Annotated in this window: 82 protein-coding genes, 1 pseudogene and 1 riboswitch; of the genes and pseudogenes, 56 read left to right on the forward strand and 27 right to left on the reverse strand. The window is 65.5% G+C overall.

What is annotated here, in order from left to right; all coding sequences use genetic code 11:
• On the reverse strand, positions 1-1260 hold a 1260-nt coding region (locus AC0IPL_RS18165), incomplete at its 3' end, for an ISNCY family transposase (protein WP_474276448.1).
• Positions 1261-1726: 466 nt separating this feature from the next.
• Here AC0IPL_RS18165 and AC0IPL_RS18170 point away from each other — a divergent pair.
• The 3 genes from AC0IPL_RS18170 (at position 1727) to AC0IPL_RS18180 (ending at position 4824) form a co-directional block, all read left to right on the forward strand.
• Positions 1727-2731 (forward strand): Bug family tripartite tricarboxylate transporter substrate binding protein, encoded by a 1005-nt coding sequence (locus tag AC0IPL_RS18170; protein ID WP_474276281.1) that lies wholly within the window; start codon positions 1727-1729, stop codon positions 2729-2731.
• Positions 2732-2797: 66 nt separating this feature from the next.
• Positions 2798-3280, forward strand: coding sequence for a tripartite tricarboxylate transporter TctB family protein (locus AC0IPL_RS18175; protein WP_474276283.1), 483 nt, complete (start codon positions 2798-2800; stop codon positions 3278-3280).
• The gene (locus AC0IPL_RS18180) at positions 3280-4824 is read left to right on the forward strand and encodes a tripartite tricarboxylate transporter permease (RefSeq protein ID WP_474276286.1); all 1545 of its coding nucleotides are present in this window, start codon (positions 3280-3282) and stop codon (positions 4822-4824) included. The genes AC0IPL_RS18175 and AC0IPL_RS18180 overlap by 1 nt, the downstream gene beginning before the upstream one ends.
• 93 nt (positions 4825-4917) lie before the next feature.
• Here AC0IPL_RS18180 and kduD read toward each other — a convergent pair whose 3' ends face one another.
• Together kduD and AC0IPL_RS18190 are read right to left on the reverse strand one after the other, a co-directional pair.
• Positions 4918-5658 carry a 2-dehydro-3-deoxy-D-gluconate 5-dehydrogenase KduD gene (gene kduD / locus AC0IPL_RS18185; RefSeq protein WP_474276288.1) on the reverse strand — a complete coding sequence of 247 codons (741 nt, stop codon included), beginning with the start codon at positions 5656-5658 and terminating at the stop codon, positions 4918-4920.
• Between the two features lie 136 nt (positions 5659-5794).
• On the reverse strand, positions 5795-6538 hold the full coding sequence (locus AC0IPL_RS18190) for an SDR family NAD(P)-dependent oxidoreductase (protein WP_474276290.1): 744 nt from the start codon (positions 6536-6538) through the stop codon (positions 5795-5797).
• Positions 6539-6850: 312 nt separating this feature from the next.
• Between AC0IPL_RS18190 and AC0IPL_RS18195 the strand changes: the two genes are divergently transcribed.
• The 4 genes from AC0IPL_RS18195 to AC0IPL_RS18210 all read left to right on the forward strand — a co-directional run bounded on the left by AC0IPL_RS18195 (position 6851) and on the right by AC0IPL_RS18210 (position 10711).
• On the forward strand, positions 6851-7543 hold the full coding sequence (locus tag AC0IPL_RS18195; RefSeq protein WP_474276292.1) for a GntR family transcriptional regulator: 693 nt from the start codon (positions 6851-6853) through the stop codon (positions 7541-7543).
• 291 nt (positions 7544-7834) lie between these two features.
• Positions 7835-8830, forward strand: a complete 996-nt coding sequence (locus tag AC0IPL_RS18200) for a TRAP transporter substrate-binding protein (protein ID WP_474276294.1) — start codon at positions 7835-7837, stop codon at positions 8828-8830.
• A gap of 82 nt (positions 8831-8912) precedes the next feature.
• Positions 8913-9407, forward strand: coding sequence for a TRAP transporter small permease (locus tag AC0IPL_RS18205; protein WP_474276296.1), 495 nt, complete (start codon positions 8913-8915; stop codon positions 9405-9407).
• Positions 9404-10711 (forward strand): TRAP transporter large permease, encoded by a 1308-nt coding sequence (locus tag AC0IPL_RS18210; protein WP_474276298.1) that lies wholly within the window; start codon positions 9404-9406, stop codon positions 10709-10711. The genes AC0IPL_RS18205 and AC0IPL_RS18210 overlap by 4 nt, the downstream gene beginning before the upstream one ends.
• Before the next feature lie 31 nt (positions 10712-10742).
• On the opposite strand, the gene AC0IPL_RS18215 is transcribed toward AC0IPL_RS18210, so the two are convergent.
• Positions 10743-11567, reverse strand: coding sequence for an IclR family transcriptional regulator (locus tag AC0IPL_RS18215; protein WP_474276300.1), 825 nt, complete (start codon positions 11565-11567; stop codon positions 10743-10745).
• A gap of 155 nt (positions 11568-11722) precedes the next feature.
• On the opposite strand from AC0IPL_RS18215, the gene AC0IPL_RS18220 reads away from it, so the two are divergent.
• From AC0IPL_RS18220 to AC0IPL_RS18250, 7 genes are all read left to right on the forward strand, one after another.
• Positions 11723-13195 (forward strand): ABC transporter substrate-binding protein, encoded by a 1473-nt coding sequence (locus AC0IPL_RS18220; protein ID WP_474276450.1) that lies wholly within the window; start codon positions 11723-11725, stop codon positions 13193-13195.
• 100 nt (positions 13196-13295) lie between these two features.
• Positions 13296-14213 (forward strand): ABC transporter permease, encoded by a 918-nt coding sequence (locus AC0IPL_RS18225; protein ID WP_474276302.1) that lies wholly within the window; start codon positions 13296-13298, stop codon positions 14211-14213.
• 1 nt (position 14214) lies between these two features.
• Positions 14215-15111 carry an ABC transporter permease gene (locus tag AC0IPL_RS18230; RefSeq protein WP_474276304.1) on the forward strand — a complete coding sequence of 299 codons (897 nt, stop codon included), beginning with the start codon at positions 14215-14217 and terminating at the stop codon, positions 15109-15111.
• An 11-nt stretch (positions 15112-15122) separates the two neighbouring features.
• Positions 15123-16130, forward strand: coding sequence for an ABC transporter ATP-binding protein (locus AC0IPL_RS18235; RefSeq protein WP_474276306.1), 1008 nt, complete (start codon positions 15123-15125; stop codon positions 16128-16130).
• Positions 16127-17101 carry an ABC transporter ATP-binding protein gene (locus AC0IPL_RS18240; protein WP_474276308.1) on the forward strand — a complete coding sequence of 325 codons (975 nt, stop codon included), beginning with the start codon at positions 16127-16129 and terminating at the stop codon, positions 17099-17101. The genes AC0IPL_RS18235 and AC0IPL_RS18240 overlap by 4 nt, the downstream gene beginning before the upstream one ends.
• Positions 17102-17113: 12 nt before the next feature.
• Complete coding sequence (locus tag AC0IPL_RS18245) at positions 17114-18697, forward strand: gamma-glutamyltransferase (RefSeq protein WP_474276310.1); 1584 nt, start codon at positions 17114-17116, stop codon at positions 18695-18697.
• Complete coding sequence (locus AC0IPL_RS18250; protein WP_474276312.1) at positions 18694-20106, forward strand: M20 family metallopeptidase; 1413 nt, start codon at positions 18694-18696, stop codon at positions 20104-20106. The genes AC0IPL_RS18245 and AC0IPL_RS18250 overlap by 4 nt, the downstream gene beginning before the upstream one ends.
• Positions 20107-20173: 67 nt before the next feature.
• Here AC0IPL_RS18250 and nrdF read toward each other — a convergent pair whose 3' ends face one another.
• From nrdF to AC0IPL_RS18275, 5 genes are all read right to left on the reverse strand, one after another.
• Entirely contained in the window at positions 20174-21151 is a 978-nt protein-coding gene (gene nrdF / locus AC0IPL_RS18255) for a class 1b ribonucleoside-diphosphate reductase subunit beta (RefSeq protein WP_474276314.1), read from the reverse strand.
• Positions 21152-21180: 29 nt separating this feature from the next.
• The gene (nrdE, locus tag AC0IPL_RS18260) at positions 21181-23313 is read right to left on the reverse strand and encodes a class 1b ribonucleoside-diphosphate reductase subunit alpha (RefSeq protein WP_474276317.1); all 2133 of its coding nucleotides are present in this window, start codon (positions 23311-23313) and stop codon (positions 21181-21183) included.
• Positions 23295-23711, reverse strand: coding sequence for a class Ib ribonucleoside-diphosphate reductase assembly flavoprotein NrdI (gene nrdI / locus AC0IPL_RS18265; protein WP_474276319.1), 417 nt, complete (start codon positions 23709-23711; stop codon positions 23295-23297). Before nrdI ends, nrdE begins: the two co-directional genes overlap by 19 nt.
• Positions 23712-23715: 4 nt before the next feature.
• A complete protein-coding gene (gene nrdH, locus AC0IPL_RS18270; protein ID WP_474276321.1) occupies positions 23716-23937 on the reverse strand; it encodes a glutaredoxin-like protein NrdH in 222 nt (73 codons plus the stop codon).
• A 102-nt stretch (positions 23938-24039) separates the two neighbouring features.
• Positions 24040-24231: riboswitch (cobalamin riboswitch) on the reverse strand.
• 73 nt (positions 24232-24304) lie between these two features.
• Positions 24305-24589, reverse strand: a complete 285-nt coding sequence (locus tag AC0IPL_RS18275; RefSeq protein ID WP_474276323.1) for a DUF2218 domain-containing protein — start codon at positions 24587-24589, stop codon at positions 24305-24307.
• 137 nt (positions 24590-24726) lie between these two features.
• On the opposite strand from AC0IPL_RS18275, the gene AC0IPL_RS18280 reads away from it, so the two are divergent.
• Positions 24727-25206 (forward strand): MarR family winged helix-turn-helix transcriptional regulator, encoded by a 480-nt coding sequence (locus tag AC0IPL_RS18280; protein WP_474276326.1) that lies wholly within the window; start codon positions 24727-24729, stop codon positions 25204-25206.
• A 31-nt stretch (positions 25207-25237) separates the two neighbouring features.
• Here AC0IPL_RS18280 and AC0IPL_RS18285 read toward each other — a convergent pair whose 3' ends face one another.
• From AC0IPL_RS18285 to AC0IPL_RS18305, 5 genes are all read right to left on the reverse strand, one after another.
• Entirely contained in the window at positions 25238-27217 is a 1980-nt protein-coding gene (locus AC0IPL_RS18285; protein ID WP_474276328.1) for a TonB-dependent receptor plug domain-containing protein, read from the reverse strand.
• A 172-nt stretch (positions 27218-27389) separates the two neighbouring features.
• Positions 27390-28142 (reverse strand): iron ABC transporter ATP-binding protein, encoded by a 753-nt coding sequence (locus tag AC0IPL_RS18290; RefSeq protein WP_474276330.1) that lies wholly within the window; start codon positions 28140-28142, stop codon positions 27390-27392.
• Positions 28139-29080: an iron chelate uptake ABC transporter family permease subunit gene (locus tag AC0IPL_RS18295; RefSeq protein ID WP_474276332.1), complete on the reverse strand. Its 942-nt coding sequence runs from the start codon at positions 29078-29080 to the stop codon at positions 28139-28141. Before AC0IPL_RS18295 ends, AC0IPL_RS18290 begins: the two co-directional genes overlap by 4 nt.
• On the reverse strand, positions 29073-30029 hold the full coding sequence (locus AC0IPL_RS18300; RefSeq protein ID WP_474276335.1) for an iron chelate uptake ABC transporter family permease subunit: 957 nt from the start codon (positions 30027-30029) through the stop codon (positions 29073-29075). Before AC0IPL_RS18300 ends, AC0IPL_RS18295 begins: the two co-directional genes overlap by 8 nt.
• Positions 30030-30033: 4 nt before the next feature.
• A complete protein-coding gene (locus AC0IPL_RS18305; protein WP_474276337.1) occupies positions 30034-30930 on the reverse strand; it encodes a siderophore ABC transporter substrate-binding protein in 897 nt (298 codons plus the stop codon).
• 225 nt (positions 30931-31155) lie between these two features.
• Between AC0IPL_RS18305 and AC0IPL_RS18310 the strand changes: the two genes are divergently transcribed.
• Positions 31156-32172: a nucleotidyltransferase family protein gene (locus tag AC0IPL_RS18310; RefSeq protein WP_474276339.1), complete on the forward strand. Its 1017-nt coding sequence runs from the start codon at positions 31156-31158 to the stop codon at positions 32170-32172.
• A 197-nt stretch (positions 32173-32369) separates the two neighbouring features.
• Entirely contained in the window at positions 32370-33308 is a 939-nt protein-coding gene (locus AC0IPL_RS18315) for a sugar kinase (RefSeq protein WP_474276341.1), read from the forward strand.
• A gap of 14 nt (positions 33309-33322) precedes the next feature.
• Here AC0IPL_RS18315 and AC0IPL_RS18320 read toward each other — a convergent pair whose 3' ends face one another.
• From AC0IPL_RS18320 to AC0IPL_RS18330, 3 genes are all read right to left on the reverse strand, one after another.
• A complete protein-coding gene (locus tag AC0IPL_RS18320; protein ID WP_474276343.1) occupies positions 33323-34342 on the reverse strand; it encodes a LacI family DNA-binding transcriptional regulator in 1020 nt (339 codons plus the stop codon).
• Positions 34343-34389: 47 nt separating this feature from the next.
• Positions 34390-35394, reverse strand: a complete 1005-nt coding sequence (locus tag AC0IPL_RS18325; RefSeq protein WP_474276345.1) for a Gfo/Idh/MocA family protein — start codon at positions 35392-35394, stop codon at positions 34390-34392.
• Between the two features lie 78 nt (positions 35395-35472).
• Positions 35473-35694, reverse strand: coding sequence for a hypothetical protein (locus AC0IPL_RS18330; protein ID WP_474276347.1), 222 nt, complete (start codon positions 35692-35694; stop codon positions 35473-35475).
• 187 nt (positions 35695-35881) lie between these two features.
• Between AC0IPL_RS18330 and AC0IPL_RS18335 the strand changes: the two genes are divergently transcribed.
• Positions 35882-36808 carry a carbohydrate kinase family protein gene (locus AC0IPL_RS18335; RefSeq protein WP_474276349.1) on the forward strand — a complete coding sequence of 309 codons (927 nt, stop codon included), beginning with the start codon at positions 35882-35884 and terminating at the stop codon, positions 36806-36808.
• A gap of 24 nt (positions 36809-36832) precedes the next feature.
• Here AC0IPL_RS18335 and AC0IPL_RS18340 read toward each other — a convergent pair whose 3' ends face one another.
• Complete coding sequence (locus AC0IPL_RS18340; protein ID WP_474276350.1) at positions 36833-37750, reverse strand: LysR family transcriptional regulator; 918 nt, start codon at positions 37748-37750, stop codon at positions 36833-36835.
• Between the two features lie 131 nt (positions 37751-37881).
• Between AC0IPL_RS18340 and AC0IPL_RS18345 the strand changes: the two genes are divergently transcribed.
• The 12 genes from AC0IPL_RS18345 (at position 37882) to AC0IPL_RS18400 (ending at position 56910) form a co-directional block, all read left to right on the forward strand.
• Complete coding sequence (locus tag AC0IPL_RS18345) at positions 37882-38550, forward strand: FMN-dependent NADH-azoreductase (RefSeq protein WP_474276352.1); 669 nt, start codon at positions 37882-37884, stop codon at positions 38548-38550.
• Positions 38551-38648: 98 nt separating this feature from the next.
• Complete coding sequence (locus AC0IPL_RS18350) at positions 38649-40265, forward strand: formylglycine-generating enzyme family protein (protein ID WP_474276354.1); 1617 nt, start codon at positions 38649-38651, stop codon at positions 40263-40265.
• 164 nt (positions 40266-40429) lie between these two features.
• Positions 40430-41860, forward strand: a complete 1431-nt coding sequence (locus AC0IPL_RS18355) for a peptidoglycan-binding domain-containing protein (protein WP_474276356.1) — start codon at positions 40430-40432, stop codon at positions 41858-41860.
• Between the two features lie 274 nt (positions 41861-42134).
• Entirely contained in the window at positions 42135-42818 is a 684-nt protein-coding gene (locus tag AC0IPL_RS18360; RefSeq protein WP_474276358.1) for a hypothetical protein, read from the forward strand.
• A complete protein-coding gene (locus AC0IPL_RS18365; protein ID WP_474276360.1) occupies positions 42818-44752 on the forward strand; it encodes a S1C family serine protease in 1935 nt (644 codons plus the stop codon). The genes AC0IPL_RS18360 and AC0IPL_RS18365 overlap by 1 nt, the downstream gene beginning before the upstream one ends.
• A gap of 9 nt (positions 44753-44761) precedes the next feature.
• A complete protein-coding gene (locus AC0IPL_RS18370) occupies positions 44762-46060 on the forward strand; it encodes a hypothetical protein (protein WP_474276362.1) in 1299 nt (432 codons plus the stop codon).
• Entirely contained in the window at positions 46060-49218 is a 3159-nt protein-coding gene (locus tag AC0IPL_RS18375; RefSeq protein WP_474276364.1) for a virulence factor SrfB, read from the forward strand. Before AC0IPL_RS18370 ends, AC0IPL_RS18375 begins: the two co-directional genes overlap by 1 nt.
• A gap of 17 nt (positions 49219-49235) precedes the next feature.
• Positions 49236-51935: a virulence factor SrfC family protein gene (locus AC0IPL_RS18380; protein ID WP_474276366.1), complete on the forward strand. Its 2700-nt coding sequence runs from the start codon at positions 49236-49238 to the stop codon at positions 51933-51935.
• A gap of 4 nt (positions 51936-51939) precedes the next feature.
• Positions 51940-52998: a hypothetical protein gene (locus AC0IPL_RS18385; protein ID WP_474276368.1), complete on the forward strand. Its 1059-nt coding sequence runs from the start codon at positions 51940-51942 to the stop codon at positions 52996-52998.
• 16 nt (positions 52999-53014) lie between these two features.
• Positions 53015-54964: a vWA domain-containing protein gene (locus AC0IPL_RS18390; protein WP_474276370.1), complete on the forward strand. Its 1950-nt coding sequence runs from the start codon at positions 53015-53017 to the stop codon at positions 54962-54964.
• 3 nt (positions 54965-54967) lie between these two features.
• Positions 54968-55717 carry an ATP-binding cassette domain-containing protein gene (locus AC0IPL_RS18395; RefSeq protein ID WP_474276372.1) on the forward strand — a complete coding sequence of 250 codons (750 nt, stop codon included), beginning with the start codon at positions 54968-54970 and terminating at the stop codon, positions 55715-55717.
• Positions 55708-56910: an ABC transporter permease family protein gene (locus AC0IPL_RS18400; RefSeq protein ID WP_474276375.1), complete on the forward strand. Its 1203-nt coding sequence runs from the start codon at positions 55708-55710 to the stop codon at positions 56908-56910. The genes AC0IPL_RS18395 and AC0IPL_RS18400 overlap by 10 nt, the downstream gene beginning before the upstream one ends.
• Positions 56911-56937: 27 nt before the next feature.
• Here AC0IPL_RS18400 and AC0IPL_RS18405 read toward each other — a convergent pair whose 3' ends face one another.
• The gene (locus AC0IPL_RS18405) at positions 56938-57873 is read right to left on the reverse strand and encodes a hypothetical protein (RefSeq protein ID WP_474276377.1); all 936 of its coding nucleotides are present in this window, start codon (positions 57871-57873) and stop codon (positions 56938-56940) included.
• A 160-nt stretch (positions 57874-58033) separates the two neighbouring features.
• On the opposite strand from AC0IPL_RS18405, the gene AC0IPL_RS18410 reads away from it, so the two are divergent.
• On the forward strand, positions 58034-58693 hold the full coding sequence (locus AC0IPL_RS18410; RefSeq protein ID WP_474276378.1) for a hypothetical protein: 660 nt from the start codon (positions 58034-58036) through the stop codon (positions 58691-58693).
• Positions 58694-58739: 46 nt separating this feature from the next.
• Here AC0IPL_RS18410 and AC0IPL_RS18415 read toward each other — a convergent pair whose 3' ends face one another.
• Positions 58740-59453, reverse strand: coding sequence for a FadR/GntR family transcriptional regulator (locus AC0IPL_RS18415; RefSeq protein ID WP_474276380.1), 714 nt, complete (start codon positions 59451-59453; stop codon positions 58740-58742).
• A gap of 174 nt (positions 59454-59627) precedes the next feature.
• Between AC0IPL_RS18415 and AC0IPL_RS18420 the strand changes: the two genes are divergently transcribed.
• The 13 genes from AC0IPL_RS18420 to AC0IPL_RS18480 all read left to right on the forward strand — a co-directional run bounded on the left by AC0IPL_RS18420 (position 59628) and on the right by AC0IPL_RS18480 (position 72511).
• Positions 59628-60410, forward strand: coding sequence for an ABC transporter substrate-binding protein (locus AC0IPL_RS18420; RefSeq protein WP_474276382.1), 783 nt, complete (start codon positions 59628-59630; stop codon positions 60408-60410).
• 57 nt (positions 60411-60467) lie between these two features.
• The gene (locus AC0IPL_RS18425) at positions 60468-61139 is read left to right on the forward strand and encodes an amino acid ABC transporter permease (protein WP_474276384.1); all 672 of its coding nucleotides are present in this window, start codon (positions 60468-60470) and stop codon (positions 61137-61139) included.
• Entirely contained in the window at positions 61139-61876 is a 738-nt protein-coding gene (locus AC0IPL_RS18430; RefSeq protein ID WP_474276386.1) for an amino acid ABC transporter ATP-binding protein, read from the forward strand. The genes AC0IPL_RS18425 and AC0IPL_RS18430 overlap by 1 nt, the downstream gene beginning before the upstream one ends.
• Before the next feature lie 20 nt (positions 61877-61896).
• Complete coding sequence (locus AC0IPL_RS18435; protein ID WP_474276389.1) at positions 61897-63168, forward strand: cysteine desulfurase-like protein; 1272 nt, start codon at positions 61897-61899, stop codon at positions 63166-63168.
• On the forward strand, positions 63165-64583 hold the full coding sequence (hydA, locus tag AC0IPL_RS18440) for a dihydropyrimidinase (RefSeq protein WP_474276391.1): 1419 nt from the start codon (positions 63165-63167) through the stop codon (positions 64581-64583). Before AC0IPL_RS18435 ends, hydA begins: the two co-directional genes overlap by 4 nt.
• A gap of 304 nt (positions 64584-64887) precedes the next feature.
• Positions 64888-65643, forward strand: a complete 756-nt coding sequence (locus AC0IPL_RS18445; RefSeq protein ID WP_474276393.1) for a FadR/GntR family transcriptional regulator — start codon at positions 64888-64890, stop codon at positions 65641-65643.
• Entirely contained in the window at positions 65636-66802 is a 1167-nt protein-coding gene (locus AC0IPL_RS18450) for a PLP-dependent transferase (RefSeq protein ID WP_474276395.1), read from the forward strand. The genes AC0IPL_RS18445 and AC0IPL_RS18450 overlap by 8 nt, the downstream gene beginning before the upstream one ends.
• A 57-nt stretch (positions 66803-66859) precedes the next feature.
• Positions 66860-68119 carry an ABC transporter substrate-binding protein gene (locus tag AC0IPL_RS18455; protein ID WP_474276397.1) on the forward strand — a complete coding sequence of 420 codons (1260 nt, stop codon included), beginning with the start codon at positions 66860-66862 and terminating at the stop codon, positions 68117-68119.
• Between the two features lie 23 nt (positions 68120-68142).
• Entirely contained in the window at positions 68143-69051 is a 909-nt protein-coding gene (locus tag AC0IPL_RS18460; RefSeq protein ID WP_474276399.1) for a carbohydrate ABC transporter permease, read from the forward strand.
• An 11-nt stretch (positions 69052-69062) separates the two neighbouring features.
• A complete protein-coding gene (locus AC0IPL_RS18465) occupies positions 69063-69914 on the forward strand; it encodes a carbohydrate ABC transporter permease (RefSeq protein ID WP_474276401.1) in 852 nt (283 codons plus the stop codon).
• A 9-nt stretch (positions 69915-69923) separates the two neighbouring features.
• Positions 69924-71003: an ABC transporter ATP-binding protein gene (locus tag AC0IPL_RS18470; protein ID WP_474276404.1), complete on the forward strand. Its 1080-nt coding sequence runs from the start codon at positions 69924-69926 to the stop codon at positions 71001-71003.
• On the forward strand, positions 70993-71205 hold the full coding sequence (locus AC0IPL_RS18475; RefSeq protein WP_474276406.1) for a hypothetical protein: 213 nt from the start codon (positions 70993-70995) through the stop codon (positions 71203-71205). The genes AC0IPL_RS18470 and AC0IPL_RS18475 overlap by 11 nt, the downstream gene beginning before the upstream one ends.
• Before the next feature lie 43 nt (positions 71206-71248).
• Positions 71249-72511 carry an AGE family epimerase/isomerase gene (locus tag AC0IPL_RS18480; protein ID WP_474276407.1) on the forward strand — a complete coding sequence of 421 codons (1263 nt, stop codon included), beginning with the start codon at positions 71249-71251 and terminating at the stop codon, positions 72509-72511.
• Positions 72512-72629: 118 nt separating this feature from the next.
• On the opposite strand, the gene repC is transcribed toward AC0IPL_RS18480, so the two are convergent.
• The 3 genes from repC to repA form a co-directional block, all read right to left on the reverse strand.
• Complete coding sequence (repC, locus tag AC0IPL_RS18485; RefSeq protein WP_474276409.1) at positions 72630-73883, reverse strand: plasmid replication protein RepC; 1254 nt, start codon at positions 73881-73883, stop codon at positions 72630-72632.
• Positions 73884-74042: 159 nt separating this feature from the next.
• On the reverse strand, positions 74043-75080 hold the full coding sequence (gene repB, locus AC0IPL_RS18490; RefSeq protein WP_474276412.1) for a plasmid partitioning protein RepB: 1038 nt from the start codon (positions 75078-75080) through the stop codon (positions 74043-74045).
• The gene (gene repA, locus AC0IPL_RS18495) at positions 75077-76285 is read right to left on the reverse strand and encodes a plasmid partitioning protein RepA (RefSeq protein WP_474276415.1); all 1209 of its coding nucleotides are present in this window, start codon (positions 76283-76285) and stop codon (positions 75077-75079) included. Before repA ends, repB begins: the two co-directional genes overlap by 4 nt.
• Before the next feature lie 434 nt (positions 76286-76719).
• Here repA and AC0IPL_RS18500 point away from each other — a divergent pair, with 434 nt between their 5' ends.
• From AC0IPL_RS18500 to AC0IPL_RS18545, 10 genes are all read left to right on the forward strand, one after another.
• Positions 76720-77304, forward strand: coding sequence for a helix-turn-helix domain-containing protein (locus AC0IPL_RS18500; protein ID WP_474276417.1), 585 nt, complete (start codon positions 76720-76722; stop codon positions 77302-77304).
• Between the two features lie 153 nt (positions 77305-77457).
• Positions 77458-79044: an ABC transporter substrate-binding protein gene (locus AC0IPL_RS18505; RefSeq protein ID WP_474276420.1), complete on the forward strand. Its 1587-nt coding sequence runs from the start codon at positions 77458-77460 to the stop codon at positions 79042-79044.
• A gap of 56 nt (positions 79045-79100) precedes the next feature.
• Positions 79101-80042, forward strand: a complete 942-nt coding sequence (locus AC0IPL_RS18510) for an ABC transporter permease (protein WP_474276422.1) — start codon at positions 79101-79103, stop codon at positions 80040-80042.
• Positions 80039-80905: an ABC transporter permease gene (locus AC0IPL_RS18515; RefSeq protein ID WP_474276424.1), complete on the forward strand. Its 867-nt coding sequence runs from the start codon at positions 80039-80041 to the stop codon at positions 80903-80905. The genes AC0IPL_RS18510 and AC0IPL_RS18515 overlap by 4 nt, the downstream gene beginning before the upstream one ends.
• A gap of 7 nt (positions 80906-80912) precedes the next feature.
• Positions 80913-81908, forward strand: a complete 996-nt coding sequence (locus AC0IPL_RS18520) for an ABC transporter ATP-binding protein (protein WP_474276426.1) — start codon at positions 80913-80915, stop codon at positions 81906-81908.
• Entirely contained in the window at positions 81905-82903 is a 999-nt protein-coding gene (locus AC0IPL_RS18525; protein WP_474276428.1) for an ABC transporter ATP-binding protein, read from the forward strand. Before AC0IPL_RS18520 ends, AC0IPL_RS18525 begins: the two co-directional genes overlap by 4 nt.
• Positions 82896-84695, forward strand: a complete 1800-nt coding sequence (locus AC0IPL_RS18530) for an aminopeptidase P family protein (RefSeq protein ID WP_474276430.1) — start codon at positions 82896-82898, stop codon at positions 84693-84695. The genes AC0IPL_RS18525 and AC0IPL_RS18530 overlap by 8 nt, the downstream gene beginning before the upstream one ends.
• A gap of 287 nt (positions 84696-84982) precedes the next feature.
• Positions 84983-86056, forward strand: coding sequence for a TRAP transporter substrate-binding protein DctP (gene dctP, locus AC0IPL_RS18535; protein WP_474276432.1), 1074 nt, complete (start codon positions 84983-84985; stop codon positions 86054-86056).
• Between the two features lie 17 nt (positions 86057-86073).
• Positions 86074-86595 carry a TRAP transporter small permease subunit gene (locus AC0IPL_RS18540; protein WP_474276434.1) on the forward strand — a complete coding sequence of 174 codons (522 nt, stop codon included), beginning with the start codon at positions 86074-86076 and terminating at the stop codon, positions 86593-86595.
• A 1-nt stretch (position 86596) separates the two neighbouring features.
• The gene (locus AC0IPL_RS18545; protein ID WP_474276436.1) at positions 86597-87907 is read left to right on the forward strand and encodes a TRAP transporter large permease; all 1311 of its coding nucleotides are present in this window, start codon (positions 86597-86599) and stop codon (positions 87905-87907) included.
• 83 nt (positions 87908-87990) lie between these two features.
• Here AC0IPL_RS18545 and AC0IPL_RS18550 read toward each other — a convergent pair whose 3' ends face one another.
• A complete protein-coding gene (locus AC0IPL_RS18550) occupies positions 87991-88698 on the reverse strand; it encodes a GntR family transcriptional regulator (protein ID WP_474276438.1) in 708 nt (235 codons plus the stop codon).
• Between the two features lie 63 nt (positions 88699-88761).
• A complete protein-coding gene (locus AC0IPL_RS18555) occupies positions 88762-89220 on the reverse strand; it encodes an Lrp/AsnC family transcriptional regulator (RefSeq protein WP_474276440.1) in 459 nt (152 codons plus the stop codon).
• Positions 89221-89344: 124 nt separating this feature from the next.
• On the opposite strand from AC0IPL_RS18555, the gene AC0IPL_RS18560 reads away from it, so the two are divergent.
• Together AC0IPL_RS18560 and AC0IPL_RS18565 are read left to right on the forward strand one after the other, a co-directional pair.
• Positions 89345-90544, forward strand: coding sequence for a methionine gamma-lyase (locus AC0IPL_RS18560; RefSeq protein WP_474276442.1), 1200 nt, complete (start codon positions 89345-89347; stop codon positions 90542-90544).
• Positions 90545-90622: 78 nt separating this feature from the next.
• Positions 90623-93019, forward strand: coding sequence for a 1-deoxy-D-xylulose-5-phosphate synthase N-terminal domain-containing protein (locus AC0IPL_RS18565; RefSeq protein ID WP_474276444.1), 2397 nt, complete (start codon positions 90623-90625; stop codon positions 93017-93019).
• Here the strand turns inward: AC0IPL_RS18565 and AC0IPL_RS18570 are convergent.
• Both AC0IPL_RS18570 and AC0IPL_RS18575 read right to left on the reverse strand, forming a co-directional pair.
• Positions 93016-94080 carry an NAD(P)H-dependent flavin oxidoreductase gene (locus tag AC0IPL_RS18570; RefSeq protein WP_474276446.1) on the reverse strand — a complete coding sequence of 355 codons (1065 nt, stop codon included), beginning with the start codon at positions 94078-94080 and terminating at the stop codon, positions 93016-93018. The two genes, AC0IPL_RS18565 and AC0IPL_RS18570, sit on opposite strands and share 4 nt — an antisense overlap.
• 443 nt (positions 94081-94523) lie before the next feature.
• Positions 94524-94853, reverse strand: a pseudogene (locus tag AC0IPL_RS18575) (ISNCY family transposase); the annotation flags it as partial.

Genomic DNA, 94853 nt, shown 5'->3' on the forward strand with positions numbered 1-94853 from the left:
CTCGGAGTTGGTCCGCACCTTGGGTTTTGGTGGCGCCTTCTCCTGCATCTCTTTGACATAGGCAAGGACCGCGCTGAGCCGCTTGTTCTCGGTGACGGCCGCATGGGTGACACGCTGGTCCATATCAAAGATCCTGCAGGGCAGGGCCTGGCCCTTCCAGCGCACCTCGAAGCCCCCATCTGCAAAGGCATAGGTATCAACGTATTTGCCGATAAGGGCGCGTGACAGCGCGGTCTCTTCCAGCATGATCCGCTTGCGGTCATAGGAAAATGTCAGCTGCTTGCCGACATAGCGGTTCTCGCGCCAGCACAGAACTTCCGCCAGCCGGTCCAGCTCCACATTCAACGCCCGGTGCAGGTTGTCCGGTTTGGCCGGGGCCTTCGCAAACTTGGCTTTAAAGCGGTTCTTGAAGCCTTCAAGACAGGCGTTTCCGCCATCCATGTCGGAAATCCCTGCCAGCCTCAGCTCTTTGACAAGCCGGTCCTGAAGCGTCCGGTTAGCTCGCTCAACACGGCCTTTGGCCTGAGAATTGTTGGCGCACAGGATCTCGATGTTCAGTTCATTCAGCGCGCGCCCGAACTGGGTCATGCCTGCGCCGTTCCTGGCATCGGTTTTAGCCACCCGGAACACAGTGAGCTTGTCGCTGTAGAACGCGACCGGGCGACCATGCTTCAACAGATAACTTTCCAAGGCCTCGAAGTAACTGAACGTGCTCTCAGACGTCACAAAACGCAGCTCCATCAGCGTGCTGGTGGCGTCGTCGTTGAAGACGAGCAGGGTGCAGGGATCACCCCGATCCTCGAACCAGCGGTGGTCTGACCCGTCAATCTGGATCAGCTCGCCGAAGCATTCCCGACGCAAACGCGGCTGGTGAAATGTCCGGCGTTGTTTGCGCGAGAGCCAAATGCCGTCTTCCTGCATCCACTTGCGAACCGTCTCGCGCGACACTTTGAGTCCGTGATGTTCGGCCAGCATCTCAGCGGCCAATGTCGGGCCAAAGTCTGTGTAGCTGTCTTTGATCACCGTCAGCGCATAATCGCGCTTGGCACTATGGATGCGGTTGTTCGGAGGCTTGCCGCGCGCCTTGTGCCGGATCGCTGCGGCGCCTTCGGTCCGGTACCGCTTCAGCAGCCGGAACACCTGGCGGCGCGTCAGCCCCAGCATGTTCGCTCCATTCGCAACCGTCAGCCGGCCATCGTCGACCTGCGCCAGAACCTCCACGCGATTCAGCTCGCGCTCGCTCATAATCACCCATTCCATCTCCGCTCGCCCTCGCTGCTTTATGCAAGGAGAGTGACACTTCTGCTTTGCCAATGGGTGACATTACTGCTTTGCGCGTACACTCCTAGTGCGTGGAATCAGGGTTATGGTAAATATCATATGCGGTCTCGCAGGTCGGCGTACTGCGAGGGGCAGGCGGCGGCCGGGCGACACCCGGCGCGATTCCGGCAGCATCCCCACCTCGTGGCGATTTTCCAGCGTCGGCAAACGTGTTTGGGCCGGGTTTTGGCCAAACTAGGATACTAGTCTTGACACATCGGGCGTCCATGTGACTAATTTGGACAAATGCAGCGGGTGGAGCCAGTGTGGCTGGCACCGGCGCAGAGAGTTGCGCCGCCAGGGAGGACTGGCGCGCAGCGGAAATTTACTGCCGGATCGGGAGGATTCGTCTGATCGATCGGGCCACACAGCCCGCACCGGGCATTTGTTCATTTGGGAGGACACCATGACAAATTCGTTCGACAGGTCGCGCCGCGGCTTTCTGAAAGGGGCCGCATCGGTTTCGGCACTGGCGCTTATGGCGGGCCCGGCCTTGGCAGCGGGCTATCCGACGCGCCCGGTTACCATGCTGGTGCCCTGGGGCGCGGGCGGCGGCACGGATGCCACCGGGCGGATGATCTCGGCGCTGTTGGAGCGGCGGCTTGGCCAGCCGTTCAACGTGGTGAACCGCACCGGGGGCGCCGGGGTCATCGGCCATTCGGCCATCGCCACCGCCGCCGCCGACGGCTACACGCTGGGCGTGGTCACGGTTGAAATCGCGATGATGCACCATCTGGGTCTGACCAAGCTGACGCATGAAGATTACACACCGCTGGGGCTAATGAATGCCGACAGCCCCGCGATCACCGTATCCGCGAACAGTGACTATCAGGACATTGCAAGCCTGACCGAGGCGGTGGTGAACTCGGAGCCCGGCACCTTCAAAGCCTCCGGCACCTCGCAAGGCGGCATCTGGCATCTTGCGCTGGTCGGTTGGTTGCAGTCGCTCGGGCTTGAGGGCAACCACGTGACCTGGGTGCCCTCTGAAGGGTCGGCCCCGGCGATGCAGGATCTGATTGCGGGCGGCATTGATATCGTGACCGTCTCGCTGGGCGAGACCAAGGCAATGGTCGATGCGGGCCGGGCGGTCAACCTGGCCCTGATGGGGTCCGAGCGCGCGAACAGCCACCCGGACGTGCCGACGCTGATCGAAACCGGAGCGGCGGATTTTGCCCTGGCGACCTGGCGCGGGATCTGCGGCCCCAAGGACATGCCTGAGGAGGCCGCCGAGGCCGTCGCCGCCGCCTTGGCCGACATTGCCGTTGATCCTGAATTTGTCGCGTTCATGAACGGGCGCGGTTTCAACATCACCTATCTTGACGCCGCCGCCCATGCACAGATGATGGCAGAAGCGGACAAGCAGATGGGAGACACCATGGCTGCCGCAGGTCTGATCCAACAGCCTGCCTGATTTCGCCCAATGGCGCGCGACCGGGCCTGCGGGTGCGGTCGCCTCTTTGACTGATGGGGGGACATCATGAAAGTCACCGACGCCCTTCTGGGCGGCTTTTTCGTCTTGTTTGGCAGTGCGATGCTGTGGCTGTCATCGCAGTTTCCGACATTTGCAAACCAACCTTATGGCGCGGCGCTGCTGCCCTCCCTGCTGGGCGCTGGTTTCATCGCGGCTGGCTGCCTGCTGGCCCTGCGCGACCTGCGCCTGCGGCGGTTGTCCACGGGCCCGGGCGCGCCGATCGTTGACCTTGTGCCTGATCTGAAGATGGGGGGCGCGGCTGCGCTTGTGGCGGTGCTGGGCAATGTGCTGGCGCAGATCTGGCTGGCGCCGACGCTGGGCTTTCTGCCGGTTTCGGTGGTCGGATTGACCGGGGTGTTGGTGATCCTGCGGCTGCCCGTGCTGCGGGCGCTGTGCATCGCGGTGGCGACCAGCCTCGGCTGCTGGTGGCTGTTTGTTGTCCTGTTGCGCGTGCCGCTGCCGCGCGGCGTGCTGGAGGGGATCCTGTGATGCCGGGTTTTGATGTTCTGTCACAGGCGCTGATGATGGTGCTGTCGCCGGAGGTGTTGCTGACGGCCGTGCTGGCCGGGGCGTTTGGCATGTTCGTGGGCGCGATGCCCGGTCTGACAGCGACCATGGCAACGGCGCTGCTGGTGCCCTTGACCTTCTTTATGGACCCGATCCCGGCGCTGGCGGCAATTGTTTCGGCCAGCAGCATGGCGATCTTTGCTGGCGATATTCCCGGTGCGCTGCTGCGCATTCCGGGCACGCCCGCCTCGGCGGCCTATGTGGAAGACAGCCATCGTCTGACGATGGCTGGCCGCATGGCAGAGGCGCTGGGGACCAACCTGCTGGTGTCCTGCATCGGGGGACTGATCGGCATCGCGGTGCTGGTTGTCGCCGCACCGATGCTGGCGGAGTTTGCCCTGCGGTTCACCTCTTACGAATATTTCTGGCTGGCCGCCCTGGGCCTGTCCTGTGCGATTTTTGTGGCATCCGGTGATCCGTTGAAGGCGGCCATCGGCCTGCTGCTGGGGCTGAGCCTTGCCACGGTCGGGCTGGATCCGACCACCGGCGTGCCGCGGTTTACCTTTGGCGTGACGGACCTGCTGGCGGGGGTCGAGTTCATCCCGGCGATGATCGGGCTGTTTGCCCTGGCCGAGGTGATGCGCGGCGTAATCCGCCTGCATGGCGACAGCCCCAAGGCCCGTGTGCCCGTGAACCCGGGCCCTTTGTTCAAGGGCGTGGGCGCCATCATCCGCCGCTATCCTGTGAACGTGGCGCGGGGCTCCTTGATGGGGGTTCTGATCGGGGCGCTGCCGGGGGCGGGTGCGGACATTGCGGCGTGGATGGCCTATGCGGTGTCCAAGCGGTTCTCAAAGACGCCGGAGAAATACGGCACCGGCAATGTCGAGGGGCTGGTCGACGCCTCGGCGGGCAACAATGCCGCCATCGGTGGCTCGTGGATCCCGGCGCTGGTCTTTGGCATTCCCGGCGACAGCGTCACCGCCATCGTGATCGGCGTGTTGTACATGAAGGGCATGAACCCCGGCCCGACCGTGTTTCTGCAAAATCCGCAGCTGATCTACGCGGTGTTCATCATCTTCGTGCTGACCACCCTGCTGATGGTGCCGCTGGGCTGGGGTGCGGTGAAGCTGGCGAAACAGGCGCTGCGCCTGCCCGCGCAGGTGTTGCTGCCCATCGTCATGAGCCTGTGCATCGTTGGCGCGTTTGCGATGACCAATTCCGTCTTCGGCATCGTCATCATGCTGGGCATGGGGATTGTCGGCTGGATCCTGGAAGAAAACGGCGTGCCGGTGGCGCCGATCATCCTGGGGTTGGTGCTGGGGCCGATGTTCGAGCGCATGTTCATGACGTCAATGATCAAGTCGGACGGCAATCTTCTGGCCTTTTTCGAGCGGCCCATCGCCGCCACGCTGGGGGTCTGCGTGTTGCTGATCTGGATTGTCTCCATCGTGAAGGCGGTTCGCGGTCGCCGCGGCAGCCCGGCCGGGCCCGCCGTTGACCCGCAGCCCGCGCGCCATGAGCCGTGAGCCGTGGGCCATGGGCCATGACAAAGAAACCCCCGGCGGCCCAAGCCAGGGCTGCCGGGTGCGTTTTTTTGGTGGGCGGAGCCGGGGCGGTCTTTACCGCGCCATCCAGCCGCCGTCGACGTTCAGGATGGTCCCGTTGACGTAGCGCGCGGCGTCAGAGCACAAATAAGCCGCTGTCCCGCCGATGTCCTCGGGGCGGCCCCAGCGTCCGGCTGGGATCCGGTCGAGGATGGCTTGGGCGCGGGTCGCGTCGTCGCGCAGGGACTTGGTGTTGTTGGTCTCGATGTAGCCCGGCGCGATTGCGTTCACGGTGATGCCATGGCTGGCCCATTCGTTGCACAGCACCTTGGTCAGCCCCGCAACGCCATGTTTGGCGGCCGTATATGACGGAACCCGGATGCCACCCTGAAACGACAGCAGCGATGCGATATTGACGATGCTGCCGCCCTGGCCGCGGGCCATCAGCTCCGCTGCGAAGGCGCGGCAGGTGAAGAACAGCGCCTTGAGGTTCACGTCCATCACGTCATCCCAGTCGGGCTCCGTGAAGGCCACGCTGTCGGCGCGGCGGATGATCCCGGCGTTGTTGACGAGGATCGTGTAATTCGCCCCGGCAAAGATCCCGTCCGCCGCCATCGGGTCGGACAGATCGAGCCGCAACTCCTCCGCCGCGCCGCCTGCGGTTTCAATCCGGGCGACCGTTTCGCCACAGCTGCGGCGTCCGGCGCAGGTCACCTGCGCGCCTTGAGCCGCAAGGGCGCTGGCAATTGCCTGCCCGATTCCGGTGTTGGCCCCCGTCACCAGCGCCCGTTGGCCGGACAGCGAAAATGGATCCATCTATTGGGTTTCCTCTGTGTGACATGTGTTTGCATGCCGTTGCATGGCTGCTAGGGCGCCTTGCGCCTGCGGCTGGCAGGCAGGCAGGTGGCCCCCGGCGCCAGAAGGAGAGCCTGGCGGGCCGGGGACTGGCGGGTCAGCTGAACAGCATCCCGCCGTTGATGTCGAGATTCGCACCGGTGACAAACGCGGCTTCGTTGGTGGCGAGGAAGGCCACCATGTTCGCCACGTCCATCGAAGATCCCTGCCGCTTGAGCGGGGTTGCGGTCTCGACGTTTTTGCGCACCTCCGGTTTGGTGAAAATGTTGTGGAAGTCGGTGTCGATCATGCCCGGGCACAGGCCGTTCACGCGGATGTCCGGGCCAAGTTCCTTGGCCAGACCGCGTGTCAGCGTCATCAACGCACCTTTCGAGGTCGCGTAGGCCACCGCGCCGGGGCCGCCGCCGTCCCGGCCCGCCTGGCTGGCCATGTTGATGATCGCGCCGCTGGTCATGTGCTTCAGGACCGCCTGGGTCATCATCACGGTGCTGGTCAGGTTCAGATCCATCACCGCCTGCCAATGTGCCAGCGGCATGTCCCGGAACGGTTTGCGGGCAATCAGACCGCCGGCGTTGTTGACCAGAACATCCACCGTGCCGAAGGCCTCGACGGTTGCCGCGACAAAGGAATCGACCCCCTCGACGGTGCTGAGGTCGGCCTGAACTGCAAGCGCCTTGCCGCCCGCCGTCTCGATCTCGGCCACCGTTTCCTGGGCGCCCGCCGCGCTGGCATGGTAGCTGATGGCGACATTTGCGCCTTCCTGGGCAAGACGCAGCGCGCAGGCGCGGCCGATGTCACGACCGCCGCCAGTCACGATGGCGGTTTTGTTTTTCAGGTTCATGTGGGTGTCCTTTCTTGGATCTTGAAACAGCCAGGGAGCACCGGGGCGAGCATTGTCCACGTTGGGACCGCCCCGGATCTGGCCATGGAAAACTGCGGGCATGGCGCTTGACGTTGCCGCCTGCACCTTGCGCTTTGGGTCACTTAGCAATAGCTTTTACCAGACTAGGATACTAGTCAGATTTTGTAAACACGATCGGAGACTGTGCCGCAGTATCCTGTCGGCATCCCCTGCGACCGCCATGGCGCGCGGTGCCAGATGGCTGGATTTCACCAGCCCCAGTGGATATGAGAAGGGGATCGGGAGACAGAGATGGCAGACTTGAGAAATACTTGGGACCGGCGCACCAGCGTCGATATCATCACCGGCGAGCTGTACGATGAGATCGTATCGTTGCGCCTGCTGCCGGGAACCAAGATTTCCGAAGCCGAGATCGCCGCGCGGTTTGGGGTCTCTCGCCAGCCGGTGCGCGACGCCTTTACCCGCCTGGCCAACATGGACCTGCTGCTGATCCGCCCGCAAAAGGCGACGGAGGTTAAACGCTTTTCCTGCCGCATGATCGAGAAAGCCCGGTTTGTGCGGGCGGCCGTCGAAGCCGAAGTGCTGCGCCGCGCGGCGGACCGGTGCGACGCGGCCGGGGCCGAGGCATTGCACGCGGAGATACGCGCGCAGAAAGAGCTGCTGACGACCATGGACTATGGTGCGTTTGGCGCGCTGGATTACGCCTTTCACAAGACCCTGTGTGAGATTGCCGGGACGGAGTACGCCTTTGAGGTGATCCAGCTGGAGAAATCCAAGGTGGATCGGCTGTGCATGCTGGGCCTGTCAAAGGAGCACCGGATGCCGGAGCTGATCGAGGATCATGACGCGATCGCCCGGCACGTGATTGCGCATCAGCCCGAGGAGGCCGTGGCCGTGGGCATGCGCCACCTGCGGCGGCTGGATGCCACGATCGAAGCCATCCGCGAAAACAACGCCGCATATTTCGATCCGGACGACGCCTGAGCACCCTCAGACGCCACCGATCATCCCTGAGACCCGCCGCAAGTCGCCCCGCCGCGCAGGCGGGCGCAAGCCGCCCGCGCCGCGTGGGCGCAATTTGCATTTGACTCAACGCCGACTAGCATACTAGTCTTTTACATACAGAACGCAGCGCCCTGCTGGTGCGGCCCTCAGCCGTCGCAGCAGACCATGGGGCACCCCGCAGAAGCCAAACACATGATTTGGTCGGGCGTCGGCTCAGGAGGGAGACGACGTCCAGTACACCAACATCTGCGTTCCAATGGGAGGACACCAATGAACCGCAATAAGACCAAACTGGCAAAGGCCCTTGGGCTGGCCGCCACCGTCGGCGCCCTTGTCGCGACAACCGCATCCGCGGAGATCGTCCTGCGTGGGGCCAGCATGTTCGACGAGGATCATGCCTATACCAAGACGCTGCGCGCGTTCGAAAAACAGGTGAGCGAGTCGTTTGACGGTGAGATTGCCTTTGAGATGCATCTTAACGGGGAGTTGGGGGACGAAAGCGATTTCGTGACCTTCCTGCAACAGGGAGTCGCCATTGATTACGCGGTGATGGCCCCGGCCAATATGGCCGTTTTTGCCCCGTCCATCCCGTTGATGGACATGCCGTTCCTGTTCCGTGACCTGGAGCATTGGAACGCGGTTCTGTCCTCGGACGTGCTGCAACCGCTGGAGGATGAGCTGTACGCGAAAGCCGACATCAAGGTTGTCGGCTATGCCGGCGGCGGCACGCGCAACCTCGTCTCTGACGGTGCGATTTCCAATTTCGATGAGCTGGCAGGCCACAAGATGCGGGTGATGGGTGCGCCGATTCAGGCCAAGATCTTTTCTGCGCTGGGGGCAGCACCCTCCGCCATCGCCTACAACGAGGTGTATAACGCCATCCAGACCGGCGTGATCGCCGGGTTCGAGAACGAAGCTGCCTCGGTGCAGAATCTGAAGTTCTATGAGGTCGCCCCCAACGTGACCCTGACCAAGCACACGATCACCGTGCGCCCCATCGTGATGAGCGGCAAGACCTTCCGCAAACTGCCCGAGGCGTTGCAGCAGGTGGTGCTGGAAGCGGGTGCGCGCGCCGGTGCCTTTGGCCGCGAGCTGGAAAGCCGCGAGGACGGCGAGAAGCTCCAGCAGATGCTGGACGCGGGGCAGATCACGGTCACCGAGTTCGCGGGTCGCGATACGATGCTGGAGCGTGTGGTCCCGGTTCAGGATGCCTATGCCGCGGAGCTTGGCGCGAGTGACCTGTTGACGGCAATCCGCGAGAAGTAAGCCTGTCGGTGGTGGCAATGACACGCGTTGGCACCATCGCTCTCCTCTTCGACCGCCGTAACGGGCAAAAAAGGCAATACACATGATCGGCAGAATACTCGCAGGGTATTGCCGGGCTCTGCGCGGGATCATCGCGATCCTCACGATGGCCCTGGCGATCCCGGTCGCGGCGCAGGTTCTTGCGCGTTACACCGGCCTCATCCCCGTCTATCTCTGGACCGAGGAGCTGGCGACGTTCATCTTTGTGTGGATCGTGATGATCGGCTCAATGATCGCGGTCTGGGACGGCACGCATTTCGCGGTGCTGGTCATTCCTGACGCAAGGACGCCCCTGTTGGCGCTGCTTCAGACTGGCCTTGTCCACGGGTTGCTGATTTTCTTTGGCGCGATCTTTGCCTGGTACGGCATCGAATACACCGCCTTTGGCGCGCTTCAGCATTCCGTGATGATGAACGCCAACATGGCGATCACCCATGCCTCTGTGCCCATTGCGGGCGTTACCTGGGTGGCCTTTGCAACCTATCGACTGGCCGAGGCGATTGCCGCCTTTCGCGCGACAAGGACCCCTGCCCCATGATTGTTTCAACCGGACTGGCCTGCGGGCTGCTTGTCGGCGGCTTTCTGTTGCTTGTGGCGCTGCGGGTGCCCGTTGCCTTTGCGCTGGGGCTGGCAACCGTACCCGTGGTGTTCATGGACTTGCGGCTGACTCCCTTTATCCTGATCGACCGGATGTTCCAATCCTACAACTCCTTCATCTTGCTGGCGGTTCCGTTCTTCTTGCTGGCCGCGAACCTGATGAACTCCGGCAAGATCACCGACCGGCTGATCGACCTGGCCCGGGTTTTGACCGGATGGCTGCCGGGCGGGCTGGGGCATGTCAATGTGATGGTGTCGATGCTGTTTGCGGGGATTTCGGGATCGTCCACGGCCGATGCCGCCGGCTGTGGCAAGATCCTGATCCCGGCGATGAAGCGCGAGGGCTTCGATCTGCGCTTTGCGGTGGCGATCACCGCCTGTTCGTCAGTGATGGGCGTCATCATTCCGCCCAGCATCCTGATGGTTGTCTGGGGTGGGGTCATGCAGATCTCTGTCGGCGCGCTGTTTCTGGCCGGGGCCATTCCGGGTCTGATGATCGGCGCGGCGCTGCTGTGCACGGTCTATGCCTACGCAAAGATCTACGGCTATCCGATCAGCGACAGGCCCACGCCGGCCAGCTTCTGGCGGGCGCTGCGGGGCGCGTCGCTGGCGCTGCTGACGCCGGTGTTCGTGGTCGGCGGGATCATCGGCGGCATCGTGACCCCAACTGAAAGCGCCATTATCGCGGCCTTCTATTCGATGGGTCTCAGCCTGTTTGTCTATCGCACCGTGACGGTCCGCCAATTGGGAGAGATCTTCTACGACACCGGGCGATTTGCCTCGATTTCGCTGTTCGCCATCGGCACGGCCACCGCCTTTGGCTGGCTGCTGGCGTTCTACAAGGTGCCCAGCCTGGTCGTCGGCTGGCTGACGGTGATGGAGGCGGGGCCGTTCGAAACCGGCTTGTTGATTGCGCTGCTGTTCCTGCTGTTTGGCCTGTTCATCGATGCAATTCCCACCATCATCATCCTCGGCACGGTGTTGATGCCGGTGGCGGCAACGGCCGGGATCCATCCGGTGGCCTTTGCGATCATCGGGATCATTTCGCTCGCCTTTGGCCTTGTCACACCGCCCTATGGGCTGTGCCTGCTGATCTCCGCCGCCATCGGCGGGACCAATGTGGTCAAGGTGCTGCGCGATGTTGTCATCATCCTGATCCCGATGCTGATCATCCTGTTGCTGATCATTCTGCTGCCGGACATCGCGCTGTGGCTGCCGCGGCTCCTGATGCCCGGCGCGCTGTGAGCTTGAGGCGGGACGCCAGAACCGCGCGGCGTCAGACCCGCCCGGCCGGGGCGATGGAATTGGCGGTGTCCAAGAGATAGGGCACCAGCTCCGCCTCGACGCGCTCCGGCGTCCAGTGGAAGGCCGAAACCGAGCATTGCACCGCGCCATGCGCCAGCCCGTCGGCACCAAGGATCGGCGCCGAAATCCCGATTTCGTTGAGGATCATCTGATCCTGCGTCATGCTGAAGCCCCGCTCCGCGGTGCGGGCCACCTGAGCGGCCAGTTCCGTGCGGTCCATGGTGGTGCGGGCCGTCATCTGCCGCAACGGCCAGGTTTCCACCGCGGCGCGCCAGTCGGCTTCGGCCCAGGTCGACAGGATCGCCTGCCCCGGCGAGGCCGACAGCGCCGGCAGGTGGCGGCCGATCAGCGTCGCCTCGTAGTTGGTGCGCTGGCAGGGCAGCCGGGCGACATAGACGATGCTGGTGTCCGACAGCTCTGCCATGTTCACCGTCTCGCCCAGCCGCTGCGACAGTTCGATCAGCTTGGGCATCGCCATGGCCACCAGCGAATCAGACCAGTAATAGGCATAGGCCAAGCCCAGCCAGGCGTGGGTGGGGCGAAAGCGTTTGGTGTCCGGATCCCGGTGCAAGAAGCCTTCAACCATAAGTGTATTGGCCAACCGCTGCACCGCGCTTTTGTCCATACCGCTGAGTTTGACCATGTCCGTCAGCGACAAATGCGTGTTGGTGCGGCTGAAAACACGAAGCAATTTCAGACCTTTGGCCAGTGAGGACACGTACAGCGTGTCCTGCTTGCGACGCGGGGCGGTGGGGCTGCTGCCCGGCTCGCCGGTGATTTTCCTGCTTGACGCCATGGAAACCCATGCCCTTTTATGGTCCCTATAACGATACCATGTATCATATAATAATATACTTTGCAATCCTGTCTCCGCGCCCGGCCCGGCCGGAGGAGATTTGAAGCCAACACGGAGAGACCATGAAACGCATCCTGATCCCCGCCGCCCTTGCGATGACCGCCGCCGCCGGCGCGCAGGCCGGCAAATCCGACGACGTGCTGAATGTCGCCTTCACCAAGGAGCTGGAAAACGTCGACAGCTACTTCAACTCCTCGCGCGAGGGTGTGGTGCTGCAACGCGCCGTGTGGGACGGGCTGATCTACCGCGACCCGGACACCAATGAATACAAGGGCAACCTTGCCACCTCCTGGCAGTGGATCGACGACGTGACGCTGGAGCTGAAGCTGCGCGAGGGCGTCACCTTTCACAACGGTGAACCTTTTGATGCCGACGACGTGGTCTATACCGTCAACTTCGTCGCCAACGAGGCCAACGGCGTGAAGACCCAGCGCAACGTGAACTGGATGAAATCCGCCGAGAAGATCGACCCGTACACCGTCCGCATCCACCTGAAGGCGCCCTTCCCTGCCGCAATCGAATTCCTGTCCGGCCCGGTGTCGATGTACCCCAACGAATATTACGCGGAGGCCGGCCCCTCCGGCATGGGCCTGAAGCCCGTCGGCACCGGCCCCTACAAGGTGACCTCGGTGGAGCCGGGGCGGCATTTCGTGCTGGAGAAATACGACGGCTACCACGACAGCCCCAAGGGCCAGCCCTCCATCGGCACCGTCGACATCCGCACCATCCCGGACGTCAACACCCAGATGGCAGAGCTGTTCAGCGGCTCGCTCGACCTGATCTGGCAGGTGCCCGCCGATTTGGCGGAAAAGCTGGACCAGATGGGCAAGTTCACCGTCGCCAATGAAAGCACCATGCGGATCGGTTATCTGACGCTGGACGCCGCCGGTCGCACCGGCGAGGACAGCCCTTTCACCGACGTGCGCGTGCGCCGCGCGGTGGCCCATGCCATCGACCGCGAGGCGCTGGTGAGCGCGCTGCTGAAAGGCAAGAGCCAGGTGATTTCCACCGCCTGTTTCCCCAGCCAGTTCGGCTGCGACCAGGACGTGGCCAGCTATGACTACGACGTCGAGAAGGCCAAGGCGCTGCTGGCTGAGGCGGGCTATCCGGATGGGTTCAAGACTGAGTTCTACGCCTACCGCGACCGCGAATATGCCGAGGCGATCTCCAGCTTCCTGAATGCGGTCGGCATCGAGACCGACTTCAAGATGCTGCAATATTCCGCCCTGCGCGAATTGCGCATGAAGAGCGGCTCGCCAGTGTCTTTCCAGACCTGGGGCTCCTACTCGATCAACGACACCTCCGCGATCACCAGCCAGTTCTTCAAGCTCGGCTCGCTGGATGATGCCCGCGACGAGGAAGTGGCGGGCTGGCTGGATGCCGCCGACAGCGCGACCGATCCCGCGGTGCGCCAGGAAAACTACTCCAAGGCGCTGAAGAAAATCGCGGATGAGGCCTATTGGGTGCCGATGTTCTCCTACAACACCAACTACGTGTTCACCCCCGAGGTCACCTATACCCCGACCCCGGACGAGGTCCTGCGCTTCACCGACATGGACTGGAAGTAAGCTGAACCGAAGCTGAACAGCGCGGCGGCGGGGCACGCTCCGCTGCCGCATGTGCCGCCGTGGCGGCCGTCCCTGCAATACCCAGCAAAAGAGGTATCCCTTGCTGCGTTTCATCCTGAAGCGGGCCGGGCTGGCGATCCTTGTCGCCTTCACCGTCTCGCTGATTTCCTTCAGCCTGCTGTTCCTGTCCGGCGACCCCGCCGCGGCCATCGCCGGGGAGCATGCCAGCGACCAGGACATCGAGGCCATCCGGCGGATCTACGGTTTTGACCGGCCGATGCTGGCGCAATACTGGGCCTGGCTGTCCAGCGCCCTCATCGGCGATTTCGGCGAAAGCTACTATTTCAAACTGCCGGTAGCCGGGCTGATCGCTGAACGCCTGTCGATCACCATGACCCTGGGCGTCTGCGGCATTTCCTTTGCGCTGCTGACCGCGGTGCCGCTGGGGGTTGCTGCGGCGATCCGGCCCAATTCGCTGCTGGACCGCGTTGCGCTGTTCCTGTCGGTGGCCGGTCAGGCGATGCCGAGCTTCTGGTTCGGCCTGATCCTGATCGTGGTCTTCTCGATCCAGCTGGGCTGGCTGCCGCCCTCTGGCACCGCGACGCCGCTGCATTTCGTGATGCCGACCATCGTGCTGGGCTATTACGCGATGCCCGCGATCATGCGGCTGACCCGTGCGGGCATGTTGGAGGTGCTGTCGTCGGATTACATCCGCACCGCCCGCGCCAAGGGCGCGCCGGAGGGGCTGGTGATGTTCAAACACGCGCTGCGCAACGCCATCATCCCGGTGGTGTCGCTGGCGGCGGTGCAGATGGGCTTCATGCTGGGTGGCTCGATCGTGGTTGAATCGATCTTTGCGCTGCACGGCGCGGGCTATCTGGCCTGGGAATCCATCAGCCGCAACGACCTGCCCACGGTGCAGGCGCTGATCCTTGTTTTCTCGATGTTCTACATCGTCTTCACCTTCCTTGCCGACGTTCTGAACGCCTGGCTGGACCCGCGCATGAGGGCCGGATGACATGACCCAGACCGCAGATCCACTTCTTCAGGAGATCACCGGACCGACACCGGGCCAGCAGCTGCGCAAGCGCATCTTTGGCCATCAAGGGCTGCTGATCGGCAGCATCGTGCTGGGCCTTCTGGTGATTGTCGCCGTCTTTGCGCCGCTGATCGCGCCGCATGACCCCTATGCCCAAAGCCTGCTGGCCCGGATGGAGCCGCCGGTGTTCCTCGGCGGCAGCTGGGAGCACCCCTTGGGCACCGACCACCTGGGCCGCGATTACCTGTCGCGGCTGATCTACGGCGCCCGCGTGTCGCTGCTGATCGGCCTCGTTGCGGCGCTGATTTCCGGCCTGATCGGCACCGCCATGGGCGTCGCCGCGGGCTATTTCGGTGGCCGTGTCGATGCGGTGGTGACCTTCCTCATCAACGTGCGTCTGGCGATGCCCGTTGTGCTGGTCGCGCTGGCGGTGGTTGCCATCTTCGGCGGCTCGCTGACAGTGGTGATCACCGTGCTGGGCCTGCTGCTGTGGGACCGTTTCGCCGTGGTGATGCGCTCTTCCACGCTGCAAGTGCGCGGGCGCGAGTATGTCGCCGCGGCCCGCGCCATCGGCTGTTCCAACACCCGCATCGTGATGTCGGAAATCATGCCGAACATCGTCAACAACCTGATCGTCGTGATCACGCTGGAGATGGCGCACGCCGTGCTGCTGGAGGCGGCGTTGTCGTTCCTGGGCCTTGGCGTGCAACCGCCGACGCCCTCCTGGGGGCTGATGGTGTCCGAGGGCAAGCAGATGATGCTGTTCGAGCCCTGGCTGGTGCTGATCCCCGGCTTCGTGCTGTTTGCGCTGGTGCTGTCGATCAACCTGCTGGGGGACGGTCTGCGCGACGTCACCGCCCCTGAAAACCGTAACTGAGGGGGCCAGGCATGACAGACACACCCATTCTCTCCGTCCGCAACCTGACGCTGGACATCCCCGTCGGGGGCGGCACCCTACATGCGGTGCGCGGCATCGACTTTGACCTCAATCGCGGTGAAACCCTGTGCATCGTCGGCGAAAGCGGTTCCGGAAAATCGCTGACCTCGCTGGCGCTGATGGGGCTGCTGGGCAAGAAGATCTCACGCCGGGCCGACCGGATGGATTTTGACGGCATCGACCTGATGAAGACCAGCCAGCGCGGCATGCGCAAATTGCGCGGCTTGCGGATGTCGATGATCTTTCAGGAGCCGATGACCTCGCTCAACCCGGCCTATACAATCGGCGACCAGCTGGCCGAGGCGCTGCTGCTGCACAAGAAGGTGGGCAAGGCACAGGCCCGCGCCCGCGCGGTGGAGCTGCTGGAGAAGGTCGGCATCACCGCCGCCGAAAGCCGCCTGTCGCAATATCCGCACCAACTGTCGGGCGGCCTGCGCCAGCGGGTGATGATCGCCATGGCGCTGATGTGTGAGCCGGAGCTGATCATCGCAGACGAGCCGACAACGGCGCTGGATGTGACCATTCAGGCGCAGATCCTGCGGCTGCTGGTTGATCTGCAAAAGGAACTGGGCATGGCGATGATCCTGATCACCCATGACCTGGGCGTGGTGGCCCGCGTCGCCGACAAGGTGGCGGTGATGTATGCGGGCGAGCTGGTGGAAACCGGCCCCGCCGCGGATGTCTTTGGGGCGCCCGCGCATCCCTACACCCGCGGCCTGCTGCGCTGCATCCCGGTGCCGGGCAAGACCGAACGCGGCGCCGAGCTGGGCACCATTCCCGGCATCGTGCCCTCGCTGGTGGGCGAGGTCTCGGGCTGCCCCTTCCGCACCCGCTGCGACCATGCCGTTGACGCCTGCCGCCAACCCATCCCCCTGCGCGAGCAGCAGGCCGAACGCCACAGCTTTCGCTGTGTGCATCCCGATGGCCGCGCCGCCAGCCCCCAAGAGGTGCCCGCATGAGTGATACTCCCGTTCTGGAACTGCGCAACGTGACCAAGACCTATCAGGTCAAACAGGGCATGTTCGCCAACCCCAAGCCGCTGAAGGCGGTCAATGATGTCTCGCTCAGGATCGGCCGCGGCGAGGTGCTGGGCCTGGTCGGTGAATCCGGCTGCGGCAAATCCACCCTCGCCAAGATCCTTCTGGGGTTGGAACAACCCACCGAGGGCCAGGTGCTGGTCGACGGCAAGGAGATCGGCGCGCAGAACCGATCGGAACTGGCGCGCCGCATCCAGCCGATCTTTCAGGATCCCTATTCCTCGCTCAACCCGCGCAAAAGCATCTATGACATCATCTCGCTGCCCCTGCGGGTGCATAATGTCGGCGACAGCGCCAGCCAAGAAAAGGCGGTGCGCGAGATCCTCGACATTGTCGGCCTGCCCGCACGGGTGATGAACACCTACCCCAGCCAGATGTCCGGCGGCCAGCGCCAACGGGTGGCGATCGCACGGGCGCTCATAATGAAGCCCGAAATCGTCATCTGTGATGAGCCGACCTCGGCGCTGGATGTAAGCGTGCAGTCGCAGATCCTCAACCTGCTGGGCGAGCTGCGGCGCGAATTTGGCCTCACCTACCTGTTCATCAGCCACAACCTCGCAGTGGTGGAGCATCTGGCGAACCGGGTGGCGGTGATGTACCTCGGCCGCATCGTCGAGGAGGCCAGCGTCGAAGGTCTGTTTGATCGCCGCCGCCATCCCTACTCGGACGCGCTGCTGCAATCGGTGCTGACGCCGGATCCCGGCATGGGCGTGCCCGACACGCAGCTCGGGGCGGCCTACCCGAACCCGATTGATCCGCCCAAGGGCTGCCATTTTCACCCGCGCTGCGCCAAGGCGATGCCCCAGTGCAGTCAGGCCGCGCCGCTGACCGTGCCGACCGAGGATGGGCGGGTCGAGTGCCACCTCTACGGCGCCCAGGCTCCGGCGGCATAGGAGGGAACAGCGATGATACCAAGCCTTTCCGAAACCCAGGTCACGCGCAAAACCGTGATCGAGACCAAATACGGCGTGGTTGCCGCCCAGCACAGCCGCGCCGCGCGCATCGGCGCCGAAGTGCTGGCGGCGGGCGGCGATGCGGTGGATGCCGCGGTGGCCGTCTCCTTTGCCATCGGCGTTGTCGAGCCGTGGATGAGCGGCCCGGCGGGCGGCGGTGCCGCGATGCTGTGGCGCGCCGACGAGGGCCGCGCCTATGCGCTGAACTACGGAATGCGTTCGCCGCAAGGGCTGGATGTTTCGCATTATCCCCTGTCCGGCGAGGGCAAGGCGGGCGATCTGTTTCCCTGGGAAAAGGTCGTGGAGGACCGCAACGTGCAGGGCGCAACCGCCATCGCCGTGCCCGGCACGGTCGATGGTGTCGGCAAGGCCCATGCCCGGTTTGGCCGGATGCCATGGCACGACCTGCTGCAGCCCGCCGTCGCGCTGGCGCAGGAAGGTCTGCATGTGGATTGGTACGCAGCGCTGATCATCGCCTCCGCCACCCGCGCGCTGGCACAGGACGCCGACGCCGCGGCGCTGTTCCTGGAGGACGGCCAATGGCCCACCATTGCGGGCTGGACCAGCCTGTCCGACAAGCGCATCGACATGTCCCGCATGGGGGCAACCCTCGCCCATCTGGCCGAGGCAGGCCCGCGCGATTTCTACGAGGGCGACATCGCCGCCGCCATGGCCGCCGATGTGCAATCCAAGGGCGGTTTCCTGTCGCTCGAAGACCTCAAATCCTACCACGCCGAGCTGCTGGATCCCCTGTCCTTCGGCTACCGCGCGGCCCGCTTCGACGTGATGCCGGGGCTGACCGCCGGGCCGACCTTCCGCGATGCGCTGGCGCATCTCGAAGCCGCCTTCACCCCCGGCGACCACCCCGGCGCCGAGGCCTTTGCCGCCTATGCCGCGGCGCTGAAATCAGCCTATGCCAAGCGGCTGGCGGGCATGGGCGACGATGGCGAGGATGCCAATGAGCCGGGCTGCACCACCCATTTCTCGGTGGTCGACCGGCACGGCAACATGGTGTCGCAGACTCAGACGCTGCTATCGATCTTCGGCTCCCGCGTGGTGTCGCCGCAGACCGGTCTGCTGATGAACAACGGTATCATGTGGTTCGACCCGGAACCGGGCAAGCCAAACTCCTTGGCGCCGGGCAAGCGCTGCCTGATGAACGTCTGCCCGGTGCTGGGCGAGGCGGGTGGCAAACGCTTTGCCTTAGGGGCCTCGGGCGGGCGCAAGATCGTCTCGGCGATGACGCAGCTGTCGTCCTTTGTGGCCGATTTCGGCATGGATGCGGAGGCCGCCTTCCACCATCCGCGCATCGATGTCTCCGGTGGCGAAATGGTCGTGGCCGACGACAGCCTGTCCGCCGATGTGCTGGCCGCCTTGCGTGCCAGCCACCCGGTCACCACGACCCGCCGCACCGTGTTTCCCTATGCCTTCGCCTGCCCCGCGGGCGTGCTGCGGCAGGACGGGCGCAACAGCGGCTGCACCGAGATCATGTCGCCCTGGGGCGATGCCATTCTTGAACCGACGGAGGTCACATGAGCCACGAACCCGGACGCGAGGGCGCCATCGCACGCGCCAGCCGCTATTTCAAACAGGGCGGTTTTCAGTCCGATCTGGCCGCCTGGGTCGCCTACCCGACCGAAAGCCAGAACCCCGACGCCGCGCCGGAACTGCGGCGCTACTTGCAGGAGGTGATCCAGCCGCGGCTTGCGGCCTCGGGTTTCACCTGCGAGATCTTTGACAACCCCGACCCGTCGGGCGGGCCATTGCTGCTCGGCGAGCGGATCGAGGATCCGGCGCTGACCACCATCCTGACCTATGGCCATGGCGACGTGATCCGCGCCCAGACCGAGCAGTGGCGCGAAGGTCTTGCGCCGTTTGAACTGGTCGAGGAAGGTGAGCGGCTCTATGGCCGCGGCACCGCCGACAACAAGGGTCAGCACCTCATCAACATCGCCGCGCTGGAGGCGGTTCTGGCCGAACGCGGACGCCTTGGCTTCAACGTGAAAATCGTGGTGGAGATGTCCGAGGAGACCGGCTCTGCCGGGTTGGCGGAATTCTTCGAGGCACAGAAGAGCCGCCTCAAGGCCGACGTTCTGATTGCCTCGGACGGGCCGCGGTTGCAGCCGGACACCCCGACCATGTTCATGGGCTCGCGCGGCGGTGTCAGCTTCGATCTGGAGCTGGACCTGCGCGAGGGCGCGCATCATTCCGGCAACTGGGGCGGGTTGCTCGCCGATCCGGCGATCATCCTGTCGCATGCGCTGGCCACCATCTGCGACCGCCGCGGCCAGATCCAGATTGCGGAATGGCGCCCCGACAGCCTGACCGACAGCGTGCGCGCAGCCCTTGACGGGTTGCCGCTGGAGGGCGGCGACGGCCCCGAGATCGACACCGACTGGGGCGAAGAGAGCCTTTCCCCGGCGGAACGGGTGTTCGGCTGGAATGCCTTTGCGGTGCTTGCGATGACCAGCGGCGTGCCCGAAGCGCCGGTGAATGCCATCGCGCCCACGGCCCGCGCCACCTGCCAGCTGCGCTACGTGGTGGGCACCGACCCCGAGGACATCCTGCCCGCCCTACGCCGCCACCTGGACCGCCACGGCTTTGAGGCTGTGAAACTGCGCCCGCATGACCGTGGCTTCTTCCGCGCCACCCGGCTGGACCCAACCGACCCTTGGGTGACCTTCACCGCCGCGTCGCTGACCGAAACCGCGGGCAAGCCGCCGCATATCCTGCCGAACCTTGCGGGCTCTCTGCCCAATGACAGCTTCTCGGATATTCTGGGCCTGCCCACGGTCTGGATCCCGCATTCCTACCGCGGCTGTTCCCAGCACGCCCCGAATGAGCATGTGCTGAAGCCGGTCTGCCACGACGCGCTGCGCTGCATGGCGGGCTTGTTCTGGGATCTGGCCGCCGCAGCCCCCGACGGCAGCAGTCGCGACGCCTGAGCGGGCCTGATCCGTCCACAACAACATAGCGACGCCGCGGCCCATCAAACGGCCGCGGCGTCGCGCTTCAGAAGTCCCAGTCTTCGTCCTCGGTCGCGACGGCCTTGCCGATCACATAGGACGAGCCAGAGCCGGAGAAAAAGTCGTGGTTTTCATCGGCGTTGGGCGACAGCGCCGACATGATCGCCGGGTTCACCGCGCAGACCTCATCTGGAAACAGCCCCTCATAGCCCAGGTTTTGCAGCGCCTTGTTGGCGTTGTAATGCAGGAAGTGCTTCACATCTTCGGTCAGCCCCAACCCGTCATAGAGGCTCTCGGTATAGCGCCCCTCGATGTCGTAAAGGTCAAAAAGCAGCGAGAAGGCAAAGTCCTTCAGCTCTTGCTGCTGTCCGGCATCCAGCCGTTCCAACGCGCGCTGGTACTTGTAGCCGATGTAATAGCCATGCACCGCCTCGTCGCGGATGATCAGGCGGATCAGGTCGGCGGTGTTGGTCAGCCGGGCGCGGCTCGACCAGTGCATCGGCAGGTAGAAACCGGAATAGAACAGAAAGCTCTCCAGAAACACGCTGGCGATCTTTTTCTTCAGCGGGTGGCTGGCGGCGTCATATTCATCCAGGATCAGCCGCGATTTGGCCTGCAGGTGCTCGTTTTCCTCCGACCAGCGGAACGCCTCGTCCACCTCTGCGGTTTGGCAGAGGGTTGAGAACACCGAGGAATAGCTGCGCGCATGCACCGCCTCCATAAAGGCGATGTTGGTCAGCACCGCCTCCTCATGCGGGGTTTGGGCATCCGGCATCAAGGCTGGTGCGCCGACGGTGTTCTGGATCGTGTCCAGCAGGGTTAGCCCGGTGAACACCCGGATCGTCAGCTGCTGTTCCTCCGGTTTCAGCTGCGACCAGCTCTGGATGTCATTGGACAGCGGCACCTTTTCCGGCAGCCAGAAGTTCACCGTCAGCCGGTTCCAGATCTCCAGATCCTTATCGTCCTGCAACCGGTTCCAATTGATCGCGCGCGGCACGGCACGGGCGGTGGGAAGGTCTCTCATCTCGTCAAATCCTCTGTCAGTCCGAACCGTCACAGCGAGCAGGACACGCAGCCCTGCACCTCGGTGCCTTCCAGCGCCATCTGCCGCAGCCGAATATAGTAGATGGTCTTGATGCCTTTCTTCCACGCATAGATCTGGGCGCGGTTGATGTCGCGGGTGGTGGCACTGTCCTTGAAGAACAGCGTCAGCGACAGCCCCTGATCCACATGGCGGGTGGCGGCGGCATAGGTGTCGATGATCTTTTCCGGACCAATCTCATAGGCGTCCTGGTAGAACTCCAGATTGTCGTTGGTCATGTAGGGCGCCGGGTAATAGACACGGCCGATCTTGCCCTCCTTGCGGATCTCGATCTTCGACGTGATCGGATGGATCGAGGATGTGGAGTTGTTGATATAGCTGATCGAGCCAGTCGGCGGCACCGCCTGAAGGTTGCGATTGTACAGCCCGTGCCGCATCACATCCGCCTTCAGCGCCTGCCAGTCCGCGCGGTCGGGAGTTTTGACACCGGCCTCGGCAAACAGCTGTGTCACACGGTCGGTTTCCGGCAACCAGTCGGCGCTGACGTAGTCGTCAAAGAAGGTGCCATCGGCATATTTTGACTGTTCGAACCCTTTGAACACCTCGCCCTTCTCCAGCGCGATTTTGTTCGAGGCCCGCAGCGCGTGGTACAGCACCGTACAGAAGTAGATATTCGTGAAATCAACACCTTCGGCGCTGCCATAGTGGATGTGTTCGCGCGCAAGGAACCCGTGCAGGTTCATCTGCCCCAGCCCGATCGCATGGCTTTCGTCATTGCCGCGCCGCACGGATGGGACGCTGTCGATCGCGCTCATCTCCGACACCGCGCTCAGCGCGCGCACGGCGGTTTCCACGGTGCCCGCCAGATCGCCGCCGTCCATCGCCTTGGCAATGTTCATCGAGCCAAGGTTGCAGGAAATATCGGTGCCCAGATGCTTGTAGCTGAGGTCGTCGTTGAACTCCGACGCCTCGTTCACCTGCAGGATTTCCGAGCAAAGGTTCGACATGGTGATGCGCCCGGCCACTGGGTTGGCGGCGTTCACCGTGTCCTCGAACATGATATAGGGATAGCCGCTTTCAAACTGGATTTCGGCGATGGTCTGAAAAAACTGGCGGGCGTTGATCTTGTGCTTGCGAATGCGCGGGTCGGCAACCATCTCGTGGTATTTCTCGCTGACGGAGATGTCCGAGAACGGCACGCCATAGACCTTTTGCACGTCATGCGGCGAGAACAGGTACATGTCCTCGTTCTTCTTGGCCAATTCAAAGGTGATGTCGGGGACCACCACGCCCAGCGACAGGGTCTTGATGCGGATTTTCTCGTCCGCGTTTTCGCGTTTGGTGTCCAGGAACCGCAGAATGTCCGGGTGGTGCGCGTTAAGATACACCGCCCCCGCCCCCTGCCGCGCGCCCAGCTGGTTGGCGTAGGAAAAGCTGTCTTCGAGCAGCTTCATCACCGGAATCACGCCCGAGGACTGGTTCTCGATGCCTTTGATCGGCGCGCCATGTTCGCGCACATTGGTCAGCATCAGGGCCACACCGCCGCCCCGCTTGCTGAGTTGCAGGGCCGAGTTGATTCCGCGGCCGATGCTTTCCATGTTGTCTTCCAGCCGCAGCAGGAAACAGGAGATCAGCTCACCCCGGCTTTTCTTGCCGGCATTCAGAAAGGTGGGCGTGGCGGGCTGGAACCGGCCGCAGATGATTTCCGTCATCAGCTGCATCGCGGTGGCCTCATCGCCGCGCGCCAGCGCCAGCGCCACCATCACCACACGGTCCTCGTAGCGTTCCAGATAGCGGCCGCCATCACGGGTTTTCAGCGTATAGGAGGTGTAATATTTGAACGCGCCCAGAAAGGTCGGAAAGCGGAACTTATGCGCATAGGCCGCATCCCAGATCCGCTGCAAGAAGGCGCGGTCGTATTGCTCCAGCACCTCCGCCTCGTAGTAGCCTTCCTTGACCAGATACCCCAGTTTTTCGTCCAGAGAGTGAAAGAACACGGTGTTCTGGTTCACGTGGCTCAGGAAATACTGCCGCGCCGCCTGCCGGTCGGCGTCGAACTGGATGTGTCCTTCCGCGTCATACAGGTTCAGCATGGCGTTCAGCGCGTGGTAGTCGCGCTCAGGTGTTACGCTGGAATCGAGCATTCCATCCCCCAGAATGTCTGTAGCCCGGCGCGCACGCGGGCAATGTCGGTTTCGGTGCCAGCCAGTTCAAATCGGTACAGCACCGGCACGTTGCATTTGCGGGCTATCACATCGCTCGCCAGGGCAAAGGTCTCGCCAAAGTTGCGATTGCCCGCCCCGATCACGCCGCGCAGCAGCGCCCGCAAAGGGGGCTGATTCAGCAGGCGGATCACCTGTTTCGGCACCGCGCCGCGCCCCTGCCCATCCGCATAGGTGGGGCAGATCAGCACAAAAGGCGCGTCGAGGTGGGGCAAGGGCTGGCTGTGGCGCAGCGGCACCCGCTGGGCAGGCAGGCCCAAACGGCTGGCAAAGCGGTGGGTGTTGCCCGACCCGCTGGAAAAATAGACCAGGCCCGCCAAGCTGTTACGCCAGCCGGGTGATCATGTCGGGGCGAAACCCCGCCCAGTGGCTGTCACCGGCCACCACCACCGGTGCCTGACGATAGCCCATGTCCTGCACCTTTTGCAGCGCGTCGCTGTCCTGGCTGAGGTCAATCACCTGATACGTCAGCCCGCGGGCATCCAGCGCGCGGGTGGTGGCGGTGCACTGCACGCAGGCCGGTTTGGAATACACGGTAATGGTCATTGGTCTGGTCCCTATCTGCTGCTGCGGACAAGGGGACAGGGTCACGGTTCCAGCACCGCAACCACGGGCAGGACCACGCACCCAGGCCCGCCGCCTGTGGTTCACGTCTCATCAGCTCTGGCAGGTCTCCTGGCTTGCGGCTCGAACGTCTGGCCCGCCTTCCCGACGCAGCCGCGCCAGTGGCATATGGGGTTTGACTCGCCGCTTACAGTTGCGGGGGCAGCACCGGGATTGCACCGGTTTCCCTCTTAGCCTCTGATGTGAATCACAGGCACCAAAGCCACTCCATATAGGGTCATGAAGGGGGCGCCCGTCAATATGTTGTTTACTCTATCCACAGGAAATGGCGCGCTACCCACAGGTGCCCTCAACCGGCCTGCCAGACCAGCGGCGCAGGCGTCTCGCGAAAGGCAAAGCGCAGCAGGTGGCTTTCCACCACCGCGCAGGTCTGGGCCAGTTCGGCCTCTGTCGCGGCGGTGACGTGCATGCGCAGCCGGTCACCCTCCAGCCGCAACAGCGCCACACCGCACACGAATTGCAACTCCGCCCCCTCCGGGGTCTTGGCCACCGGGATCTTGTGGCCAAAATGGCTGACCATACGAGACAGGTAGCTCGCCGCCTGAGGAGACTGGAAAACCGTCTGTGTTTGCATTGCTGTTCCTTTCAAGCGATAATGGCCAAGGTACTGGCAGGTATTGATTTTCAACAGTTTCAGCACGTTCCGCCTGCCGCCTGCCGCCGGTCCGTGCTTGGGCCTCTGGCACCGCTGCGACTTGGAAGGACGCGACCATGACATCCCGGCCCGGCAAATCGCAGGACGCGGCGTTTTTCGCGGACGCCCAGGAGGAGGTGTCCTACAACCGCGCCTGGTTCAACATCATGCGCGCCCACCGCAAGTTTCACCCGCGGATCGCGCGGGCGCTGAAGACCCATGGCATCAGTGATCCGATCTGGTACGAGATCCTGCTCGAACTGGACCGCGCCGGCCCCCAGGGCCAGCCGATGGCGGCGCTGGAGGACAGGCTTTTCGTCCCGCAATACGCCCTCTCCCGACATGTTGGCCGTATGGAAAAGGCCGGGCTGTTGCGGCGCGACGTCGTCGCCGAGGGACGGCGCCGACAGATCCTGTTTCTCACCGACCGCGGGGCGGGGCTGCATGCGAAGATCTGGCCTGCCTACCGGGATGCGATGCAGGCCGAGATCGGCCCGCACCTGACCACGGAGGAGGCCTATGCCCTGTCGCGGCTGCTGATCAAGCTGCTGCCCTGATACCCGCGGCGGCGGGCGTCAGGAACTGGCATCAGAAGCGGGCGACCGCTTCGATGACAAAGGTGCGGCCCGGCTCCTTGAGCGTCGAGAAGCCATTGAAGTCACCGCCATAGGTCGCCCGGTCCGAATAGCTCTCGTCAAACAGGTTGTTGATGCTGCCACGGATGGTCACACCGTTCAGCGACGCGGGGCTGTATTCGGCAAAGACATTCACAACCTCATAGCTCGGCAGTTCCTGCGTCGCATAGGCACCTTGGGCGTCATGGCTCAGCGCCGCCTGAACGCTGCCACCAACCAGCAGGTTGTACTGCGACAGCTCTTGCTGCACTTCAAGCGCAATCACCTGACCCAGCGGCGCCCCGATGTCGCGCAGGTCATAGCTGCTGGAGGGCTGACCGTTGATCTCGGCGTCGCTGTTGGACAGGGTCATGCGGGCAAAACCACTGTCCCAGCCATAGGTGGCACCAAAGTTGAAGCCGGAGGTTGCGAAGTCTTCGCTGCCGACAATGGTGCGGTTCTGTTTGCGCACGCCGTCGATTTCGGTCTCGAACCATTCACCGCTCAGGCGCCAATTGCCGGCCTCCCAGTCAGCACCGACAACGATGTTCTGTGCGCGGGACGCCTGTAGGCCGGTATAATCCCACGTCCCCCAGAACGTGTAGCTGTCTGCCAGATCGATACCGCCAAAGACGGAGGAATAGCCACCGCGCAGCGACAGGCTATCGGTCACATCGTAGACAACGGACAGGTTGCCGCTGGCCCCGCTGTGCGACGATTGATGGACGTTTCCGGTTGCATCAAAATCATGGCCGGTGAAATCCTGCCAGTCATAGCGCGCACCGGCGGAAAGGCTCAGCCGGGTCGTGGGCTCCAGTCGCGCCTGCGCAAAGACCCCGATGTTGTCGCTTTCCTCCGAGGTCAGGCCATTGGTCACCCAGCTGCCGTCAATCTCGGTTTTGCGGTTCTGGAAATCGACACCGGCAGTGATGCTGTTCACGTCCGACAGGTGGAATTCGTTTTGCAGCACCACAGAATAGGTGCGCGAGGTGGAATAGGTCGACCCGTTCCAAATGTCATTCGGGCGATCCACATCCGTAGAGGAGTAACCCAGTGTGGCCGAGGGATCCCACAGGCCGGTATTGTTAACGTTCTCATACCGCAGCGAAAAGTTCTGACGCTTGGTCAGATAGGCAAATACACCATCGGTGCCCGGGCCGAAGTTCGGCTTGAAATTGCGCAGCTCGCTGTCTTCAATCTGCTGTGCGGAGAGTTCAATCCGATTGCCTTGGTCCGATTCATAGCCGAACTTCAGCAGGCCCGCGGTCATGTCGGCGCCGGAGCCGGTCACCTCTTCGCCGTCGCCGTCTTCGTAGTTGTCGCCAGTGGCGCGCTTGGCATAGGCGACGACGTCGAACCCGTTGCTTTCACCGGCCAGCGTCAGCGAGCCTTGCACCGTGCCGCCGTTTTCCGCATAGCTGCCCCGCGCCACGCCACCAACGCTTTGACCCTCGGGCAGAATGTCTTCGGCGTCCACGGTCTCCATGACCACCCGGCCCGCCAGCGCGCGCGGGCCTGCATCCGCCGGTGCGACGCCGGGATCAACCCGCACAGATTTCATCAGGCCCGGGTCAAAGGCATTGGCGCTGACATGATGAAACACCCGGTTGTTTTGCGACACGCCGTCCACTTGGATCGCCATGTTCAGCATGTCGACCCCGTTAACGTAGATCTTCTGCGCGATCGGAATTGCGCCACCGACAGACACGGAGGCGATGCCTGCAAACAGATCCTTGACGTTGCCCATCCGGGCCCGCTCCAGCTCGGCATCGGCGACATAGACCGACGACGCGCGGTCAGCGGCGTTGCCTTTTTCATCCAGTTGGCGCACCTCGATCGGATCGAGCGAGATGACCTGGTTTTGCACATTCTGCGCTGCAGCTGGCAAAGCGGTAAAGACAGTAAGAGCGGTGCCGCACAGAAGGCGGGCCCGCGGCGCGATACAGACGGCCATGGTATTTCCCCAAGTTTCAGGTTGGTGCTGGGCTTGCCCTGAAACGGGGCTGGCGTGGCGGTTTCCCGGGTCTTTTAGGCACTCCACTTGACACATGCAAGTGCATGTTAGCGACGGCGCGTTGCGCACCGCACTGCCGCAGCTTGTCGAAATCAGGCTGGATCAGGCCGGATCACACCAGCACAACCGGTCGGTCGCCCAGGGTGTGGACCTCGGCGCAGGTGCCGAAGACCTGTTCCAGCATTGCCGTGGTCACGGTGTCTCTCGGGGCGCCGTCAGCCACCACCTCACCTGCCTTCAGCACCACGATACGGTCGGCATAGGCGGTGGCATAATTGATGTCATGCAACACGATCACGATGGTGCGGCCCTGGTTGTCCGCCAGCTGCCGCAGCCGCGCCATCAGGCTGCGGGCCGCGGCCAGGTCCAGATTGTTCAGCGGCTCATCCAGCAGCAGGAAATCGGTGTCCTGCACATAGGACATGGCGACAAAGGCCCGCTGGCGCTGACCGCCCGACAGGGTCTCCAGCTGGCGCTGTGCCAGGGGCGCGAGGTCGAACTGCGCCAACGCCGCCTCGACCCGGCTGCGGTCCTGCGCCGTGGGCCGCCCGCGGTGGTGCGGATAGCGGCCAAAGCCGACAAGATCCCGCACCGTCAACCGGCTGGAGGCATTGACCTGCTGCGGCAGGATCGCCAGTTTCCGCGCCAGCGCCCGGTCGTCGCAGTCGCCCAGCCGCATGTCATCGACGCGGATCTGTCCCTGTTGCAGCGGCTGTAGCCGCGCCATCAGCGACAGCAGGGTCGACTTGCCCGCGCCATTGGGCCCCGCCAGCGCAATCACCCCGCCGCGGTCCAGCCGCAGGGACACATCGGTCAGGATCTGCGTCTGGCCGACCCTGTGGCTGACGGATTGAATATCGATCATTGTTTCAGCCCTTTCAGCAGCAAGGTCAGGAACACCAGCCCGCCCATGAATTCGACAACCACGCTCAGCGGCGTGCTGAGATGCATCACCCGCTCCATCGCCCATTGGCCGCCGGTCAGGACCACCCCCGCCATCATCGCGCTGGCGGGCAGCAGCACGGCATGGCGGTGCGTCGGCAGCAGCAGGTAGGTCAGCGCCGTCACCAGCAGCCCAAAGAAGGCCACCGGCCCCACCAGCGCCGTCGACACCGCCACCAGCAAGGAGATCACCAGCAGCGCCTGCCACTGGCTGCGTTGCGGGGACTCTCCCAGGGACACCGCCGCCACCGGCCCCAGCGCCAGCACGTCCAGCCGGAACCGCATCCGCCAGGCGGCGGCCAGCGCGCCAAGGCACAGCACAGCGGCAATCGCCAACAGGTCGGTGTCGGCGCGCGAAAACCGCGCATAAGACGCCGCCTGCACCACGGCGTATTCATTGGGGTCGATCATCCGCTGCAAGAAACTGGTGATCGAGCGCAGCATCACCGCCAGAACCACCCCGGTCAGCACCATCCGCATCAGGTCTCCGCGCCCGGCCCGCAGCACCGCGCCAAACAGCACCAGCGCCGCAGCGCACATCAGCACCGCGCTGCCCGCCATCACCAGCTGCCGGTCCAGCAGCAGGAACTGCTGCGCGCCCAGGCCGAAAACCAGACCGCTGAGCAGCAGGATATACAGCGCATCAAACCCCATGATCGACGGCGTCAGCAGGCGGTTGCCGGTGAGGGTCTGAAACAGCACCGCCGCCACCGCCTGCGCCGTGCCCGCCAGCAGCAACGCCGCCAGTTTCTGGCCACGGAACATCAGCGCAAACTCCCAGCTGCCCTTCACCCCGGTGAACAGGTAGGCCGCGCAGCAGGCCGCCAGGGCCAGCGCCAGCAACAGCATCCGATCACGCATCCCGCGCCCCCCGACCATAGAGCATCCACAGGAAAACGGCCGCCCCCAGGATCCCGATCACCGTCGCGGCGGGGATTTCAAACGGGGGGATCACCAGCCGCCCGACCAGATCCGCCGCCAGCACCAGCGCCGCCCCCGCCAGCGCCGTCACCGGCAGGCTGCGGCGCAGGTTGTCGCCCGCCATGCGGCTGACCAGATTGGGCACCACCAGCCCGACAAAGGGGATCATCCCCACCGTCACCACTGTCAGCCCCGACACCACCGCGATCACCACCAGCCCCGCTAGCACCACCTGCCGGTAGTTGAGGCCAAGGTTCAGGCTCACCGCCTCGCCCAGACCCAGGATCGACAGCTGATCCGCCACCAGATAGCTGGCCAGCGCCGCCAGCCCGGCCAACCACAACAGCTCATAGCGGCCCCGCATGGCGCCCGTGAACTCACCGCTGAGCCAGATTTCCAGATATTGCAGCATATCCGCCTGAAAGGCGGCATAGGCGGTGGCCGCCCCGATCACGCCGCCATAGACCAGCCCCACCAGCGGCACCAGCAGCGGCTGGGCCGGCGGCAGCCGCCGGGTGATGGCAAAAAAGCCGAGGCTGCCCGCCAGCGCGGTCAGCGCCGCCAGCGCCATCTTGACCGGCAGCGGCGCCCCCGGCAGCAGCACCGAGGTCAGCAGGATGCCCAGCACCGCGCTCTGGCCGGTCCCGGCCGTCATCGGCTCGACAAAGCGGTTCTGGGCGATCAGCTGCATGATCTGCCCTGCCACCGCCAGCGCCGCACCGGTCAGCAACGCCGCCAGGGTGCGCGGAAGGCGGCTGTCGCGGATCAGCTCCCATCCCGCACCCGTGGTCAGCAGCGCCCGCACGTCCGCCCCCGCCACGCCGACCACCAGCGACGCGCAGACCAGCGCCAGCAGCGCCGTCAGAGCGATCAGCGTTGCGCGAGCCACGGCGTCAGCGGCCTTCGAAGGCCGCGGTCAGCTGGTCGAGGGTGCGGTTCATCGACTGGATGCCGCCGCCCGCGATATAGATGTCGGCCGCATTCAGATAGACCACCTGCCCCGTTTCCCAGGCTTTGGTGTCCTGCACCAGCACATTGTCCAGCGTCGCCGCCGCGCTCTCGCCCGGACGGCCGATAGCCGCCAGCCGGTCCACCACGACCAGCCAGTCGGGGTTCTTTTCCTGGATGAATTCGAACGAGACGCTCTCGCCGTGCACCGAACTGCCGATCTCCGGCGCGGCTTCGGGCAGGCCGATGCTGTCATGCAGCCAGCCAAACCGCCCGCCGCGACCATAGGCCGAGATCTTGGGACCGTTGGTCATCACCACCAGCGCCGTGCCCTTGCCCGCGGCGGCAGCGCGCGCCGCGGCCAGGCGGGTTTCAAAATCAGCCTTCAGCGCGGCGGCCTGCTCCTGGCGGTCAAAGATCTTGCCATAGGCGTCAAGCCGGGCCAGCGCCTCCCCGATGGTGTCATAACCGACGGTCATGTCGATGGCGGGTGCGATCTTTGACAGCGGCTCCACCTGGTCGGAGCTGCGGCTGCCAACCACGATCAGATCCGGCGCCATGGCGTGCAGCGCCTCCACATCCGGCTCCCAGAAGGTGCCGAGATCAGCGGCCTTCTTCGCCACCTCGTCCAGATAGTCCACGTAGAGCGCGTTCAGCGTACCGGCAATCGGCACCCCCAGCGCCTCCAGCGTATCAGCCGCGGCCACGTCAAAGACGGCAACGGTCTTGGGGTTCAGCGGTGCCTCAGCGGCGCCGCGATAGGTGTCGACGGTGACGGTATCAGCCAGCAGCGGCGTGGCGGTCATCAATGCGGCAACACAGGCAAGCGTACGGAAAACCATGAATGGCCCCCTTGGAAATACAGCGATATTCAGGATTTCGGGCTTGCGCCATGCCGGGGCATGTCACTGGCTGGCGCTTCCATGCCACAGACCACCGCCAAAGACCATATCTGATGCACAGTTTGCCCACTCCCACGGAAACCGGCCTACCCCACAAACTATTTTTTGTTGGGTAATCCGGCCGTCTACGCTACCCTACAGAAAATAGTTTGTAGGGTAGCGACCATGATTCACCCCCACAGCGCCATCGGCACCGCCGCCTGGACTGAGCTGTTGCGCCTGTTGCAGGACAGCAGCCTCGGCGCGCTCAGGGGCAGCCCCCGGCGCAAGGCCATCGGCAACAAACACTATTGGTACGACCGCTACCGCCTCGGCACCGAGGTGGTCGACCGCTACATCGGCGAGGACACGCCAAAGCTGCGCGCGCGGCTTGAACGGCAGGCCGAAATCACCCGCCAGGCCAAGGTCAGCGCGCGCGAACGGGCCCGCCTGATGCGGGTGCTGCGGGCCGAGGGTTACCTGATGCCCGATGCACAGACCGGCCAGGTGCTGATGGCGATGGCCCGGGCTGGGGTGTTCCGGCTGGGCGGCACCCTGGTCGGCACCCATGCCTTTCGCCTTTACGAGGGCGAGCTGGGTCTGCGCATCGGCTTTGACCAATCAGCGGTGACCGACGACATCGACATCGCCAGCTTCGAACGGCTCTCTGTCGCGCTCAAGGATCAGGTGGATGAGCCGCTGACAGAGGTCTTCTCGCAGCTGAAATTCGACCCCCTGCCCGCGCTGGAGCCGGGCCGGACTTGGCGCTGGCGGCAGACCGATCGCTCCACGCTGGTGGAATTCCTCACCCCCTCCTTCAGCGCCGAGGAGGGCCTGCGCGACCTGCCCGCCCTTGGCGTCTGCGCCCAGAGCCTGCATTACCTGAATTACCTGATCGCCGAGCCGGTGCAGGTGCCGCTGCTCTATCGCAGCGGGGTTCTGGTGCAGGTGCCGCGCCCCGAGCGCTTTGCCATTCACAAGCTGATCGTCGCCAGCCGCCGCCGGGGCCGCGCCGAGGATCTGAAAGCCCGCAAGGACCGCGCCCAAGCCGCCTTTCTGATCGAGGCGCTGGCCGAAACCCGGCCCGAGGATCTGGCCGACGCCTATGAACACGCCCAGGAAAACGGCCCCGCCTGGCGCCAGCGGCTGGACCGGACGCTGGCCCTGATGCCACAGAGCCGCGCACGGCTGGCGGCACTCTAGGCCTGCATCCCTGTCGCAGTGTCCCAGTGCCCTGCGCGATCGTTGACAAGACCGCACCGGCGCACTACCCCGTCTGGAACGTTCCACAGGCCCCGGCCCGGGCGCTTTGTGATGAACGTGCCAGACCTATTATGACAGCGCCGGACCTGCGCGACCGCGCGGCGCGGTTGTGCATCTGAACGAGCGGAGGTGACCCCATGAGACGTTTTCCCTTTCCCCGGCTGGTTGCCATCGGCGAAGCAATGGTCGAAATGGCCCCGGTCAGCGGCGACCAGTACCGCCGCGGCTTTGCCGGCGACACGTTCAACACCGCCTGGCACCTGTCGCAAACGCTGGCCGAGCGCGCCACCACCGCCTTTGCCTCGCGGATCGGGGCGGATGCGCTGTCAGAGGAATTTGCCGCCGGCCTCGCCGCGGACGGGCTGGATGCCAGCACCCTCGCGCGGGACCCGCGGCGCAACATGGGGCTCTACCTGATCGAACTGGACGGAGTCGAGCGCAGCTTTCACTACTGGCGCGGCCAGTCGGCGGCGCGGCAGCTGGCCGATGATCCCGCCTGGCTGGCGCAGACCTTTGCCGACACCGGGCTGATCCATCTCTCCGGCATCACCGTGGCGATCCTGCCGCCCGAGGGCCGCGAGACCCTGCTCAAGGCGCTGGCGGCGGCCCGCGCCAGGGGCACTGTGATCTCCTTTGATCCCAACATTCGCCCGGCCCTGTGGTCCTCCATCGCAGAGGTCCGCGAGACCATCCCCGCCTTCCTTGAAGTGACCGACATTGCCCTGCCCAGCTTTGACGACGAGCAGGCGAACTGGGACGATGCCGACCCGCAGGCGGTGCTGACGCGGATGTCGGCGCTTGGCGTGCCGGAGGTGGTGGTCAAGAACGGTGCCGATGCGGTTGCCCTGCGCCACGAAGGGCAGGACAGAACCATCGCAACCCCCGCCGTCGCGGGCATTTGCGACACCACCGGCGCCGGCGATGCCTTCAACGCCGGCTATCTGGCGGCGCGCTACCTGGGCCACGCGCCGCAGGACGCGGTGCGCCACGGTCAGGCGATGTCCGCCGAGGTGCTGTGCCATTTCGGCGCCCGCCTGCCCGCAGGCCGCGTGCCCCGCATCCCCGCCGCCGGCTGATCCATGCCACGTGCCTAGCCCCCGCCACCTGACCCGAGGCTCGAGGGCCGCAGTGACAGGCTGACCGGCGTGCGACTGCTGGGCGGCGGCGGCTCTGCGGTGTCCAGCCAGCGCACCATCGTCTCGGCCGCCTGCCGGCCGAGGCTGACAATATCGCAATGCACCGAGGTCAGCGGCGGATAGCTCTGCGTCGCCTCCTCGATGTCGTCAAAACCGCAGACCAGGACATCCGTGCCAACCCGGACGCCCTGCTGGTGAAATCCCGCCAGCATCCCCAGCGCCACCAGATCGTTAAAGCACAGGACGGCATCTACATCCGGGTGCGCCCGCCGCAGCTGCGCGGCGCTGGCGCGGCCAAAGGCGCGGGTCGACTCCCCGGTCAGCACCAGCGGCGCCAGCCCAGCCTGCGCGACCTCGGCCAGATACCCGGTTTCGCGCTCCTGCGTCACGCCGCGCCCCGTCAGACCGCCGACAAAAGCCACCCTGCGCGCGCCGCGGTCCATCAGATGCCGCGTCGCCGCGCGCGCACCCGCATGGTAATCCGGCGCCATGAACGGGAACTGATCCAACCTGTCGTCCACCTGCCGCAGCATCTGCATGGCCGGCACGCCCGCCCGCGAAATCGCATCAAAGGTCGCGGCCGTGTCGCCATAGGCCGGGCACAGGATCAGCGCCGACGCCCCGTGTTCGATCAACGAGCCGACCACCTGATGCTGCGCCCCGGCATCCTCGCCCGCGTTGGCGATCACCGCGGCATAGCCCCGGTCCGCCAGCGCCCTCTGCACGGCGGTGGCGAATTCGGCAAAGAACGGGTTGCGCAGCTCGTTGATGACGAGGCCGATCAACCCGGCGTTCGCCATCCGCATGTTGGCCGCGGCGCGGTTGTAGACATAGCCCAGATCCGCCATCGCCCGGCGCACCAGCGCCCGTGTCTCCTGCCGCACCGTGGGGCTGTTGCGCAGCACCAGGCTGACGGTTGACTTCGACACGCCGGCCCTCTGCGCCACATCTATGATCGTCGGCCTGCGTGCCATGATCGCTGCCCCCTGCTGTGCCCCCGCTTGCGCACGGCCCGCCGCGGTTACGCCAGATCGCCGTAATCCGGCGCCTGCCGCTTGCCGGTCACGGCCGCCTGCCGCACCGCATCCGCCACCATCAGCGATTTCAGCCCGTCCACGCCACTGGCCGCAGGCGCGCCGCCGTCCGCAGCGGCCCGTTCAAACGCCGCCACCACCGTTTCATAGGCGCCGACCCAGTCAAACGACACCTGCCGCCGTCCTTCGGCTGTGACCAGCGTGATCTCACCCTCCGGCCCCTCCTGCATGACGTCGCGGGCATATAGGGATCCTGCGCTGCCGTGGATCTCCAGCCCGTTGTCGGCAAAAGGATGGGTAAAGCTCTCATGGCTGTAGACCATCACCCCCGAGGGCATGGTCCAGACCGACATCGCAGAATCCTCAACCCCGTCGCCCAGCCCGCTGGCCCCTTTTTCCGCCACCACGAACTGCGGATCCTCCTGCAACAAGAAGCGCACCGTGTCGGCGTTGTGCACGGTGATGTCGGCGATCACCCCGCCGCCAGCCGCAGGCTTGTCCAACCGCCAGCCGTGCAGATGCTCCGGCAGCACCACCGCATGAAACACCCGCACCGAGCGCAGCTCACCCAGCGCGCCGTCGTCAAGCACCTGCCGAATGGCCCCAATCGCCGAGGAGCTGCGCAGGTGGTGGTTCACCGCCAGCACCACCCCCGCCTCGCGGGCGGCGGTGATCATCTCCTGCGCCTCGCTGCGGGTCATCGCCAGAGGCTTTTCGCACAGCACATGTTTGCCCGCGGCGATCGCCGCCAGCGCCTGCGGATGGTGCTTTTCATTGGTCGAGGAGATATAGACCGCCTCCACCTGCCCATCCGCCAAGGCCTCGGCCAGATCAGTCGTCCAGCGCGGGATGTCATGCGACTCGGCGTAGGACTCGGCGTGCTCCGCATTGCCGCTGACAACCCATCCGATCTCGGCGTCGGTTTGCGCACGGATCGCGCCGATCATGTTTTCGCTGGCAATCGTGCTTGCCCCGATCAATGCCCACTTCATATCATTCCTCTCCCTTCTCAACCGGTGCCGCGGCTGCGGGACCATGCCACTCTCTGACCTTGGCGGTTGCCCGCCACCTTAAAGCATCCCCTCCACCGCCGCTGCGAAGGCAGCGGGGGCTACAAGACCATTCAGTTGATATTGTTCCAGTATCGGGCAGCAGGCGGCGCCGATGGCGCGCGCATTGGCGCCGACCTCGCCCGCGTCGATACGCGGCAGGATCAGCCCGCGCGTGTCCAGCCCGGCGATCCAGCGCCGCACCCGTGTCTGGGGCCGCGACGCCGCGGCGCGCGCTCTCACCGGCCATGACTTGCCCTCCACTCCCCCGCAGCTAACCTCTGCGCCGTTAGTTTGTAAAGTTCATAAACTAATTGACATCCCCCCTGACTTTCGGCTTGTTTCGCGGAATCGCAGGCCTGCGTGCGGGCCTGCCCCGTGACTGAAAACTCGTGCGACTGCGACCCGTGTGACTTCGAAAGGTGCCCTGATGATCCTCTGCTGTGGCGAAGCCCTGATCGACATGATCCCCACCTCCAGCCGCGACGGGGCCGCAGCCTATGTGCCCAACTGCGGCGGTGCCGTGTTCAACACCGCCATCGCGCTGGGTCGGCTGGGAGTCGACACCGGCATGGTCACCGGTCTGTCCAATGATCTGTTCGGCCAACAGCTGCGGCAGGCGCTGCACGACAGCGGTGTCGATACCGCGCTGACCGTGGCCAGCGACCGGCCCAGCACCCTGGCCTTCGTGCAGTTGCAGAACGGTCAGGCCAGCTACAGCTTCTTTGACGAAAACTCCGCCGGCCGAATGCTGACACCCGACGACATGCCGACACTGCCCGACAGCGTGACGGCCCTGTATTTCGGCGGCATCAGCCTCGCCTGCGAACCGGGCGCCGAGGCCTATGCCGCGTTGCTGGAACGCGCAGGCCGCGCGCGCGCGGTCATGCTCGACCCCAACATCCGCCCCGCCTTCATCCGGGACGCCGCCAGCTATCGCGCCCGGCTCGACCGGATGCTGCGCCATGCCGCGATCATCAAGGTCTCGGACGAGGATCTCGACTGGCTGCTGCCCGAAGCCCAGAGCGAGGCCGATAAGGCCGCCCGGCTGCACGACCGCGGTCCCGCGCTGGTGATCGTCACCCGTGGCAGCGCCGGTGCCACCGGCTATCTGTCCGGCCGCGACCCGGTGCAGGTGCCCGCCCCCAAGGCCACGGTCGTCGATACCGTCGGCGCGGGCGACACCTTTAATGCGGGCGTTCTCGCCAGCCTCTGGCAGCAGGGCCATCTGACCCGCGCCGCGCTGGCCGACCTGTCGCCGCACGCCTTGGCCGAGGCACTGGCCCATGGCGCCCGCGTGGCGGCGGTGACCGTCTCGCGCGCGGGCGCCAACCCGCCCTGGGCATCAGAGCTGTAGACCGCGCACAAGGCGCGGGGGCGGTCAGCCCGACGGATCAGCCGCACCCGCGCCCCGCGCCCAGTCGGCAAAGCGCTCCACCTCGGCCCGGCGCGGATGATCGCTGCGGCAGACCGCCCAATAGGTCCGCCCCGGCAGCACGTGATCCGACAGCACCCGCAGCCGCCCCGCCGCCACCGCGCCGTCGATCAGCACCGAGGACGCCAACACCGCCCCCTGCCCGGCCAGCGCCGCATCCAGCCCGTGCAGCTCTTCCGAGACATGCTGCGCAATCCGCGGCACCGCGCCGCCGGTCTGCGCCCCCGCGCTCCAGCGCTGCCAGCTCGGCGCCGCCGCGTCGCTGCGGCTCCAGCGGTAGTCGATCAGCGGCAGCCGCAGCACATCCGCCGCAGCCACAGGCCCATCCGCCTTCAGGTCCGCCAGCAGCTGCGGCGCACAGACCGGAACCAGATGGTCTGAAAACAGCTGCACCCAACGCTCTGTCGCACCCGCACCTGCGTCCACCGCGTAACGCACCGCAAAATCGGCCCCGCCACCGCCCAGCCCGGCGGGCCGGTTGTCGGCCTCCACCGACAGCCGCAGCCCGGTCTCGCGCTGCAAATGCGGCAGTCGTGGCATCAGCCAGCGGCTGGCAAAGGCCAGCGTCACCGAAACCGTCAGCGGCACCGCCTGCGCGCCTGGCGTCAGCCCGCTGACCGCCGCTGCCATCGCGTCGAAACTCTGCCGCAGCACCGGGTACAGCGCCGCCCCCTCCGCCGTCAGCCGCACCGGTCGGGGATAGCGGTGAAACAGCGTCACCCCCAACTGCGCCTCCAGCTGCCGCACCTGATGGCTGATCGCGGTCGGGGTCAGGCCCAGCTCTTCCGCGGCACGCGCAAAATGCAGATGCCGCGCCGCCGCCTCGAAGGCGCGCAACCCATGAAGCGGAGGCAGTCGCCGCATCGTCGGTTCTCCTTGCAGCCGGTGCCGCCCCTTGCTGAATCTCATTCATCATGGGGCTGAAAAATTCGCTTTCGCCAAACCCTTGGCGGGTCGCTACTCAGTTGGGGCAAACCTACCGCAGGAGACTGACCATGACCACCATGTTGCGCATCGACGCCAGCGCCCAGTTGCAGGATCGCTCGCTGACCCGCCGCCTGACCCAGCTGTTCACCGAAACCGTTCTCGACCAGGCACCGCAAACCCGGCTGATCACCCGCGACCTCGCGCAGGAACCGGTGCCCCTGATCGACCACCGCTTCATCCACGCCGCCTTCACCCCCCCGGCGGAGCACGCGCCCTGGATGGCCGCCAGCCTTGCGCTGTCTGACCAGCTGATTGCCGAGGTCGCCGCCGCAGACCTCATCGTGATGGGGGTGCCGATGTACAATTACGGCATGCCCGCCGCGCTCAAGGCCTGGTTCGATCAGGTCGCGCGCATCGGCAAGACCTTCTCCTTCGACCTCGCCCGCGGCGACTACCCGATCGCGCCGTTGCTGTCGGGCAAGCGCCTTGTGGTGCTGTCCTCCAGAGGGGAGTTCGGCTTTGCCCCCGGCGGCATCCGCGCGCATCTGAACGCGCTGGACCCGGCAATCGCGGCCTGCGCGCATTATCTCGGCGTGGCGCCGGACGCCATCGACACCGTCAGCATCGAGTATCAGGAATTCAAGGACGCCCGCCACGAAGCCTCCATCGCCGCGGCCGAGCAGCGCACCCGCGCACTGGCAGCGGAACTGGCCACCGCAGGCGCGCGCGCCGCCTGAACCCGCCCCCTCCGGTTGCGATGGCCCTTTTACAATGTCACGGGGCCATGCAAGATGGCCCGCGTGTCTTACCACCTCGCAGCCGGAGACTTCGCGGTATGATCAGACCACTGGCGCTGTGTTTATTGCCCCTCCTTGTCGCCGCACGGCTGACCTGCGCCCAACCCGTCGCCGCGCCTGCCGAAACCGCCGCGACGGCATCGCCACCGGCGGTTGACTGGCCGCAGATCCTGGTGGACCCGTCCGGCAAGTTTCACGGCCCCGCCGATCTGATCCTGCCGATGCCCTGCGGCGGCGGCATGGCGTTTCAGCGGGTCAGCGTACCGGTGGATCTGACCAGCCCGCTGTCGGACCGCGCCTTTCGCATGGGCCAGTCAGAGGCCCGCACCGCCTTCTCCGACTATCTCAAACCCACCCATCTGCGCGGCGCTTTCGACGATGCGCAGGCCAATGTCAGCTACTACTACCTGGCCCGATATGAGCTGAACGAGGCCCAGCATCGCGCGTTGACCGGCGACTGCGCCGCAGCGTTCAAACCGGTGCAGGCCCGCGCCAAGGGCGGCCTCAGCTGGTTCGAGGCGGTAGACCTGTCGCGCGCCTATACCGTGTGGCTGATGCAGAACGCCCGCGCCAGCCTGCCTCGGCAGGGCGACCGGCTCGGCTTTGTGCGCCTGCCGACCGAACCCGAATGGGAATATGCCGCCCGCGGCGGTGCCCGCGCCGATGCCGCAGCCTTTGCCGCGCGGCACTTCTTTGCCGAGGGCGCGCTGACGGATTACGCCGTCTACCTTGCGCCCGGCAGCGGCACAAAGGGGCTGGCGATCACCGGCGCGCGGCGCCAGCCCAACCCGCTCGGCCTGCTGGACATCTACGGCAACGCCGAGGAGCTGATGCTGGAACCCTTCCGCATGAACGCCATCGGGCGCAGCCACGGCCAGACCGGCGGGCTGGTCACCCGCGGCGGCTCTGCCGACCTGGAGGCGGCGCAGATCTACACCGCGCGGCGCAGCGAATACCCGCTGTTCAACCCGCGCAGCGGCCAGCCGCTGGCCGGTGAATTCTTCGGCGCGCGCTTTGTGATCTCGGCCGCGGTGGTCTCCGAGGACCGCTACAGCCAGATCCAGGACAGCTGGGCCGCCGAGGCCGACCGCCCGGCAACCGCAGGCGATGATCCCCTCGCCGCCCTCACCACCCTCCTGGAGGAGGAGCTGGACCCGCGCCGCAAGGCCGCGCTCAGCGATCTGCAACTGGAGTTCCGCCTCGCCCGCGAGGCGGCGGCGGACTCGTTGTTCCAGGCGGCGAAATCCACCCTGCTCAGCGGCGCCGCCTTTGTGGAAACCCTGCTCGAAGGCAGCCGCGAGATCGCCCAGCTGACCCGCGACAGCCTGGCCCTGCGCGACACGGTCAACGTCACTCTTGGCAGCCAGCGCGCCCAGCTGATGCAGACGCTGACCCTCAACGTGGACCGGCTGACGGCGCTGCGGGCGCGCCGCGACACCTATCTGCTGTCTTATCGCGCCACGCTGGAAACCCTTGCCACCGATGTCGACGCCGACACCCGCCAGCGCGCCTTCGACAGCCTGACACAGGATTTAACCGCCGCCGAGCAGACCAGCCTGCGGTCGATGGTCGACCGCTTCTGGGCCGATCTGCCCACCTATCTGCAACGCCCTGATATGGCTCAGGATCAGCTGTTGCAGCTGGCGCTGGACTGACCGCGCTTGCGCAAACGCTGCAATTGCGCCTAAACTTTTTGTAATTGAGCTGCCATTCCGGACCATCTCTCCCCCCCGGATTACGGTTTCCGTAACCGGCGCGGCCTAGATGTTCCGATGCATAAAAGTACCGATTTTTTAGTCTCTGAGTGGGGGAGTTCCTTATGGCCCGGCAAATTCTTTCCAAATCGATTGGCGGCGCGATGCTGTCCGCCTTTATCCTGACGACATCGGCGGAGCGCGCCACTGCGGATCTCGGCGATGCCCTGCTGGGGGCTGGGGCGGTGGCCATCATCGGCTGCGCCACCGGCGCCATCAACTGCAAGAAACGCCAGCGCAGCAGCGGCAGCAGCACCACGCGCAAATCCACCGGCATGAGCGCCGCACAGCGCCAGCAAAACCGCGAGATGCAATCCGCGCTCAACAGCTTTGGGTTCAATGCGGGCACGGTGGACGGCGTCCCCGGCCGCAAAACCCGCGAGGCGGTGCGCGGCTATCAGGGCTACATGGGCTATCCGGTGACCGGTCGGCTCAATGATTGGGAACGCCAGACCCTGATCGACAGCTGGAACAACCTCAACGCGGGCGCCGGCAATGCCTATCCGCGCACCATGGCCGCCCGGGGCCCACGCGGATTGCTCGACATCGCCAGAGATCCCAGCTTCCCCGCCCGATACGGTGATCCGGCGGCCGGGGGCTACAACGGCCAACAGCAACAGCCGGGCTATGCAAATCCCAATGCCGATTGGCCGCCACAGCAACAAGCCGGTCTCCAGCCCCAGGCCCAGGGCGGCAGCGCCTACCCCTCGCCGCAGACAGGCGGCCAGGTGATTGGCGGCGCGGCTGCCGGTGCCGCCGGTGCCGCGATCCAGCCGCTGAAGCCGCTGCAACCCACCGGCCAGGCCGCCGTCTCCGCCGCCGCCCGCTGCGAGCTGGTGGACCAGACCACCCGCATTCAGGGCGGTGTCATCATGGCCTCCAACATGACCGACCCGAACCAGGCGCTGAGCGAGAAATTCTGCGAGGCGCGTGGCTTTGCCATCACCCAGGGCGGCTCGGTCGCGGCGCAGTTTGCCGTCTCCGAGAACGAGCTGACCGGCACCTGCGGCCAGATCGAAACCGCCTTTGACCCGGCCATCACCAGCCTGCCCAACGCGCCGATGAACCAAGTGCTGGATTCCGCCCGCTCCACGGCCCAGGGGCTGGGGCTGGCCGATCCGGCCACCGCGGCCGCCTATGGCCAGATCTGTCTCGGCATTGGCTACCGGCTCGACAACGCCAAGATGGCACTGGCCGGGGCGCTGGCCCTGCTGACTGCCGGGCACCGCCCCTATGGCGAGATCGTCGGCCATCACCTGCGCGAGGGCTTTGGGGTCACCGCCAACCGCGACATGGCCGGCAGCTGGTATCTCGACGCGATGGGCGCGCTTGAACAGGGCGCAACCCCGGTCTTCGTGCCCTCGATGACGCAGGAGCGCATCCAGTCGATCCGCACCGCGCTGCAACTGGAGCGCCAGCGCGCCAGCGGCGCGGCAGCGGTGCGGGTGGTGCCCGCAGCCAGCCAGCTGCCCGCGTTGCAACCGCTGAAGAACTGACCCGCCGTTGCCGCACCGCAGGCGCGGTCCGGCTGCGCTGGTCCGCTGCCGCAGACAGGCCCGCCGACCCACCGCACAGCCGCGCCCCCTTGGGGCGCGCAGGGCGGCCTGCGGCCCATGCGGCCCCTCTGCCAGTGCAGGCAACAATCTGAAATACAGGGGGTTTCTCATCAATGGACGCCACCGGACAGCCGCAGATCTCTGCCCGCTTTATCGTTGACCGTGTCCGCCCGCTGACGTTTACTTGTTAAGGGCGAAGGACACTGTGATTACCATGCGTGCGATTTTGGCATTTACCGGCGCCGGGGGGCTGATTGCCCTCGTGATGTGGGCGGCGCTGGCGCTGCTGCCCGCCTGTGGCGCCGCCGGGCGCATCGCACCCAGCTGGCTCGACTGGTGTCCGGTGAACCGCCAAAGCCAACTGGAGACCCGGCTTGCCGCCCTCAGCAACGCCAACCGCACCCTCGAACGCACCATTCTGCTGCGCGAACGCGAACTGGCGCGGAAACACTGCGCCCCCGTCGCTGCCGCCCCGCCACAACCCGCCACCCTACCGCCGCCGATCGACCGCCAGGACTGGGACAACCGCCAGATCGGCCTGCTGGAGGGCTGCTGGCAACTGGACTCGCGCTTTGTGACCACCAACCGCGAAACCGGTGCCCAATCGCGCTACACCGAATGGGTCATGTGCTTTGACGCCAGCGGCCGCGGGCGCGAGGACATGTACGCCGACAATGGCAACAGTTGCAGCGGCCCGGTGCAGGGCCATTTCAATGCCGATGGCCATCTGGTGATCGAACAGCCCGGCGACCTGCCCTGCAGCGACGGCGGCTACATCTACCGGCTGCGCAGCAGCTGCCAGCTCAAGGACAACGGCACTGCCAGCTGCGCGGTCGAACAACCGGAGGTCGGTGGCGCCACCACCGTCGATTTCCGCCGCGCCCAAAGGGACAGGTAATGGCTGAACACTATCTGACAAAGACCCGCTTCGATCCCGGCCAGTGCCTGCCCGCAGATGGCACCCCGGTGCTGGAGGCGCACGACCGGCTGACCGCCCTGCTGCGCGACCACGCGGGCGCGGACGCCGCACAGCTCTTTGCCGAACCCCTGCTCAGCCGCGGCGCAGAGCCCTCCGTCGCCTGGTACAGCGACGCGGCAGGCACTGCCCAGCCCCTGGCGCGGCTCGACAGCGCCGGGCAAGACACGCTCGGCGCCGAGCTGCGCCGCCGCCTGGCCCCGCTGCGCCCGCTGCTGGAAGATGCCGACACCGGGCCGCTGGTGGCCGCGGCCCTGCACATCAGCGATGCGGCTGACATCTGGTCGGTCGACGGCACTCCGGTGCTCATCAACTGGGGGATGCTGCCCGCTGGCATGGCCGCAGATCCCGAAAGCCGCGCCGCCCATTACCAGCAGACGCTGGGCCGCTTCCTGCCGCTGGCCACGGCGCCCCCGCTGGACGCCGCGGAACGCGCCGCGCTCGCCGCCGCATCGGCGGACGGCACCGAAACCCCGCCCGCCCCGCATAGCGCGCAGGCCACCGCCGCCGCTGTACCCGCCGCGGGCATGGCAGCAGGTACAGCGGCTGGCACGGCGGCCGCAATGGCGGCGGGTGCCAATCCTGCGACCGATGCCGACTCCCGCCCCGCCAGCACGTCCCCGGTCCCCACGCCGCCTGCGCGGGACGGCACGGCGGCGCCGGTGCCGCTCTGGGCTTGGCTGCCGCTACTCGCGCTGTTGCTCATCACCGGCGCGGTGCTGATCTGGCTGCTGGTGCCGGGCAACCGGATCTTTCCCGCGCAGGCCCGTCCCGTCGTCTCCGACGAAGCCGCGCTGGCCGCCTCGCAGGAGGTCAACCGCGCCCTTCAGTCCCGGCTTGCGCAACTGGAAACCGCACTGGATGGCGCCACCTGCAAGGCTGACGGCACCCTCTTGATGCCCGACGGGCGCACCATCGAGGGGCTATTGCCCCCCGACCCCTCGGACCGCAGCGATGTGCCCGGGGCCATCCGCCCCGCCGACCGCACAGCCATCCTGCCGCCGGATCCCGAACGGGTGCAGGTGCCCGTCGCCGACGCCCCCAAGGACACCCAATCCCTGCTCGCCTACATCGAAGACCGCACTGCCATCGTGCTGGCGCCGTCGGCAAATGGCCTGTCCAGCGGCACCGGTTTCTTTGTCGGCCCCGACCTGCTGGTCACCAACTTCCACGTCATCGCCGCCCCCGGCGTCAACGCGATCTATGTCACCAACAAGGCGCTTGGCACCATCCAGCAGGCGCAGGTGCTGAAATCCATGGGCCCGTTCGAAACCACCGGCGGCGACTTTGCGCTGCTCCGGGTGGCGGGGGCCAATCAACCCGCCTTCACCGTGCTGGAGGCCGATGAGAGCCTGCGCCTGCAATCGGTGATCGCCGCAGGCTATCCGGGCGATCTGTTGCAAAGCGACGCCCAGTTCCAGCAGCTGCGCACCGGCGACCGCACCGCGGTGCCAGAGCTGGCGGTGACCGACGGCACCGTCTCCGCGCAGCAGACCCTGAACGCCCGGTCCCGCGTGGTGGTGCATTCAGCGCCAATCTCGCAAGGCAACTCCGGCGGGCCGCTGATCGACATGTGCGGCCGTCTGGTCGGGGTCAACACCTTCGTCAAGAAGGGCGCCTTGCGCAATTTGAACTTTGCCCTCTCCGGCGCGGACCTCAGCCGCTTTCTTGCCAATACCGACGCGCTGCCGCAGGTGGTGACGCAGGTCTGCGATCCGCAGATCCGCCGCCCCGCCGCGCCGCGGGCCGCCAGCGCCCCAGACGCAGCCTCGGCACCAGCTGAGCCTGCCGCCTCCGACCCGGGCCGCGTCGCCCCGCTGCCGCAGCTGCCGGCCCTGACCCCGCAGTCAGAGTGAGCCGGAGCGATGTTCGAAGCCTTCCTCGCCAACACCTCGACCCAGGGCCTCGCGCCGCTCGGCACCGCGCCGCAGCGCTCGTTCGAGCTGATCACCGGCACCGTCCGCGATGCGCTTGGCGACGCCCACGCCGCCCTGTTCGCCGAGCCGGTCGCCACGCAATACGGCGATCGCTTCGACTGGTACGCCACCACCGCCGGCCAGCCCCGGCCCCTGTCCGACCTCGACGAACAGGACCGCAACACAGCCGAGGACCGGCTGGCCGCGCTGACCGCCGACATCGCCGCGCTGGGGCAGACGCTTCTGGACAAACCCGACCCCGACAGCCAGCGCCTGGGCGAGGCGCTGATCAACGCGCTGCGCTACCCCGGGCCGGGCAGCGTCTACGTGCTGACGGGCGACGGCGATCTGCAACCGGTGCTGCTGAACTGGGCCTGGGTCTCCGACAGCCAGGCCAGCGTGACCGGCGATCTCAGCGGCATAGAGGGGCGCGCCCACGCCGCCCGCCAGACCACCACCCGCCAGGGCGTGGCCGCTGCGGCCACGGCTGCCGCACCTGCCTCCGCACAGGGGCGCCGCGCCGCCGCTGCCCCGCTGAACCTGTGGTGGCTGATGTGGCTGGGCTGGCTGCTGCTGGCGCTGATGCTCGCCGCCATCCTGTTCCTGATGATCGAGGCCTGCGCCCTGCGGCTGCCCGGCCTGCCCGGATATTGCCCACCGCCGGGGCCGGAGGCCGCGACCGCGCCGCGCGACACGTTGATCCTGCGCGACCGCATCGCCACGCTGGAACGCCAGATCGCCATTGCCGACCGCGCCTGTCAGCCGCAGCAGCAGGCCACACTGCCGACGCCGCCTGCCCCCATGCCCGTGCCCGCGCCTGTCCGGCCTGCCGCCCCGGCCGCCGACGCCGACAGCGCCCGTCTGGCGGCCCGCGGCGCGCGCGAGGGGCAGCTGACCATTTCGCTGCTGTGGGATTCGGTGGCCGACCTGCACCTGGACGTGCGCTGCCCCTCCAACCGGGTCATCAACTTCGACAACCGCCGCGGCTGCGGCGGGCGGCTGGATGTCGGTGGCAACCACGACATCCGTTCCGCCCAGACCGATGCGATCGAGAGCCTGTATTTCGACGCCCCCGCCACCGGCCCCTATGCCATTCGCGTGACGCTGTTCAATCCGCACGGCCAGGCCCGCACCCAGCCCTTCCGCCTGCGCATCCGCGATGGCAGCCGCACCCAGGTGATGCGCGGCACCGTCACCGCCCGCGGGCCGGGCTGGACCACGACCCATATCGTTGAAAAGGTGAACTGATGCTCAGCGACCGCAAACCCCAGATCCGCCCCCTCTCCGCGCTGCGCGAAGAGATCACCCTGGTGCCCTTTTCCGGCATCCAGATGCTGGATTTCGGTTTTGACCTCGCCAGCCTCGACATGCGCCCGCTGCGCTTTGTCGAGCGGGTGACCGGCCAGCAGGGCGATGAGAACATCCTCACCCTGTTCCCGCTCACCGGCGATGATGACCGCGACGCCGAGGTGCTGGATGGGCGCCGCGACGATGACGACGAATATTCCGTGCGCCCCGCCGCCGCGCTCGACCCCTTTCTCGACCAATGGGTGCCAATCCCTTTCCTGCGCCTCAAAAGCCAGCGCGGCCCGGCAGGTGAGCTGCAATATGATCCCGGCCCCTCCAGCTGGGCGCGCATGCGGGTGGTGGCGCTGGCGGAGCCGGACCCGGCCTCGGGCCATACCCACCGGGTGCAGATCGCGCTCGACACGGCGCTGATCCCCCAGCAACCGGCCAGCACCTATGTGGCGCCGGATCTGCCCGACGCCGAAAAAGCCCGCGATTTCAAACTGGCCAGCGATCCTAACGACATGCGCTGGTTCCTGCGCCGCCCCGAAACCGACGAGGCCGGCAATCTGCTCGATCACCAGCGCTGGGTCTCCGATTGGCTGAAGGAGCTGTTTCTGACCTTCAAGCGCGCCGAACGCCCCGGTCGGCGCTTCTCCGAAGACAGCCTGCCGCACCGGTTTGAACATTGGGCGCGCTACCTCACCTATCTGCATCTGGTTGAAAAGGCCGCAAAACCGCCGCGTGTGCGCTTTGCCAACACGGTCAGCGAGCGCGATGCGGTGACGCCGGTGAACGTCGATCTGGTGCTGGATGTCGGCAACAGCCGCACCTGCGGCATCCTGATCGAACAGTTTCCGGATGAAACCCGCGTCGACCTTGCGCGCTCCTACCCGCTGGAAATCCGCGACCTCAGCCAGCCGCAGTTCCACTATGCCGGCCTGTTTCCCAGCCGCGTCGAATGCGCCGACCTGCGCTTTGGCGATGACCGCTACGCCAGCCGCTCGGGGCGGCGCAACGCGTTCTCCTGGCCCAGTTTCGTGCGCATCGGCCCCGAAGCCCTGCGGCTGGTCCAGGGCGAGGAAGGCACCGAGACCGTCTCCGGCCTGTCGTCGCCCAAACGCTACCTCTGGGACAGCGCGGCGGTGCAGCAGGACTGGCGGTTTCACAACCACATGGACCCCAACAACCTGCCCAAGACGGTGCGCTCGGCGATGCGGCACCTGAACGAGGCGGGCGATGTGATGAGCCAGGTCCGCTACGAGGAGGACCAGCGTCTGCGCAAACGCGGCGAGACCCCCAGCACCCCGGCGATCCGGCCCCGGTTCTCGCGCTCGTCGCTGTTCGGCTTCATGATGGCCGAGATCATCGCCCACGCGCTGGTGCAGATCAACGACCCCGCCTCGCGGGCGCGGCGCGCGCAGTCAGACCTGCCGCGACGGCTCAACCGCATCATCCTCAGCCTGCCCACCGCCACCCCCGTAAAGGAACAGGCGATCATCCGCTCCCGCACCCTGGGCGCGTTGCAGCTGATCTGGCAGCAGCTGGGTCTGGACAACGTGCCCAAGCCCTACTCCAGCAAACCGCAAGTCATGGTCGACTGGGACGAGGCCTCCTGCACCCAGCTGGTTTACCTCTACAGCGAGCTGACCCAGAAGTTCGACGGCCGCATCGACACCTTCCTGTCGCTCAAGGGCCAGACCCGCCCGGCCCCCGGCGGCGGCGAGGAACCCTCGTTGCGGCTGGCCAGCATCGACGTCGGCGGCGGCACCACCGATCTGATGGTCACCACCTACCGCAGCGAGGCCAACCGCGTGCTGCACCCCGAACAGACCTTCCGCGAGGGTTTTCGCGTGGCGGGCGACGATCTGGTGCACCGGGTGGTCAGCACCATCGTGATCCCCCGCATCCAGGAATCGATTGAGGCCGCAGGCGGCGTCTATGTCGCGGAAAAGCTGCGCGAGCTGTTCGGCGGCGACATCGGCGGTCAGGACCAGCAGGCGGTGCAGCGCCGCCGCCAGTTCTCGCTGCGGGTGCTGGTGCCGCTGGCCGAGGCGATCCTGGCCCATTGCGAAACCTCCGAGGAATTCGACCGGTTTGACCTGCCGGTGGCCCGCATCCTGGGCCTGCCAGACCCGGCCCTGTCGGAACAGGACAGCGCGAAACCGGCCGCAGCCACCGACGCCGCCGCGCCCGATGCGGCAACCGACCCGGCCACAGACCCGGCCACGCAGATCAGCCCCGACATCCTTTCCTATGTCGAGGACGCCGCCGCCGCGCTGGGGGCCGCGGGCTGGAAGCTGGCCGATCTGGTGCTACAGTCCTCGCGCGAGGATGTGGACGCCATCAGCCGCGAGGTGTTCCAGCGCGTGCTTGGCAACATGTGCGAGGTGATCGACCATCTGGGCGTCGACGTGGTGCTGCTGACCGGTCGGCCCTCCCGCCTGCCCGCGATCCGCTCGATCGTCGAGGAAATGCTGGTGGTGCCGCCGCACCGGCTGATCTCCATGCATCAGTACAAGACCGGCCGCTGGTATCCGTTCCGCGATCCGGTGACGCAAAAGATTGGCGATCCGAAATCCACTGTCGCGGTGGGCGGCATGCTGATTGCCCTGTCGGAAAACCGCATCCCGAATTTCAAGGTCACCACCGGTGCCTTCCAGATGCGCTCCACCGCGCGGTTCGTCGGCGAGATGGACATCAACGGCCAGATCCTCGACCAGCGGGTTCTGTTCTCCGGGCTCGACCTCGACAGCAACAGCCCCGGCGACGACACCGCCGTGGTCAACCTCTACTCGCCGGTCTACATCGGCGCGCGCCAGCTGCCTTTGGAGCGCTGGACCACCACGCCGCTCTACCGTCTGGATTTTGCCGCCACCGGCAACCAGACCCGGCCGCTGCCGATCCGGGTGGAGCTGCGCAAGACCGATTTCGATGACAGCGACGGCGACAGCAGCGAGGAAAAGCTGCGCCGCGAATCCATGCGCGAAGCCTTTGAGATCGACCAGGTCGAAGACGGCGAAGGCGGCGCCATGAAAACCAGCGAGGTGGTGCTGAAACTGCACACCCTCGGCTTCAAGGATGAATACTGGATCGACACCGGCGTGTTCCAGGTCTGAGACAGCGAGATGACGAAATGAGCCAACAAGACGAACTGTCCACCCGTTGCACCGACGTCGCCCGCCTGTCGCGGGCCGCGCTCGACTGGATCAACGACCCTGAAAACGCCGCCACCATCGAAGGCCGCGCGGCGCATCTGCCCAAGATGCTGCGCAAAAGCGCGCGCCGCGCCGAACGTCTGGGCCGCGCCGCCCAGACCAAGATGAGCGTCAGCGTCTTCGGCCCTTCACAGGCGGGCAAATCCTTTCTGGTCTCGGTGCTGGCCCGCCCCGACCAGGGCCGCTTGACCGCCGATTTCAACGGCCCCGGCGGCCAGCTCGATTACATCAGCCAGGTGAACCCCGCAGGCGACGGGGAATCGACCGGCCTGGTGACCCGCTTCACCATGACCAAATCGCCCACCCCCGACGGCTTTCCGATCCGCCTCAACCTGCTCAGCGAGGCTGACCTCGCCCGCACCCTCATCAACAGCTTCTACGAGGACGGCGACCTGTCGGAGGAACCGCCCAGCCCGGAACAGCTCAGCAGCCATTTCGCCACCTTCCAGCCCAAGGCCGAAGCCGCCGACACCGGCGGTCTGGACTACGAGGAAGTCTTTGAAATCGCAGACTATGTTCAGAAATGGGTCAGCAAATCCGCATACGCCTTCAACCTCGCCAGCTTCTGGGACGAGGCCGCGGACCTGGCGCCCAAGCTCGCGCCCGCCGACCGCGGCCAGTTCCTGTCGATCCTCTGGGGCGGCTATGAACCGCTCACCGACCTCTACATCAAACTGGCCCGCGCCCTGGCCACCATCAACCACGCCGAGGTGATCTACGCCTCGCTTGATGCGCTGCAACCGCGCGAGACCTCGATCATCGACGTGAACACCCTGCAAGGTCTGTTCGCGCCGGAGGGGGACGACATGCTGCCGGTGCAGACCGCCGCGGGCCAGCAAGGCCAGCTCAATCGCGCGGTGATGACGGCGCTGGCGGCGGAGCTGGTGTTTCCCATGCAGGAGCAGCCCTCACCGCTGTTTGCCGAAACCGACCTGCTGGATTTCCCCGGTGCCCGCAACCGGTTTGAGGCCCCCCTCACCGTCACCCTGCGCAACCCCGAAGAGGCCGTCACCAACATGCTCCTGCGCGGCAAGGTGGCCTATCTGTTCGACCGCTACGTGTCGAACCAGGAAATCACCTCGATGCTGCTCTGCGTGCCGGACAGCAACATGGAAACCCTCAGCCTGCCGGGGCTGGTCGAACAGTGGATCGACCTCACCCATGGCGCCACCCCCGAAGAACGCGCGCAGAACGACTGTATCCTGTTCTTCGTGATGACCAAATTCGACAAGCACCTGATCGACAGCGCCTCCGGGGCCGAGGATTACGAACGCTTCGAACGCCGCATGGACGCCTCGCTGCTCAAGGGATTCGGCAAGGTGCCGACATCCTGGGTGCACCGCTGGGCGGGGGAGGCGCCCTTCACCAACTGCTACTGGCTGCGCAATCCCTATTATCCGATCGAAGCGCTGATCGCCTATGACGGCCACGTGGAAACCGGCATCCTGCCCGCCAAGCAGCAGCGCGTTGCCGAATTGAAAACCGGCTGCCTGCAAGCGCCAGCTGTGCAGCGTCACTTCAAGGATCCCGACCGCGCCTGGGAGGCGGCGCTGGGGCTGAACGACGGCGGCGTCAGCTACCTGATCGCGGAGCTGACCCGCGTCTGCAAACCCGAAAGCAAGCTGCGCCAGATCCGCAGCCAGATCGACACCCTCGCGGCCAAGCTGGCGCATGAGCTGGCCCAGTTCCACGTCTCCGACGACATCGAAAAACGCATCGAGGAAAAACGCCTCGCCGCCGCCCAGATCATCGACGGGCTGGTGCTGACCCTGTCCAACCACCGCTTCGGCGCGTTTCTGAAGGCGCTCACCGTCGATCAGGACGCGGTGCAGGACCGCATCTCCCGCGTGCCCGCCTCGATCCGCATCACCAATGCAGTAAGCACCGACATCGCCCCCCCCGCCGCCAGCCCGGCGCGCCCCGGTGCCCCGTTGCGGCCCGGTGCGCCACCGCGCCCGAACGCCCCCCCCCGTCCCGCGTCCCCTGCCGCCGCGCCCACTGTGGCCACTGCCGAACCCGCCCCAAAGGCAAACGGCGCCGCGCCCAGCCCCATCCGCACCATGACACCAGAGGCTTTTCAGGCCGACACCGCCATCGCGGTCTGGGTCGAGGGGCTGAACCGCCTGCGCGAGGACGAGGAGCGCCTCGCCATCTTCCACCTCAGCCCCGACGCTGCTGGCGATCTGGTCACCGAAATGGTGCACGGCTTCTCCCGCACCAATGTTCGTGGCCGGATGATGGAAACGCTGCGGCAGACCTCCTATGGGCTGACGCTGGACAAACAGGCGCCCGCTGCCGCCATCGTCTGTTCTGAGCGGATCAATGATTTCGTCACCCAGCTGGGTGCCCGCGACCCCGGTGCTGCACCGCTGATGATCGACCTCGGCAACGGCCAGTCGCGGCAGGCTTTCGCGCCCCGACGCGGCGCCGACAGCGCCAGCGGCCTGCCACAGGATCCCCGCCCCGCGTCCGAGGAGGCCTGGACCGACTGGGTGTTTGCGCTTGATGCCATGTGCGTCGCCAATGCCAAGGACGGCGAAGGCGGCAGCGTCAACATCGAACAGAACCTGCGGCTGGGCAGCGTGCTGGGCGATCTGGTCCCGCAGGCGGAGGTCTGAGCCGATGATCGACATCAGACCCGACCCCGACCACCCGCGCGGCGGCTTTGCGCTGCTCACCCTGCCCGCCACCAGCGCTGCGGAAGATCCCGTGCAGGTGGCGGTGTTCAACAGCTACCAGCAAAAATGGCTCGGCCCCGAGGGCTGGCAGCCCAACCGCACCACCCTGCCCGCCCGCGCCGCGCAGCAGGACGGTGATGCGCTGACCCTCACCCTCGGCCCCGACATCGTCAACCACCTCGAGGAAGACACCCACCTGCGGATCGAGGCCGCAGGCGGCGGCTGGGACATCTACTGGCCCGACAGCATCAACGCCGGTCCCGATCTGGCAGTGGTTGGCGGCATCGGCGGCACCGGTGCGGCCGCCCAGCCGCAGGAACCCACGCTCGCCACGGCGCCGCCGCCCGCGCCAGACCCCGCGCCCGCGCCTGAACCAGCGCCGGACCTCTCTGAAGCCGAGGACGAGACACCGCCAGAGGCCCCCGCCACAGGGGCGCCCGACAGGCCGCAGGCCGCCGACCGCTCCCGGCTGCCGCTGATCCTCTTGGCGCTGCTGCTGGTTCTTGCCCTCGCCGCGGCCGCCTATTACTTCGGGCTGCCTGCTCCGCAAGAGACGGCCGAGCCGGGCCCCACCCCCGTGGCCGAACCTGCGCCCGCGCCGCCACCGGAACCCGCAGCCGCCGCGCCCGACCCTTGCGCCGCCGACAGTCTGGCGGCCCTTCAGGGCGGGTTTGCCGCGCTGGCCGACCAGCTGCGCAGCTGCGGCCGCGCCGTCTCCGCGGATGCGGCCCTGGGTCACCTCGAACGCGCCGCTGCCGCCGATGACGCCGACGCGCTGGCGCTCTTTGGTGCGATCTACGATGGCGCGGTCACCGATGACGCGATCGAGACCACAATCGGCCTCAGCTTCCCCGACCAGCCCGCCCGCGCCGCCGAATATTACGCCCGCGCCGCCGCAGCCGGCTCGGCGGAGGCCGAAACCCGCCTCACCGCCGTCTGCACCCGCCTGCAAGAGGCCACAGACACCCTGTCGCAAAGCGCCCATGAAGATCACTGCCAGTAACTCCGGGAGCCCCGCCATGATGCCTGCCCTCCGCCGCTGCCTGCGCCTCTGCGCCGCCCTGCTGGCGCTGCTTGCCGTCCACCCGGCGCAGGCCCAGGACCAGCCCCGGGACCAGCCCCGGCGCCCGCTGCTGCTGGCGGGCACCGAAACCATCTATGAACGGGTCCTCACCCGCCCCGGCGCCACCCGCCACAGCGCCCCGGACGCGCCCGCGGACGACACCTACCCCGCCTTCCAGCCGCTCTATGTCTTTGCCCGCCAGGGCAACTGGCTGGAGGTCGGCCCCAGCCCCAACCTGCCGCCGCAGGGCTGGCTGCGGGCCGAGACATCGGTGCCGTGGAAACAGAACATCGTCGGCGCCTTCACCAACGCCGCCGGGCGCAGTCGCCAATTGCTGTTCGAGGATCAGGACAGCCTTGACTGGCTGATGAACCACGAGGCGATGCGCGACGTGCAGGAGCGTCTGATCGCCGAAGCCTCCGCCGGGGTCATCAACGGCGAACGCGGCGTGGTCTCGGTGGAGCCGGAGGAGTTCGTCAACATTCGCGACGACCTCTACCTGATGCCGATCCTCGATTTCACCGAGGCGCTGCACCCGCTCAGCTATGATGACATCCTGCTGATGCAGGTGGCCTCGGTGCCAAAACAGGCGGCAGCCGCCGGCGCCCAGCAGATCCAGGCCGACACGTCCGCCTTTGACGTCGGCATCGTCTTTGTGCTCGACACCACCCAATCAATGGAAAACTACATCGCCCTCACCCAGCGGGTGTTGCAAAACACCGTGCGCCAGATCGAAGGCACCGAGATCGGCGAGCTGGTGAATTTCGGCGTCATCGGCTTTCGCGACAACACCGCCGCCGTGCCGGAACTGGACTACCGCACCCGCACGCTGGTGGGCCTCGAACGCCGCCAGAGCCAGGACGCGGTGATCGCCGCCATAGGCCGCGCCACCGATGTCGCCCGCGCCAACTCCCCCGGCTTCAACGAGGACAGCCTCGCCGGGGTCGAGGACGCCATCGACACCATCGACTGGGATCAGCTCCAGGGCGACGGCGACCGCATCGACGCGCGCTATGTCATCCTCGTCACCGATGCCGGGCCCAAGGATCCCCGCGACCCCAACGCGCGCTCTGAAATCGGCGCGGTCGAGCTGCAAAAGGATGCCGAGGGCCGCAACATCGTGGTGATGACCCTGCATCTCAAGACCCCGAACGGCGCCGGCAACCACGCCTATGCCGCCAGCCGCTACCGCGAATTGTCCCGCTTTGCCGGGCGCGAGTATTATTTCCCGATCGAGGGCGGCTCGGAAGAAGCCTTTGCCGGCGTCGCCACCCGCCTCATCACCGCGCTTACCGACCATGTCCGCATCGTGCGCGGCGAGGACACCGTGCTGCCAGCCGAGGAAGCAGGGGAAGATCTGCTGGCCCTGGGCCGCGCCATGCAGCTCGCCTGGCTGGGCAGCGCGCGGGGCACCCAGGCACCGGACGTGATCCGCGGCTGGCTGTCGAACAAGGCGGTCGAACGCCCCGACCGGCTCGCCGTGGAACCCCGCCTGCTGGTCACCAAGAACGAACTTGCCAGCATGGCAGAGCTGCTGGACAACCTGGTGCGCTTTGGCGAACAGGCCCAAAGCTCCGAACAGAGCCTCGATTTCTTCTCTCAGGTTCAGGGGCTGATCGCCGACATGGCGCAGAACCCCGATCTCGTTATCAACGCCAAGGCCGACACGCTGGGCAGCGCCTTCGAATTCCTCGACCGGCTGCCCTACAAAAGCCAGGTGCTGGGCATGACCCGGCAACGCTGGGCCGAAAGCGCCATGATCCGCCGCAGCATGATCGACGGCATGCGCCAGAAGCTCGCCCAATACCGCAAGTGGCTGTTCGACAGCACCCTGTGGACGCCGCTCTATGACGGCGCGCCGGACGGTGAACACGTCTTTGCCATGCCCTTTGACGTGCTGCCCTGAGCGATGGCGGCGCTCTTGGACATTGCGGGGCTGGAGATCTCGCTGGCCGATGGGGAGCGCCAGTTCACCTTGCAGGTGCCGCAGTTGCAGCTCGCCAGCGGTCAGGCCTGGGGGCTGACCGGGGCCAGCGGCACCGGCAAGACGCTGCTGCTGGAAACCCTCGGCCTGTTGCGCCGCCCGCAAGCCTGCCAGCGCTTCCAGTTGCACGCAGGCGCGCCGCCGCCGCTGGATCTGGCCGCAGTCTGGACAGGCAGCGCCACGCCCGCGGCAGAACTGCGCGGCACCCACATGGGCTTTGTTCCGCAAAGCGGCGGCCTGCTGCCGTTTCTGACGGTGGCGGAAAACATCGCCCTGTCGCAACAGATCTCCGCCCGTCCCGACGGCGATTGGTGCCGCCAGCTGATCGCCGCGCTGGGACTGGAGGAGGTCCGCGCCCTGCGCCCCGGCGCGCTGTCGATCGGCCAGCGCCAGCGCGTCGCCATCGCCCGCGCCCTGGCCCACCGCCCGGCGCTGGTGATCGCCGATGAACCCACCGCGGCGCTGGACCCGGATGCCGCCGCCACCGCCATAGGTCTGCTCATCGACATGGCCGCCAGTGGCGGCGCCGGGGTCATCATCTCCTCGCATGATCTGGCCCTGCTGGACCGTTTCGCGCTGCACCGCGCCGCGCTGTCCCTCGTCAGCCCGCCGGGCCGCGCCCATGTCACCAGCCAGCTGCGGCTGGCACCGCAGGGCCACCCCGCATGCGACTGATCCTGTTCCTCGCCCTGCGCGACCTCTGGCGCCAGCGCATCCACCTGCTCTGCAACGTCGCAATCCTGGCCGGCGTTCTGGTGCCGCTGATGGTGGTCTTTGGCGTCAAGAACGGCGTCTATGACGCGCTCATCGGGCGCCTTTTGAACGACCCCGCCACCCTGCGGATCGAGACCACCGGCAACAACAGCTTCACCCACGCCGACATCGCCGAGGTCGCCGCCTGGCCCGAGGCAGGCTTTGTCACCGGCAAGACCCGCAGCGTGTTCGATTTTGTCAACGTCCGCCGCGCGGGCAGCATCGAGAAACGCGATGCCGTGCTCCTGCCCTCCGGCACCGGTGACCCCACCCTGCCCCGCGATCTGGTCCTCGGCCCCGCGCAGGCCGTGCTCAGCGCCAGTCTGGCCCGGCAGCTGAATTTCGCCCCCGGCGACACGGTGCAGATCTTCACCCAGGCCAGCGAGCGCAAGCGCCAGCTGATGCTGCCGCTGACGGTGGCGGCGGTGCTGCCCGATGCGGCGCTCTCCGGCCGCTCGGTGCTGGCCGACATCGCCGTCTTGGACCTGGTCGAGGCGTTCTACGACGAATACGCCCTGCCCGCCCACGGCATCACCGAAGGCCGCGACCTCACCCAGCGGGTGCCGCAGTTCGAGGGCATGCGGCTGTTTGCCAAGGACATCCTCCAACTGGCGGCCCTGCAATCGCGGCTGGAGAAGCGTTTCGGCATCCGCACCGAGGCCCGCACCGCCGAGGTCAGCGGCGTCCTCAGCTTGGGCCGCAACCTCAACCTCGCGCTGCTGCTGACCGCGGGTGTGGCCAGCCTCGGGCTGGCGGCGGCGCTGATCTTCGGCTTCTGGGGCGAGGTCGCGCGCAAGCGTCAGACCCTCGCCGCGCTGGCGCTCCTGGGCATTCCGCCGCGCAGGCTCTGGCTGTTTCCGGTGGCGCAGGCGCTGGTCTCGGCAGCGGCAGGGCTGGTCGTCAGCTTCCTGCTGTTTCTGGCCGCCGCCGCGCTGGCAGAGCAGCTGTTCGACAGCGGGCTGACCCGCGACAGCGGGCTGGTGGTGCTGTCACTGGCGCAGGCCGCGGCCATTGCCGGTGTGACCTTTGCCTTTGTCGGCCTCGCCGCCTTTTTTGCCGCCCGGCGCGCCGCCGCCGTCGACCCCGCCGCAGTGCTGCGCGACAGCGCGACCTGAGCCACCCGTGCCACCGGCACCATGGGATCAGGGGCCGCTCTTGTGGGTCGGCAGGGTATCAAAAACCGCCTCCGCACTATCAATCGGAATGCGCCGCTCCCCGGGCGAGAAACTGGCCGAGACATAGGGCCGCCTGCGCCCGCCACCGGGTTTGTCGGCGGTCTCCACCAACGCATAGAGCTGCACCGGGCGACCCAGGAAATCGGCAAACTGCCCCACCGGCGCCTCGCCCTGGTTGGGCACCGATTCCCAGTGCCGCAGAATGTCCCGCGCGGTCACCTGCACCCGTTGGCCCAGCAGCACCGTGCCAATAAACGCGCCATCGGTGGACGGGTTGGTCAGCCCGCGAAACCTGGCCCCCGGCACCAGCGCCGCCAAGGCGGCATTGGCGTTGAACTGCCAGGCGTCGTGGTCGGTGCCGATCAATATGCCGCCCCCCTGCACGGCCAGCGCGGCAATCTGGTTGATCAACAGCTTTCCGCTGGAGCCATTGCTCCCGGGAAAGCGGGTGCGCGCATTGTGGGTGATATTGCGGATCGAAAACGACCCGTCCAGCATCAGCGCATCACGGCCGCTGCCGTAGAACCGCTGCAGGGCGGTCGCATCGGCTTTGTTCATCCGCACCCGCCGGTTGCCCATGTCCAGCACCACGATGTCATAGGCCGCCGCCGCCAGCGCCTGCGCCAGCGCGCCGCCTTGGGTGCTGCGGGTATAGGTGACTTCGAACACCCCACCGCCCTGAAACCCGTCGGCATATTCCGCCATCTGCTGGCGGTGGCGCGAGACCAGCTCACGCCCCATATCCGGCATCGCGTTGAACCACAGCACCCGTGCCGTTTGCAGCGGCGGGCGCTGATGCTGCGCTTGGGGATGCGATTGCGGCACCTGCGCCAGGCCACCGCTGGCCGCGGCCAGTGCCAGTATCAGTGCCAGCCACAGGCCGCGCATTGCTCTTGCCCACATGATCCGCTTCCCCATCGCCGCTCCCCTCCCAGCCTAGGACAAATCCGCCAACTGCCAAGGGCCAACCTGCCACGGCGGCTGCCGGCCCGCCGGATTGACCGCCTGCACAATATCGGCAACCTTGGACCGGGTGTGCGGGGCGGTGATAACGGGGAAGCCATTGCGTTTTGCTCTTGCGATCGGGCTGGGCTGCCTGGCTCTCTTGGCGTTGCTGGCTGCGGCGGCGGGACTGCTGTTGCCCGCCTGCGCGCTGCCCCTGATCGGCCCGCAGGGCGCGTGCCCGCCGCAGCAGACGAGCCGCACCGCCGCGGCGCTCGCCTCTGCGGATCAGCAGCGCACCACGCTGGAACGCCGGATCTTCGAGCTGGAGCGCGAACTGGCCGCACGCCACTGCACCGCCTTGCCCCCTGCCCCGCCGGATCCCGCCGCCCCCCTCACCCCCGAGGGCTGGGACAGTGGAGATCTTGCGATGCTGCAAGGCTGTTGGTCTCTGGACACCCGTTACCGCACCCGCGATGTCGATACAGGGGTGATCCGCCATTACGACCACTGGCAGATGTGCTTTGACGCGCGGGGCAACGGCACCCAGACCATGCGCGCCAGCGACGGGATGGAATGCAGCGGCCCGGTCATCGCCGGGTTCAACGGCGCGCAGCTGTCGCTGATCGAACCGGGCAACCTGCCCTGCGCAGACGGTGGCTATATCCACCAGCGCCAGATCACCTGCACCGCCGCCGCAGCAGGTCGCGCCAGCTGCGCGACGGAACAGCCCGAGACCGGCGGTCGCGCCACCGTCACCTTTGCCCGCCCACCGGGCTGACGGCCTCAGACCGCCTCTGCTCTGCGCGTGCCGGGGGGCACCACATTCAGGCCTGCGACGCCAGTTCCACCCCGGCAATTGCGGCCGTATTACAGATATGCACCCGCATCGCCTCCGCCGCCCCCGCCGCATCGCGCGCCTGCAAGGCCGCCAGGACCAGCTGGTGCTCCCGGATCGAGGCCTCCATACGGGCAAACTGCGTGCGTGGGATCGGCGCGCGCTGGCTCTCTGTCAGCACCTCGTTGATCGACTGATACAGCTGCCGCAGCATGGCGTTGGGGCAGGCCTCGGCGATGCTGGCGTGAAACGCCAGATCCGCTTCCACATGCGTCACCAGATCCCCGGCCCGCCAGGCGCTCTCAAACGCGGCACAGGCCTCGGCCAGCGCCTCCAGCTGCGGCGCGGTGATCTCCGGCGCCGCCAGGCGGCACAGCTCCACCTCCACCAGGCACCGGGTCTGAAACGCCTCCAGCAGGGAAAAACTCCCACTGAACCGCCAGGCCAAGGGCGGCGCCGCTGCCGCCTCGCCCACATTGCCCGCAACAAAGGTGCCACGGGCCGGCAGGGTGCGCAGCAGCCCCAGCGTCTCCAGTGTCAGCAGCGCCTCGCGCAGCGACGCCCGCGACACCCCCAGCTGTTCCGCCAGCACCCGCTGCGAGGGCAGTTTTTGCTCCGGCGCAAACTCTCCGGTGCGGATCATCGTCTGGATTCGCCTGGTAACAACCTCCGTCACCGGCAGTTTGCCATAGTCTTCTTGCATGCGATTTCGTCCATTTTTCCAGCGCGGCGCAGGGCTTGGACCGCGGTGTCGGAAATAATCATTGCATAATGCCCGGACTCGCGCCAGCTTGTTCATACCGGTAGGACTGGTCTGACCAGTTAGGCCAGATAAGCCCACCGGCACCAAGACGACCACAACAGGGAAAACAAAACCATGACACATCTGATCCGGGTCGCCGCCATGGCAACCGCATTGTTTGCCTCCGCTGCCCAGGCCGAGGACACGCTGGAAATCGGCGCCAACATTGGCAACGTGCCCTGGGAATTCCAGGACGCATCGGGCACGTTCACCGGCTTCGAGGTCGACCTGGCGGCCGCCGTTGCCGACAAGCTGGGCCGCGAGATCGAAATCGTGAACATCCCCTTCAACGGGCTGTTCTCGGCGGTGCAATCGGGCCGCATCGACATGGCGATGTCCTCGATCACCATCACCGACGAGCGGCTGCAATCCGTCAGCTTTGCCCAGCCCTATTACGACAGCGACCAGTCGCTGACTGCGCTGGCCGACGGCCCCGCCTCGCTCGCCGACATGCAGGGCAAGATCGTTGGCGTCGACACCGGCTCCACCGGTGACATGTGGGCCACCGAACACGCCGAGGAGCACGGCTTTGCCGACATCCGCCGCTATGAGGGGCTCGCCCCCGCCATGCTGGATCTCCAGGCCGGCCGCATCCACGGCTACATCTCCGACATCCCGGCACTGCTCTACTACGTCAAGGACAAGCCCGCGCTGAAGGTTGTCCAACGCATCGAAACCGGCGAGAAATACTCCTTCATGTTCGACAAGGACGCCGCCCTCGCGGCTGAGGTGAACACGGTGCTGACCGACCTGAAACAAGACGGCACCCTCGCCTCCCTGCATGAAAAATGGTTCGGCGTCATGCCCGAGGCCAGCACCTCCACCGTGACCGTGCTCGACATGCCGATGGCCAAATAACCACCGAACTTACCAGCCGGACCCCGGCGTCAACCCTGGGTCCGGCAAGGGGACATCATGGACATTTTTGACACTTTCCTGAACGCAGAGGTGCTGCGACAAAGCTGGCCGATGCTGCTCAAGGGGCTGTGGCTGACGCTGAAACTGGGCGTCGCCAGCATTCTCGCCGGGCTGGTTCTGGGCCTCGCACTGTGCCTCACGCGGCTCTATGCGCCCACGCCCATCCGGCTGCTTATGCGGCTCTACATTGCCGTTTTTCGCTCCATTCCGCTCTTGGTGCTGCTGATTATCGTCTACTATGCGCTGCCGTTCCTGGGCATCCGCCTGTCGCCCTTCGCCTCGGCAATGACAGCACTGACCATGGTCTCCGGCGCCTACACGGCCGAGATTTTTCGCGCCGGCATCGAAGCCGTGCCAAAAGGCCAGTTCGAAGCCTCCGCCGCGCTTGGCCTCAGCCCGCGCCAGACCATGGCCGACATCATCCTGCCGCAGTCGATCCGCCTGGTGATCCCGCCGCTGACCAACAATTCCATCAATGTCATCAAGGACACTGCCCTTGCCTCGGTGGTGGCGATGCCGGATCTGTTGAAACAGGCCACCCAGGCCCAGGCGCTCGCTGCCAATCCCACGCCGCTGATCGGGGCGGCGGCGATCTACCTCGCCTTTCTGCTGCCCGCCGTGCTGATGGTGTCGCGGCTGGAACAGCGCTTCAATCGGGGGAAAGCGTGATGGACGACTTCATCAGCATCCGCAATCTGCACAAACACTACGGCACCTTCCACGCCCTCACCGGCATCGATCTGGAGATCGCCAAGGGCGAGGTGGTCTGCGTCATCGGCCCCTCCGGCTCCGGCAAATCGACCCTGATCCGTTGCATCAACCGGCTCGAAGATTTCTCGCGCGACAGCAGCATTCATGTGGACGGCGTGCCGGTACAGCCCGGCGCCAGCCTGGCCCGCGTAAGGGCCGAGGTCGGCATGGTGTTTCAGAACTTCAACCTGTTTCCGCATCTGACCGTGCTGGAGAACATCATGCTGGCACCTCGCCGGGTGCGCGGCACCTCCCGCGCCGCGGCGCGCCAACAGGCCAGCGCCCTGCTGGCTCGGGTCGGTCTGGCCGACCATGCCGATAAATACCCCAGCGGGCTGTCCGGTGGTCAGCAGCAACGGGTGGCAATTGCCCGCGCGCTGGCAATGGAACCGCAGGTGCTGCTGTTTGACGAACCGACCTCGGCGCTGGATCCGGAGATGGTCGGCGAGGTGCTGGACGTGATGCGGGATCTGGCCCGCACCGGTGTCACCATGGTGGTCGTCACCCACGAGATGGGCTTTGCCCGTCAGGTGGCGGACCGGGTCATCTTCATGGACAGCGGCGCGGTGGTCGAAACCGCGCCGCCCGAGACGCTCTTCACGGCCCCGCAGGAGGCCCGAACCCGAAACTTCCTGCACGCGGTGCTGGATCACTAACGAACACAAAGGACAACAGGATGCCCAAGCAACAGCCTCACGCGCATCAGGATCAGGACCGGCTGGACATGGAAATGCTGCGCGCGCAGTTTCCCGCCTTGGCCAAGGACTGGGCGTTTTTCGACAATGCCGGCGGCTCGCAAACGCTGCAAACCGCGATCGACCGCATTGTCGAATTTCTCACCCATCGCGATGTGCAGATCGGCGGCAGCTACGAGATCTCGCAGGCCGCGGCTGAGGCACTGATGGCCGGCCGCCGCGCCGCCCAAGTGATGATGAACGCCACCCGCCCGGAGGAGATCGTCTTTGGCCCCTCGACCACGGTTCTGACCCAGAACCTGGCCGCCGCCATGCGCCGCCAATTCGCACCGGGCGACGAGGTTATCGTCACCCATGCCGACCATGAATCCAACATCGGCCCTTGGGAGCGGCTGGCGGAATTTGGCGTAGTGGTCAAGGTTTGGCCCTTCGATCCGGCAACCGGGGCCTTTTCGCTCGAGGATCTCGGCCCGCTGATGACGGATCGGACCAAACTGGTCTGTGTGCATCATGTGTCCAACATCCTGGGCCAGATCAACCCGGTGGCAGAGATCGCGGATTTCGTGCATGCACGGGGGGCGAAAATCTGTGTCGATGGCGTCGCTTATGCGCCGCACCGCGCGATTGATGTGGCCGCCTGGGACGTCGATTATTACATCTTCAGCCTCTACAAATGCTACGGTCCGCACACCGCGATCATGTACGGAAAATACACCCTGCTGGAGGAGCTGGACGGGCTCTATCACTATTTCTATGGCCGGGACAAAGTGCCGGGCAAGCTGGAGCCGGGCAATCCAAACTATGAGCTGGCCTATGCCACCACCGCCGTGGTGGAGTATCTGCAACAGCTGGGCGGCGGCAGCGGACGGGCCGCGCTGGAGGCTGGATTTTCCGCCATCGCGGCCCAGGAACAACTGCTGACCGACCGGTTCCTCGCCTGGGCGAAGGGACGCAACGACACCCAGATCATCGGCCCTTCGTCGAACCCGGACAACAGCCGCGTGCCCACCATCGCCTTCCGCGTCAACGGGGTGCATTCCGGCGACGTGGCCCGTGCGATGGACGACACCCGCGTCGCCATCCGCTTTGGCGACTTCCACTCCCGCCGTCTGATTGAAGAGATGGACCAGAGCCACAATGACGGGGTGCTGCGGGTGTCCATGGTGCATTACAACACCGTGGCGGAGGTCGACCGGCTGACCGACGGGCTGGACCAGGTGCTTCGCGCAGTGCGCGCCGAGGTCACCGCATGAGCGGCCCCGACGTGGTGATCCGCGGCGGCACCCTGTGCACCGCTTCGGACCGCTACCGTGCCGATCTTGCCGTCACCGGCGGCAAGATCACCCAGATCGCAGAGCACATATCCGGCGGCCAGCAAGAGATCAACGCCACCGGTCTTTTGCTGTTGCCCGGCGGCATCGACGCCCATGTGCACCTCGCGCAAGAGCAGGGCGACGGGACGGTGATGGCGGATGATTTTGCCTCCGGCACCCGTTCGGCGCTTGCGGGTGGCAACACCACGGTGTTGCCATTTGCCCTGCAAAAACGCGGCCAGTCCCTGCGCGACGCGGTGCGCGCGTACCACGCCCTTGCCGAAGGACAATGCTGGTGCGACGTCTCCTTTCACATGATCATCACCGACCCCACACCGCAGGTTCTGGGCCAGGAACTGCCCGCGCTGGTCGCGGAGGGCTATACCTCGTTCAAGGTCTTCATGACCTATGACGACATGGTGTTGAATGACGCGCAATTACTGGAGGTCTTTGACGCCGCGCGCCGCGAAGGGGCGTTGGTCATGGTTCATGCCGAGGGGCATGACGCGATAAAATTCATGACCCGCAAGCTGGAAGAGCAGGGCAAGACCGCCCCCTATTTCCACGCCGAGGCACACGCCCAGATCGCCGAACGAGAGGCCACCCATCGCGCCATTTCCCACGCCCAACTGGCGGATGTTCCGATCGTGATCGTGCATGTTTCTGGCCGCGATCCGATGGAGCAAATCCAATGGGCCCGGCGGCGCGGACTGCGGGTTTTTGCCGAGACCTGCCCGCAATACATCGCCCTGACAGCCGAGGATCTGAAGGGGCTGAACATGGATTTTGAAGGCGCCAAATACGTCTGTTCGCCACCGCCCCGCGACGCCGACAGCCAGGCGGCAATCTGGCAGGGGCTGCGGGATGGGACGTTCGATATTTTCTCGTCGGATCACTGCCCGTTCTTCTTTGATGGCGAAAGGGGCACCGGCAAGAACACGCCCCGTGCCCGGACCTCCTTCAAATGGGTTCCGAACGGCATTCCCGGTGTTGAGACGCGACTGCCCCTGTTGTTTTCGGAAGGCGTGAGCAAAGGCCGGATCACGCTGGAGCGGTTTGTGGCGCTGACCGCGACCAACCCGGCCAAGCTCTATGGGTTGTACCCGCAGAAGGGAACGCTGGCGATCGGGGCGGATGCTGACATCACGCTGTGGGACCCCAACCGCCGCGCGCAGATCCGGCAGGCGGATTTGCACCACGGGGCGGATTATACCCCCTATGAGGGCCACGAGATCACCGGCTGGCCAGTCCGCACGATCCTGGGTGGGCAGAGCGTGTTTGCCAATGGTGTCCTCGCACCACTGCCGTCGAAAGGGCGCTATCTGCGGCGGGGATTGCCGGGCGAGTTGCCCTAGAGGTTTGGGCGATTTTAAAACGACCTGGGCGCGGCTTTGATATTGGCCGCGCCTTTTTTTTGCCCCATCAAATCAGCCGAGAAACAGGCGGCGATGGGGCAGGGGGCGCGGTGGCGGGGAGGAGTTCACAGTTGTGAACCGGTTGAGAACCAGAGCCGAACAGAGAAAATCGCGCTGTGGATCCAGTTTATATTGCTTGATATCAATAACTTAATTCATCTTATATTTATGTCCGACATTATTGCTGTTTTTGTCGGACATAATGTGCCACCTTCGAATCATCGTAGATTCGGAGCCCCAGACCGTGACAGACAAGACCACCCCCAACAGCCCACCCGCGGCGCCGGACGCGGGCCGGGAGCTGGAAGCCCTGCCCGCGGGCAGCACGGGCCGCGACGTTCTGGACGCGCTGTGCCGGATGATCGAGCGTGCCGGGCTGGGTGTGGGCGACCGGTTGCCGCCAGAGGTGGAGATCGCCCGGCGGCTGGGCATCAGCCGCGCCAAGGTGCGCGAGGCGCTGACCTCCTGGCAGAACATGGGAATCGTGGTGCGCAACAAGAAGGCGGGCACCCGGCTGGCCGCCGAGGTCGCCGCCAATTCCATCCACCTGCCGGTGACGCTGAAGCTGGAAGCGGAAAGCCTGCTGCGGACGCATGCGGTGCGCCGCCCGCTGGAAATCGAGGCGGCGCGTCTGGCCGCGCGCAATCGCAGCCCGCAGGATCGCGCGGCGATCTCTGCCCGGCTGAGCGAGCTGATGGCGGTTTACCACATGAAGGAAGATTGGCGCGCCGCCGACGGTCGGCTGCACCAGGCGATCTATGCCGCCACTGGCAATCCGCTGTTTGGCCAGCTGATCCAGCAGATCCAACAGGGCTTTCACGAAGTGTACGAGGCGCCCTTTGGCAAGCCGCATCTGGGCCATGAAACCATCCCGTTGCACCCCGTGCTGGCGCAGGCGGTGATCGACGGCAACGAAGAGAAAGCGGTGCAGCTGACCACGGAAATTCTGTCCATGGTCGAAGCCGAAATCCGCCGCGAGCTGGAGAACGACAATGACTGAAGACACCGCCCTGGCGACCCTGCTTGCGGCCACTCCGGGCGCCGATCTGCATGCCGCCGCCAGCGGCGCGGTGACGCCGCCGATCGTGCAGACCTCGCTGTTCACATTCGACAGCTACCAGGACTTTTCCGACCGCATGTCGGGACAGTCGGATGCACCGCTGTACACCCGCGTGCAAAATCCCACGGTGGCCGCGTTCGAGCAGCTGATGGCACGGACAGAGCAGGGCGCGGCGGCGGTGGGCTTTGCCTCTGGCATGGCGGCGATTTCCGCGGCCATTCTGGCCTTTGTGAAGCCCGGCGACCGGATTGCCTGCGTTGAACATGTCTATCCGGATACCTTCCGGCTGATGGAACGGCTGCTGCGCCCTTTTGGCGTCGCGGTGACGTACCATCCGGTCAGCGCATTCGAGGATGACCCGGAACTGCTGGCGGGGGTGCGGCTGGCCTATCTGGAAAGCCCCAGTTCGGTGGTGTTCGAGGTGATGAACCTGGCGCGGGTGGCAGAGCACGCCAAGCGCCACGGCACATTGACGATGATCGACAATTCCTGGGCGGCGGGGCTGTTTCAGCGGCCGCTGACGCTGGGCATCGACATCGTGCTGCATTCGGCCTCGAAGTATATTTCGGGCCATTCGGACACGGTTGCGGGGGTTGTGGTGTCCTCTGATGACCATATCAACCGCATCCGTGATCTGACCTTGCCGTTGCTGGGGGGCAAGCTGGCGCCGTTCGAGGCGTTTCTGCTGACCCGTGGCCTGCGCACGCTGAGCGCCCGGATGCGCCAGCATGAGGCCACCGCAAATCTGTTTGTCGACCGCCTGAGCACGCTGCCGCAGGTGCGGCGGGTGCGGTCACCCGGCCCCAATGACGTGCCGGGGCTGACCGGGCGCTCTGGCCTGATGGCGGTGGAGTTTGATGACAGCGTCGACATTCCGACGTTCTGCGACGCGCTGCGCCATTTCAAGCTGGGTGTCAGCTGGGGCGGCTTTGAGAGCCTGGTGCTGCCCGCCCGGATTGGGCTGGCGCAGGCGGGGCCGCAGAACTCAATGCAGAAATTTGGCGTTCCGCCAAATCTGGTGCGGATCAACCTGGGCCTGGAGGAGGCCGAGGATCTGTGGGCTGATTTCACCGCCGCCTTGGCGGCCAGCCAGCGCTGAGGCGCACCGCACCCGACAAAAGCAAACAAAGCAAAAACTGCAACAGGGAAGGACACCATGAAACATCTTCTGAAGGGACTTGCCGCGGCCGCCATGCTGATGGGATCAGCCGCCTATGCGGACACCGACCTGAAGCTGGTCGAGGTCATCACCAGCCCCGAGCGCACCAAGGTGCTGCAGGCGCTGGTCGATGAATACGAGGCCGCCAACGAGGGGGTCAGCGTCGAGATCGTGTCGCTGCCCTGGGGCAGTGCGTTTGAAAAGCTGGCGACCATGGTGGCCGGTGGCGACATTCCCGATGTTGTCGAAATGCCGGACCGTTGGGCGGCGCTGTATGCGGGCTCTGGCCAGCTGGCACCGCTGGGCGCGCGGGTGGCAGACTGGGCGCATGGCGGCACGCTGACCGAAAAAACGGTGCAGATGGGCAGCCAGGCCGGTGATTTCTACATGATCCCCTATGGGTTCTACCTGCGGGCGATGTTCTACAACAAGAAGCTGCTGGCCGAGGCCGGTGTCGACAGCCCGCCGGCCACCATGGAAGAATTCATGGCGGCCTCGGCGGCGGTATCAGAGCTGGACGGCAAGTCGGGCTATTGCCTGCGCGGCGGCCCCGGCGGGTTGAACGGCTGGGTGATGATGGCGGCGGCGATGAACGGCACCAACGCGTTCTTCACCGAGGACGGCAAATCCCGCATGAACGAGCCGGGATCGGTGGCGGGCATCCAGTATCTGCTTGATATCTATCAGAACGGCTATGCGCCCAGGGACAGTGTCAGCTGGGGGTTCAACGAGATCGTGGCGGGCTTCTACTCTGGCACCTGTGCGTTCCTGGACCAGGATCCGGATGCGCTGATCGCGGTGGCGGAGCGGATGCCGGCCGAGGATTTTGCGGTGATGCCGATGCCGGTTGGCCCCTCTGGCAAGGCCTTCCCGACCATCGGATTTGCTGGCTGGTCGATGTTCGAGGCGAGCGCGCACAAGGACGAAAGCTTTGAGCTGATCGCGCATCTGTCGGCGCCGGAGGCAAACGCAGCATGGGCCAAGCGGGTGGGGGTGATCCCGATCCACCAGGGCGCCGATCAGGATCCGCATTTCCAGACCGAGCAGTTCAAGGGCTGGTTCGACACGCTGAACGGCAGCGAATACGAGCCGACGGTGATGCCGACCTATCTGGAGCAATTTGGCTATTTCGCGGACAGCATCGTGCTGGAGTCGAGCCAGGAAGCCCTGCTGGGTCAGCGCAGCGCGCAGGACATCGCGGATGAATGGGCCGCCTTCCTGACCAAGGAATACGCAAGCTGGAAGGCGGCGCAGTGATTGCCCGCGTTGCAAAAACAGCCGTGCCCCGGAGACCCCGGGCACGGCGCTCGCTGTATATCCAGTACATGGTGGAGCCCTTTGCCTATCTGACCCCGGCCATCGTGCTGATTGGCGGTGTCATCCTGATCCCGCTGATTATCGGAATTTCCTATTCCTTTCAGTCGATTGAACTTCTGCGACCGTTCAACAGCGGCTGGGTGGGGTTTGACAATTACATCACCCTTTGGAGCGACAGGAAATTCTGGATCGCGCTGGAGAACACGTTTTTCTGGACCTTCTGGTCGGTCGCCTTGCAGTTCCTGCTGGGACTGGGGCTGGCGCTGCTGCTGAACCGTCCGTTCTTGGGCAAGCGGCTGTTTCAGGCGCTGGTGTTCCTGCCCTGGGCGGTGCCCACGTTCCTGTCGGCGCTGACCTGGGCCTGGTTGTTCAACCCGGTGATCGGGCCGCTGCCGCATTGGCTGGCGGGGCTGGGTCTGCTGTCGGAACCCTACAACATCCTGGGCGATCCGGAGCTGGCGATCTGGGGGCCGATCATGGCCAACATCTGGTTCGGGGTGCCGTTCTTTGCCATCACCCTGCTGGCGGCGCTGCAATCCATCCCCGGTGAGCTGTATGAGGCGGCCGAGATCGACGGCGCGAGCGCCTGGCAGAGCTTCAGCAAGATCACCCTGCCGTTCTTGGCGCCGATGATCGCGATCACGGTGATGCTGCGCACCATCTGGATCGCCAATTTCGCCGATCTGATCTTTGTGATGACCGGCGGCGGGCCTGCCAATTCGACGCAGATCCTGTCGACCTATATCTTCACGACCGCGTTCCGCAAGCTGGACTTTGGCTATGCCTCGACGATCGCGGTGGCGCTGTTGCTGATCCTGCTGGTCTATGCGGTGATCGTGCTGTGGCTGCGCAAAAAACTCATCAAGATCTGAGGAGCCGACCCATGTCTGCTGTCCGTTCGCCGCTTCGCCGCAGCCCTGTCGCGGCCATTGGAAAATATGCCGCGCTGGCGTTCTATCTGACCTTTGCGCTGTTTCCGCTGTACTGGCTGGTCAAGATCGCCGTCACGCCGGACGCGCTGATCTTTTCCGAAGGCACCCGGCTGGTGCCCAGCTCTGTCACCTTTGACAACTTTGCCACGGTGCTGCTGCAAACCGATTTCCTGTCGTACTTCGGCAATTCGATCTATGTGTCGCTGGGCACTGCGGCGATGACCACGGTGATCGCCGCCGGGGCGGGCTATGCGTTCTCGCGGTTTGATTTCGCGGGCAAGCGGCTGCTGATCGCGGTGATGCTGATCACCCAGATGTTCCCGCTGCTGATGATTATCGCGCCGATCTACAAGATCGTCTCGCAGATGGGGATGCTGAACTCACTGACCAGCCTGATCGTGGTCTACACCGCCTTCAACATCCCCTTTGCCACCTTCCTGATGCAGTCCTTCTTTGACGGCATCCCCAAGGATCTGGAGGACGCCGCGATGATGGATGGCTGCTCGCGCTTTCAGGCCCTGCTCAAGGTGGTGTTCCCGCTGACGCTGCCGGGGCTGGGCGCGACGCTGGGCTTCGTGTTCACCGCCGCCTGGTCGGAGCTGCTGTTTGCGCTGATGCTGATCTCCAAGAACGACGCGATGACCTTCCCGGTGGGGCTGCTGACCTTCGTTTCCAAATTCTCTGTCGACTGGGGGCAGATGATGGCGGCCGGGGTTCTGGCGCTGGTGCCCAGCTGCCTGTTCTTCGTCTTCATTCAACGCTACCTCGTGCAAGGGCTGACGTCCGGCGCGGTCAAAGGCTAGGAGGCCAAAATGGCACGTATCCAACTGAACGACGTCCAGAAAAGCTATGGCAGCGTCAATGTGCTGCGCGACATCAACCTGGACATCAAGGACGGCGAGTTCATCGTGCTGGTCGGCCCCTCGGGCTGCGGCAAATCCACCCTGTTGCGGATGATTGCCGGGCTGGAGCCGATCAGCGGCGGCGATTTCCTGATCGACGGCGCGCGGATGAACGATGTGCGCCCGCGCGACCGCGACATCGCAATGGTGTTCCAGTCCTATGCGCTCTATCCGCATATGGATGTGGCGCGCAACATGGGCTTCTCGATGGAGATCCGCAAGGATCCGGTTGAGGACCGCAAATCCAGGGTCGCCGCCGCCGCCGAAACCCTTGGCCTGTCGAAACTGACCAGCCGCCTGCCCAAGGCGCTGTCGGGCGGCCAGCGGCAACGGGTGGCGATGGGTCGCGCCATCATCCGCGATCCGCGCGCCTTTCTGTTTGACGAACCGTTGTCGAACCTCGACGCCGCGCTGCGGGTCGAGATGCGGCTGGAGATTGCAAGGCTGCACCAGCGGCTGGGGGCGACGATGATCTATGTCACCCATGACCAGGTCGAGGCGCTGACGCTGGCCGACCGCATCGTGGTGCTGGAGGGCGGCGACATCCAGCAGGTCGGCAGCCCGCTGGAGCTGTACGAGCGCCCGGCCAACAAGTTCGTGGCCCAATTTATCGGCTCGCCCACCATGAACGTGCTGCCGGTGCGGGGCGATGCGCGTGGCGTCACCCTGGCGGAGGGCAGCCATCTGACCTTGCCGCATCTGCCCGACAGCGCCGCCGCTACCGAGCTGGGCATTCGCCCCGAGCATATCGACGTGGTGGAACCGGAGCAGGGCACCCTGAAAGCGGTGGCCGATGTGGTGGAGCATCTGGGCTCTGACACCAACATCTATGTCCGGGTAGAGGGCGCGGGGCCGATGATGGTGCGGGTGCATGGCAATATCCCGGCGCGGGCCGGGGATCTTCTGGGGCTGAACATTCAGGCCCAAAACGCCCATATCTTTGCCGCCGACGGCACCGCGCTGCGCCGCGCCGAGGCGGTTGCCGCCTGAGGGCCACCCCGCCGCGCTGCGCTGGCTGGGCGGCGTTGCGGGGCACCGGATGAAGCCCTGGGGGGTTGAACATTTCGGCCAGGCCGGCACGGTAGCGGACATCTACTGGCTGCACGGGATCGACAGCAATGCGATCCGGCATGCGGCGGCGGCCTTGCGGCCCGGACGCGGCCGCCGCTATGCGCTGCCGCTGGCGGGCTGAGGCCGGGGTATTGCTATGCGACGAGATCAATTTGGAGATACGGATGCCTGACATTTCGACCAGCAGCACCGCCGCGGCGGACAGGCTGTGGATCACCGACCCCGGCCACCGCGCCGCGTTGCTGCGCGACGCGCGGCGGCAGGTTGATTTCTTTGCCGCCAGTGTTGATCCGGCGGGCGGGTTTCACACGCTGGATTTCACCGGCGCGCCGCTGCCGGGGCAGATGCGCGAGCTGCACACGGTGACGCGGATGGTGCATTCCTATGCGCTGGCCCAGATGGCGGGCATTGCAGGTGCAGGGCAGATCGTGGAGCACGGGCTGACCTATCTGGCCAGCCATCACCGCGACCCGGTACATGGTGGCTACCTCTGGGGGGTTGAGGGCGATGCCCCCGCGGATGCGCGCAAGCTGGCCTATGGCCATGCCTTTGTGCTGCTGGCCGCCGCCAGTGCGATGCAGGCGGGGCACCCGCGGGCCGAGGCGTTGCTGGACGAGGTCTGGCAGGTGCTGGAGACCCATTTCTGGGAAGAGGACCACGGGCTGTTCGCCGACGAGTGGAACCGTGACTGGACGCCGTTTTCCGACTATCGCGGCATGAATGCCAACATGCATTCGGTGGAGGCCCTGCTGACCGCCTATGAGGCGACGGGGCGGGAGGTTTTCCTGAACCGCGCGGAACGGATCCTGGCGTTCTTTGTCGGGCGCATCGCGCCGCAGGAGGGCTGGCGGCTGCCGGAGCATTACAACGCTCAGTGGCAGATCGACCGCAGTTATAGCGGCAACCCGATGTTCCGCCCTGCGGGCACCACGCCGGGGCATTCGTTTGAGCTGGGTCGGTTGCTGCTGCAATACTGGGATTTGCGCGGGCGCCCCGCGGGGGATGCGCCGCAGGACGCCCGCCGCCTGATCGAACAGGCGCTGAGCGACGCCTGGAACGCGGAGCTGGGCGGCTTTGCCTATACGCTGGGGCAGGGCGGCAAGGTCGCGATTGCCGATCGTTACTGGTGGCCGGTGACCGAGGCGATCGGTGCCATGGCGGCGCTGGTGAAACTGGATCAGCGGCCCGAGGATGAGCTGTGGTATCGTCGCCTGTGGCGCTTTGCCGATGCGCATCTGATCGACCACGACCGTGGCGGCTGGTTCCCGGAGCTGGACGGTGACAACACGCCAGTGTCGAAGCAGTTTCTGGGCAAGCCCGACATCTACCACGCGCTTCAGGCGGCCCTGTTTCCGCTGGCGGTGGGTCTGTCGCGCAACGCAGCCGACCTGAGACGGCTGGACCCGGAGACCGCGATGCTGCGCTGAGCCAGGTAGCGGCCCACATCAGCCCACATTGAGACACTCGGCCATGGCCGGAACCGTTCCCACAGGCGGTTCCGGCTTTTTTGTCTGCCGGAAGGCCATATCTGCATGGTCTGCCACGTCAGGCGGCCTCGGCCCGGGTCAGGGCCATGACCATCGGACTGCTGGTAAACTGCCCCTGTGCGGCCTTGGCGCTGAGATGGCGCAGATAGCCGTTGGGCGAACGGATCTGGCTGAACCGTTGCAACATGGCCGCCAGCACCACCGCAGCCTCTGCCGCGCCCATGGTGTGTTTGGCCTGCTCCCAGACCGGGGGCGAGATGCCCATCATCGGGCGGAGCGTCTCAGCTGTGCGCATCAGATCCGACCAGCTGGCCAGGGGTGTTTCGGCATAGGTGGCCAATTCGGTGCAGGTAGCGGCGACCAGCCGCAGGGGCAGTCGCGGACCATCGCCTGCGGTGGAGCGGGCAGGGGGCTGGTCTGTCGTTTTCTGTGCCCTTGTGCCGGGGCCTCCATCTGGATCTTCGGTTTGCAGGTTTGTGTCTGTCGGCAATTCAGGGATCGGTTCAGATTCAAAAGAGTCTTTCTTGGAATTCTGATAGTGCTGCTCATTTTCAGCGGCGCTGGTGTTCATTTCCGCTGTTTGTGCAGGGGGTTCGGTGGTGGATTGCGGCGGGCAGAGCAGGGGTTTGATCCGGGCCAATGCTTGGGAGAGCTGGGTTTCCAACTGTTGCAGTTGTGCCAGATCCAGCTTGCGCCGCAGCGCGCGGGCGGTCAGCAGGGCGAGGTCGCTGAACTGGTCCCAGATCGGCAGATCAGGCTGTTCGCCCTGGCCACAAAGCGCCAGGTTGGCGAGATCGCGGCGCATCAGGCTGACGGTTTCGCGCAGGCGTTTCAGCTGCTGCTGCGCGTCGCGCTCGGCCTCGGCGGCGGCGCAGAATTCACCATAGCGGCTGGCCAGCGGGCTGAGATCGAAACCATAGGCGGTGCGTTCGCCCTGATAGCGGCGCACGTAGCGTTTGCCGTTGGGGCTGTCGCGGCGGATCAGGACTCCGGCCTGCACCAGCCGGGCCACATGGCGGCGCATGGTGGAGCAGGGCATCCCGTTCAACCGATCGCAGATGGCGCGGTTCGAGGGGTGGATCACCTGCGGGCCGCTGCGGCAGTCCAGCGTCTTGGCCGGCAGAAAGCTGAGCAGCGCCTGCAACACGGTGATGTCGCGGTCGCTGAGCGCAAAGGTTTTGCGCGCGGTGGCGAGGGCGCGCAGGGCGTCCCATTTGTCGACCGCGGGGCTGGGTTCAGTGGCGGCGGCCTGCTGTTGCAGCAGGACAGCGTCCACTGTTCGCCCGAAAGGCGTGATTGGCATGTAACCCATGTCTGTTCACGAAAGACAAAAAAAGGGGGTCCCGCGAATCGCTTTGGACTTGCGGATGACAGCTCCAGCCACTACGTTGAGAGTGCTAGAAACAAGTAGGTCTCGTGGAGCTTCGTCTTTGCGGGGCCTTCTTTTTTGGTCTGCTCTGTGCCTCCTTGATTATTGTTCGTTCGGGTCTTCGGCCTGCTGTTGCCAGAGGGCGTGAAGGTCGTCGATCAGGGTCTGTGCCTCGGCTTCCAGCCAGTCGGCAAAGCCGCCGTCGGGCAATTCCAGGCTGACGCCCTTGGCGGTGCGGCGCAGGGTTGCGCCGCGTTTGCGCCCCCCGACCGTCAGCAGTTGGGCCTGGGTCGGGCTGCGTCTTGCCGATTTTGCCGGCTTGGCTGGCGCTGCGGGGGCGACGGCGGCAAAGACCGCCTCGAAGGCCAGGACAGAGGGATCGGCGGGCGTGGCCTCGCTGCCCTTGGTCGCGGCCTCGATGGTGAATGTGTTGTAGACATCCTCGGCGATGGCGATCAGCCGGTCGCGGCTGGGGTTGGTTTCGGCAATGGCCTTGGCCAGACTGTCCCAGCGCGGCCGACCGATGCCCTGGGCGGGACCGATGGCGCGGATCAGGGCCGGGGTGATGGTTTCGGCAATGGCAATCGCCATGGAGACGGCGGATTTGGTGACCGTCAGAACCTCGGCGACCTGCGACTGGTTGCCAAAGCTGTTCTCCACCAGCTCCTGCGCGAACAGGGCCTTTTCGATGAAGGAAAGGTCGCGGCGTGCCATGTTCTCGGAGATCTGGGCGCGCACGGCGGCGTCATCGTCCAGATTGGCCACCAGGGCGCGGACCTTGGCGACCTTGTCGGAGGTGCGGATCGCCTCCAGCCGACGGCGGCCGTAGACCAGCAGGTAGCGGTCCGGCTCTGTCGGATGGCGGCGCACCAGGATCGGCACGGTCTGTCCGTTCGCCTCAATCGCCTCGCGCAGGTCGAGGATGTCGTTGGGGTCGAGCCGGTCGTTGACGCGGGTGTCCTCGATCTGATGCGGCTCCAGCTCCCAGACGCGGTGGGAATCCACGGCATCGCGGGCCGAGCGCAGGGCGCGGTTGCTGGACATCATCGACCCGGCCTGCGGTGCCGTGGCAGGGGCCGGTGCCCCGGCGGCGGCGAGGCTGTCGAGCATCGACATGCGGGATTTCTTGCGGCTGGTCATGCGCGCCCCCATGTTTCCTGGATCAGCTGGCTGATTTCATCGTTGACGGCGTTCAGGCTTTCGACCGCGCGGTCATAGGTGGCGCGGGTGAAGGCGCTGCGCTCGACCTCATACAGGGTCTGCTTGGTGAGGCCGGCATCGGAAATGGCGGTGGATTTCAGCATCGGCGCGTTCAGCACCTTGTCGCCATACATGGTGCGCAGGAAGGCGACGATGCGGTTTTGCGGTGCGTCCGAGGGCTCGTACCGCGTCAGCAGGTAGCGCATCCAGTCGTGGCTCATGTCGGCGCCGCTTTCGGCGATCACGTCCATCAGGTCTGCGGTCATGCGCAGGAATTGCGACATCGACATCACGTCGAGCATTTCGGGATGGATGGTAACCAGCACGCCGGTGGCGGCCGAGAGCGCCGACATGGTGAGAAAGCCGAGCTGCGGCGGGCAGTCGATCACCACCACGTCGTAATCGTCATCGACCTGCGCGAGGGCTTCCTTGACCCGGAAGAAGAACAGGCCGGCATTGCCCTGCGACAGGGCACGGGGGGTGTCGTGCTCGAACTCCATCAGCTCAAGATTGCCGGGGATCAGGTCTAGGTTCGGGAAATAGGTCTTGCGGATCACCGAGCGGATCGGCGCGGGGTCATCATAGCGGATGGCGTCGAACAGGGTGCCGCCGTCCTGCAGATCGACCTCGGGCTGGACCCCGTGCAGCGCCGTCAGCGACGCCTGCGGGTCGAGGTCGATGGCCAGCACGCGATAGCCCTTGAGCGCCAGGCGCTGCGCCAGATGGGCAGAGGTGGTGGTCTTGCCCGACCCGCCCTTGAAGTTCATCACGCCGATTACCTGCATGTGGTCGCTGTAGCCTTCGCCGTCTTCGGCGCGGCGGCGTCCGGGCAGGTAATCGCCGGGTTTGCGGGCAGTTTTTTCCAGCAGCACACGCAGCGCCTGGATGTCCTCGGCGGAATACTGGCGGCGGTTTCCGGCGGTGAGCTCGGGCGAGGGGCCCTTGCCGTCCAGATGCAGCTTGCGCAGGTAGGAATCATTCACCCCGAGCAGCGCGGCCGCCTCGCCGGAGGTGAATTTGCGCATGGATTTTGAGGCGTTGGGTGGAAACAGGCTCTCGCGTTGCGCATGCAGCTGATTGGCAAGCCATTCAGAGTGCTGGCGGATGACCGCGTTGAGATCTTCCGGGGTATATGTATGGTCCATCTGCTCTCGTGTGCCTGCTGCTCTGCGTCGCGCGGCCGTTTATCCGTGGGTGCGGCCAGCTGCGTGCCTTTGGCTGCTGGCGTGTTCACGGAAATTGGCGTTTGCTGCCTCTTTTTCGTGACTATTGGATAAACTGCGGGATTCGTGCAAGTGTTTTCTGCACGCGCCGCTTGTGCGAGCGGCAATTGTGGCAGGCGCCCCCGCAGGCCCGGGCCATCCTACCCCGTGGTGCCGGGCGGTGCCATGCCGGAAGGACAGCCGACGCCGTCTGACCAGCCGTCGGATGCAGTGTGGCTAAAATAATTGAAGTGCACGTCTCCCCGCCATACGCTAGTGTGCCGCCAATTCCGGCCCATCCAGCATCTGTGGCCGGAGCAGAGCGCGGGACTGCATCCCGCCCCGGTTTCGAAGGTGGAGAGAGGAACGGCCCGAACATGCGCGAGAAGAAAAACAGCAAGGATCAGCCATCGCAGTTGGGCGCCGCGATCCGCCATCGCCGCAAGGCTCTGGGCAAGACGCTGGTCGACGTCGCGGGGGAGGCGGATCTGACCACGGGGTTCATCTCGCAGGTTGAGCGCGGCATCAGCGCGCCGTCGCTGTCGTCCCTGATGACAATCGCCGCCGCGCTGCACACCAGCATAGAGCAGTTGCTGAGTGTCCCCGAGGAATTTTCAGAATACATCCAAAGCGATAAGCGGCAGACCTATTCGCTGGGTACGCGCGGGCGGCGGTATGAAAAACTGGGGCCGGGCTTTGCCGGGGCGCTGTTCTACCCGTCGATCATTCACCGTCCGGCTGGCCATGTGTCCGAGAAGATGTGCCATCAGGGCGAGGTGTTCTGCTACCTGATCTCGGGGCAGCTGGCCTATCACCTGGACGGCGAGGTGCATATGATGTCCGCCGGCGATACGATCCATCACGACACCTCCAAACCCCATTATTCGGAGGTTCTGGGCGATGCGGGATCGGTTGAACTGTGGGTCAGCACCACGCCGGTCAAAGGGGCAAATCAGGGCTGATGTTTCAGGTCACGGCGTAAGCTGCGACCGGGCCTGCGCCAGGCTGTCTTCCCTCTCTGATTTTACTATTACTAAAAAAAGTTTTAGTATTTGTAAGATCCGCATGTATGCTGTCGGCACTGGATCGAGAATCGCTTTGGGAGGAGCGCATCCATGAGACAATCTCTGCTGGCGGTCACGGCCGTCCTATCCGCAGCCCTGGTCGGACCGGCGGCTGCGCAGGAGCGCGGCGGCGTTCTGAACTTTGCCCGCTATGACGGGTCGAATCTGATCGACCCGATCTATGCAGACCGCAATCCGGATATCTGGATGGTCGGCAGCCTGTTCGACACGCTGCTGCGGCAAAGCCCGGATGGCAGCACGGTTGTTGGAGGTCTGGCCGAGAGTCACAGTGTTTCGGACGATGGCATGACCGTGTCGCTGTCGCTGCGCGAGGGCGTGGCCTTTTCCGATGGCACCCCGATCACCGGCGCCGATGTGGTGTTTTCGCTGGACCGGGCGCGGCATCCCGACCTTAGCCCCTGGGCGGGGCTTCTGGGGTCGATCGACACGGTCACGGCGCAGGGGCGCGAGATCACGCTGCGGATGAAGGCGCCGGATCCGACGATTCTGCAGATGCTGGCCACCTTCACCACCGGAATCCTGTCCAAGGCGGCATTTGAAGCGGCCGAGGGCGCCACCGATCAGGAGAAATCCGCCGCGTTGTTTGCCGCAGGCGGGCCAGGCGCCGGATCGGGGCCGTTTTACCTCTGCGGCTTTGAGCAGGGCACCTCGATGGAGTTTTGCGCCAACAAGCATTACTGGCGCAAAGGCGCGGACGGCAAGCCGCTGCCCTATCTGGACGGGGTGCATTTCGAGATCATCCCGGATGATGCGACGCGCATCCTGAAATTGCAGGCGGGTGAAGTGGACGTGGCCGAGTTCATCCCGTTTTCGCGGGTGCCGGAGTTGCAGGCCGACCCGGATATCGAGATGAATCTCTTTGCGTCAACGCGGATCATCTATTCGCCGATCAACACCCGCGCCACGCGCGCCGATGGCGCACCCAATCCGCTGGCGGATCCACGGGTGCGGCAGGCGCTGAACTATGCCACCAACAAGGAGGCGCTGATCGGGCTGGTGCTGCAGGGCGCGGGCAAGCCGATGACCTCGCCCCTGATGGCGGCGGCGACCCATCTGGCGGCGGATCTGGACCCGCTGTACGGCTATGACATGGAAAAGGCGCAGGCGCTGATCGCCGAGGCCGGCATCGCGCCGGGCACCGAGGTGACCTTTACCACGTTGGCGGGGTCGGCGGATGACAGCACGATCTTTGCCGCGCTTCAGCAGATGTGGGCGCCCTTGGGCCTCAAACTGAAAGTGGAGCAGGTCGACGGCGCGACGCGGGGGGCCAAGAACCGCTCGGGCGATTTCGATATCCACACCTACGGCTGGGTCAACGACGTGAACGACCCCAGCCAGGTGACCGGCTGGTTGGGTTATACGCCGACGGCAAATGCGGTTGGCACCGGTTGGGAGAACGCCAGGTTCATCGCGCTGTTCGAGGCCTCGGCGATCGAAATGGATGCGGAGACGCGCGCGGCGCAATATGCCGAGATGCAGAAGATCTATGCCGAGGAAGCGCCGCTGCTGTTCATGTATGAAACGCCGTTCGCTGTGGCCGTGTCCTCGGCTGTCGAGGGCTATGTGCAGACGCCGCTGGGCAACAACGTCTTTGAAAACGCAACCGTCAGCCGCTGAGGGCTGGCTGGCGTCGCCGACCCATTCCGGCGGCGCCATCTGCGACGGAGGCCGCAATGGACAGATTACAATACATACTGAAACGCCTGCTGCTGATGATCCCGACCTTCATCTTGGTGATGGTCATCATCTTCGTGCTGGTGCGCCTGCTGCCGGGTGATCCCGCCATTGCCATTGCCGGCGACCGGGCGTCGGATGCCGATCTGGCGGCAATCCGGGTGCGGCTGGGCCTGAACGAGCCGATGCTCGTGCAGTTCTGGCTGTTTATGACCAACACGCTGCAAGGCGATCTGGGCCAGTCGATCCTGATGCGCGCGCCGGTCACCGAGGTGATCGCCAAGCGGTTGCCGGTGACCGGGTTCCTGACCGTCTACGCGGTCGCCTTGTCGCTGCTGATCGCCGGGCCGCTGGCCTTTGTCGCGGCGCTGAACCGCGGGCGCTGGCCGGATACGGTGATCCGCACCGTGTTCCAAGTGGGGCTGTCGATGCCAGTTTTTTATATCGGCCTGATCCTGCTGACCTTTCTGGCCGCGCAGCTGCGCTGGTTCCCGGTCGGCGGCTATGGCGACAGTTTTGCCGAGAACCTGCATCACCTGTTCCTGCCCGCAGTGGCGGTGGCGCTGTATACCTCGGCAATCATCATGCGGAACCTGCGGTCCGCGATCATCGAGGTGCTGGATGCGGACTATGTCCAGTTCGCCCGCGCCAAGGGGTTGCCCGACCGGCTGATCCTGGGGCGCCATGTGCTGCGCAACGCGATGATCTCCACCGTGACGCTGCTGGGGCTGTCGATTGGCAACCTGATGAGCGGCACGCTGGTGACGGAAACCGTGTTCGCCGTGCCCGGGGTGGGGCGGTTGATGCTGGAGGCGATTTTCGCCCGTGACTACCCGCTGATCCAGGGGCTGACGCTGACCTTCGCGGTGCTGGTGTCGGTGGTGTTCCTGCTGACCGACCTGTTCCAAAGCACGCTGGACCCGAGGATGCGCCTGACATGACCGAGACATCTACCCTATCCGCCGCGGCGGCGCCGCCGCAGAAGAGCCGTTTGCAGATCGCCCTGCGCAAGCCGGGTTTCGTGATCGGCATGGTGATCATTGGCCTGTCGACCCTGCTGGCGGTCGCGCCGGGGGTGTTCGCACCGTATGATCCCAATTTCATCGACTATACCGCGGTGCGCCAGCCGCCGAGCTGGGCGCATCCCTTCGGCACCGACATGCTGGGCCGCGACAGTCTGAGCCGGGTGATCGCCGCCTATTCGGTGAACATGCAGATGGCGGTGCTGGCGACGGTGTTTGCGCTGGTGATCGGCGTCGTGGTCGGCGCGCTGGTGGGCTACTACCGGGGCATCGCCGACATGATCTTTGGCCGCATCGTGGATGCGATCATCACCTTCCCGTTCCTGGTGCTGGTGATTGCAGTGGTGGCGGTGCTGGGGCCGGGTCTGGTCAACATGTATATCGCCATCACCCTGGTCGGCTGGGTCTACTACGCCCGGCTGATGCGGGCCGAGGTGATTGCCCAGATGGGCCATGACTATGCCGCCTCGGGCGTGGTGATGGGCTATTCGGACCGACGCATCATCTTTCGCCACCTGCTGCCGAACGCGATCACCCCGGTTGTCGTCTACTGGATGACCGACATGGCGCTGGCGATCCTCTTGGGCTCGTCGCTGGGCTATCTGGGTCTGGGGGCGCAGCCGCCGCAGGCGGAATGGGGCGTGCTGATCGCCGAGGGGCGCAATTTCATCACCACCGCCTGGTGGCTGAGCCTGATGCCCGGCATTGCCATCGTGCTGACGGGGCTGGGATTTTCACTGATTGGCGACGGTCTGGCGGACCTGTTGCGGCCGCGCGGCTGAGGAGGAGATGATGACGCAGAGCCAACCCATTCTTGAGGTCAGCAATCTTTGCACCACCTTTCGGCGCGGCGGCAGCCTGCTGCCGGCGGTGCGCGACGTCAGCTTCAGTGTCGGCAAGGGCGAGGTGCTGGGGCTGGTCGGCGAAAGCGGCTCGGGCAAGAGCGTGACGCTGCGCTCGATCCTGGGGCTGTCGCGGCGCTATGGCGAGGTCAGCGGCGCGGTGCGCTGGATGGGGCAGGACATTGCCGCCCTGCCGGAGCGGCGGCTGCGCCGCATCCGCGGCCGCGAGATCGCGATGATCTTTCAGGAACCGATGACCTCGCTCAACCCGTTGCTGACGGTGGGGATGCAGCTGACCGAGACGCTGAAGGCGCATACCGATCTGGGCCGCAAGGCGCGGCGGGACCGGGCCATCGAAATGCTGGACCATGTCGGCATCCCGGCCGCGGCGTCGCGGTTGCAGGACTATCCGCACCAGTTCTCCGGCGGGATGCGGCAGCGGGTGATGATTGCCATCGCGCTGGCGGCCAGTCCGAAACTGCTGCTGGCGGATGAGCCGACCACGGCGCTGGACGTGACGATCCAGGCGCAGATCCTCGATCTGATCCTGTCGCTGGCGGATGAGCTGGAGATGGGGGTGATCCTGGTGACCCATGACCTCGGCGTGGTGGCGCAGACCTGCCAGAACGTCGCGGTGATGTACGCCGGGCGGATCGTCGAGACGGGGCCGGTGCGGCAGGTGCTGCGCAGCCCGCGCCATCCCTACACCGAGGGGCTGATGCGTTCGGTGCCGCAGGATGTGCCGCCGCGCACGCAGCTTTATTCGGTGCCGGGCACGCCGCCGAGCCTCGATGCGCTGCCGCCGGGCTGTGCCTTTGCGGCGCGCTGCGCGAACCAGACGGCGGCCTGTCTGGACGCGCGCCCGGCGCTGGCGCCGGTCGGCGGGCAGCGCAGCCTTGCCTGTTTCAACCCGGCCCGTGCCGCACAGGGAGACGCCGCATGAGCGAGACAGTGATGGAAATCCGCGACCTGGGGCTGGCGTTCCAGCTGGGCCGCACGCTGGCGGATGTGATCCAGCGGCGCCGGGGCCGGGTGGTGAACGCGCTGAACGGTGTCAGCCTTGCGCTGAAGAAGGGCGAGACCCTGGGCGTCGTGGGCGAGTCCGGCTGCGGCAAGTCCACGCTGGCGCGCTGCATCGTGCGCCTGTACACGCCGCAGCGCGGCCGCATCACCTATCACGGGCAGGACATTTTTGCCGCCGACGCGCGCGCGGATCGCAGCTATAACCGGCGGGTCCAGATGATGTTTCAGGATCCCTATTCCTCGCTGAACCCGCGGATGACGACGGGCCAGATCCTGAGCGAGGCGCTGCGGGTGCACCAGATGCGCCCCGATAGCGAAATCGACGCCCGCGTGGCGGAGCTCTTGGAGCTGGTGCGGTTGCCGCAGGATGCAGCGGGCAAGCTGCCGCATGAGTTCTCCGGCGGCCAGCGCCAGCGCATCGCGATTGCCCGCGCCCTGGCGGTGGAGCCGGAGGTGCTGATCGCGGATGAGCTGGTCTCGGCGCTGGATGTGTCGGTGCAGGCGCAGGTGGTGAACCTGCTGCTGGAGCTGCAGGAGCGGTTGAACCTGACCATCCTGTTCGTCGCCCATGATCTGCGGCTGGTGAGGCATGTGTCGCACCGGGTGGCGGTGATCTACCTCGGTCGGATCGTCGAGATCGGCGACAGCGAGACCCTGTTTGCCCGCCCCGCGCATCCCTATTCGCAGGCGCTGCTGAGTGCGGCGCCCTCGCTGGACCCGGACGACAAGGGCCGCGCCATCCATCTGGCGGGGGAGCTGCCCTCGCCGATGGATGTGCCGTCCGGCTGTCCGTTCCATCTGCGTTGCCCCCATGCCACCGAAATCTGCAAACGCGATGTGCCTGCGCTGACCGCCCATCAGGGCCGCGGCGAGGTTGCCTGCCACCATGTCAACGAGATCAATACCCATGCCTGACACCTTGTTTACCGGAACCGCCGATCGGATCGCGGGATTGCGCGCCGAACTGGACGCCCGCGGTCTGGATGCCTTTATCCTGCCGCGGTTTGATGCCCATCAGGGCGAATACGTGGCGCCGCACGACCAGCGGCTGGCCTATGTGACCGGCTTTACCGGCTCTGCCGGGATGGCGGTGGTCACGCGGGACACGGTCGCGGTGTTTGTTGATGGCCGCTACAGCGTGCAGCTGGGCAATGAATGCGCCGGGCCGCTGTTTTCGCACCACCACCTGTTTGACGAGCCGCCGGAGGACTGGCTGCGGCGCAAGGCTGCCGCGGGCTGGCGCGTGGGGTATGATGCGATGCATCTGCCGCCCGCCTGGCATGATCGTTTCGCGGCGGCCTGCGCGGCGGCCGGGGCCACGATGGCGGCGCAGGACACGAACCCGGTCGATGCGGTCTGGCTGGACCAGCCCGCGCCGCCGATGGGGGCGATCTCGCCCTTTCCGCAGCAGTTCGCGGGCCGCAGCAGTGCCGAGAAATGCGCCGATCTGCTGGACTATCTGGAGGCGCGCGGCACCGATTTCCTGGCCGAGGCGCAGCCCGACAACATCGCCTGGTTCCTGAACGTGCGCGGCGCGGATGTGGACTTCAACCCGATGCCGCAGTCGTTTCTGCTGGCCGGGCGCGATGGCGGGGTGAGCTGGTTTGTCGAGGCGGGCAAGCTGGAGGCGGGGCTGCGCGAGAGCCTGCCCGACAACGTGCAGATCTGCCCGCCGGGCGATGTTCTGGCAACGATGCGGAACCTTGTCAGCCCCGGCCAACGGGTGCTGATTGACCCGGATTTCTCGCCCGTGGCCTTTCGTCAGGCGTTCGAGGCGGCGGGCGCGCAGGTGCTGCCCGAGCCCGGCATCCTGACCCTGACCAAGGCGGTCAAGAACCCGGTGGAACTGGAAGGGCTGCGCAGCTGCCACGTTGCCGATGGGGTTGCCTGGACCGAGTTCAGCGCCTGGCTGGCCGAGACCGTGCCAACGCGGGCCGCGGCGGGCAACCCGGTGAGCGAGCGGGAGGCGGAAGAGAAGATCCTAGAGCTGCGCCGGGCGCAGCCGGGGTTCCTCAGCGAGAGTTTCAATTCGATCTCGGCGGCGGGCGGCAATGCCGCGATGTGCCACTATGCCACCACGCCCGAGCGCAACGCGCCGGTGCTGCCGCAGAACCCCTATCTGCTGGACAGCGGCGGCCAGTACGAGACCGGCACCACCGATGCGACGCGCAGTTTTGCCTTTGGGCCGCGTCCCGACGGGTATGACCGTGCTTATACGGCGGTGTTCAAGGCGCTGTGTACGCTGGCGACGCTGCGCTTTCCCAGGGGCACGCAGGGGCACCACATCGATGCCATCTGCCGCCGGCCGCTGTGGGATCTGGGGCTGGACTATGACCACGGCACCGGCCACGGGATCGGCCACCGGCTGTCGGTGCATGAGCATCCGCAGCGGATCGGCAAACCCCATAACCCGGTGGATCTGACGCCCGGCATGGTGCTGTCGATCGAGCCGGGCTACTACGAAGCGGAGCGGTTCGGCATTCGTATTGAAAACCTGTTTGAGATCGTCGAGGGGGCGGACGGGTTCATGGCTTTCCGCAACATGACCTTCGCGCCGATCCAGACGGATATGCTGATCCTGGAGGATCTGACCTCGGTGGAGCGGGACTGGCTGAACAGCTATCACGCGCAGCTGTGCGAGGTGCTGGCGCCGCGGCTGAGCGACGCAACCCGGACCTGGCTGGCCACGGCTGTCGCCGCGGTCTGACGCCGACAATACTGCCTTCAGCAAATCTTGAGCGCGGCGCCTGACCAGGCCGCCGCGGCGATGCTGCTGTGCCAGTTCGCGATCGAAAGGCGCGCCTGCCGCTGCGTTTGCGCGGCGGATTTAGGCACTCTGCCTGAAATTTGTCTGTTTTTGCAGGAGGTTTTGGGCCGTGTGATGGCGGATGACAATTTTGTATAAAACAAGTCGACAAAAAGAATGCAGCTCGTCTACAGTGAAGCGGCTTGCAGCGCGCTCTACCCGGCTGCGCATTTTTCACAGGAGGAACAATGTCCACATCTATGAAATCCGCCGTCCGTACCGGCGTCTGCGCTGGTGCTCTGGCACTGGTCGCGAGTGCCGCTGCCGCGCAAGACGTGACCTGGCGCGTGCCGACCTCGGTCCCGGAAGGCTCGCCCTATTACGAAAATTTTCTTGAGCGGTTTGCCGACAACGTCGAGCTGATGACCGATGGCGCGGTCGAGGTGCAGCCCTTTGGCGCGGGCATCCTTGTTCCTGCGCTGCATGTCTATGACGGCGTGCGCGATGGCATCGTCGAGGCCGGGCATTCCACCCCCAGCTATCTGGTCAACCAGAACCCGATGAATGCGATCTTCTCCGGCTTTCCGGGCGGCATGGGGCCGGAGGCCTTTGTGACCTGGATCTACGAGGGCGGCGGCGAGGAGCTGCTGAGCGAGATGCGCGCCGAAGAGGGTTTCAAATCGCTGATCGTCGGCATCGGGTCCTCCGAGGTGATGGCCCACGCCAACAAGCCGATCACCACCGCGGCGGATCTGAAGGGGCTGAAGTACCGCACCTCCGGTCCCTGGGCCGAGGTGATGCGCGATTACTTTGACGCGGTGCCGACCGTGGTGCCGCCGGGCGAGATCTACACCCTGCTGGAGCGCAAGGGTGTGGACGCGATCGAATGGGGCCCGCCGTCGGGCAACCTGCCCGAAGGTTTCCACGAAGCGGCGCCCTATATCATCACGCCGGGCGTGCATCAGCCGACCTTCCTGTGGGAAGTGGTGCTGAAGCAGGACACCTGGGATGCGCTGGACGCGGGTCTGAAAGCCAAGGTCGAAACGGCGGCCGAGCTGACCACGCTGCAGTCGCTGATGCATTTCTATGACAACGACATGAAGGCGATGGAAACCTTCCGCGGCAGCAAGGCGGAGGTGATCACGCTGGATCCGGCCTTTGCCGAAGAGCTGTCGGCCGCGGGCGTTGACTGGATCAAGAAGACCGCCGCGGCGCAGGCTGAGGCCGGCAAGCCGCGTATGGGCGAAATCCTTGATGGCTATCTTGCCTATAAGGACCGCTGGGCGGCCGAGAGCGGCTACCTGATCCGCAACGGCAACTGAACCTGCTGGAGGCGGTTATGAAAAGGGTATTTCTGGCGATTGCAGATGCGATTTCTGCAGGTCTGGGGTTTGTCGCCAAGGCGATGGTCCTGATCCTGATCGCCTCCATGTTATACGAAGTTGTCGCGCGCTATGCGCTCGGCGCGCCCACGCTCTGGGCCTTTGATATTGCCTATATGGCAACGGGTGTGCTGTTCGTTCTGGGCGCCGCGCAGGCCCTGCGGGACGATGCGCATGTGCGCATCGACTTTCTGTCGTCACGCCTGCCGGTGCGGCTGCGTGGTCTGATCGACGGGCTGATCTACCTGCTGGTGCTGGCGCCGGTCTTTGGCAAGCTGGCTTGGGTTGGCGGCCACCGGGCCTGGCGCGCGTTTCAGACCGGAGAGGTCGAGGCGGTCAGCCCCTGGGCGCCCTTGATGTGGCCCTTTTATTCGGCCCTGGCGATCGGGTTGGCCGCATTGGCGTTGCAGCTGGCCGCCGAGGGCATCCGGGCGCTGCTGACGCCGCGCCAAGACGACACATTCAAACTCGAGAACTGATATGCTGATTGCCGGACTCATGTTTCCCGCGCTGTTCGGGCTGATCCTGATTGGATTGCCGATCGCGTTTTCGCTGACCATCGTATCGGTGGGGGCGGGGCTTGTCGCCTTCGGGCCTGCGGCCTTCAACCAGCTTTATGGCTCGTTCTACTCGGCCTCGACCAACTTCATCCTGTCGGCGATTCCGATGTTCATCCTGATGGGGGCGCTCTTGGAGCGCTCTGGCATTGCCGAGCGCCTGTTTCGGGTGATGAACATGTGGCTGGGCCGTCTGCCGGGCGGGCTGGCGCTGGCGACCATCGCCATGGGCGCGGTGTTTGCCGCGGCTGCGGGCGTGGTCGGCGCTGTCGAGGTGATGATCGGCATGATGGCGATCCCGGCGATGCAGAAAATGCGCTATAGCAACACGCTGATTGCCGGCACCATCTGCGCGGGCGGCTCGCTGGGCACGATGATCCCGCCCTCGGTGATTGCGGTGATGTATGCTTCGCTGGCGCAGATGTCGGTGGGCAAGCTGTTGGCGGGCATGATGCTGCCCGGCCTGATCATGGTGACACTGTTCCTGGGCTATATCGCCATTCAGGGCCTGCTGAACCCGCCTGAGCCGGTGGCGGACACCGACCAGGTTGCGGATCTGCCGCTGGGCGAGAAGCTGTGGGCGACCGCGACGACGATGCTGCCGGTCTGCGCGCTGATCTTTGCGGTGCTGGGGTCGATCCTGGCGGGTGTCGCCTCACCCACCGAGGCGGCGGCGGTCGGCGCGGCGGGGGCGCTCTTGCTGTGCATATTGAACGGCAGGTTCTCGGTCCCGGTGCTGTCGGAGTCGCTGTCGATCACGGTGCGCATTTCGGCGATGATCCTGCTGATCGTAGCGGCGGGCACGATGTTCATGGGCGTCTTTGCCGCCAACGGCGGCGCGCGTCTGATCCGCGATGTGATCGAGGGCGCGGGCCTTGGGCCGACCGGCATGATGGTGTTTTTCCTGCTGGTTGTCTTCGTGCTTGGCTTTGTGCTGGACTGGACCGCCAACGTGCTGATCTGCGTGCCGCTGTTCTCGCCCTTCATCCGCTCTGCCGGGATTGATCCGGTGTGGTTCGCGACGCTGGTGATCGTGGTGATCCAGACCGGCTATCTGACGCCGCCGATGGCCTCGTCGATCTTTTACCTGAAATCGATCGCGCCACCGGACATGACCTATGGCGAGATGTGCCGCGGGGTGCTGCCCTTTATCGGGTTGCAGGTGGTGACGCTGCTGCTGATCATCTTCTTTCCGCAGCTGGCGACCTGGCTGCCGCAGGTGATCGTCAACTGAGCGCGGCGCAGCCGCTGAAAACCGCGCCGCGGCCCCTCTGCAGGGGAGGCCGCGGCATTGGTGTGTGCAGCCGGGCGGCGGCGCTAGAGTTCGATGTCCTGGCGCTGGTCGCGCGAGATCATGCTTTGAATCTGTTGCACGATCTGATCGGCATGGGCCTTGGCCAGCGCATCCGAGGCACTGACGTTGCGCGCCTCGATGGCAGCGATGATGTCCTCGTGCTCCTGCACATAGCGGTAGGGCAGCTTGTTGTTGAACGAGGAGTAGTAATAGAGCCGCATCAGACGCCGCCCCTCGTCCAGCAGGCGCTGGAACAGACCTTCGAAATAGACATTGTGGCCGGCCGCGGCGATGGCGGCATGGAAGTCGCGGTTGGTGGTGATCATCGCCATGGCGTCCTGTGCCTCGACCGCGGCGGCGAATTGCGCCTGATGACGGCGGATGACGGTGAGGTCCGCGGGCGTGTGATATTCGGCAGCCAGCCGGGTGGTGACGCGGTACATCAGGGTGATCGCGTCAAAGAAGGTGTAGAGATTGACGAAATCGATATAGGCAACCAGCGTTGAGCGGTTCGGAAGCGTTTTGACCAGCCCCTCTCCGGCCAGCCGCACCAGCGCCTCGCGGATCGGGGTCCGTGACATGGCGAACCGCTCTGCGAGCTGTGCCTCGTCGATGGGGGCGCCGGGCTCCAGCGTCAGGTTCAGGATTTCTTCGCGCAGGATGTCGTAGACATGCTGCACGCCCGAACCGCGCTTGCGCTCTGGTTTGCCGGTGGGTTTGCTATCGGTCATTGCATACTCTTTCGTCGCCAAGCTGCATACGTGGGATGGCCGCTGTAGACAACTGTCGGCCGCTCAGCCCTGTGGCGGGAAGACGGCGGTTTTCTTGACGGTTCCGTAGACAAAACTTGTGTCGATGGACGCGATGCCGCCGATCGGGTGGATGCGGGTGCGGATAAAATCCTCATAGGCCGCAAGGTCAGGCACCAGCACCCGCAGCTGGTAATCCATGGCGCCGGTCATGATGTGACATTCCAGCACCTCGTCGATGGTGCGGATGCGGCGCTCGAAATTCTCCACGTCGGAGGCGTTGTGGCGTTCCAGACGGATGCGCACGAACACGGTGATCGCCAGCCCATAGGCGGTGGCGTCGACATCGGCGCTGTAGCCCTGGATCACGCCGCGCGCTTCCAGGTTGCGCACCCGGCGCAGGCAGGGCGAGGGCGACAGGTTCACCGCCTGGGCGAGATCCTGATTGGTCATCCGCCCGTCACGTTGCAGGGCGCGCACGATCTGTCTGTCCTTGGCATCCATGCAGCGTTATTCCTCCTGCATTGGCATAATATGCCACAGCCTAGCGGTAGGTTGGCATTGTTGGCAATCACTTGCCCGGTAAGGCGGCGCAGACTGGTGCAAATATGTGATTCAGGAGATTGCCATGAGCCGCCAGACAGGATTTGCCACCCGCGCCATTCACCACGCCTATGATCCGCAGGACAATGGCGGGGCGCTGACGCCGCCCTTGCACCTGACCTCAACCTTCACGTTTGAAACCGCAGAGGCGGGCGGCGAGATGTTTGCGGGCGAGCGCGCGGGCCATATCTACAGCCGGATTTCCAATCCGACCTGTGATCTGCTGGAGCAGCGCATCGCGACGTTGGAAGGCGCCGAGGCGGGCCTTGCACTGTCCAGCGGCATGGGCGCGATCACGGCCGTTTTGTGGACGCTCCTGTCGCCGGGCGACGAGGTGATCGTGGACAAGACGCTGTATGGCTGCACATTCGCCTTCATGCGGCACGGCCTCGCGAAATGGGGTGTCACGATCACCCATGTGGACATGACCGACCCGGAGAACCTGCGCGCGGCGGTGTCGGACAAGACGCGGGTGGTCTATTTCGAAACCCCGGCCAACCCCAACATGCGGCTGGTGGATATCGCGGCCGTGTCCGAGATTGCCCATACGGTGGGCGCGCAGGTGGTGGCGGACAACACCTATGCCACGCCCTATCTGACCCGCCCGATCGAGCTGGGCGCGGACATCGTGGTGCATTCGGCGACCAAATACCTGGGCGGCCATGGCGATGTGGTGGCAGGTCTGGTGGCGGGCACGGCGGAACAGGTGACCGAGATCCGGCTGGTCGGCATGAAGGACATGACCGGCGCGGTGATGGCGCCGTTCAACGCGATGCTGATCCTGCGCGGGCTGAAGACGCTGGCGTTGCGGATGGACCGGCATTGTGCCTCGGCCGTTACGGTGGCGGAGTATCTGGAGGCGCATCCGGCGGTGGGGGCGGTGCATTTCCCGGGGCTGGAAAGCTTTCCGCAGCACGCATTGGCGGGCCAGCAGATGGCGCAGCCGGGCGCGATGATCGCCTTTGAGATCGACGGCGGCATGGAGGCGGGCATCCGTTTCATGAACGCGCTGAAGATGATCCAGCGGGCGGTGTCGCTGGGCGATGCGGAGACGCTGATCCAGCATCCGGCCTCCATGACGCATTCGACCTACACCCCGGAAGAGCGCGCCGAACATGGCATCAGCGACGGGTTGATCCGCCTGTCGGTGGGTCTGGAAGAGGTCGCGGACATCATCGCCGATCTGGACATGGCGCTGCCGCAGGCGGCCCGCGACGCGGCCTGATCCTGTCCCTTGCGCGGCAGGGTGATTTCCGCTCTGCTGCGCCGGACAGCCCCCGAAACGTTCGACCCGGAGACCGACATGACCGCAGATCCCGCCCATCTGAAAACCATCGAACAGCGGCTGTTGTGGCTGTCGCATTGGATGATCCACCACGCCAACCACATCCGCCCCAAGGCGGACAAGATCAAGGTGGGCGGGCATCAGGCGTCCTCGGCGTCGATGGTGTCGATCATGACGGCGCTGTATTTTTCGACCTTGCGGCCTGAGGATCGGGTGGCGGTGAAGCCGCATGCCAGCCCGATTTTTCACGCGATGCAGTATCTCATGGGCAACCAGACCCGCGACAAGATGGAGAATTTCCGCGGCTATGGCGGGGTGCAGAGCTACCCCAGCCGGACCAAGGATATTGACGATGTGGATTTCTCCACCGGGTCCGTGGGGCTGGGGGTGGCGGTGACCTCCTTTGCCTCGCTCATTCAGGACTACATCGCGGCCAAGGACTGGGGCAGCGATGCGCCGATGGGGCGCATGGTGGCGCTGGTGGGCGATGCCGAGCTGGACGAGGGCAATATCTACGAGGCCTTGCAAGAAGGCTGGAAGAACGATCTGCGCAATTGCTGGTGGATCATCGACTATAACCGCCAGTCGCTGGACGGGATCGTGCGCGAGGGGCTGTTTCAGCGTATCGAGCAGATCTTTGATGCCTTCGGCTGGGACGTGGTGCGGGTGAAATACGGCGTGTTGCAGCGCGCCGCGTTTGAGGAACCCGGCGGTGAGCGTCTGCGCGACTGGATCGATGCCTGCCCCAACCAGGAATATTCGGCGCTGACCTTCATGGGCGGGGCGGTCTGGCGCAAGCGGCTGCTGGATGATCTGGGCGATCAGGGGGATGTCACCGCGCTGATCGAGCGGCGCAGCGATGCGGAGCTGGCGGCGCTGATGGAGAACCTCGGCGGCAACTGTGTCGAGACCATGGCCGAGACCTTTGATGCCATCGACCACGACCGCCCCGTCTGTTTCCTCGCCTATACCATCAAGGGTTGGGGCACGCCGATTGCCGGCCACAAGGACAACCACGGCGGGCTGATGAACGCGACGCAGTTTGCCGCCTGGCAAAAGCTGATGGGCGTGACCGAGGGCGAAGAATGGGACCCGCTGGCAGGTGTGGATGATCCCGACGCCTTACGCAGGTTCCTGGCCGAGGTGCCGTTTTTTGCCCGCGGCCCGCGCCGGTATCGCGATGCCCGGCTGGAGGTGCCACAGATCCAACTGGACGGCGGGCGCGAGATCTCGACCCAGATGGCGTTCGGCAAGATCCTGGACGATCTGTCCAAGGGCGACAGCGCGCTGGCGTCGCGCATCGTGACCACCTCTCCGGATGTGACGGGGACGACCAACCTGGGGCCATGGGTGAACCGGCGCAAGCTGTTTGCGCGCGCGCCGCAGGCGGATGCGTTCATCGAACACCGCATTCCCTCCACCGCGAAGTGGGAGTTCACGCCCGAGGGCCAGCATATCGAGCTGGGCATTGCCGAGATGAACCTGATGCTGCTGCTGGCCGCGGCGGGCCTGTCGCACAGCCTGTTCGGCAAGCGGCTGATCCCGATCGGCACGGTCTATGATCCCTTTGTGGCGCGGGGCTTGGATGCGCTGAACTATGCCTGTTATCAGGATGCGCGGTTCCTGCTGGTGGGCACGCCCTCGGGCGTGACGCTGGCCCCCGAAGGCGGCGCGCATCAGTCCATCGGCACACCGCTGATCGGGATGAGCCAGGACGGGCTGGCGGCGTTTGAGCCGGCCTTTGCCGACGAGCTGGCGATCATCATGGAGTGGGCGTTTGATTATCTGCAACGCGACGGCGAGGGCGACCCGGATGAACGCACCTGGCTGCGCGACGAGACTGGTGGTTCGGTCTATCTGCGGCTGACCACCAATGCGCTGGAACAGCCGGGGGAGCGTTCGGACCCGGACTTCCGCCAGGGGGTGATCGACGGGGCCTACTGGCTGCGCAAGCCGGGGCCGAACTGCGAGGTGGTGATTGCCTATCAGGGCGCGGTCGCGCCCGAGGCGATCAAGGCGGCCGGCATGATCGGCGAGGGCCGCCGCGACATTGGCGTGTTGGCGGTGACCAGTGCGGACCGGCTGAACGCGGGCTGGTGCGCGGCGCAGCGGGCACGGGCGCGGGGCCACGCGCAGGCCCATGCCCATGTGGAACGGCTGATGGGGGATCTGCCGCGCCACTGCAAGGTGATCACCGTGATCGACGGCCACCCGGCGACGCTGTCCTGGCTGGGATCGGTGGCGGGCCACCAGTGCATTCCGCTGGGGGTGGAGCATTTCGGCCAGACCGGCAGCATTGGCGATCTCTACCGCCACCACGGCATTGATGCAGCGGCGATCGTGGAGAAGGTGAACGGGCTGACCGCGGGGCGCGACGTGCGGCGCAATGCGCTGGGGGTCTTGGCCGAGGGTTAACCCGCCGCCAGTTCCTGCATCAGCGTTGCCATCAGCCGGGCTGCGGGCATGGGGCGCGCCAGCGGTGCACCTTGCCCGGCCCATTGCGCGCCATAGCCGGGCTCACCAGCTGCCGCGGCGGCGGCGTTCAGCGCCTTGCCCGCGTCGTATGTGATTGGGTAGTCCGGCACCTCGGCGTCGGGCACCTCTGCACCCAATGCGGTGAACCGGTTCGACAGGCAGCGCGCCGGGCGGCCCGAGATCACCCGCGTCATCACGGTGTTCTGTGCCGCCTCGGATGCAAGCGTCTGCCGGTAGGCGGCATTGGCGCTGGTCTCGTCACAGGCGATGAAGGCGGTGCCGAGCTGGGCCGCAACGGCGCCAAGATCAAGCGCGGCGCGGATGCCAGCACCATCCATGATTCCGCCCGCGGCGATCACCGGCAGCGCCTGCTGCTGCACCAGCAGGCGGGTCAGTGCAAAGGTGCCGAGCTGCGCGTCGGGGGCGTTTTCGTCAAAGCATCCACGGTGGCCGCCGGCCTCCCACCCTTGGGCAACGATGGCGTCAATGCCGGCGGCGGCGCAGGCGCGGGCCTCCTCCAGCGAGGTGGCGCTGGCCAGCAGGACAATGTCACGTTCCTTCAGCGCGGCGATGCGGTCTGCGTCCGGCAGGCCAAAATGCAGGCTGACGACCTCGGGGCGTTCTTCGAGCAGCATGGCAAGCATGGCGTCGTCAGTGGCGAAGGAGGTGTAGATCTCTGACAGGCTGTCGGGCGGAGAGGCATTGAAACGCGAAAACGCCGGACCGAGGCGTTGCAACCAGCGCGCCTGTTTCGCCGCGTCCGCCGTGGCCGGGCGGTGGCAGAACAGGTTGGCGTTGATGGCGCCCTCTGTCCGTTGCCGGGTCTGGCGCAGCATCTGGCGCGCGCCTTCCGCGCCTGCTGCCCCCAGCCCCAGCGCGCCAAGCCCACCGGCATTTGACACCGCCGCTGCCAATTCAGGGGTCGAGACTCCGGCCATCGGCGCCTGCAGAATCGGGCAGCGCAGGTTTAGCCGGTCAAGGATGGTCCGGGTGCGGGTCATGAGATGCCTCCGTTGTGCGACCCGAGCCTAGGCGGCGGGCCGGGCGGGGGCAAGCCGAGCGGGCCCGTGCGGCTAGCATGTAAACCCCATCCAGAAATGCCACTGGCTGCGCAAAGCAGACGTGTCACCGCATAGCGCAACAGGAACAAGGCTTGGCAGCCCGTAGACCTCAAATATCGAAGGGCTGGAAAGCCTTGTGGGTAAAGGGGATGCCTATATCGATTTTGACCGTGCGAGCTCAATGATCAGCGCGCAGAAATACACTGCGCCATGTCTCGCGATCAACTCGTTGCATTCCTAAAGTTCGAAAGGCAGGTATCCCATCAGTGCGATCAACATGGCACCTGTTAGGAATGTCGCTCGCTTGAGCATTACAGATTGCTCGCCTCTTTTTTCATGAACTCTGAGCCGCCTTTATTGGTAACTTGCCCACCGCAAACCGGTCAATCATCGATGACCGGCTCCTCTGGCATACCCAGCTTGCGAGGCCCGGGCTGATACCCCATCTTCTCGGAGTTGGTCCGCACCTTGGGTTTTGGTGGCGCCTTCTCCTGCATCTCTTTGACATAGGCAAGGACCGCGCTGAGCCGCTTGTTCTCGGTGACGGCCGCATGGGTGACACGCTGGTCCATATCAAAGATCCTGCAGGGCAGGGCCTGGCCCTTCCAGCGCACCTCGAAGCCCCCATCTGCAAAGGCATAGGTATCAACGTATTTGCCGATAAGGGCGCGTGACAGCGCGGTCTCTTCCAGCATGATCCGCTTGCGGTCATA

Source organism: Leisingera sp. SA32 (genome assembly GCF_056033425.1).

Excerpts from the sequence above, each read along its gene's own strand:
- AC0IPL_RS18170 (WP_474276281.1), top strand. The coding sequence starts at position 1,727 with ATGACAAATTCGTTCGACAGGTCGCGCCGCGGCTTTCTGAAAGGGGCC.
- AC0IPL_RS18175 (WP_474276283.1), top strand. The coding sequence starts at position 2,798 with ATGAAAGTCACCGACGCCCTTCTGGGCGGCTTTTTCGTCTTGTTTGGC.
- AC0IPL_RS18180 (WP_474276286.1), top strand. The coding sequence starts at position 3,280 with ATGCCGGGTTTTGATGTTCTGTCACAGGCGCTGATGATGGTGCTGTCG.
- kduD (WP_474276288.1), bottom strand. The coding sequence starts at position 5,658 with ATGGATCCATTTTCGCTGTCCGGCCAACGGGCGCTGGTGACGGGGGCC.
- AC0IPL_RS18190 (WP_474276290.1), bottom strand. The coding sequence starts at position 6,538 with ATGAACCTGAAAAACAAAACCGCCATCGTGACTGGCGGCGGTCGTGAC.
- AC0IPL_RS18195 (WP_474276292.1), top strand. The coding sequence starts at position 6,851 with ATGGCAGACTTGAGAAATACTTGGGACCGGCGCACCAGCGTCGATATC.
- AC0IPL_RS18200 (WP_474276294.1), top strand. The coding sequence starts at position 7,835 with ATGAACCGCAATAAGACCAAACTGGCAAAGGCCCTTGGGCTGGCCGCC.
- AC0IPL_RS18205 (WP_474276296.1), top strand. The coding sequence starts at position 8,913 with ATGATCGGCAGAATACTCGCAGGGTATTGCCGGGCTCTGCGCGGGATC.
- AC0IPL_RS18210 (WP_474276298.1), top strand. The coding sequence starts at position 9,404 with ATGATTGTTTCAACCGGACTGGCCTGCGGGCTGCTTGTCGGCGGCTTT.
- AC0IPL_RS18215 (WP_474276300.1), bottom strand. The coding sequence starts at position 11,567 with ATGGCGTCAAGCAGGAAAATCACCGGCGAGCCGGGCAGCAGCCCCACC.
- AC0IPL_RS18220 (WP_474276450.1), top strand. The coding sequence starts at position 11,723 with ATGACCGCCGCCGCCGGCGCGCAGGCCGGCAAATCCGACGACGTGCTG.
- AC0IPL_RS18230 (WP_474276304.1), top strand. The coding sequence starts at position 14,215 with ATGACCCAGACCGCAGATCCACTTCTTCAGGAGATCACCGGACCGACA.
- AC0IPL_RS18235 (WP_474276306.1), top strand. The coding sequence starts at position 15,123 with ATGACAGACACACCCATTCTCTCCGTCCGCAACCTGACGCTGGACATC.
- AC0IPL_RS18240 (WP_474276308.1), top strand. The coding sequence starts at position 16,127 with ATGAGTGATACTCCCGTTCTGGAACTGCGCAACGTGACCAAGACCTAT.
- AC0IPL_RS18245 (WP_474276310.1), top strand. The coding sequence starts at position 17,114 with ATGATACCAAGCCTTTCCGAAACCCAGGTCACGCGCAAAACCGTGATC.
- AC0IPL_RS18250 (WP_474276312.1), top strand. The coding sequence starts at position 18,694 with ATGAGCCACGAACCCGGACGCGAGGGCGCCATCGCACGCGCCAGCCGC.
- nrdF (WP_474276314.1), bottom strand. The coding sequence starts at position 21,151 with ATGAGAGACCTTCCCACCGCCCGTGCCGTGCCGCGCGCGATCAATTGG.
- nrdE (WP_474276317.1), bottom strand. The coding sequence starts at position 23,313 with ATGCTCGATTCCAGCGTAACACCTGAGCGCGACTACCACGCGCTGAAC.
- nrdH (WP_474276321.1), bottom strand. The coding sequence starts at position 23,937 with ATGACCATTACCGTGTATTCCAAACCGGCCTGCGTGCAGTGCACCGCC.
- AC0IPL_RS18275 (WP_474276323.1), bottom strand. The coding sequence starts at position 24,589 with ATGCAAACACAGACGGTTTTCCAGTCTCCTCAGGCGGCGAGCTACCTG.
- AC0IPL_RS18280 (WP_474276326.1), top strand. The coding sequence starts at position 24,727 with ATGACATCCCGGCCCGGCAAATCGCAGGACGCGGCGTTTTTCGCGGAC.
- AC0IPL_RS18285 (WP_474276328.1), bottom strand. The coding sequence starts at position 27,217 with ATGGCCGTCTGTATCGCGCCGCGGGCCCGCCTTCTGTGCGGCACCGCT.
- AC0IPL_RS18290 (WP_474276330.1), bottom strand. The coding sequence starts at position 28,142 with ATGATCGATATTCAATCCGTCAGCCACAGGGTCGGCCAGACGCAGATC.
- AC0IPL_RS18295 (WP_474276332.1), bottom strand. The coding sequence starts at position 29,080 with ATGCGTGATCGGATGCTGTTGCTGGCGCTGGCCCTGGCGGCCTGCTGC.
- AC0IPL_RS18305 (WP_474276337.1), bottom strand. The coding sequence starts at position 30,930 with ATGGTTTTCCGTACGCTTGCCTGTGTTGCCGCATTGATGACCGCCACG.
- AC0IPL_RS18310 (WP_474276339.1), top strand. The coding sequence starts at position 31,156 with ATGATTCACCCCCACAGCGCCATCGGCACCGCCGCCTGGACTGAGCTG.
- AC0IPL_RS18315 (WP_474276341.1), top strand. The coding sequence starts at position 32,370 with ATGAGACGTTTTCCCTTTCCCCGGCTGGTTGCCATCGGCGAAGCAATG.
- AC0IPL_RS18320 (WP_474276343.1), bottom strand. The coding sequence starts at position 34,342 with ATGGCACGCAGGCCGACGATCATAGATGTGGCGCAGAGGGCCGGCGTG.
- AC0IPL_RS18325 (WP_474276345.1), bottom strand. The coding sequence starts at position 35,394 with ATGAAGTGGGCATTGATCGGGGCAAGCACGATTGCCAGCGAAAACATG.
- AC0IPL_RS18335 (WP_474276349.1), top strand. The coding sequence starts at position 35,882 with ATGATCCTCTGCTGTGGCGAAGCCCTGATCGACATGATCCCCACCTCC.
- AC0IPL_RS18340 (WP_474276350.1), bottom strand. The coding sequence starts at position 37,750 with ATGCGGCGACTGCCTCCGCTTCATGGGTTGCGCGCCTTCGAGGCGGCG.
- AC0IPL_RS18345 (WP_474276352.1), top strand. The coding sequence starts at position 37,882 with ATGACCACCATGTTGCGCATCGACGCCAGCGCCCAGTTGCAGGATCGC.
- AC0IPL_RS18350 (WP_474276354.1), top strand. The coding sequence starts at position 38,649 with ATGATCAGACCACTGGCGCTGTGTTTATTGCCCCTCCTTGTCGCCGCA.
- AC0IPL_RS18355 (WP_474276356.1), top strand. The coding sequence starts at position 40,430 with ATGGCCCGGCAAATTCTTTCCAAATCGATTGGCGGCGCGATGCTGTCC.
- AC0IPL_RS18360 (WP_474276358.1), top strand. The coding sequence starts at position 42,135 with ATGCGTGCGATTTTGGCATTTACCGGCGCCGGGGGGCTGATTGCCCTC.
- AC0IPL_RS18365 (WP_474276360.1), top strand. The coding sequence starts at position 42,818 with ATGGCTGAACACTATCTGACAAAGACCCGCTTCGATCCCGGCCAGTGC.
- AC0IPL_RS18370 (WP_474276362.1), top strand. The coding sequence starts at position 44,762 with ATGTTCGAAGCCTTCCTCGCCAACACCTCGACCCAGGGCCTCGCGCCG.
- AC0IPL_RS18375 (WP_474276364.1), top strand. The coding sequence starts at position 46,060 with ATGCTCAGCGACCGCAAACCCCAGATCCGCCCCCTCTCCGCGCTGCGC.
- AC0IPL_RS18380 (WP_474276366.1), top strand. The coding sequence starts at position 49,236 with ATGAGCCAACAAGACGAACTGTCCACCCGTTGCACCGACGTCGCCCGC.
- AC0IPL_RS18385 (WP_474276368.1), top strand. The coding sequence starts at position 51,940 with ATGATCGACATCAGACCCGACCCCGACCACCCGCGCGGCGGCTTTGCG.
- AC0IPL_RS18390 (WP_474276370.1), top strand. The coding sequence starts at position 53,015 with ATGATGCCTGCCCTCCGCCGCTGCCTGCGCCTCTGCGCCGCCCTGCTG.
- AC0IPL_RS18395 (WP_474276372.1), top strand. The coding sequence starts at position 54,968 with ATGGCGGCGCTCTTGGACATTGCGGGGCTGGAGATCTCGCTGGCCGAT.
- AC0IPL_RS18400 (WP_474276375.1), top strand. The coding sequence starts at position 55,708 with ATGCGACTGATCCTGTTCCTCGCCCTGCGCGACCTCTGGCGCCAGCGC.
- AC0IPL_RS18405 (WP_474276377.1), bottom strand. The coding sequence starts at position 57,873 with ATGTGGGCAAGAGCAATGCGCGGCCTGTGGCTGGCACTGATACTGGCA.
- AC0IPL_RS18415 (WP_474276380.1), bottom strand. The coding sequence starts at position 59,453 with ATGCAAGAAGACTATGGCAAACTGCCGGTGACGGAGGTTGTTACCAGG.
- AC0IPL_RS18420 (WP_474276382.1), top strand. The coding sequence starts at position 59,628 with ATGACACATCTGATCCGGGTCGCCGCCATGGCAACCGCATTGTTTGCC.
- AC0IPL_RS18425 (WP_474276384.1), top strand. The coding sequence starts at position 60,468 with ATGGACATTTTTGACACTTTCCTGAACGCAGAGGTGCTGCGACAAAGC.
- AC0IPL_RS18430 (WP_474276386.1), top strand. The coding sequence starts at position 61,139 with ATGGACGACTTCATCAGCATCCGCAATCTGCACAAACACTACGGCACC.
- AC0IPL_RS18435 (WP_474276389.1), top strand. The coding sequence starts at position 61,897 with ATGCCCAAGCAACAGCCTCACGCGCATCAGGATCAGGACCGGCTGGAC.
- hydA (WP_474276391.1), top strand. The coding sequence starts at position 63,165 with ATGAGCGGCCCCGACGTGGTGATCCGCGGCGGCACCCTGTGCACCGCT.
- AC0IPL_RS18450 (WP_474276395.1), top strand. The coding sequence starts at position 65,636 with ATGACTGAAGACACCGCCCTGGCGACCCTGCTTGCGGCCACTCCGGGC.
- AC0IPL_RS18455 (WP_474276397.1), top strand. The coding sequence starts at position 66,860 with ATGAAACATCTTCTGAAGGGACTTGCCGCGGCCGCCATGCTGATGGGA.
- AC0IPL_RS18465 (WP_474276401.1), top strand. The coding sequence starts at position 69,063 with ATGTCTGCTGTCCGTTCGCCGCTTCGCCGCAGCCCTGTCGCGGCCATT.
- AC0IPL_RS18470 (WP_474276404.1), top strand. The coding sequence starts at position 69,924 with ATGGCACGTATCCAACTGAACGACGTCCAGAAAAGCTATGGCAGCGTC.
- AC0IPL_RS18480 (WP_474276407.1), top strand. The coding sequence starts at position 71,249 with ATGCCTGACATTTCGACCAGCAGCACCGCCGCGGCGGACAGGCTGTGG.
- repC (WP_474276409.1), bottom strand. The coding sequence starts at position 73,883 with ATGGGTTACATGCCAATCACGCCTTTCGGGCGAACAGTGGACGCTGTC.
- repB (WP_474276412.1), bottom strand. The coding sequence starts at position 75,080 with ATGACCAGCCGCAAGAAATCCCGCATGTCGATGCTCGACAGCCTCGCC.
- repA (WP_474276415.1), bottom strand. The coding sequence starts at position 76,285 with ATGGACCATACATATACCCCGGAAGATCTCAACGCGGTCATCCGCCAG.
- AC0IPL_RS18500 (WP_474276417.1), top strand. The coding sequence starts at position 76,720 with ATGCGCGAGAAGAAAAACAGCAAGGATCAGCCATCGCAGTTGGGCGCC.
- AC0IPL_RS18505 (WP_474276420.1), top strand. The coding sequence starts at position 77,458 with ATGAGACAATCTCTGCTGGCGGTCACGGCCGTCCTATCCGCAGCCCTG.
- AC0IPL_RS18510 (WP_474276422.1), top strand. The coding sequence starts at position 79,101 with ATGGACAGATTACAATACATACTGAAACGCCTGCTGCTGATGATCCCG.
- AC0IPL_RS18515 (WP_474276424.1), top strand. The coding sequence starts at position 80,039 with ATGACCGAGACATCTACCCTATCCGCCGCGGCGGCGCCGCCGCAGAAG.
- AC0IPL_RS18520 (WP_474276426.1), top strand. The coding sequence starts at position 80,913 with ATGATGACGCAGAGCCAACCCATTCTTGAGGTCAGCAATCTTTGCACC.
- AC0IPL_RS18525 (WP_474276428.1), top strand. The coding sequence starts at position 81,905 with ATGAGCGAGACAGTGATGGAAATCCGCGACCTGGGGCTGGCGTTCCAG.
- AC0IPL_RS18530 (WP_474276430.1), top strand. The coding sequence starts at position 82,896 with ATGCCTGACACCTTGTTTACCGGAACCGCCGATCGGATCGCGGGATTG.
- dctP (WP_474276432.1), top strand. The coding sequence starts at position 84,983 with ATGTCCACATCTATGAAATCCGCCGTCCGTACCGGCGTCTGCGCTGGT.
- AC0IPL_RS18540 (WP_474276434.1), top strand. The coding sequence starts at position 86,074 with ATGAAAAGGGTATTTCTGGCGATTGCAGATGCGATTTCTGCAGGTCTG.
- AC0IPL_RS18545 (WP_474276436.1), top strand. The coding sequence starts at position 86,597 with ATGCTGATTGCCGGACTCATGTTTCCCGCGCTGTTCGGGCTGATCCTG.
- AC0IPL_RS18550 (WP_474276438.1), bottom strand. The coding sequence starts at position 88,698 with ATGACCGATAGCAAACCCACCGGCAAACCAGAGCGCAAGCGCGGTTCG.
- AC0IPL_RS18555 (WP_474276440.1), bottom strand. The coding sequence starts at position 89,220 with ATGGATGCCAAGGACAGACAGATCGTGCGCGCCCTGCAACGTGACGGG.
- AC0IPL_RS18560 (WP_474276442.1), top strand. The coding sequence starts at position 89,345 with ATGAGCCGCCAGACAGGATTTGCCACCCGCGCCATTCACCACGCCTAT.
- AC0IPL_RS18565 (WP_474276444.1), top strand. The coding sequence starts at position 90,623 with ATGACCGCAGATCCCGCCCATCTGAAAACCATCGAACAGCGGCTGTTG.
- AC0IPL_RS18570 (WP_474276446.1), bottom strand. The coding sequence starts at position 94,080 with ATGACCCGCACCCGGACCATCCTTGACCGGCTAAACCTGCGCTGCCCG.